The organism is Streptomyces cynarae (genome assembly GCF_025642135.1).
Classification (GTDB): domain Bacteria; phylum Actinomycetota; class Actinomycetes; order Streptomycetales; family Streptomycetaceae; genus Streptomyces; species Streptomyces cynarae.
Genome location: NZ_CP106793.1, coordinates 1,880,276 through 1,994,409, shown reverse-complemented (window position 1 = coordinate 1,994,409; position 114,134 = coordinate 1,880,276). Strand labels below are relative to the sequence as shown.

Genomic DNA, 114,134 nt, shown 5'->3' with positions numbered 1-114,134 from the left:
ACTGGACGGCACGGACGAGGAAGGGCGGCACTACCGTGAGATCGGCAAGAAGGACGCGCCCCAGGTGGCGATCGAGGTGCAGCCGGCCTCGGGTGGCGCCTGGGACGTCCGGCTGACGGTCCGCCGCTTCCGCTTCTCCCCTCCGGGTGTGCGCCCGGTGGCCGTGGCGGGCCGCGGCACGGCCCGGCTCTACCTGGACGGCCACGCCCTCACCCGGCTGCGCACCCGCGACTACCGCCTGCCCGGCCGGCTGGTCCCGCGCGGCACACACCACGTCACGGCCCGGCTGTACGCGGACGACCAGACGGTCTGGGCGGTGGACGGCAAGCCGGTGGAGAGCACGGCGGACATCACGGCGTCCGGGACGGACGAGACGCCGAGCCCGGTGTCCGGGACGGAGGAAACCCCGAACCCGGCGTCCGGGACGGAGGAGACGCCGAGCCCGGCGTCCGGCACGGAGGAGACGCCGAGCCCCGCGAGCACGGGATGAACTCCGCGCACGCCCGATGAGTGCAGAGGCCACCGATTCCCGTACAGAGAAGCGAGGTTCACCTGCACCCGTCGGAAAGGCATGATGAAGCCCGTGCCCCAAGCGACATCGCTGCGCCGCGCGCCCGTCCAGCGCCGTAGCGCCGAACGACTGACCAGAATCCTCGACGCCTGCGCCGACCTGCTCGACGAGGTCGGTTACGACGCCCTCAGCACCCGGGGGGTGGCCCTGCGCGCGGGCGTCCCCATAGGCTCCGTCTACCGCTTCTTCGGCAACAAGCGGGCCATGGTCGACGCCCTGGCCGAACGGAACCTGGAGCGCTACACCGAGCGTGTCGCCGACCGCCTGACCGAGGCGCAGGGCGAGGGCGGCTGGCGCACCGCCATGGACGCCATGCTCGACGAGTACCTGGACATGAAGCGCACGGCACCCGGGTTCTCCCTCGTCGACTTCGGCAACCAGATCCCGGTCGGCGCCCGTCACGCCGAACCGAACCACCGCGTCGCCGACCGGCTGACCGAACTGCTGTCGGCGTACCTCGGCCGAGAACCGGACGAGGCCCTGCGCCGCACGCTGCTGATCGCGGTGGAAACCGCGGACACCCTGGTCCACCTGGCCTTCCGGGTGTCCGCGGAGGGAGACGAGAAGATCATCGCGGAGATGCGGGAGCTGCTGCGGGCGTACCTGGCCAGGGCGCTCGACTAGCCGGGCGCGTGGTGCGCTGTGGCGGGAGTCACCGTGCGGTCCGGGGGCTCCCCAGCATGCATACCGGTCGGTATGCTCGCCGTGTTCGTGCGCCATCCTCGTCGCCGTCCCACCGGGAGGACCCGTGTCCCGCACCGCCCTGCGTATCTGCCCCCTCTGTGAGGCCACCTGCGGGCTGACGCTCACCATCGAGGACACCCGGGTCACCGGCGCGCGCGGCGACCGGGATGACGTGTTCAGCAAGGGGTTCATCTGCCCGAAGGGCGCCTCGTTCGGGGCCGCCGACTCCGACCCGGACCGGCTGCGCGGGCCCCTCGTGCGCCGGGACGGGGAGTTGCGCGAGGCCACCTGGGAGGAGGCGTTCGACGCCGTCGCCCTCGGGCTGCGGTCGGTCGTCGAGCAGTACGGGCCGCACGCCGTCGGTGTCGTCCTGGGCAACCCCAACGTGCACACGATGGCCGGCGGCCTCTACCCGCCCGTCCTGCTCGCCGGTCTCGGCACCCGCAGCGTCTTCACCGCCTCCACGCTGGACCAGATGCCCAAGCACGTCTCGAGCGGGCTGCTCTACGGGGACGCGAACGCCATCCCCGTGCCCGACCTCGACCGCACGGACCACCTGCTGCTGATCGGCGCCAACCCCCTCGAGTCCAACGGCAGTCTGTGCACCGCCCCCGACTTCCCCGGCCGGCTCAAGGCCCTCAAGGCCCGCGGCGGCACCCTCACCGTGATCGACCCGCGCCGCACCCGCACCGCCCGGCTCGCCGACCGCCACGTCGCGATCCGCCCCGGCACCGACGCGCTGCTGCTCGCGGCGATGGCGCAGGTCCTGTTCGAGGAAGAGCTCGTCGACCTCAAGGACCTCGCCCCGCATGTCCAGGGACTCGACGAACTGGCCGCGACCATAGGGGACTTCACCCCCGAAGCCGCCGCGGCGGCGTGCGACGTCGACGCCGGCACCATCCGCACCCTCGCCCGGGAGCTCGCCGCCGCCCCCACGGCCGCCGTCTACGGCCGCATCGGCAGCTGCACCGTCCCGCACGGCACCCTCGCCAGCTGGCTTGTCGACGTCCTCAACGTCCTCACCGGCAACCTCGACCGGCCCGGCGGCGCCCTCTTCCCGCTGTCGGCCACCGACAGGACGCCCCGGCCCGCCGGACCCGGCCGCGGCTTCGCGCTCGGCCGCTGGCACTCGCGGGTGCGACGGCACCCCGAGGCCAAGGGCGAGCTGCCGATCTCCGCGCTCGCCGAGGAGATCGACACCGCCACCGACGAGGGCAGTCCGATCCGCGCCGTCATGGCGGTCGCCGCCAATCCCGTGCTCTCCGCCCCGGACGGCGACCGCCTCGACAAGGCACTCGGCTCCCTGGACTTCATGGTCAGCGTCGACCCGTATCTGAACGAGACCTCGCGCCACGCGCACGTCGTGCTGCCGCCACCCCCGCCCTCCCAGGCACCGCACTTCGACTTCGCCTTCAACACCCTCGCCGTGCGCAACCAGGTCCGCTACACCCGCGCCGCCGTCCCGCTGGAGCCCGGCCGCATGGCGGAGACCGAGATCCTCGCGCGGCTGGTGCTCGCCGCGACAGGCATGCACGGCGCCGAGCCTTCCGCCGTCGACGACCTCGTCATCGGCCAGACCCTCGGCAAGGCCGTCACCGAGGCCCGCTCGCCCGTCCACGGCCGCGACCCGAAGGAGCTTGCCGCGCAGCTCAGCGGCGACAGCGGCCCCGAACGGCGGCTCGACATGATGCTGCGCCTCGGCCCGTACGGCGACGGGTTCGGCGCCCGGCCCGACGGGCTCACCCTCGAGAAGCTGCTCGCCCACCCGCACGGCATCGACCTCGGCCCCCTCGAGCCCCGGTTGCCGCAGCCGCTGAAGACCGTCAGCGGCAAGGTCGAGCTGCTGCCGGGGCCCATCGCGGACGACCTGCCGCGCCTGAAGCAGGCGCTGAGCGAGCGTGCCGACGGGCTCCTGCTCGTGGGGCGGCGTCATCTGCGGTCCAACAACAGCTGGTTGCACAACGTGCCCGCGCTCACCGGCGGCTCCAACCGCTGCACCCTGCACCTCCACCCCGAGGACGCCGAGCGGCTCGGACTCCACGACGGCGCTCCCGTACGGGTCAAGGGCGCCGGGGGAGAGGTCACCGCGCCCGTCGAGATCACCGACGGCATCCGGCCCGGTGTCGTCAGCCTTCCGCACGGCTGGGGCCATGACCGGCCCGGCACCCGGATGAGCCACGCCGCCCTCGACCCCGGCGTCAACGTCAACCAGCTCCTCGACGGCAGTCTGCTCGACCCGCTGTCGGGCAACGCGGTGCTCAACGGCGTGCCCGTCGAGCTCGCGCCCCTCCCCGCACCCCGCTGACCTGGAATTTTGCGCTTATTGCTCGCACGTCAACTACTTGTTAACCCTTCTTTACGCGACCTAACGTCAACGCACCCCCGGCCCCCGTGGGGGTGTTCAAGGGCGAACGTTAGGTATCCACTCATGCTGACCATCCTCGGCTTCGCCATGATCGCGACCTTCCTGGTCCTGATCATGATGAAGAAGATGTCGCCGATCGCGGCGCTCGTGCTGATCCCCGCGCTTTTCTGCGTGTTCGTCGGTCAGGGCGCCAAGCTCGGCGACTACGTCATCGACGGCGTCACCGGCCTCGCGCCCACCGCGGCGATGCTGATGTTCGCGATCGTCTACTTCGGTGTGATGATCGACATCGGTCTCTTCGACCCGGTCGTGCGGGGCATCCTGCGCTTCTGCAAGGCAGACCCGCTCCGCATCGTCGTCGGCACGGCGGTCCTCGCCGCGATCGTCTCCCTCGACGGCGACGGCTCGACCACCTTCATGATCACGGTCTCGGCGATGTACCCGCTGTACAAGCGCCTGAAGATGAGCCTGGTCGTGATGACCGGCGTCGCCGCCATGGCCAACGGCGTGATGAACACCCTGCCGTGGGGCGGTCCCACCGCCCGAGCCGCGACCGCGCTGAAGCTGGACGCCAGCGACATCTTCGTGCCGATGATCCCCGCTCTCGCCGTCGGCCTGCTGGGCGTCTTCACCCTCGCGTACGTCCTTGGCCGCCGCGAACGCAAGCGGCTCGGCACGCTGACGCTGGACGAGGTCCTGGAGCCGCAGGAGGCCGAGACGGTGCTCGTCGGGGCGGGCGGTTCCGGCGGCGGTACCGGCAAGGGACGCACGGCCACCGGCGCCTCCGGCTCCGGCACGGACGCCGATGCCACCGAGTCCGCCGCCGAGGACGGCTTCCAGGGCCTCGACCCCAACCGGTCCACCCTGCGCCCCAAGCTGTACTGGTTCAACGCGCTGCTCACGGTCGCCCTGCTCACCGCCATGATCATGGAGTGGCTGCCGATCCCGGTCCTGTTCCTGCTCGGCTCCGCACTCGCGCTCACCGTCAACTTCCCGCACATGCCCGACCAGAAGGCCCGCCTCGCCGCGCACGCCGAGAACGTCCTCAACGTCTCCGGCATGGTCTTCGCCGCCGCCGTCTTCACCGGCGTCCTGCAGGGCACCGGCATGGTCGAGCACATGGCCAAGTGGCTGGTGAACAACGTCCCGGACGGCATGGGCCCGCACATGGCCCTCGTCACCGGCGTGCTGAGCATCCCGCTCACGTACTTCATGTCCAACGACGGCTTCTACTTCGGCATCCTGCCCGTGCTCGCCGAGGCGGGCCAGGCGCACGGTGTCTCCAGCCTGGAGATCGCCCGCGCATCGCTGATCGGCCAGCCGCTGCACATGTCCAGCCCGCTGGTGCCCGCCGTCTACGTCCTCGTCGGCATGGCCAAGGTGGAGTTCGGCGACCACACGCGGTTCGTGGTCAAGTGGGCCGCGCTGACATCGCTGGTGGTCCTCGGGGCGGGAATCCTGTTCGGCATCATCTGATCATTCGTAGACCGATCACTCGTTGTCGATCATTCGTTGGAGGACGTCCTCATGAGGCCCGGTGGGAACCGCGGCTGGCTGCTCCGCCTCGTCATCGCCTTCGGCTTCGCGCAGGGGGCGGTGTCGATGGCCCGGCCCGCCGTCTCCTACCGGGCCCTCGCGCTGGGTGCGGACGACCGCGCAGTCGGAGTCATCGCCGGTGTGTACGCACTGCTGCCGCTGTTCGCCGCGGTACCGCTGGGCCGCCGTACGGACCACGGCCGGTGCATGCCGCTGCTGGTGACCGGTGTGGTCCTGATCTCCGGCGGCTGCGCGCTCAGCGGGGCCGCGGGCTCCCTCGCGGCGATGGCCGCGTGGAGCGGCGTGATGGGCCTCGGCCACCTGTGCTTCGTCATCGGCGCCCAGTCGATCGTGGCCCGCCGGTCGGAGCCGCACGAACAGGACCGCAATTTCGGCCACTTCACCATCGGCGCCTCCCTCGGCCAGCTCGTCGGCCCGATCGCCGCCGGCGCCCTGATCCACGGCCCGGACCGGGCGGCCACCAGCGCGCTCGCCCTGCTGGTGGCGGGCGCGGTCGCCGCGGTCGCGTTCACCTCGCTGTGGCGCATCGAGCGCCGTACGGCCACGACGGCCCGTACCGCGCGCGGTGACCGCGTCCCCCTGCACCGCATCCTGCGCGCCCGCGGTGTGCCGGCCGGCATCCTGATCAGCCTCGCCGTGCTGTCCGCCACGGACATCCTCACCGCGTACCTGCCCGTCGTCGGCGACCACCGCGGCATCGCCCCGGCGGTCGTCGGCCTGCTGCTGAGCCTGCGTGCGGCGGCCACCATCGCCTGCCGTCTCGTCCTCACGCCGCTGCTGCGGCTGCTCGGCCGGACCGTCCTGCTCGCCCTGACCTGCCTGGTGGCGGCGCTGCTGTGTGCCGGGATCGCGCTGCCGGTGCCGGTGTGGGCGCTCGGCGCGATGCTCACCGTGCTCGGGTTCTGCCTGGGTGTCGGGCAGCCGCTGTCCATGACGACCGTCGTGCAGGCCGCACCCGGCGACGCCCGCTCCACCGCCCTCGCCCTGCGGCTGACCGGCAACCGCCTCGGCCAGGTCGCCGCGCCCGCCGCGGCGGGACTGGTGGCCGGAGTGGCGGGCGTGGCCGCGCCGTTCGTGATGCTGGGCGCGCTGCTGCTGGTCTCCTCCGGGATCGCGCTGCGTGCGCCCGCGAGGGAGCCGCAGGGGGCGGACTCGTCCGTGCGGCGGGGCGCGGCGGCCGGCCGGACCTGAAGCCGCCTCCAGACCGTCCCTCACGGCCGACCTGCTCCGGATGACAGGCCCTACGCTGACCTCCCGGAGCCCCCTGGCGCCACAAAACTACCGGCGCTAGTTTGGGGCGGACGACGCTGCCCGCCCGGGAGGAAGACGATGAAGGCACATGACGGCATGTACATCGACGGCGCCTGGCGCCCCGCCGTCGGCGCGGACACCATCGAGGTCGTGAACCCGGCCGATGAGCAGGTCATCGGCCGGATCCCGGCGGGCACCGCCGAGGATGTCGACGCAGCGGTACGCGCCGCCCGTGCCGCCTTCCCCGACTGGGCCGCCACCGCCCCGGCCGAGCGGGCCGCCCGGCTCGCCGCCCTGCGCGACGTGCTGGTCGCCCGGAAGGACGAGATCGCCGAGACGGTGACGGCGGAGCTGGGCTCCCCGCTCCCGTTCTCGCAGAACGTGCAGGTCGGCCTGCCGATCGCGGTCGCGGGATCGTATGCCGAACTGGCCGCCACGTACTCCTTCGAGGAGAAGGTCGGCAACTCCACGGTCTACCAGGAGCCGGTCGGCGTCGTCGGCGCCATCACCCCCTGGAACTACCCCCTCCACCAGATCGTCGCCAAGGTCGCCCCGGCGCTGGCGGCGGGCTGCACGGTCGTCCTGAAGCCGGCCGAGGACACGCCGCTGACCGCCCAGCTCTTCGCGGAGGCCGCCCACGAGGCGGGTCTGCCGGCCGGGGTCTTCAACCTCGTCACCGGCCTCGGCCCGGTCGCGGGCCAGGCGCTCGCCGAGCACCCGGGTGTCGACCTGGTCTCCTTCACCGGCTCCACGGCGGTCGGCCGGCGGATCGGCGCCACGGCGGGAGCGGCCGTGAAGAAGGTGGCCCTGGAACTGGGGGGCAAGTCCGCGAACGTCATCCTGCCGAGCGCGGACCTCGCCAAGGCGGTCAACGTGGGTGTCGCGAACGTCATGTCCAACTCCGGCCAGACGTGCAGCGCGTGGACGCGGATGCTGGTGCACCGGGAGCGGTACGAGGAGGCGGTCGAGCTCGCCGCGACGGCCGCGACGAAGTACGGGGACCGCATCGGCCCGGTGGTGAACGCCGGGCAGCAGGCGCGGGTGCGCGGTTACATCGAGAAGGGCCTCGCGGAGGGCGCCCGCCTGGTCGCGGGCGGCCCCGAATCCCCCCGGGAGCGCGGCTACTACGTGCAGCCCACCGTCTTCGCCGACGTCACCCCCGAGATGACGATCGCGCAGGAGGAGATCTTCGGCCCCGTACTGGCGATCCTCCCCTACGAGGACGAGCAGGACGCCCTGCGGATCGCCAACGGCACGGTGTACGGGCTGGCCGGCGCGGTATGGGCCGGGGACGACACGGAGGCGGTCGCGTTCGCGCGGCGCATGGAGACCGGGCAGGTCGACATCAACGGCGGACGCTTCAACCCCCGCGCCCCCTTCGGCGGTTACAAGCAGTCCGGGGTCGGCCGGGAGCTGGGCGCACACGGCCTCGCCGAGTACCTGCAGACCAAGTCCCTCCAGTTCCAGGAGCGTTGAGCCAGATGGTCGTCCGTGCCGCTGTACTGCCCGCCGTCGGTGCCCCGCTGGAGGTCACCGGGATCGAGCTGCCCGAGCCCGGCCCCGGCCAGGTCCGGGTCCGGCTCGCCGCCGCCGGGGTCTGCCACTCCGACCTGTCCCTGTCCAACGGCACCATGCGGGTGCCGGTGCCCGCCGTCCTCGGTCACGAGGGCGCGGGCACGGTGGTGTCGGTGGGGGAGGGCGTCACCCATGTCGCCCCCGGTGACGGAGTGGTCCTCAACTGGGCGCCGTCCTGCGGGAGCTGCCACGCCTGCGCACGGGGCGAGGTGTGGCTTTGCGCCGACGCGCTCACCGGCGCCGGTGCCGTCCACGCCCGCCGCGCGGACGACGGCACGGATCTGCACCCCGGTCTTAACGTGGCCGCGTTCGCGGAGGAGACCGTGGTCGCCGCGTCCTGTGTGCTCCCGGCCCCGGACGGCGTGCCGTTGACCGACGCGGCCCTGCTGGGCTGCGCCGTCCTCACCGGATACGGGGCCGTGCACCACGCGGCGAAGGTACGGCCGGGGGAGACGGTCGCGGTGTTCGGCGTCGGCGGGGTGGGCCTCGCGACCCTCCAGGCGGCGCGGATCGCGGGCGCCGAGAGGATCGTCGCGGTGGACGTGTCCCCCGCGAAGGAGGAGTTGGCGCGAGGGGCCGGCGCGACGGACTTCCTGCTCGCTTCCGACACCACGCCCCGCGAGATCCGCGGCCTCACCGACAAGCAGGGCGTCGACGTGGCGGTGGAGTGCGTGGGCCGGGCGGCCACCATCCGCGCCGCCTGGGACTCCACTCGCCGCGGCGGCCGTACGACGGTCGTCGGCATCGGCGGCAAGGACCAGCAGGTCACCTTCAACGCCCTGGAGATCTTCCACTGGGGCCGCACGCTGACGGGCTGCGTCTACGGCAACTCCAACCCGGCCGAGGACCTGCCGGTCCTGGCCGAGCACGTCCGGGCGGGCCGCCTGGACCTGGGCGCGCTGGTGACGGAACGGATCGCGCTGGAGGGCATCCCGGCCGCCTTCGAGAACATGCTGGCGGGCAAGGGCGGCCGGGCGCTGGTGGTGTTCTGAAGGCCTGGGGTCGTCCCGTGCCTAGGACTCGGCGGCCGGCACCTGCTCGGGCGTGGCGTGCGGTTCCGGGGCCGGAGGCGGTGTGCGGGGACGCGACCGTGACACCGCCACTCCGGCCAGGCACAGCGCGCCACCCGCGAGCGTGACCGGACCCGGCACCTCCTGGAGGAAGAGCCAGGACATCAGGACCACCAGCGCGGGCACCGCGTACGTCGTCGCGCCCATGCGGCTCGCGGTCGTCCGGGCCAGGGCGTACGCCCAGGTGGTGAAGGCGAGCGCGGTCGGGAAGACGCCCAGGTACACCATGTTGAGCGTGGCGGACGCCGGCGCGCGGGCCGCGTCGTGCACCAGCTGTCCGGCGAACGGCAGACAGACGACCGCGCCCACCAGACACCCGAACGTCGTCGCCTGAAGCGCGCTCGCCGCACCCAGCGCGGGCTTCTGCGCGACGACACCGGCCGCGTAGGCGCCGGCGGCGAGCAGGCACAGCACCACCCCGAGCACCGAGGATCCACCGTCACCCGACATCGACAGGCCCACGGTCACGGCACCGGCGAAGGACACCGCCATGCCCCCGAGCAGCCGCGGCGGCATGGCGTCCCCCAGCAGCCGCGCACTCAGCAGCGCGATCAGGATCGGCCCGATGTTCACCACCAGTGCGGCGGTCCCGGCGTCGACCTGCTGCTCGCCCCAGTTGAGCACGACCATGTAGAAGCCGAACCACAGCAGCCCGGATATCGCGATCCCGCGCCACGCCGCACGCGGCGGCAAACCTTCCCGCCGCAGGAGACAGATCACCCCCAGCGCCAGTGCCCCGGCCAGCAGCCGACCGAGGGCCAGCGCGCCCGGCGCGTACGCGGCGCCCGCGCTGCGGATCGAGACGAAGGCGGAGGCCCACAGCAGCACGGTGACGGTGGCCGCGCCGGCGGCCAGACGGGAGGGGGAGGCGTTCATCATTCTCCAGAGGCTAGGAGGGCAGGGGTGGGAGTGCTCGCGGATTTCCGTCGTGACGTGCTCAGCGCAGCGCCGCCGCCTCGATCCCGAGCAGCCGCGACAGCGCGTGCTCGCCCTCGGCCGTGACCTTCACGGCCCGCTCGGAGCCGATGCGGACGCACCAGCCCGCGTCCAGGGCGTGCCGGCACAGCGCGGCGCCCGCGACACCCGCGAGATGGGGGCGACGCTCGGTCCAGTCGAGGCAGGCGCGGGCCAGGGGCCTGCGGCCCTTGCGGTCGAGACGGATACCGGCGGTGTCGAACCAGGCCAGGCCCGCGTCGGTCAGCGTGAACCCGGTGTCCCCGTTTTCGCTCGTCCGCTTCCCGGGTGCTCCAGCCGGTGGTGAGAGCCCGACCGTGCTCGACCCTTCGGGCCTCCGCGCTGCCCCACGCCCGGCTTCGCTCACGCGGCGGGACCCCCATGGGCTCTCGACACCGGCGCGCCCCTCCGGTTCCCCCGTGGCACTCAGCAGCCCCCGCGCGGTCAGCGCGTCCGTGACGGCGATGCCGAGCCGCCCCGCGAGGTGGTCGTAGCAGGTGCGCCCGCGTGCCATCGCGGACCCGGCACTCGCCTCCCGCAGCGTGCGCGGACGCCCGGCTCCGGCGTCCGGCGCCACCTGCGCGGCGAGGTCCTCGACGATCTGGGCGACCCGCGCGTCGGCGAGCCGCACATACCGGTGGCGTCCCTGCCGCTCCTCTGCGAGCACCCCGCCCGCGACGAGCTTGCCCAGGTGCTCGCTCAGCGTCGAGGCGGCGACCCCGGCGTGCCGCGCCAGCTCACCGGCGGTCCACGCCCGGCCGTCGAGCAGCGCCAGCAGACACGCGGCCCGCGTCTCGTCGGCGATCAGCCCCGCGAGCCCGGCGAGCCCGGCCGCCGTACCGTCCTTCCTCGTCGTCATGCGTCCAGCATCGACCACGGACACTTCGGCGCTGGCCGAAGCATGCCCCGCCTGCGCTACACGGGGCGCTTCACCTGCTCGTACTGCCGCTCCAGTCCGTCCAGCAGGGCCGCCAGCCCCGTCTCGAAGGCCCGTTCGTCGATCTTCTCCTGCTGGTCGGCGAGGAGGTGGGCCTGCCCGAGGTGGGGGTAGTCGGCCGGGTCGTACGCCGCCGCGTCGTCGACGAAACCGCCCGCGAACGAGCCGAGAGCCGAGCCCATCACGAAGTAGCGCATCAGCGCGCCGATGGAGGTGGCCTGCGCGGGCGGCCATCCCGCGTCGACCATCGCCCCGTAGACCGCGTCCGCGAGGCGCAGCGCGGCCGGGCGACGGCCGGGCCCGCGGGCCAGGACGGGCACGATGTTCGGGTGGTCGCGCAGCGCGGCCCGGTAGGAGACCGCCCAGTCGTGCAGCGCGGTCCGCCAGGGCCGGCCGTCCTCGAACATCGACAGATCGACCTGCGCGCTCACCGAGTCGGCGACCGCCTCCAGGATCTCGTCCTTGGTGCGGAAGTGGTTGTACAGCGACGGGCCGCTGACCCCGAGTTCGGCGGCGAGCCGGCGCGTGGAGACGGCCGCGAGGCCTTCCGCGTCCACCAGAGCCCGCGCCGTGGCGACGATGCGGTCGGTGCTGAGGAGGGGCTTGCGCGGTCGGGCCATGGCGCACATAGTAGGGCTGCGCTGGAAAACTAGCGGCGCTAATTTAAATGTGCCGCATTCAATGATCTGCCCGAGGGGTGACGTGTCGTGAACCTGGAGCTCAGCGAGGAGCAGGTGGCCGTGCGACGGCTGGCCGAGGAGTTCGTGACCCGCGAGATCGCCCCGCACGTCGTCGCCTGGGACCGGGCGGAGGAAGTGGACCGCTCGATCGTCAAGAAGCTCGGCGAGGTCGGCTTCCTCGGGCTCACCATCGACGAGGAGTACGGCGGCGCGGGCGGCGACCATCTCGCGTACTGCCTGGTGACCGAGGAACTGGGACGCGGCGACTCGTCCGTGCGCGGAATCGTGTCCGTCTCGCTCGGCCTGGTCGCCAAGACGATCGCCGCCTGGGGGAGCGAGGAGCAGAAGCGCCGCTGGCTTCCGGGGCTGACGTCCGGGGAGTACGTCGGCTGCTTCGGGCTCACCGAACCGGGCACCGGATCCGACGCGGGCAACCTCGCCACCAGGGCGGTACGCGACGGCGACCACTACGTGATCAACGGCACCAAGATGTTCATCACCAACGGCACCTGGGCCGACGTCGTCCTCCTCTTCGCCCGCTCCACCGACGCCCCCGGTCACAAGGGCGTCTCCGCCTTCCTCGTCCCCACCGACACCCCCGGCCTGACCCGCCGCGCCGTGCACGGCAAACTCGGCCTGCGTGGCCAGGCGACCGCCGAACTGGTCCTTGAGGACGTCCGCGTCCCCGCCTCCGCGATGCTGGCCCCGGAGGGCAAGGGTTTCTCCGTCGCCATGTCCGCGCTCGCCAAGGGCCGGATGTCGGTGGCGGCGGGCTGCGTCGGCATAGCCCGGGCCGCGCTGGAGGCGGCGGTGACGTACGCGGGCGAACGGGAGCAGTTCGGCAGGACCATCGCCCACCACCAGCTCGTCCAGGAACTCCTCAGCGACATCGCCGTCGACGTGGACGCCGCACGGCTGCTGACCTGGCGCGTCGCCGACCTGATCGACCGCGGACTGCCCTTCGCCGTCGAGTCCTCCAAGGCCAAGCTGTTCGCCTCCGAGGCAGCCGTCCGCGCCGCGAACAACGCCCTTCAGGTCTTCGGCGGCTACGGCTACATCGACGAGTACCCCGTGGGCAAACTGCTGCGGGACGCCCGGGTGATGACCCTCTACGAGGGCACCAGCCAGATCCAGAAACTGGTCATCGGGCGGGCGCTGACGGGCGTTTCGGCGTTCTGAGTACCGCTGTGAGTACGCGTGCGGATGTCCCGGCGCCGCCGTCCGCCGACCCTGGTCCACATGAGTGAGACTCCGGTCAGACAGCAGAACACGGCCGCCTTCTACGGGCAGGCCGTGGCGTCCTTCGCCATCGCCCTGGTGGCCACCGCCGTCGGGATCTTCCGACTGCACGCCGACGCCTGGGTGCGCGCCTTCCTCGGGATCGCCGTCCTGTACCTGGTGACCTCCGCCTTCACCCTCGCCAAGGTGATCCGGGACCGCCAGGAGGCCGGGCAGATCGTCAGCCGGGTCGACCAGGCCAGGCTGGAGAAGCTGCTCGCCGAGCACGACCCCTTCGAAAAGCTCTGAGCGGGCACACTAAGCGCCCGCTCACCTTCGGAGGTATGGTGTTCGTCCTGCCAGTGGAAGGGGCGAGCGATGAGTACGGCGGAGGAGACGGCCGGCGGCGAGATGGAGCCGTGGGCCGAGGTGACCCCGGACGCGGCCCGGCGGCTGCTGGTCGCCGCGGTCGAGGCCTTCGCCGAACGCGGCTACCACGCCACGACGACCCGTGACATCGCGGGCCGCGCCGGAATGAGCCCGGCCGCGCTCTACATCCACTACAAGACCAAGGAAGAGCTGCTTCACCGCATCAGCCGCATCGGTCACGACAAGGCCCTGGAGATCCTGCGCACGGCGGCCCGGCGCGAGGGCAGCGCGACCGAGCGGCTCGCCGACGCCGTGAGCTCCTTCGTCCGCTGGCACGCCGGACGGCGCACCACCGCGCGGGTCGTGCAGTACGAACTGGACGCGCTCGGCCCGGACGCCCGCGCCGAGATCCTGGCTCTGCGCCGTCAGGTGGACGCCGAGGTGCGCGGGATCGTCGAGGACGGCGTGGCCGCGGGCGAGTTCGACGTGCTGGACGTGAAGGGGACGACGCTGGCCATCCTCTCCCTGTGCATCGACGTCGCCCGCTGGTTCAACGTCGACGGGTCCCGGACCCCCGAGGAGGTCGGCGCGCTCTACGCCGACCTCGTGCTGCGGATGGTGGGGGCGCGGAAGTAGGCGCCCCGCCCGGCCGGGTGTCAGAGGTAGTAGCGCGCGACCGACTCGGCGACGCACACCGGCTTGTCGCCGCCCTCGCGCTCCACGGTGAAGGCGACGGCCACCTGCACGCCGCCCTGCACCTCCTCGACGCCCGAGATCGTCGCGGTGGCGCGCACCCGGGAGCCGACCGGCACCGGGGCGGGGAAACGGACCTTGTTGGTGCCGTAGTTGACGCCCATCTTCACGCCCTCCACCTTGATCAGCTGCGGCCCGAACAGCGGGAGCAGCGACAGCGTGAGGTAGCCGTGCGCGATGGTGGTCCCGAAGGGGCCCTGGGCCGCCTTCTCCGGATCCACATGGATCCACTGGTGGTCGCCGGTCGCTTCCGCGAACAGGTCGATCCGCTTCTGGTCGATCTCCAGCCAGTCGGTGTACCCCAGCTGCTCGCCCACCGCCGCCTTCAGCTCGTCGGCGGACGTGAAGGTCCTCGGCTCTGCCATGTTCCCGGCCTTTCGCGTCACGAAATCACGATGTCTAAGCAACTGCTTAGCATGGTCGGGTGCGGCACCGGTGTCAACGGACGACGCCTGTGCCGCGGTGGGTAGGCTCTGGAAGGTGCCCCAGATCCCGGAGAAGATCCACGAGCTGACCGTCGGCCAGTTGTCCGCCCGCAGCGGCGCCGCCGTCTCCGCCCTGCACTTCTACGAGTCCAAGGGCCTGATCAGCAGCCGCCGCACCGCGGGCAACCAGCGCCGCTACTCCCGGGACGCACTGCGCAGGGTCGCCTTCGTACGGGCGGCGCAACGGGTGGGCATCCCGCTGGCCACGATCCGCGAGGCGCTGGCGCAGCTCCCGGAGGAGCGCACACCCACCCGCGAGGACTGGGCCCGCCTCTCCGTGGCCTGGCGCTCCGAACTGGACGAACGCATCAAGCAGCTGAGCCGCCTGCGGGACCACCTGACCGACTGCATCGGCTGCGGGTGCCTGTCCCTGGAGACATGCGTACTGTCCAACCCGGACGACGTGTTCGGCGAACGGCAGTCGGGCTCCCGCCTGATGGTGGAACGCCGCAAGCGGTAGCTCCCCGCCGCCCGGCGAGCAGTCGTCTCCCCCAGAGCCCTGACGGCCTGGAGGACCCCAGGGCTGCACGGGTGGGCGCTGGGGCCACCCCCTCCTCGACGAGCTGGGGGAGGCGCCCCGCAGGCGCCCGGCTGCGCGCGTCCTCCCGGCTCGCCCCGGCACCGGGCACCCGTCGGCCCCAGGCTCACCTCCGCGCCCTGTCCCGGTGGGTCAGGAGCCGCTGACAACGGGGGTGCGGCATCCCCCGGCGCACCCCCACGATCCGGGCCCTAGGCCGACACGAGCAGTCGCGCGCGCCTGGTCCGTGCCAGGGCTCCGGGTGTCAGCACGTGAGAGGGCACCAGGATGCCGCAGTCCGTGCAGACCGGGCCCGACGACGGCTCATGGGCCAGGTCGTATCTCCATGTGAGGCGCTCACCGGCGCACACCGGACACGATGAGCCCGGCTCGCGCTCCAGTGCGGCGATGAGCCGGCGCAGCACCTCCGCCAGCGGTTCATGAGGGTGGACCCGCGGGTCGTCGCACCACGCGACCCCGAAACCGCCCCACGTCAGCCGGTGCCAGTCGTCCACACTGCCCGGCCGGCGCAGCCCGTCGTGCTTCTCCTTCCTGCGGCGCTCCGTGAACTCGGCCTCGTAGGTGAGCCACACGGACCGGGCCTCCTCCAGTTCCTCCAGTGCGGCCACGAGCCGCGCCGGATCGGGGGAGCGGTCCTCGGGCCCGAACCCGGCCCGGGAGCACAGGTGGTCCCAGGTCGCCCTGTGCCCGTAGGGGGCGAACTTCTCAAGGCACTTGCGCAGTGAGTAGCGCCGTAGTGCCAGATCGCACCTCGGATCACGGACCTGTCTCGCCAGACTCCGGAAACCGGCCATCGCCCTGCACCTCCGTCACAACTGCACCTGTACTTCGGTCACTTCGGCGTCGTCCTGGGGACGTCGCCGAATAGACGTATCGACACGCGATTCGGCTCCATCGGATTTCCGATGACCTCCAAAAGCACTTGCCGGACGGTTGAAAAACTGACGCATGTTCATCTTCAATCGCGGGGATACCGGCGGTAACGTCCGCCCGCCCATTCCCCCAAGCTCTCGCCTCCGCTCGAGCAGGGGGGACCCCCATCGTCGGAGGAGCTGCCATGCCACGGCGCACCCCACGCACCGCCCTCGACAGACTGAGAACTCCTCGCAGAACCCCCAAGTTCCTCAAGGCCGCCTCGATATGCGTGCTCATCGCGGGGCTTTTGTCCCCGACCGCCGCGGCCACCGCCCAGGCGGCCACGGGCACCGCGGAGGCGGCCGCGTCGAACGACTACTGCGGCGGCCAGTGTTCGGACATCCTCCCGCCCGGCGAGAACGGCAATGCCACCCTCGCCCAGATCCTGCTCAACCAGGCCTTCGGCACCCAGCCCGACCACGCCGAGGACCAGCTCGGCCCCTACGCCAACCTGGCCACCGGCTACTCCACCCTCACCGACGCGAAGATCAACAACTTCTTCAACGACGCCTCGTTCGGCGTCCCGTCCGATCAAGTCGCCTCCACCGAGAAGCCCGCCGGTCGCGGCGACGTGACGATCGTCCGCGACAAGAAGACGGGCGTCCCGCACATCACCGGTACCACCAGGTACGGCACGGAGTTCGGCGCCGGGTATGCCGCGGCTGAGGACCGGCTGTGGCTGATGGACGTCTTCCGGCACGTGGGCCGCGGACAGCTCACCTCCTTCGCGGGCGGCGCCGCCGCCAATCAGGGGCTCGAGCAGGAGTTCTGGCGCAACGCGCCCTACACCGAGGCAGACCTCCAGGCGCAGATCGACAACGCGGTGGCCGCCGCCGGCGACCGCGGCAAGCAGGCCCTCGCCGACGTCAATGCCTATCTGGCCGGCGTCAACGCCTACATCGACGCCTCCGACAGCGGCCGCTACTTCCCCGGCGAGTACGTCCTGACCGGCCACAAGGACTCCATCACCAACGCCGGCACCATCGAGCACTTCAAGGTCACCGACCTGGTGGCACTCGCCTCCGTCATCGGCGCGCTCTTCGGCTCCGGCGGGGGCGGCGAGGTCAACAACGCGATCTCCCTGCTGGCCGCCCAGTCCAAGTACGGCGTGGAGGAGGGCACCAAGGTCTGGGAGTCCTTCCGCGAGCGCAACGACCCAGAGGCCGTCCTCACCGTCCACAACGGCGAGAGCTTCCCGTACGCGACCAAGCCGTCGAGCCCCCAGGGCGAGGCGCTGCCCGAGGCGGGCTCGGTGACCCAGGAACCGCTCGTCTACGACCGCACCGGGAGCGCGGCGACCTCGAGCGCGACGAGCGCGTCGAAGACCGCGGCCACCACCGCCCTGACCTCCGCCAGGCGCGGCATGTCCAACGCCCTCGTCGTGAGCGGCAAGTACACCGCGAGCGGCCACCCCATCGCCGTCTTCGGCCCGCAGACCGGCTACTTCGCACCCCAGCTCCTCATGCTCCAGGAGATCCAGGGGCCCGGCATCAGCGCCCGCGGCGCATCCTTCGCGGGCCTGAGCATGTACGTCGAACTGGGCCGCGGCCAGGACTACTCGTGGAGTGCGACCACCTCCGGCCAGGACATCATCGACACCTACGCGGTCGAGCTGTGCCAGGACGACTACCACTACCTGTACCACGGCACCTGCACCGCCATGGACAAGATCGAGCAGAAGAACTCCTGGTCACCCACGACCGCTGACTCGACCCCGGCCGGCTCCTACACCATGCGCGTGTGGCGCACGAAGTACGGGCCCGTGGAGTACCGCGCCACGGTCGGCGGCAAGAAGGTCGCCTACACCACCCTGCGCTCGTCCTACCTGCACGAGGCCGACTCGATCATCGGCTTCCAGATGCTGAACGACCCCGACTACGTCAAGGGCCCGAAGGACTTCCAGAGCGCGGTCCAGCACATCAACTACACCTTCAACTGGTTCTACGCCGACTCCCAGCACACCGCGTACTACAACAGCGGCGACAACCCGGTGCGGGCGAGCGGTGTCGACGCCGAGTTCCCCGTCTGGGCGCAGGCGGCGTACGAGTGGCGCGACTGGGACCCGGCGACCAACACGGCCGACTACACCCTGCCGTCCCAGCACCCCAACTCCGTCGACCAGGACTACTACATCTCCTGGAACAACAAGCAGGCCAAGGACTACACGGCCGCTCCCTGGGGCGAGGGCTCGGTCCACCGCGGCAACCTGCTCGAGGACCGGGTGAGGAAGCTGGTAGCGGCCGGCGGGGTGACCAGGCCGGCCCTCGTGAAGGCGATGGCGGACGCGGCTCTCGCGGATCTGCGCGCCGAGGACGTGCTGCCGAAGCTGCTGAAGGTCGTCAACAGCAGTACGGTGACGGACTCCACCGCCGCGGCGGCGGTCAGCAAGCTGCAGGCCTGGGTGACGGCGGGCGCCAAGCGCACGGAGACCTCGGCCGGGTCGAAGTCGTATGCCAACGCCGACGCCATCCGCATCCTGGACGCCTGGTGGCCACTGCTGGTGAAGGCCGAGTTCCAACCGGGCCTCGGCAGCGACCTGTACACCGCCTTCGGCAACAACCTGCCGATCGACGAGTCCCCGTCGGCCGCGCACGGCCCGACCGGCTCGCACGCCGGAAGCTCCTTCCAGTACGGCTGGTGGAGCTATGTCGACAAGGACATCCGGGCGGTCCTCGGGGAATCGGTGCAGGGCCCGCTCGCGCAGAAGTACTGCGGGGGCGGCAGCCTGAGCGCCTGCCGTGACATCCTGATCAGCACGCTGAAGCAGGCGGCGGGCATGACCGCGTCCCAGGTCTACCCGGGCGACGACCAGTGCTCCGCCGGTGACCAGTGGTGCGCCGACTCGATCGTCCAGCGCACCCTGGGCGGCATCAAGCACGGCAGGATCAGCTGGCAGAACCGGCCGACGTTCCAGCAGGTGGTGGAGTACACCTCGCACCGGTAGGCCGGGAGGCGACGTGCGGCGGCGGGTCAGCCCACCCGGCCCGCCGCCAGCACCACCCGGGCCAGCTCCGGATGCACGATGTCGCTGTGCGCCCCCGTCGGCGGACCGCCGTGGCAGACCACCGCGCAGGCGTCGACGTTGACGCAGCCGGACGCCGGCAGTCCGCCACCGAGCGCGTCGGCGAGCGTCAGGCTGCGCGTACCGTCCACCGCCTGGACCCCGTCGTGCCCCATCGCGCCCCACCGGGGGCCGAGCAGCCGGCCGATGTCGAAGTCCGCCGTGAAGTCCCCGGTCAGCGACCGGTCGTCGTCCGCCATGCGGGACGCCAGCGGGTAGAACGTGCCGAGCGCCGAGTCGAAGTGGGAGTAGCAGCACACCACGGGGCCGTCGACCCGGTTCTGCTGCCCGTCCAGCACCCCGCTCGTATGCGGGTCCTCCGGCAGCCGGGCCGCGAAGGCGTAGTGCGAGAAGGCGCCCTGCAGCAGCGTCACCGACTTCACGGTGCGCACCCCCTCCGGCAGCCCGCGCAGCGCGAACGACACCAGCCGCCCGCCGAAACTGTGCCCGACCAGGTGCACCCGCACCCCCGGCGCCGCCTGCGCCAGCTGCCCGACCACCTGCCCGAGACCCCGCTCGCCGACCGTCCCCGCGCGCCGCTTCATCGCGTAGTACGTGGCTTGTCTGAGCAACTCGCGCGCCCCGTCCCACATCCCCTTCGGCGTGAACGAGAACCCTTCCGGGGACTCCCCGCCGACCGACTGGACCTGCTCCAGCGCCCGCGCGAAGCTCCGGCACACCTCGGCCGTGTCCCCGGTCAGCATCCCGGGCTCGTCCTCGGGCGCCCCCTGCGTCAGGGTGTCCGCGGCGAACGAGGCCTGCGGCCCCTGCGGCCGCACCTCCACCAGCAGTCGTACCAGCCGCCCGAACTCCTCCAGCGAGGCACCGTCGTCCGGGTGCCGCTCCAGCAGCCGTGAGAGCTGCTCCACCACGGTCGCACGGCCGGGGAACACCTCGTGCAGCGCGTGGCGGCTGTCCTTGTCCAGCAGCGGAGCCGCCGGCACCTCGGCCGCGACAGACGGCGGGAAATGGGGGATCGGCTCGTCCGCGAACATCATCGACGGCCAGATGACGCCCACGTAACCGAGGCGGGCCCTGGGCGCGATCAAGGGCATCGGCGCGAAGAAGCTGCTGTAGAGCCGAGTGGCGCCGGAGCGCTGGTTGTTCCAGCCGTGCGCGAAGACCAGCAGGTCGCGTACTCCCCGCCGCGTCACCTCCGCGAGCAGCCGGTCCCGCTCCGGCCCGTCGACGTCGCCGTCCGCGTCGAAGGTCAGCTCCCAGTAGGGACTCACACTCACTGCCGGTACCGCCATGACGGGCCCCCTTGCCCCGAGGTCGAGCGCGCTGTGCGCAGTGCGCGCATCGTCCTGCGGGCGGGCACGGTTGGCCATACGTCACGCTCATCCGTACAGCAGGTACTCCTTACGGATCCGCCGGAAGGCGGCCAACTCGTCCTGCCACGCGGCCACCACCTCGTCGGCCGTGGCGCCGGCGTCGATCATAGTGCGCACCCGCGCGGAGCCCGTGAGCTTGTCGATCCAGTCGTCGGAGCGCCAGGCGAAACCGCTCCACACCTTCTTGGCGGTCACGAGCAGCGCGATCCCGGTGCGGACGGGGTCGTAGGCGGCCCGGTCGTACACATGGATCTGCACTCCACCGATCGTCTTCCCCTGGAACTTGGAGAAGGTGGGCGCGAAGTACGCCTCCCTGAAGTGCACGCCCGGCAGCCCCAGTCGCTCCGCTTCCGCTGCCCACCGGCCGTCGACGCCCTCCGCGCCGAGGAGTTCGAAGGGGCGGGTGGTGCCGCGTCCCTCGGACATGTTCGTGCCCTCGAACAGGCACGTCCCCGAGTACACCAGTGCGGTGTCGGGTGTCGGCATGTTGGGGCTCGGCGGCACCCAGGGCAGCCCGCAGGCGTCGTAGAAGTCGGACCGCCTCCAGCCGGTCATCGGCACGGTGTCGAGCGGGACGGGCGTGGTCAGGAACTCCCCGTTGAACAGCCGCGCCAGCTCCGCGACCGTCATCCCGTGCGCCTGTGCGATCGGCTGCCGGCCGACGAAGGTCGCGAACTCCCTGTGCAGGACCGGGCCGAGGGCGGCGCGTCCGGTCACCGGGTTCGGCCGGTCGAGGACCATGAACCGCTTGCCGGCGAGCGCGGCGGCCTCCATGCAGTCGTAGAGGGTCCAGATGTAGGTGTAGAAACGGGCGCCCACGTCCTGGATGTCGAAGACGACGGTGTCCACACCGGACGCGGTGAAGATGTCGGCGAGCGGCCGGCTGCTCTTCAGGTACGTGTCGTAGACGGGAAGCCCGGTTGCCGGGTCGTCGTAGCGGCCCTCCGATCCACCGGCCTGGGCGGTGCCGCGGAAGCCGTGCTCGGGGCCGAAGACCGCGACCAGGTCCACCCCGGGGTCGGCGTGCATCACGTCCACGATGTGGCGCACGTCCCTCGTCACACCCGTGGGATTGGTCACGATGCCGACCCGGCGGCCCGCCAGCGGCGCGTAGCCGTCCGCCGCCAGCCGTTCGAAACCGGTGCGCAGCCGCCTGCCGCCGCCGGCCCGGGACGCTGCGGGGAACGGCACGGTCGCCGCCGTTGTGGCGGCGAGCAGCCCTCGTCTGGACAGCCTCATGCGATGACCTCCCTGCTCGATGGAACTGTCATGCCCGCGTAATGGCTGGCGAAGCAGCCTCTTCCCTCGTTACATACCGACTGGTTAGTCTGGTCGCCGTACAGAGCCGACGGCAGCAGAGCCGGTGCGTGTCGCGTCGAAGGAGACCGATGGTGGAAGCCGTGCAGGGTGCGGGAGTGGTCGTCACCGGAGCGGGAGGCGGCATCGGGGCCGCGCTGGCCCGCCGCTTCGCCGCCGAGGGGGCCCGGGTCGTCGTCAACGACCTGGACGCCGAGAAGGCCAAGGCCGTGGCCGACGGGATCGGCGGCATCGCCGTCCCGGGCGACGCGTCCGCGATCGTGTCCGAGGCGCGGGACGCCCTCGGCGGCACGATCGACGTCTACTGCGCCAACGCGGGCCTCGGCTCCGGCGGCACCGAGGCCGCCGACGAGGAGGTGTGGGCGCGGGCCTGGGACGTGAACGTGATGGCCCACGTCCGCGCCGCCCGCGAACTCCTGCCGGCCTGGCTGGAGCGCGGCGCCGGACGGTTCGTCTCGACGGTCTCCGCCGCCGGACTGCTCACCATGATCGGCGCCGCCCCCTACAGCGTCACCAAGCACGGCGCGTACGCCTTCGCCGAGTGGCTGTCCCTGACGTACCGCCACCGTGGCCTGAAGGTCCACGCGATCTGCCCCCAGGGCGTCCGCACCGACATGCTGACCGCCTCCGGCAGCGCAGGCGACCTGGTGCTGGCACCGACCGCGATCGACCCCGAGGACGTCGCCGACGCCCTGTTCAAGGGCATCGAGAAGGACCGGTTCCTCATCCTGCCGCACCCCGAGGCCGCCGCCTACTATCAGGCGCGCGCCACCGACCCGGACCGCTGGCTGACGAGCATGAACCACATCCAGCAGAAGTGGGAGGCCGGCCGGTGACCGCCTCCCGCTATGCCGCCAAGCCCTGGCTCACCCTGCTCAACGATGCCCAGCGCGCCCCGGTCAGCCCCGCCGACTCGCTCCCGCACGCCCTGCGCGAGGTGCCCGCGCACCGAACCGCCCTGGCCTACTTCGACGGCCGGATCAGCTACGCCGAACTGGACGCGCTGACCGACTCCGTCGCCGGGTTCCTCGCCTCGCGCGGTCTGGAGCGCGGCGACCGGGTCGCGATCCTGCTGCAGAACTCCCCGCACTTCGTGCTGGCCCTGCTCGGCGCCTGGAAGGCCGGCGCCACCGTCGTGCCCGTCAACCCCATGTACAAGTCGGGGGAGGTCACGCACGTCCTGAAGGACGCCGAGGTGACCGCCCTGGTGTGCTCCGACCGCGCCTGGGAGTCGTACCTGCGGGACACGGCCGCCGCATCGCCCGTGCGGATCGTGGTGACCGCCTGCGAGCGGGACCTCCAGACCCGTGACGACGCACGTGTGCTCACCTTCGAGCGGCTGGAGCAGGCCGCCGACGCCGACGACCTGGTCACCGTCGCCCGGCAGGGCCACAAGGCCCCCGAGGGCCGCGACGTGGGCCCGTCCGACATCGCCCTGATCAGCTACACCTCCGGCACCAGCGGCACGCCCAAGGGCGCCACCAACACGCACGGCAACATCATGTACAACGCCGAGCGGCAGCGCACGGGCCTCGGCCTGCCCGAGGCACCCGTCTACTTCGCGCTGGCACCGCTGTTCCACATCACGGGGATGGTGTGTGAGCTGGTGGCCTGTCTCACCAGCGGCGGCACGCTCGTCCTCGCCTACCGGTTCGAGCCGGGCGTCGTCCTGGACGCGTTCGCCGAGCACCGCCCGCACTACACCGTCGGCCCCTCCACCGCCTTCATGGCGCTCGCCGCCCACCCCGCCGTCACCCCGGACCACTTCTCCTCCTTCCGGGTCATCTCCTCCGGCGGCGCGCCGCTGCCGCCGGCCCTGGTGGAGAAGTTCCGGGCCGGCTTCGGGCCGTACATCCGCAACGGCTACGGCCTGACCGAGTGCACCGCACCCTGCGCCTCCGTCCCGCCCGGTCAGGAGGCCCCCGTGGACCCGGTCTCCGGGACCCTGGCGGTCGGTGTGCCCGGGCCGGACACGGTCGTCCGCATCGTCGACGACAGGGGCGAGGAGGTGCCGTTCGGCGAACAGGGCGAGATCGTCGTCCGTGGCCCCCAGGTCGTGCCCGGCTACTGGCGGCGGCCCGAGGCCACCGCCGAGACCTTCCCGGACGGTGAGCTGCGCACCGGCGACATCGGGTTCATGGACGAGCGGGGCTGGCTGTACGTCGTGGACCGCAAGAAGGACATGATCAACGCGTCCGGCTTCAAGGTGTGGCCGCGCGAGGTGGAGGACGTCCTCTACACGCACCCGGCGGTGCGCGAGGCGGCCGTCGTGGGGGTGCCGGACGGGTACCGCGGCGAGACCGTCAAGGCGTACATCAGCCTGCGCCCGGGTGCCGAGACGGACCCCGACGCGCTCGCGGCGTACTGCAAGGAGAGACTGGCGGCCTACAAGTACCCGCGCCAGGTGGAGATCCTGCCCGAGCTGCCGAAGACGGCGAGTGGCAAGATCCTGCGTCGGGAGCTGCGTACCCGCACGCAGACGCCCCAGTAGTCATCATCGAAAGGCAGGTGGCGGCAGTGCCAAGAACGACGGACGGGGACGGGACGCCGGTCCCGCAGCGGCTCCTGGCCGCCGCCACGCGGCTCTTCGCAGAGCAGGGCTACGACCGAACGTCCGTGCAGGAGATCGTCGAGGCGGCAGGCGTCACCAAGGGCGCGCTGTACCACTACTTCGGCTCCAAGGACGATCTGCTGCACGAGGTGTACGCGCGCGTGCTGCGTGTCCAGCAGGAGCGGCTGGACGCCTTCGCGGACGCCGACGAGCCGGTGGAGAAGCGCGTGAGGGACGCGGCAGCCGACGTCGTCGTCACCACGATCGAGAACCTCGACGACGCGATGATCTTCTTCCGGTCCATGCACCACCTCAGCCCGGAGAAGAACAAGCAGGTCCGCGCGGAGCGGCGCCGCTACCACGAGCGGTTCCGCGCGCTGATCGAGGAGGGCCAGAAGGAGGGGGTGTTCTCCACCGCCACCCCGGCCGACCTGGTCGTCGACTACCACTTCGGCTCGGTGCACCACCTGTCGACCTGGTACCGCCCCGACGGCCCGCTCAGCCCCCGGGAGGTCGCCGACCACCTGGCGGACCTGCTGCTGAGGGCGCTGCGGCCGTAGCCCGTCCACGCACGGGGGTGATCGACGCATATGGGTGAGGGGCGGACGCCACGGCGTCCGCCCCTCACCCATGTCTCACAGGTACTTCTTCAGCTCCCGCCACGCCAGCGACCGCTGGTGGACCTCGTCCGGGCCGTCCGCGAGCCGCAGGGTGCGGGCCGCCGCCCAGAGTTCGGCCAGCGGGAAGTCCTGGCTCACCCCGCCCGCGCCGTGCAGCTGGACCGCCTTGTCGATGATGTCGACGACCGTGCGCGGAGTGGCGATCTTGATCGCCTGGATCTCGGTGTGCGCGCCCTTGTTGCCCACCGTGTCCATCATCCACGCCGTCTTCAGCACCAGCAGCCGCAACTGCTCCACGGCCACGCGCGCGTCGGCGATCCAGTTGTGCACCACGCCCTGCTGGGCGAGCGCCTTGCCGAACGCCGTACGGGACACCGCCCGCCTGCACATGAGCTCGATCGCCCGCTCCGCCATGCCGATCAGCCGCATGCAGTGGTGGATCCGGCCCGGGCCCAGCCGCGCCTGGGCGATGGCGAAGCCGCCGCCCTCCTCACCGATCAGGTTGGCGACCGGCACACGCGCGTGGTCGAAGACGACCTCGGCGTGGCCGCCGTGGTAGTGGTCCTCGTAGCCGTACACCTGCATCGCGCGCTTGACCGTGACACCCGGCGTGTCGCGGGGGACCAGCACCATGGACTGCTGGCGGCGGATGTCCGGCCCGTCCGGGTCCGTCTTGCCCATCACGATGAGGATCCGGCAGTCGGGGTTCATCGCCCCGGAGATGTACCACTTGCGGCCGGTGATGACGTACTCGTCGCCGTCCCGCTCGATGCGCGTGGTGATGTTCGTGGCGTCCGAGGAGGCCACCTCCGGCTCGGTCATCGCGAACGCCGAGCGGATCTCCCCGGCCAGCAGCGGCTCCAGCCACTGCTTCTTCTGCTGCTCGTCGCCGAACTGCGCGAGGACCTCCATGTTGCCGGTGTCGGGCGCCGCACAGTTCGTCACGGTGGGCGCCAGCTGCGGGGAGCGGCCGGTGATCTCGGCGAGCGGGGCGTACTGGAGGTTGGTGAGCCCGGCGCCGTACTCGGCGTCCGGCAGGAAGAGGTTCCACAGGCCCTGCCGGCGCGCCTCGGCCTTCAGCTCCTCGACGACCGGCGGGGTGTCCCACGGCGAGTCGAGCCGCGCACGCTGCTCGTGGGCGACGGCCTCCGCCGGATAGACGTACTCGTCCATGAAGGCGAGCAGCTTGGCGCGCAGCTCCTCGGTGCGCGCGTCGAACGCGAAGTCCATGACGGATCAGCCTTCCTGCAGGGTGGTCAGGCCGTGCTCGATGAAGACGGGCACCAGCTCGCCGATGCGGTCGAAGCCCCGCCCGACCGTCTGGCCGAGCGTGTAGCGGTAGTGGATGCCTTCGAGGATCACGGCGAGCTTGAACCAGGCGAACGCCGTGTACCAGGAGACGGCGGAGACGTCGCGCCCCGAGCGGGCCGCGTACCGCTCGATCAGCTCGGCCGGATCGGGGTGACCCGGGGCCTCGGCGGTCGTGGAGACGGGGGAGTCGGGAGTTCCGAGCGGCACGCTGTACATCACCAGCAGACCCAGGTCGGTCAGCGGGTCGCCGAGCGTGGACATCTCCCAGTCCAGGATGGCGGTGATCCTGTCGTCGTCACCGAGGAGAACGTTGTCCAGGCGGTAGTCGCCGTGGATCACGGCCGGCGCGGGGGAGTCGGGCAGTGCGCGGCCGAGCGCCGCGTGCAGCTCGTCGATGCCGGGCAGTTCCCGGTTGCGGGAGGCGTCCAACTGCTTTCCCCAGCGGCGCAGTTGGCGGTCCAGGAAGCCCTCCGGGCGGCCGAAGTCGGCAAGACCCACCGCTTCGGGGTCCACTGCGTGCAGCTCGACGAGCGTGTCCACCAGGCCGAGGATCGCGTTCCGGGTGCGCTCCGGGCCGAGCGGCGCGAGCTGCTCGGCGGTGCGGTAGGGCGTGCCCTCGACGAAGTCCATCACGTAGAAGGGGGCGCCGAGGACCGACTCGTCCTCGCACAGCAGCACCGGGCGCGGCACCGGCACCGGCGTGGGGTGCAGCGCGCTGATCACCCGGTGCTCGCGCCTCATGTCGTGCGCGGTGGCCAGGACGTGGCCGAGCGGGGGACGGCGTACGACCCACCGCGCCGTGCCGTCCGAGACGGCGTAGGTGAGGTTGGACCGCCCGCCCTCGATCAGCCGCCCGGTCAGGGGGCCGTTCACCAGGCCGGGCCGCTCGGCGTCGAGCAGGCCGCGCAGCCGGCCGAGATCGAGACCCGGCGGGTGGTCTGGGCTCATCGTTGCTCCTCACGTGCGACGTGCGCGGAAAACAGGACCTGCCTCATGATGCCGACCGGTCGGTATGTAGTCCAGTGGGCGGGGCGAACGTGATCGGCGCCACGGTGTCATCGTGGCGCCGGCGGTCATGGGTGTCACGGCGGCGGGGCGCCGCCGCCGTGACCCGACGCGGCCTCACGCATGGCTGGCCATCATCTCCCCGCCGTTCATGACCGCCATGTCCCGGAACGCGGGCAGCGGATCGACAGGCGCCCCCTCGGCCAGGCCGTCCAGCTCGGCGTAGGCGCGGTGCAGGTTGGCCACCAGCCGCTCGCTCTCCCGCCACTCGGCGAACTCCCCGAGATCCGTGGACCGCGCCGCCTCGAGCGGCGTACGGCCCGCCGCGTGGTGCTTCTGCGCGACCTCGGCGACGAACCGCAGATAGCGCTCCGTACGGTCGAACGCCGACGGATCGGTCACCGGCCCGTGCCCGGGCACCACCGTCTCGGCGCCGAGCGCGCGCAGCCGTTCCAGCGCGCGCAGGGAGCCGCTGAGCGACCCCATCAGGAAGAACGGCGTGCCGCCCTCGAAGACCAGGTCGCCGGTGAACAGCACGCGCCGGTGCGGCAGCCAGACCACCGAGTCGCCGACGGTGTGCCCGACGCCGGGGTGGATCACCTCGGCGTCCACCGCGCCCGCGTGCACCGTCGTGTGGTCCCGGTACGTCAGGTCGGCACCCTGTATGCGGACGTCCCCGTAGTCGATCGTGGGCCAGATCAGAGGCAGGTTGTGCCCGGCGGCGAGCGCTTCCCGGCGGCAGTCGGCGTGCGAGACGATCATCGCGGCCGGCGCGAAGAAGGCGTTGCCGTACGTGTGGTCGCCGTGGTGGTGGGTGTTGACCACGACCCGCGGCGCCGGGGCGCCGGTCGCAGCGATCGCCGCGCCCAGGGCACGGGTGCGTCGCTCGGTCGCGGTCGTGTCCACCAGCAGGGTGGCCGTCCCGTCGCTCACGAACCCGGCGTTGTTCAGGCACCAGCCGCCGTCCGGCTGGACATAGGCGTGTACGTCGTCGGCTAGTGCGACCGTGTACGGCTCAGCCGCGGCCATGGAACCCCCTGTTGTGTCGCCAACTGGTACGGGACAGCCTGCCAGTCGACAACGAGCCTCCCGTCCCGGGGGTTCCTCGTCGGTCCTCGGTCAGTGCCTTCAGAAAACCAGGGCCGCCGCGCACACCGCGAGCGCGGCCGTGCACAGGGTCGCTGCCGCGGCGTGGCGGGGCGTGAGCCGTGGGGGGCGGCCTGGCTCGGCGGTCGCCAGGGCGCGGATGCGTCGCCCGGCCAGAGCCAGGAAGCCGAGCCAGAGCAGGCAGCACAGCGCGACGGCGACGAAGCCGCCCGTCGTCCTGCCGTGCAGTGCCGTCTTTGCGGCCAGGACTGCGGCCACGGTGCAGGACAAGGTGGTACGGCGCCATGCGAGCCGGGTGCGCTCGGGCTGGAGCCCCGGGTCGCGCTGACCGGCCGGGGCGTTCATCCGGCCCAGCCGACGAGCACGACCACGACCATGGCGACGGCCACCACGGCGATGGCGAGGCTGAGCACCGCCGGGAAGCGGGAGGCGGGAAGGTCCTCGCCGCGCCTCATCGCCCGCTCGCAGCGCACCCAGTGGTTGATGGCCCGCAGCGAGCACAGCACCCCCGAGCCGAGCAGCGCGAGTGCGAGCCCCACGCGCCAGGCCCAGCGCAGGCCGGGCAGGAACTGGTCCACGGCGAAGCCGCCGCCGATCAGCGCGAGCGCGGTGCGCAACCAGGCCAGGAACGTGCGCTCGTTGGCCAGGGAGAAGCGGTAGTCGGGCGTACGGCCTTCCTCACGGACTTCCTGGGGCGCGAACCACAGCCGGACGTTCCGTACGAATTCGATCACGGCAGGACCCTACCGGGGGTGCCGTGCCGCGCCACGCTCAGTCGGTTGACCGGCGGTACTCCTTGAGCCGCCGGTAGGCGGCGAGCCCGTCCGGGACCCACTCCCACTGCGACAGCCGCCGTTCCACCTCGTCCTCAGGCAGGAAGGCGTGCCAGGCGACCTCCTCCGCCTGGGGGTTCACCGGCAGGTCGCAGCGGACCTGGTAGACCGAGGACCACCAGGTCCGTCCGGCGCCGTCGTCGTACAGGAACTTGAACAGCGGCTCGGGCCGGGGGAGTCCGCCGACGCCGAGTTCCTCCTCCGCCTCGCGCAGGGCGGCGTCGTCGTAGGTCTCTCCCGCGCCGACGACGCCGCCGACGAACATGTCGTAGAGGGAGGGGAACACGAGTTTGGTAGAGGTGCGGCGGTGCACGAAGACCCGCCCGTCGCCATCGCGCGCCAGCACGAACACGCACCGGTGCCGCAGCCCCCGTGCGTAGGCCTCGCCGCGCGGCGACTGCCCGACGACCCGGTCGTCCTCGTCCACGATGTCAAGAAGCTCATCAGCGGCACTCATACGGCCATCCAACCAGGCGCTCCCGCCCGCCGGCCGCCGAGGTTTCGCTCTTCCCCCGCCGCGAGGGGCCGCGGCCTCACCCCGGCTGCAGGTCCTTCTCCCGTTCGACCTCGCCCAGGCCCCGCGGCATCGCCGGGTGCAACCCGAGCAGCACGATGCCCAGCACGATCGCCGCGAGCCCGGCCGCCTCCCAGGCGAGCGCGCCCGTGTCGGTGCGCAGGCGGTCGCCGAGGAAGCCCACCCCGCAGGCGATCCCGGCCAGCGGCTGGGCCGCGGTCAGCGCCGGCAGGGACATCCGCAGCGGCGCCGTCTCGAACGCGCTCTGCACCAGCACCAGTCCGGTCACCCCCAGCACCAGCACCACGTACGGCTGCCAGCCCGTGATGAACTCCGTCCACCCGCCCATCGTCAGACGCTGCCCGCTGACCCGGGTGAGCGCGTCCTGAACGCCATACAACAGACCGGCCGCCAGCGCCAGCAGCAACGGTCCGATGATCATCCGGGACTTCTTCGCATACGTCGTCAGCACCAGCGCTGCGCCGACCATCGCCCCGATGATCACCCAGTGCCGTACCGGATCGGTGACCGCGTCGCCCGCTCTGGGGCGGCCCGCCACGATGAACGTCGTGACACCGCCGGCCAGCAGCACCAGCCCGGCCCAGCCCTGACGGCCCAGCGGCTGCTTGGTCTGCCAGCGGGAGAGGGCGAGCGCGAACAGCAGGTTCGTGGCGACCAGCGGCTCGACCAGCGAGATCTCGCCCTGGGACAGCGCGACCGCGCTGAGGATCATGCCCGCCACCATCAGTCCGATACCGCCGAGCCAGCGCGGCACCCTCATCAGGTCCAGCAGCAGCCGGGGGGAGAGGAAGTCGCTGAGCGGTGCCTGCTGGGCGGCGTTCTGCTGCAGGACGAACCCGGTGCCCAGGCAGAAGGCCGCGCTCACGGCGAGAGCCAGAACCAGTACCGACACGCTGCGTACCTCAATGATTCAGCGGGGTCACGGGATGCGTATCACGCTGACTGTAGCGCTCCCGGCTGTGACCTGCCCGTGCTTGACAACTTCTCGGCACGCTCCCGCCCGTACGACACGCCGGATGTCCCGCACCCCGCCCGGCGGCGGGAAGGCCCCAACAACGCTGCCCGGGCCGCCTTTTCGCCCCAGGTGAGCACCCGCTGCCGCACGGCGGCGCACGCGTCCGCGCGGCGGACGACGTGAGTTTGCCGACAGCGGCGAGTACCCGGAAACATGCGGTTGACGCCGTCACTCATGTGCCGAAGGATCTGACCCGTCAGTAACAAGGAAACGGACTGGTCGTCACCGCGAGAGGACGGGCGCATGGCCTACGACGCTGATGTCATCGTGATCGGGGCAGGCCTCGCCGGGCTCACCGCGACCGCCGAACTGGTGGACGCCGGCCGGAAGGTCATCCTGCTCGACCAGGAACCCGAGCAGTCGATGGGGGGCCAGGCGTTCTGGTCCTTCGGGGGCCTCTTCTTCGTGGACTCCCCGGAACAGCGCCGCCTCAGGATCCGCGACAGCCACGCGCTCGCCCTCCAGGACTGGATGGGCACGGCCGCCTTCGACCGTCCCGAGGACCACTGGCCGCGCAAGTGGGCCGAGGCGTACGTCGACTTCGCGGCGGGCGAGAAGCGGGCCTGGCTGCACGGGCAGGGCGTGCGCTTCTTCCCGGTGGTCGGCTGGGCCGAACGCGGGGGCTACTCCGCCACCGGGCACGGCAACTCCGTTCCCCGCTTCCACATCACCTGGGGGACCGGGCCCGGGGTGATCGCCCCGTTCGTGCGGCGGGTGCGGGCCGGTGTCGCGCGCGGCCTCGTCGAACTGAAGTTCCGTCACCGCGTCACCGACCTCGCGCGTAGCGCGGGCACCGTCGACACCGTCACCGGCGAGATCCTGGAGCCCTCGGACGCGCCGCGGGGCAAGGCCAGCAGCCGCACGGTCACCGGCGCCTTCGAACTGCGGGCCCAGGCGGTGATCGTCACCTCGGGCGGTATCGGCGGCAACCACGACCTGGTCCGCGCCAACTGGCCGAAGCGCCTCGGCAACCCGCCGGAGCGCATGGTCTCCGGCGTGCCCGCGCACGTCGACGGCAGGATGCTCGGCATCGCCGAGGAGGCGGGCGCCCGCCTGATCAACCGCGACCGCATGTGGCACTACACCGAGGGCCTGCAGAACTGGAACCCCATCTGGGACAACCACGGCATCCGCATCCTGCCCGGCCCGTCCTCCCTCTGGCTGGACGCCCGCGGCCGCCGGCTGCCCGTCCCCCTCTTCCCCGGCTTCGACACGCTCGGCACTCTCGAGCACATCATGAAGACCGGGTACGACCACACGTGGTTCGTGCTCGACCAGAAGATCATCGGCAAGGAGTTCGCGCTCTCCGGCTCGGAGCAGAACCCCGACCTCACCGGCAAGTCGGTCCGGGACGTGATCGTGCGGGCCCGCGCCGACGTGCCCGGGCCGGTGAAGGCGTTCATGGACCACGGCGTCGACTTCGTCGTCGAGAAGGACCTCGGCGCGCTGGTGCGCGGCATGAACGCGCTCACCAAGGAACCGCTCATCGACGAGGCCGAGCTGCGCCGCGAGATCGTCGCGCGCGACCGGGAGATCCTCAACCCCTTCACCAAGGACCTCCAGGTGACCGCGATACGCGGGGCCCGCCGCTTCCTCGGTGACCGGCTGATCCGTACGGCGGCACCGCACCGCATCCTCGACCCCAAGGCGGGCCCGCTGATCGCGGTGCGCCTCAACATCCTCACCCGCAAGACGCTCGGCGGCCTGGAGACCGACCTGTCCTCCCGGGTGCTGACCGAGGGCGGCGCTCCGCTGCCGGGCGTGTACGCGGCCGGGGAGGCGGCGGGCTTCGGGGGCGGCGGGGTGCACGGCTACCGCTCCCTGGAGGGCACGTTCCTCGGCGGCTGCCTGTTCTCGGGACGCACCGCCGGACGTGCGGCGGCCAAGGCGGTCGGCTGAGCGGGGCGGTGGGCCGAGCGCACGCGGGGCGGGAGCAGTGGCATCCCGAGCACCGCACCGCACCGCACCGCCCCGCTCCGCGCGCTCGCGCAGGGTGTGGCTGCAACACCCTTGTGTGGAAGCACCGTTGACACGTGTAGAAGATCCGGTACGCCCTTGACGCACACCGTCGGCGGACGGTTTGCTGTGCGTGACCGCACTCTGACGAGCCGCGTTCGGTAAGGAATCACCGCGGTGCCACCCCCACCCCCACCGGCGTTCGGCCGTGCCCGCAAGCGCGCGGACCGGCTCTTCGACGCCGCGCTCGACGACACCGAACTCATCGCTGCCCGGGCTTCGCTCGCCCGTGGACGATGGGCGACCGTGCGCGCCCTGCTCGCATCGACCCGGGACGACTGGGACCGCCGCGGCCACCGCGTCACCGTCCTCGCCCAGGAGCCCGCGGCGCTCGCCTGGGCGCGCGACTGGCAGCTCGCCGAACCGGAGTCGCCCTGCGCCGCCGTCCTCGTCGCCCACGCCGTCGTCCACCGCGCACTGAACGGCAAGGAGAGCCCGGACGCGGCGCGTGAGGCCTGCCGGGCCGCCGCCGCGCTCGCCCCCGAGGACCCCACGCCGTGGCTCGGCCTGCTGATCCTGGAGCGGTCGCTCGGCACCGAGGAGGACGTGGTCCGCCTCTTCGACGAGGTGCGCGCCCGCTACCCGGACCACCACCACGCCCACCACCTGGTGGTCGCCCGGCTCGCCGAGCGCCGCGCCGACGCCGGCCAGGACCCGCTGCACGAGGTCTACGACTTCGCCAACTGGGCCGCCGAACAGGCACCCGCCGACTCGCCGCTCGCCATCCTCCCGGTCGTCGCGCACGCCGAGCGCTACCGCGTGCTGGCCGCCACGGGCAGCGAGCCGCCCGACCCCGTGGCCTCCGGGCACTGGGTGGGGCGGCGCGCCCGGCAGGTGATGAAGGCGGCGTTCGACTGGTGGCTGGAGTGGGAGCGCGACGACCACCCGCGCCGCCATGTCGACCTCAACTTCCTGGCCCACGCCAAGTACTGCGAGGGCCGGGGCGCCGAGGCCGCCGCCCTGTTCCACCGCATCGGGTCGTACGCGACCCCGGCGCCGTGGTCGTACCCCGACCGCGACCCCTACACGGCGTTCCGTACGGCGCGCGACACGGCGTTGGGTACGGCGTGACGACACCGGCGGTCCCGAAGGTCCCGAAAGTCCCTGAAGTCCCGACAGCCCCGACAGTCCCGTCCAAGGAATCCGAAAGGACAACCGCGCGATGACGACCGGCAGTTCGAGCACGAGCAGACCGGCCGCCGCCGACGGCGGCGCCATCCCCACCTTCAAAGGGCAGGAACGCGCCCTGCGCGCCGACCGGCTCGGTACGACGGGCCTGCTGCTGTCCGTGCTGGCGGCGACCGCCCCCCTCATGGTCGTCGCAGGTGTCATGCCCACCACATTCGGGGTGATGGGCGTCGTCGGCCAGCCGCTGCTCTTCGTCGTCCTCGGCGTGGTGCTGGTCCTGTTCTCCTTCGGATACGCGGAGATGAGCCGCCACGTCCACAACGCGGGCGCGTTCTACGCGTACATCTCCCGAGGGCTCGGCGGCACGGCGGGCGCCGCCGCGGCGGCGGTGGCCCTCGTCGCCTACAGCGCGCTGCAGTTCGGGATCTACGGCATCTTCGGCTTCGAGGTCTCCGGACTGTTCGCCACCTATCTGGACGTCCAGGTGGCCTGGTGGATCCCGGCCCTGGCCGCCGTCCTCGTCGTCGGCGCACTCGGCTGGCTGAAGATCGACGTCAACGCGCGTGTGCTCGGCGTCCTGCTGCTGATCGAGGTCGCGCTCGTCGTGATCTTCGATGTCGCGGCCGTGGCCGATCCGGCCAAGGAGGGCCTGTCGCTGCACTCCTTCAACCCGGACACCCTCACCGGGGCGGGCGTCGGCACCGCGCTGTGCTTCTGCCTCGCCGCCTTCACCGGCTTCGAACAGGCACCCGTCTACGCCGAGGAGACCAGCCGCCCGCACGTGCTGGTGCCGCGGGTGATGTTCCTCGCGATCGGCTTCGTCGCCGTCTTCTTCGCGGTCAGCTCGTGGGCGATGACGGTCGCCGCAGGGCCCTCCCAGATCGTCCCGGCCGCGCAGAAGCAGAGCGCCGGCCTGCTGTTCTGGCTGACCGAGTCCCTGCTCGGGCACACCTTCACGGACGTGCTGCACGTGCTGTTCGTCACCGGCATGTTCGCGGCGATGCTCAGCTTCCACAACGTGGTCGCCCGGTACGCGTTCGCCATGGGCCGTGAGGGACTGCTGCCGGCCGCCTTCGGACGCACCACCGGCACCAGCGGCGCGCCCGGCACCGGCTCGCTGCTGCAGAGCGCGGTGTCCGCGGTGATCGTGATCGCGTTCGCGGTGGCCGACGACAAGCCGAACGGCGACCCGACCGCGCCGGTGCTGCACCTGTTCACCTGGTTCGGCAGCGTCGGAGCGCTCGGCGTCACCGTGCTGATGGTGGCCGCCTCCGCCTCCGTGATCGTCTTCTTCGCCCGCCGTGGCTCCGCCCGCGCCCAGGCCTGGCGGCTGGCCACCTCCGCGGTGGCAGGACTCGCCCTGCTGGCGATCGCCGCCTACACGGTCAAGGACTTCGACGTCCTGGTCGGCACGGGCCCGGACTCGGAACTCGGATGGCTGCTCCCCGCGATCATCGGCGTCGCTCTGCTGCTCGGCCTGGCCCAGGGCCTGCTGCTGCGCTCCCGCAAGCCCGAGGCGCACGCCCGCATCGGCCTGGGCAACGAGGCGTTCCGGCTGGAGAAGGCGGCGGAGTCGACGGCGTGACCGGCGCACATCGTTGATCCACCTCGCTGGTCCGGCTTCCTGAGAACCCGGTGAGAAGTGTGACGGAATCCTGACGGGCACCCGGTTCCCCTGGCATCGAGGGGGTGCCGGGTGCTCGAATCGTTGTGTGAACCCTGAACGACCGCAAGAGCCGGACGCACCCGAGCCCCCGGCGACCGGTACCCCGATCGGCCGCCGGGTGCTGCTGGGCACCCTGGGACTCGGCGCGCTCGGCGTGATCGCGGCGCCCACCCTCCAGCGCGGCCTGGAGTCCGTGCTCGGCGGTGTCGCCGGCAAGGACCCGACGGGACTGACCGGACTGCTGCCCAACGGCGGCGGCTTCCGCTACTACTCGGTGACCGCGTCCGTCCCGCACCTGGGCGAGACGAGCTACCGGCTCACCGTGAACGGCCTGGTCGACCACCCGAAGACGTACACCCTGGCCGACCTGCGCGCCCTGCCTCAGACCCGGCTCGTGCACGACGTCCAGTGCGTCACGGGCTGGCGGGTGCCGAAGACGCCGTTCGAAGGGGTACGGCTGTCCGCTCTGCTGGACGCCGCGGGCGTGCAGTCCTCCGCCGCCGCCGTCCGCTTCTCGTGCTTCGACGGGGCGTACACCGAGAGCCTCACCCTCGACCAGGCACGCCGCGACGACGTCCTGGTCGCCCTGAAGATGCAGGACAAGCCGGTGACACACGACCACGGCGGCCCGGTCCGGCTCTACGTCGCCCCCATGTACTTCTACAAGTCCGCGAAATGGCTCTCCGGCATCACCGTCACCCGGGACGTGCGCCCCGGGTACTGGGAGGAGCGCGGATACGACGTCGACGCCTGGGTCGGCCGGTCGAACGGACGCGACGATGCCCCCACGAGTTGACGCCACCCAGCCCCCCGTCTCCGCCCCGGCCCGGGTACGCCGCTTCACCCCCGCGGAGCGCTGGGTCCACCGCACGACGGCCGCCCTGATGGGCGTGTGCGTGGTGACGGCGGCCTGCCTCTACATCCCCGCGTTCGCGGAACTGGTGGGACGCCGCGAACTGGTGGTCAGGGTCCATGAGGTGGCGGGCGTGCTGCTGCCGGTCCCGGTCCTGCTCGGCCTCGCCTCCCGGGCCTTCCGTGCGGACCTCGGCCACCTCAACCGCTGGGGGCCGCACGACCGGGTCTGGCTGCGCGCGGCCCTGCGGCGCGACCACCGCCGCGCCTTGCGCCCGGCGGGCAAGTTCAACGCGGGGCAGAAGACGTACGCGGCGTGGATCGCGGGCGCCACACTGGTGATGCTCGGCACGGGACTGCTGATGTGGTTCACCCACCTCACGCCGCTGATGTGGCGCACCTCGGCGACGTTCGTCCACGACTGGCTCGCCCTGACGATCGGCGTGGTCCTGGCCGGCCACATCGGCATGGCCCTCGCCGACCCGGAATCCCGCCGGGGCCTGCGCACGGGCCTGGTCAGTCGCGACTGGGCGGAGCGGGAACACCCCTTGTGGCGGCCGTAGCCGCCACGAGCCGTGCGAGCCCGTCCCGGCCGTGCCCGGCGGCGACGGCCCGGTCGGCGGTCCGCTTGGCCGCCGCCAGGGCACCGGTGTCCAGGCCGTGCGCCGACGCGGCCTGGACGAGCCGGGTGAGCGTCGCCCCCGCCGATGCCACGGTGGAGCGCTCTCCCGGGAAGCGGCCGGTCCGCAACTGCTCGGCCCACCGTGGGATCATCTCGGAGAGCAGATCGCTGATCCCGACGGCGAACGGCGCGAGATCCCCGGGCGCGACGCCCTCCGCCGAGGCGAGAGCGAAGGCGTGCGCGGCTCCGTGCACGGATGTGGCGAACAGGTCGAGCAGCGCCACCTCGTACGCCGCCGCGCGTCCCGGGTCGGCGTCGAGATGACGGCCGGTACCGCCGAGCGCCGTCATCGCTTCCCGCACCGCGTCGTAAGCGTCCCGCGCACCGCTGTAGAGCACCGCGGCGGCAGGGGTGCCGATCGCCGGCGTGGGCGTGAGGATGGCTCCGTCCAGGTAGCGGATCCCCCACCCGGCCGCCCACCCGGCCAGGGCCCGGGCCTGCGCGGGCTCCCCGCTGCTGAGGTTGACCAGCGTGCGGCCCGCCCAGCCCGTCGCGGGCAGCACGGCGCGTACGGCGTCGTAGTCCAGAAGGCAGACGACGACCACCTCCCCGGCACGTACGGCGTCCTCGGCCGAGGACGCGACGGTCGCGCCCCGTTCGGGGAGGTCACCGGCCCGGCCCGGGGTGCGGTTCCACACGGTCAGCGGGTGGCCGGCGGTCAGGAAGGCGGAGGCGAGGGCCCGGCCCATGGGGCCGAGGCCGAGAACGGAAACAGAGGCGCGCGTGCTCGAGTTCGTCATGCCGCGACGCTAGACATTCACATTGGCGTGAGAGTCAAGTCCCTGCTGTACTCGGCGACATGAGGATCGGCGAACTCTCGCGCCGCACCGGGGCGAGCCCCCGCGCCCTGCGCTACTACGAGGAGCAGGGGCTGCTGTCCCCGCTGCGGCGGCCGAGCGGATACCGCGAGTACGAGGAGCGGGACGTGACGGCCGTGCGGCGCATCCGGGTCCTGCTGTCGGCGGGACTCGGCACGTCCGTCATCGCCGAGATCGTGCCCTGTGTCCAGGACGACGACGTCGTCCTGGCCGGCAGGTGCCCGGAACTCCGCGAAGGGCTCGCGAAGGAACGGGCGCGCATCACGGCGGCGATCGACGACCTGACCGCCGCCCGCGCCGTCCTCGACTCGCTGGTGGGGCGCCCTCTCTAGGCGGGCCGCCCGAAGTCCAGCAGCACCTTGCACGACCGGCTCCGGTCCGCCGCCAGGGCGAACGCCGACTCCGCCTCCCGCACCGGGACCACGTTGCTGATCAGCGCGTCGAACGCCGGGTCGGAGGCGAGCAGGCCGAGCGCGTCGTCGAACTCCGTGTCGAAGCGGAACGCGCCGCGCAGGTCGATCTCCCGGCTCACCAGCAGATTGCCCGGGAAGGGACTCTGCCCCGGGGGCAGCATGCCGAGCTGGACCACGACACCGCCCCGGCGGACCAGCCGCAGACAGGTGTCCAGCCCGGCGGCGACCCCCGACGCCTCCACCGCCACGTCCGCCTCGGCGGGCCACCCGGCATCGTCCGGGTCGTCCGCCCGTACGAGGGTGTCGGCGCCCGCCGCCGCGGCGAACTCCAGCGCCCGAGGCAGCAGGTCCGTGACGGTGACCCGCGCCGCGCCCGCCGCCTTCGCGGCCGCCACCACCAGGCAGCCGATCGGGCCCGCACCGGTCACCAGGACGTGCCGGCCGGCCACCTCACCGGCCCGCCGCACCGCGTGCAGCGCCACCGACAGGGGCTCGGCGAGCGCGGCCCGGCGCAGTTCCAGACCGGCCGGCAGCGGCCTCAGCTGCTCGGCCGGGACGGCCGTCCGCGCCGCGAAGCCGCCCTGCACATGCGGGAAACGGGCCGCGCTGCCCAGGTAGCGGGTGTCCCGGCACACGTTGCGCCGCCCGCCCGCGCACTCCGGGCAGACCCCGCACGGAGTGGCCGGGTGCACCGCGACCGCCGTACCGACCGAGGGACCTGACGCGCCGGCGCCGTACGCGACCACCGTCCCCACCACCTCGTGCCCCAGCACCATCGGCTCCCTGAGCCGGAAGTCCCCGACCCCGCCGTGCCGCCAGTAGTGCAGATCCGAGCCGCACACCCCGCCGTAGCGGACGGCGACCAGCGCCTGCCCCGGTCCCGGTTCCGGGACCGGCAGTTCGTCGACCCGCAGGTCGTCCTGGCCGTGGACGACGCAACCCGGCATCGTCGACATCTCGACGGCCCCCTTCACAGCACGCTCGTCATTCCGCCGTCGACGTACAGCACCTGTCCGCTGACGAAGTCCGCCGCGGGGGAGGCGAGGAACAGCACCCCGCCCACCAGGTCCTCCGTACGCCCCCAGCGCCCGGCGGGAGTGCGCCTGCGCACCCAGGCGCTGAACTCCTCGTCCTCCACGAGCGGCCGCGTCAGCTCCGTCTCGATGTAGCCGGGGCCGAGCCCGTTGACCTGCACGCCGTGCGGACCCCAGTCCGCGCACATGCCCTTGGTGAGCATCTTCAGCGCGCCCTTGGTCGCCGCGTACGGTGCGATCCCGGGGCGGACCACCTCGCTCTGCAGCGAGCAGATGTTGATGATCTTCCCGTGGCCGCGCTCGGTCATGTGCCGGGCCGCCTCACGGCCGACCAGGAACGCGCTGGTCAGGTTGGTGTCCAGGATCCGGTGCCAGTCGGCGTCGGTGAACTCCAGGAGAGGCGCGCGCAGTTGCATGCCGGCGTTGTTGACCAGGATGTCGAGCGGGCCCACCCGCTCCTCGACATCCGCGATCCCGGCGGCGACCGAGGCGCCGTCGGTCACGTCGAACACGGCCGTGTGCACGTCGCCCGGCAGTTCCGCCGCCGCCTTCGTGAGCCGGTCGGCGTCGCGTCCGTTGAGGACCACCGTGCAGCCGGCCTGAGCCAGCCCGCGGGCGAGCGCGAGCCCGATGCCCCGGCTGGAGCCGGTCACCAGTGCCGTACGGCCGCCGATGTCGAAGAGGGGGTGAGCCGTCATCGCCGAACCACTCCTAGATCACGAGGGAGAGCAGGAGAACCAGCCCGCCGGCGACCACGGAGATGATGCACTCCATGATCGACCAGGTCTTGAGGTTCTGGCCGACACTGAGCCCGAAGTACTCCTTCACCAGCCAGAACCCGGCGTCGTTGACATGGCTCAGGAAGAGCGAGCCGGCGCCGATGGCCAGCACCAGCAGGGCCGCGTGCGTGGTCGACATGTCGGCCGCGAGCGGCGCGACCAGACCGGCGGCCGAGACGGTCGCCACGGTCGCGGAACCGGTCGCGAGCCGGATCGCCACCGCGATCAGCCAGGCCAGCAGCAGCGCGGGGATCGACCAGTCCTTGGATATGTCGAGGACCATCTGGCCCACGCCGCAGTCGATCAGCGTCTGCTTGAAGCCGCCGCCCGCGCCCACGATCAGCAGGATGCCGGCGATGGGTGCGAGGCCCTTCTCGACGAGCTGGGAGATCCGCCCCTTGCTGAAGCCGGCCGGGCGGCCCAGCGTGAAGATGCCCACGATCACGGCCGCGAGCAGTGCGATCAGCGGCGAGCCGATCACGTCGAAGACGCGCTGCACCATCTTGGCCGGGTCGTCGACGACGATGTCCACCAGCGCCTTCGCCAGCATCAGCACGACCGGCAGCAGCACGGTGGCCAGCGTGGGGCCGAACCCGGGGCGCCTCTGAAGCTCCTCGGAGGCACGCGCGGGAATCATCCGGTCGGGAACCGGGACGTCCACCCAGCGGGCGGCGACCTTCGAGAACAGCGGGCCCGCGATGATCACCGTCGGGACGGCGACCAGCACGCCGAGCGCCAGCGTCACACCGAGGTTCGCCTTGACCGCGTCGATCGCGACCAGCGGACCGGGGTGCGGCGGGACCAGACCGTGCATCACGGACAGGCCCGCGAGCGCCGGGATGCCGATGCGCATCAGCGAGTAGTTGCCGCGCTTGGCGACCATCAGCACGACCGGGATCAGCAGCACGATGCCGACCTCGAAGAACAGCGGCAGCCCGATCACCGAGGCGATCAGCACCATCGCCCAGGGCATCGCACGGCCCTGCGCCTTGGCGAGGATCGTGTCGACGATCTGGTCCGCGCCGCCGGAGTCGGCGAGCAGCTTGCCGAGGATCGCGCCGAGCGCGATCAGGACACCCACACCGGCCACGGTCGAGCCGAGCCCGGTGGTGAAACTGGTGATCGCCTTGTCGAGCGGCGCCCCGGCGAACGCGCCCAGCGCGAGCGAGCCGATGGTCAGGGCCAGGAAGGCGTGGAGCTTGAACTTGGTGATGAGCAGCACGATGACGGCGATGCCCGCCACCGCCGCGATGCCCAGTTGAGCGTGGCCCGCCGACGTGATCGGCTCGACGGGGGCCGCTGCCAGCATCTCGACGCTGAGTCTGGTCACGGGTGTTCCCTAGGAGTGAGGAGAGGAACTCTCGGTTTCGGGTGGGGAAGGCCCTCGTCGGCCGTCGCCCCTGGGGAGAGGGGGCGTGCCGAGGCCGCGGCCCCTGGGGGAGGGCTCGCGCCGAGGGCGGGGGAGTTACTGCGAGGGCCGGGCGGAGGACCGCTCGAGGTCGCGCAGGGCGTTCACGGCGCGGGCGGTGATCTCCTCGGGGCTGCCCGAGACGTCCACCGCGACCCCCCGCTCGTCAGGCTCCAGCGGCTGGAGCGTGGCGAACTGGGAGTCCAGCAGTGCCGTGGGCATGAAGTGCCCCTGGCGATGCGCCATCCGTTCCTCGATGAGGTCCCGGTCGCCCGTCAGATGCACGAAGACGACGCCGGGAGCCGCGGCCCGCAGCCGGTCGCGGTACGCCCGCTTCAGCGCCGAGCTGCTGACCACCCCTCCGAGCCCCGCCCGCTCGTGCGCCCAGGCGCCGATGGCGTCCAGCCAGGGCCACCGGTCCTCGTCGTCGAGCGGGATCCCGGCCGACATCTTGGCGATGTTGGCCGGGGGGTGGAAGTCGTCGCCCTCGGCGTACGGGACGCCGAGCCGGGCCGCAAGCAGGGGACCGATGGTGGTCTTGCCGGTGCCTGCGACGCCCATGACCACGACGACGTGGGGGGTACGCGGATGCTGCATCGTGCTCTCGCTGTCTTCGTCGACATCTGGTGTCGACGTCACTGAAACCGATTAGGTACGACGAATTCAAGACCCTGTGACATATAAGTCTGACTTTTTCTTCTCGTGACCTTCCTCGTACGCTGAGTGCATGAGCACACCGGGCCGGGGGCTGCACGGCCATGTACTGGACACCCTCGGCCCCGCGATCACCGCGGGCGAGTACCCGCCGGGCAGTGTCCTGCGCACCGACGAACTCGCCCAGCACTTCGAGGTCTCCCGGTCCGTGATGCGCGAGGCGGTGCGCGTCCTGGAGTCCATGCACCTGGTGGAATCGCGCCGCCGGGTGGGCGTGACGGTTCTGCCCTCGTCCGAGTGGAACGTCTACGATCCCCAGGTCATCCGGTGGCGGCTGGCCGGCGCCGACCGCCCCCGGCAGTTGCGCTCACTGACCGTGCTGCGCTCGGCGATCGAACCGGTCGCGGCGGGCCTCGCCGCGCGCCACGCCACCGCAGAGCACTGCGCCCGCCTCACCGAGTGCGCACTGGGGATGGTGGCCAACTCACGCGGCCACCGGCTTCAGGCCTACCTGGTCCACGACATGGCCTTCCACCGGGTGATCCTGGAGGCGTCGGGCAACGAGATGTTCGCGCGCCTCGGCGACGTGGTCGCCGAGGTGCTCTCGGGCCGCACCCACCACGACGTCATGTTCGAGGACCCCGACCCGGCCGCGGTCACCCTGCACGTCCAGGTCGCGGAGGCGGTACGGGAGGGCGACGCGGCCCGCGCCGAGCAGCTCACCCGCGAGATCACCGTGGGCGCGCTGCACGAACTGGACATCCTGGCGCCGTGACGGCGCAGGGAGCTGTCAGGAGCCGTCAGTCCCGGTCGGGGAACTCCCCGTCGACATACACCCACGCCCCGTCGACCCGCTCGAACCGGCTGCGCTCGTGCAGCGAGCCACCCCGGTAGGAGGCGCGGAAGGTCACGGTCCCCGTGGAGTGGAACGCGGAACCCTCCGTCGTCCCCAGGATCTCCAGCCCCGTCCACCGCATCCGCGGGTCGAGGTCGAGCCGTGCAGGGCGGGTGCGCGGATGCCAGGTGCGCAGCAGATACCCCGCGTCCCGCCGAACGAAGGCGCTGTACCGGGACCGCATGAGCGCCTCGGCGGTCGGCGCGGCTGCGGCCCCCGCGTGGAGGCGGCCGCAGCAGTTCTCGTAGGCCTCGGGCAGCCCGCACGGGCAGGAACGCGTGGTCATGACCGCCATTCTGCCCGGCCCGGTGACGTGCCCCGCGGGGACTGTGCGGCACGCGCCCATCGGAGTCACAGTGGAAGGGGACCGCATCCCCTTCAGTCCTCTTGCCTCGCACCCGCGTGAGGAGGGACGGACGATGACCCGAGCCGCCGACAGCCGGCCCGCGTCCGCCAAGGAGTGGACGCTGCACCTCTACCTGTCCGAACAGGACCCGGCGACCACGGCCCGAGCCGTCCTGGACACCGGCGTGAACGTGCTCGAGAGCCACGCGGAGGCCCACCGCAGCCCGTACGACACGGCGGTGCCCGAGATCGGCGACGAACTCGCCGCCGGACGGGCCCTGATCGCCCTGGGCCGCCGGCTGGTCCGCGCCGCCGTCGGCGACATCACGGCGGCAGGGGCGCCCGAGGAGCCCCCGCCCGCACCGCTCTGGTCCCCCCGGGAATGAGGAGGCTGCATCGTGGTCTTCACCGATCGTCTCGAAGCCGGACGGCAGTTGGGCGCACGCCTCAGGCACCTCAGGGGCCGGGACCTCGTGGTGCTCGGACTGCCCAGGGGAGGGGTGCCGGTCGCCGCCGAGGTCGCCGAAGCGCTCGGGGCACCGCTGGACGTGTGCCTGGTCCGCAAGCTGGGCGTGCCCTTCCAGCCGGAGCTGGGGATGGGGGCGATCGGCGAGGACGGCGTGCGCGTGATCAACGACGCGGTGGTGCGGGAGGCCCGCGTCACCCCGGAGGAACTGGCACAGGTCGAGGAGCGCGAGCGCGAGGTGCTGGAACTCCGGGCCCGGCGCTACCGGGGCGGGCGCTCACCGGTCCCCGTCGAGGGGCGGACCGTGGTGGTCGTCGACGACGGGGTGGCCACCGGGTCCACCGCGCGTGCCGCCTGCCGGATCGCCCGGGCCAGGGGAGCGGCACGGATCGTGCTGGCGGTGCCCGTCGCGCCGCACGACTGGGCCGAGCGGCTCGCCGACGAGGCGGACGAACTGTTCTGCCTCGACACACCGCGGATCTTCTTCGCGGTCGGCCAGTTCTACGCCGACTTCACCCAGGTCGACGACGCCGAGGTGGCCGCCTGCCTGCACCGGGCGGCTGGGCACACGGGGACCGTGGACCGCGACGTGGAGGTGGCCGCCGGCGCCGTACGCCTCGGCGGACGGCTGACCGTACCCGAGGACCCGACCGGGATCGTCGTCTTCGCCCACGGCAGCGGCAGCAGCCGGCACAGCCCGCGCAACCGCTTCGTGGCCGAGGGCCTCAACCGGGCGGGGCTCGGCACGCTGCTGTTCGACCTCCTCACCGAGGAGGAGGAGCGTGACCGGGCCAACGTCTTCGACACCGAGCTGCTGGCCCGGCGGCTCGCCGACACCACCGGCTGGCTGCGCACCCGGCCGGAGGCGGAGGGCCTCGCCGTCGGCTACTTCGGCGCCAGCACCGGCGCCGCCGCCGCGCTGTGGGCGGCCGCCGAACCGGGGCGCACATCGCCGCGGTCGTCTCCCGCGGTGGCAGGCCCGACCTCGCCGGACCGCGCCTGCCCGAGGTGACGTCACCCACGCTGCTCGTCGTCGGCGGCGCCGACCCCGTCGTCCTCGACCTCAACCGCCAGGCCCAGGCCCGGCTGCGCTGCGAGAACCACCTCGCGGTCGTCCCCGGCGCCACCCACCTCTTCGAGGAACCCGGCGCCCTGGAGGCGGTCACCGACCTGGCCCGCGACTGGTTCACCGACCACATGGCCCCCGCGCACGTATGACCGGGGCCCCGTGGAACCGCGACCCTTCGCGCGACGCCCGATACCGCCTTAGCGTGGGAGAGTGCACACGGGCGCGGTGACCCTGTTCCTGTGCGGGGACGTCATGCTCGGCCGGGGCGTCGACCAGATCCTCCCGCACCCCGGCGACCCGGCGCTGCGGGAGACCTACATCCACGACGCCCGGGCCTACGTCGGCCTGGCCGAGGCCGCCAACGGGCCCATTCCCCAGCCGGTCGACTACTCCTGGCCCTGGGGCGAGGCGCTGGCGGTCCTGGAGGACGCCGCGCCCGATGTGCGGGTGGTCAATCTGGAGACCGCCGTCACCGGCGACGGGGAGTTCGCGCACGGCAAGGGCGTCCACTACCGGATGAGCCCCGCCAACCTGCCCTGCCTGGCCGCGCTGCGCCCGGACGTCTGCGCCCTCGCCAACAACCACGTGCTCGACTTCGGTAGGCCCGGCCTCGAGGAGACCCTCGACTCCCTGGCGGCAGCGGGGCTGCGCACGGCCGGGGCGGGCCGGGACGCGACCGCGGCCGGACGGCCCGCGATCGTCCCCCTCGACGGAGGCGGACGCGTGCTGGTGTTCTCCTTCGGCATGCCCTCCAGCGGGATCCCGGAGGACTGGGCCGCCACCGAGGACCGGCCCGGCGTCGACTTCGTCACGGGCCCGACCGTCGCCGTGGCCGCCGGGTTCGCCGCCCGGCTGCGGCAGCTCAAGCACCCAGGAGACATCGTCGTCGCCTCGGTCCACTGGGGCCCCAACTGGGGCTACGACGTCTCCCGCGCCGAGATCCGCTTCGCCCACGCGCTCGTCGACGCGGGCGTGGACATCGTCCACGGGCACTCCTCGCACCACCCGCGCCCGCTGGAGACCTACCGGGGCAGGCTCGTCCTGTACGGCTGCGGGGACCTCGTCGACGACTACGAGGGCATCGGCGGCTACGAGCGCTACCGCGACGACCTGCGCCTGCTGTACCTGGTGACGGTCGACCCGGACACCGGCCGGACGACCGGCGCCCGCATCGTCACCCTCCAGGCGCGCAGAATGCGGCTGGAGCACGCCTCGGACGAGGACACCGCCTGGCTGCGCGCCGCCCTCGACGGATGCAGCCGGGAGTTCGGCACCGGCGTCGACCGTGAACCCGACGGCACACTCACGCTGCGCGCCCTGCGCTGACCTACAGCCGCGTCTCGTCCTCGCCGTCATCCGGCACGACGTGCACCGCGGCCTCCTCGGCCGTGCGGGCGCCGCTGTCGAAGCCGACGTCGTTCGCGACGGCCTCCGCGTCGGTGTCCTCGTGCGCGCCCTCGTCCGGCGCGACCAGCCGCCCGGCGTCCGGGCCGCCGACCTCGTCGTCCCTCGGCTCACCCTCACCGCCGGGCAGGTCCCCGATCCCGTCGCCCACCGTGGCCGTGTCCTCGGGCACCTCCCGCGCCAGCCGCTCGTCCAGCGACTCGCCGTCGCGCTGCTCGGCGGCGGTGGTGCCCACGTCGTTCACCGCAAGGGGCTTCTCCGGCGGCGAGTAGCCCTCCTCCATGGGCTCCACGACCCGGTTCTCCAGGCTGTCCGGGGACTCCAGCGGGCTCATGTCCTCCACGACGTCCTCGTCCTGCTGGGGCTGATAGACTTCGTCACCCATGCTGTTCTCAGTCACTGGGGCACCCCCTCACATATCGCGTCCCACGAGTTGCGGCGACCACCCCTCGGGTCTCCGGTCCGCCGGACGGCAAACGCGCGCCACCTCACCCCGACCCGTCCTTGGCGAGGAACCGGCGCAGCCGCCGCAGCGGCCAGGTGTTGATCACGTCGTCCGCCGTGAGCCAGCCGCGCTGCGCGGTAGCGACGCCGTAGCGCAGATGGGCCAGGTGGAGCACTGAGTGCGCGTCGGTGTTCACGGCGAACTTCACGCCGTGCTGCCGGGCCCGCAGGATGTCCTCGTCGCACAGGTCGAGCCGGTCCGGCTGGGCGTTGATCTCCAGCGCGGTGCCGGTGCGCGCGCAGGCCGCGAAGACCTCGTCCCAGTCGGCGTCCACCCCCGGCCGCTTGCCGATCAGGCGCGTGGTCGGATGGCCGATGATGTTGACGTGCGGGTTCTCACAGGCCCGCACCAGCCGCCGCGTCATCGCCCTGCGGTCCAGGTCGAAATGGGAGTGCAGCGAGGCCACGCACAGGTCGAAGCCGACCAGGAACGCGCCCGGCCAGTCCACGTCCCCCTCGGCACTGATGTTGAGCTCTGTGCCGTGCAGCAGCCGCATCCCGTGGTGCGCGCCGTCCAGCGCCCGCAGCTCCTCCCGCTGGGCCAGGATCTTCTCGTCCGTCATGCGCTGCATGTACAGGTTCGGCGCGTGGTCGGTGACCGCGTAGTACGCGTAACCGCGCTCCGCCGCCGCCTCCACCATCGCCTCCAGGGAGGCCAGCCCGTCGGTGAGGTCCGTGTGCGTGTGCAGATCGCCGCGCACGTCCCGCTCCGTCACCACTTCCGGCAGCTCCCCGCGCACGGCCGCCTGGATCTCCCCGCGGTCCTCCCGAAGCGTCGGCGGAATCCACGGCAGGCCCAGCCGGGCGTACACCTCCTCCTCGCTGCGGGAGGCGACCGATTCCCCGCTGCCCGTGTCGAACAGGCCGTACTCGGACAGCTTCAGACCCGGGCGCACGGCGATGGTGCGGGTCCGGATGTTGTGCGCCTTGGAGCCGGTGAAGTACTGGAGCCCGGCGCCCCACGAGTCGGGCGGCAGCACCCGGAGGTCCACCTGCACGCCCTTCGTGGTGCGGATCGACGTCTTCTTCTCACCGTGCGCGATCACCTCGGCGGTCGAGGGCAGCGTCTCCAGGGCTTCCATGAAGGGGGCCGACCGCTTCGCGGCGACCAGGATGTCGATGTCGCCGATCGTCTCTCTCATCCGCCGCAGCGATCCCGCGTACGTGCAGCGCTTGCAGCCGGTGACCTGGGACAGCTCGGCGACGATCTCCTCCGCGGTGTCCAGCGCCAGATGGATCGGGATACGGCCGCCCGCCTGCTGCATCAGCCGGATCCCGTGCAGGATGTTCTCCTGCGTCTTCTCGCCGAACCCCTTCAGGTCGGCCAGCGCGTCCGCCTCGATCGCGGCCGCCAACTCGCTCACCGAGGAGATGTGCAGGTCCTCGTAGAGCCGCATCGCCTTCTTCGGACCCAGCGTGGGGATCGTGATCAGCTCCCGCACCCCGGCCGGGATCTTCGCCCGGCGCTCCTCGACCACCGCGACCGTGCCGGTGCGCAGATACTCGATGACCTTCTCGGCGATCGACCTGCCCACGTTCGGGATGTCCCGCAGCCCGTCGGCGTCCAGATGGGAGATGTCGGCCGGGTGGCCGCCGATGGCACGCGCGGCCTTCTCGTAGGCGCGCGCCTTGAAGGCGTCGCCTCCCGTGATCGCGACGAGGTCCGCGTACTCCTGCAGGAGCGCCTCGACCTCTTCGTTGGCCCGGGCCACACCTCGAGTCTAGGAACCGCCCGAGAGGTGGGCCACACGTGAAGGGTGGGCCACACGCGAAAGGGTGCCGACCGGAACCGGTCGACACCCTTCGGGTCAAGTGTCCGAGGGGGGACTTGAACCCCCACGCCCGATAAAGGGCACTAGCACCTCAAGCTAGCGCGTCTGCCATTCCGCCACCCGGACAAGGTGTCTGTCGTGCGGGCTTCCCCCGCGGCGACGAAGGAAACATTACCAGGCTTTCGGCGGCGTTCGATCACCCCCGTTCCCGCGTGAACGGCATGTGACGGGCCGTACACCACCTTGGGGCGCGGTGGGGGTCGGGGGGAGGATGAGGAGGACCACCAGCAGGGAACCGGGAGGAAGCAGCGTGACCGACACCGGCACGGCCAGGAGCGTCACCGGCGAGGACGAGGTCGTCGACCTCTGCCGTGAGCTGATCCAGATCGACACCAGCAACTACGGCGACCACTCGGGCCCCGGCGAGCGAAGGGCCGCCGAGTACGTCGCAGAGAAGCTCGCCGAGGTGGGGCTCGAACCGAAGATCTTCGAGTCGCACCCGGGCCGTGCCTCCACGGTGGCCCGTATCGAGGGCGAGGACCCCTCACGGCCCGCGCTGCTCATCCACGGGCACACCGACGTCGTACCGGCCAACGCGGACGACTGGACGCACCACCCGTTCTCCGGCGAGATCGCCGACGGATGCGTATGGGGGCGCGGCGCGGTCGACATGAAGGACATGGACGCCATGACCCTGGCGGTCGTCCGCGACCGGCTGCGCAGCGGGCGCAGGCCGCCGCGCGACATCGTCCTCGCCTTCCTCGCCGACGAGGAGGCGGGCGGCACGTACGGCGCCAGGTACCTGGTCGACAACCACCCGGACCTCTTCGAGGGCGTCACCGAGGCCATCAGCGAGGTGGGCGGTTTCTCGTTCACGGTGAACGAGCAGCGCCGGCTCTACCTGATCCAGACGGCCGAGAAGGGCATGCACTGGATGAAGCTCACCGTGGCCGGCACCGCGGGCCACGGGTCGATGATCCACCGGGACAACGCGATCACCGAGCTGTCCGAAGCCGTGGCACGCCTCGGCCGGCACAAGTTCCCGGTACGGGTCACCAAGACGACGCGGGCCTTCCTCGACGAACTCGGCGACGCGCTCGGCACCGAGCTCGACCCGGAGAACATGGAGGGCACCCTCGCCAAGCTCGGCGGCATCGCCAAGCTGATCGGCGCGACCCTCAGCAACACCGCCAACCCCACACAGCTGAATGCCGGTTACAAGGTCAACGTCATTCCCGGCGAGGCCACCGCGCACGTCGACGGGCGCTTCCTGCCCGGCTTCGAGGAGGAGTTCCTCGCCGACGTGGACCGGATCCTCGGGCCGAACGTGCGGCGCGAGGACGTGCACGCCGACAAGGCCGTCGAGACCGGCTTCGACGGCACGCTGGTCGAGGCGATGCAGTCGGCGCTGCTGGCGGAGGACCCGGCCGCGAAGGCGATCCCGTACATGCTCTCCGGCGGCACGGACGCCAAGTCCTTCGACGACCTCGGCATCCGAGGCTTCGGCTTCGCGCCGCTGAAGCTGCCGCCGGAGCTGGACTTCGCGGGCATGTTCCACGGGGTCGACGAGCGGGTGCCGGTGGACGCGCTGCAGTTCGGCGTGCGGGTGCTGGACCGGTTCATCGACGCGTCCTGAGCCGGCGCCGGTCCCGTGCGCTATTCGCCAGCGTGTACGGGAACACGCCGGGACGAGTGAATGCGACCATACGCTCGTAGCTCCATTACTCCCTCCTCGTTACACGTGGTGCGGTCCGAGGCTTGGATCGCTTTGCCAACAAGGAGGAATAATGATCAAGAAGGTCGTCGCTGCTGCGGCTGCCACCGGTGGTCTGGTTCTCGCGGGTGCGGGTCTGGCTGTCGCCGACTCCGGTGCCCAGGGTGCCGCCACGCACTCCCCGGGTGTCGTGTCGGGCAATGTGATCCAGGTTCCGGTGCACGTCCCGGTGAACGTCTGCGGCAACACGATCTCGGTGATCGGGCTGCTGAACCCCGCCTTCGGCAACACCTGCATCAACCACTGACGTGGTGCCTCACCCCATGAGGGGCCCGAACCCCATGAGGGTGTGAGTCCGTCGGCCCCGGAGTGCGTGCCATGCGCTCCGGGGCCGACCGGTTCCTCCGCGTCCGCGCCCACCGCGCGGGACGCGCTCCGAAGGTCCACGACCAGCTCGAAGACAGGGAAATCAGCAATGCGACAGGTCACCCGCAAGGGCCTGATGACCATGGCGGCTGCGACCGGAGTCCTCGCCGTCACCGGCGGCTACGCGCACGCCGATGCCGGAGCGAACGGCTCCGCCACCAACTCGCCCGGCGTGCTGTCGGGCAACCTGGTGCAGGTGCCCGTGCACGTGCCGGTGAACGTCTGCGGCAACACCGTGAACGTCATCGGGCTGCTCAACCCGGCTGCCGGCAACACGTGCGCGAACACCGGCAGCCAGTCCGGCGGCGGGGGCGGCGCCCACGCCGGCGGGCACACCGGCGACTCGCCCGGCGTCGGTTCCGGCAACACCGTGCAGGTGCCGGTCGACGTGCCGGTGAACGTGTGCGGCAACTCCGTCAACGTGGGCGGGATCGGCAACCCGGCGGGCGGCAACGACTGCGCCAACCCGGGCGGCGGCCACTCCACCACGCCTCCCGGTGGCGGTGGCGGGACGACGCCTCCCGGTGGCGGTGGCGGGACGACGCCTCCCGGTGGCGGTGGCGGTACCACGCCTCCCGGCGGCGGGGGCAGCACCACACCCCCGGCGGCGGCACCACCACGCCTCCCGGCACGCCCCGTCACCCCGGCACTCCGCAGCAGCCGGGCGGCGGCACCCACGTCAACCACCCCGGAGGTCAGTCCGTCACCCAGCCGGCGGCCACCGCACAGCTCGCCCACACCGGCAGCGACCTGCCGCTCGGCCTCCTGGCGCCGGTCGGCGCGGGAGCCCTGCTCGGCGGTGCGCTGCTCTACCGCAGGGCGCGGGCGCACGCGTAACGGCACCGGCACCGGCACCGCCTGCTTCCCCCGTGGCCGACTGAACGGATCGGGCCCCGTCCGTGCGGGGCCCGATCCATTTCAGTCACATTCGCTCACCACGTGGCGCGCACCTGGCGGATGATCCGCCGGCGCAACCGCACCCTGCGGCTCCCGTCGCGCAGCAGGCTCAGGCGGTCCAACTCCCAGTGTCCGTACTCGGCATGGTCCGTCAGCAGGCGTGTGGCGTCCTTGCGGGAGACCCCGCGCGGTACGTACACGTCGACAAATTCGTATTCCGGCATCGCATCTATTGTGCGGGCTGGGGCCCGGTACGGATAGCGTCTGCACTATGTCTGATGCTGCGCAGCCCACCGCTGCCGAGGTACGTGCCGCCGCCGAGGCGGTCAAGACCGCACTCGACCGCCACCTTGCCGCGGTCGAGCGCAGGACGGGTGAGGACGACCCGGCCGTCTACGAGGCGTTCAACGAGCTGGCCGCGGCGGCCGAGGAGTACGACGAGCTGCTCTACGACCGCTACGACGAGGTCACCCCCTTCGAGATCCCCGGTGCGGAGGAGCCTCTTCCGCCGTACACGGGCCCCGAGGAACCGAGTGCGCTGAGCGTCCTGATCCGCCGGGACTACGCGGTGGCGGAGCCCCAGCGGCTGCTGGCACAGGCGGAGCGCGTGGAGGCCGCGGACGAGGAGACCGCGCCGGCGTCGTCGGCCGGCACCGTCCACGGCGCGCTCGGCGTGCTCTTCGGGGAGTTCGAACCGGACGAGATCGCCTCCCGGCACAAGGAGTTCGGCCTCGAGGAGGGCGACTCCACGCTGTGGGTGGTGGCCGCCGAGGAACCGGCCGAGCCGGGGGAGTGGCTGGAGGCGCCCTTCGAGCAGGTCGATCCCCAGCGGGTGATCTGCCGTTTCGACGTCAGTTCCGTCTTCGACGAGGAGGCGGACGACGAGGAGCTGCGGGCCGGGGTGCTGGAGGACGACGAGCTCGAGCTGGACGACGACGAGGACCTGGAACCGCTGGATCGTTGATCGTCAGCAGGGGCTTCCCCGGCGGTGCCGTGTGACCTGGGGCGGCACGGCACCACCGGGACCCGCCGTGGTGAGAGCCCCGCTCCCGCCGTAGTGAGGTGCCCCTCTCAGTCCGACGTCGGGACCTGGGGCCCCAGCAGCGCGGGCAGGCGGGTCGTACGCGGCTTGGCCTGGATCTCCGCCACGGCCCGCGGCAGGGCCTGGTCCGCGCCGTGCACCACCGACAGATGGCGGACCGCTCGGCCGAAGGCCGTGTAGACCCACGGCCGGGTGAGGCTCTGGGCGGCGTCGCCCGGCAGGACCACGACCACCGCCGGCCACCGCTGCCCCACCGCCTGGTGCGCGGTCAGCGCCCAGCCGTGCCGCAGGGTCTGCTCCACCCGCTCCTTCGGCACCACCACGGAGACGCCCGCGCACTCCAGGTGCAGCCCCTCGGCGTCGCCCTTCACGACACGGCCCGGCAGCGTACGCCCCGGCGCGGGGGAGTAGGCGATCCGGTCGCCCGGGTCGAAGCCGCCGAAGCGACCCGGGCCCGGGTTGAGCCGCTCCTTCAGTGCCGCGTTCAGCGCGCGGGTGCCCGCAGCGCCGCCGTGGCCCGGGGTGATCACCTGCGTCTCCTCCGCCGGAACCCCGATCGCCCGCGGCACCGAGTCCGCGACCAGCTGCACGGTCCGGTGCACCGCCTCCCCGGCGTCCCGCACCGGCACGATCACGACCTCCTTGCCGGGCGCGTCGACCTGCGGCAGCTCACCGATGCCGATGGCGGAGACCAGTTCGCCGAGTGGGCCCGGGTCGGGGGTCCGCGAGGCGATCTGCGGGCACACGCGGGCCGCGAGCAGGTCCCCGAACACGCGTCCGGGGCCGACCGACCAGAGCACACCCGGGTCGCCGCTCAGCACCAGCCGGGCCCCGTCGGGCAGCGACTCCACGAGCAGGGCCGCCGTCTCCACATCCAGCTGAGGCGCGTCCAGCACGATGAGCAGATCGAGGTCCAGCGCGCCGTCGGCGTCCCGTCCCGGACCCTCGCCACCGGACAGGAGGCCCGCGACGGTGGCGAGAGGCGGCTGTGTTCCCCCGTCGTCCGGCAGGTCGAGGCGGGCCAGCAGCGCGCCGAACTGGTCGCGGCCGGCCGGGCTGTGCGTGGCGGCCCAGGCTCGCAGCCCGAGCCGGCGTGCCTCACGCAGCAGTGTCGCCGACTCGATGCGGGACGCCTCCGACCCGGTGTGCAGCACCAGGCCGTGACCCGCGACCGCACCGATCAGTTCCGCCCCGGAACCCGCCGCCGACCGGGTCGCCCGCTGCCAGTCCTCCGCCGCGCCGTCCTCCTTCGGCACGGAGTTGACCAGCCGGGCCAGTCCGTCGGCGAGGCTCTCCTCCGCGAGCGCGTACCGCTCCAGGCCGATCAGGACGCGCACCGGGCGCTGCTGTTCCTCGTCGTCGCCCGGTGGGGCCGACTCCAGGGCGTCCTGGAAGACCAGGGCATCGCCCTCGGCGATGGTGTCGCGCACGGCCGCCTCGGGGTCGGGCACCTGGCGCCGGCCGAGCGCCGCCTCCAGGGCCGGGACCTCCAGGGCGGTGTGCCCGGCCAGGGCCGCCTGCTCCAACAGCCAGACCGTCATCGCACGGGCCCGGCGCTCGTCGTCCGGGCGGCAATCCGCGCCGAGGAGGGCGCGGGCGAAGGTGTCGGCCTGCTCGGGGCGCACTCCGAAGACGCGCAGCAGCTGCCAGGGGTCGGTGCGCAGCTGCGCCTCCGCCCCCTCGCCGAGCGCCTCCGCGACCTGGGGGCGAGCGTGTCCGGGGCGCCGCCCTCGGCCAGGACGGCCCGCACCGCCGCCACCGTCTCGGCGGCGGGAGGCGCCGCGGCCGCCGCCACGGGCTGCGGGCGCCGCACCGGCTCGGGGGCGGTGGGGCGGCGCGGTGCGGGCGTGGGCTCGCTGAAGGCGCTCGCCACCGGCTTCTCACCGCTCTCCACGGCCCGTACGGCGGCGAGCAGGTCGGCGGCCTTCCCGCTGAGCTTCCCACCGGCCTCGACGGGTCCCTGCTTCGTGGCCTTCCGCCGCTCGATCCGCTCCCGCTCGACCCGCTGAGCGGCCAGCTCGGCCTCGGCCTCGGACATCTCGGGGGCGGCACCCTCGCCCTCGCCGGCGTCCCGCGAGGGACCAGGGGAGCCGTCCGCCGGGTCCGGGCCGCCGTCCGCCGGCGCCTCGTCCCCGGAGCCCTCTGCGAGCCCCTCTGCGGGCATCGGGTCCGCGGCCCTGTCGCTCCCCGTACCGCCGCCCCCGGCGGTCCCGGCCCCGTCCTCCGCCCGAGGGGCCGTCTCCGTCGTCTCCGGGTCCGTGGTCACAGCGTGCTCCAGTCGTGATCGGGATAGCGGTGCACCGGGGCCGACACATCGTCCAGCGCCCGGCAGATCTCGTCCGGAAGACTAAGCGCCTCCACTGACAACGCCGCCGTGAGCTGCTGCGCGTTGCGCGCGCCGACGATCGGCGCGACCACACCCGGCCGGTCCCGCACCCACGCCAGCGCCACCTGCAACGGCGTCGCGGCGAGCCCGTCGGCGGCCGTCTGCACGGCGTCGACGATGCTGCTCGCCGTGTCGTCGAGGTAGGGCGCGACGAACGGCCCCATGTGCTCCGACGCCCCGCGCGAGTCCGCCGGTGTCGAGTGCCGGTACTTGCCGGTCAGCACGCCCCGGCCCAGCGGAGACGACGGCAGCAGCCCGACCCCCAGGTCCAGCGCCGCGGGCAGCACCTCCCGCTCCACTCCCCGCTGGAGCAGCGAGTACTCCATCTGAGTACTGGCGATCCTGGTCCTCACGCCCGGCGCCGCGAGCTGCCACGTCGCCGCCTTCGCCAGCTGCCAGCCGCAGAAGTTGGACACCCCCGCATACCGCGCCCGGCCGCTGCCGACCGCCAGGTCGAGCGCCTGCAGGGTCTCCTCCAGCGGGGTGTACGGGTCGAAGGCGTGGACGTGCCAGACGTCGACGTAGTCCGTGCCCAGGCGGGCGAGCGAGGCGTCCAGGGCTGAGAGGAGATGACCGCGCGAGCAGTCGAAGCGGCGGTCCGGGTCGGGGACGCTGCCCGCCTTCGTCGAGATCACCAGGTCCCGGCGGGGCACGAGGCCGTCCATGAGCCGCCCGAGCAGATACTCGGCCTCCCCGTCCCCGTACACGTCCGCCGTGTCGACGAGGGTCCCGCCCGCCTCCCAGAACACCTTCAACTGGTCCGCGGCGTCGTGCTCGTCCGTGTCGCGGCCCCACGTCAGGGTGCCGAGCCCGATCCGCGACACACGAAGGCCGGTACGGCCGAGATGCCTCTGCTCCATGAACGCCGAGATTACGGCCTGAACTCGGCTCATGGGGGGCCTGTGGACAACGCGTTCCCCCCGTCGGTGAGGGGATTTCCGGGGGGCCCGCCTTCCCGCTAAGGTCGGGCACCAAGGGACGTTACTGATCGGTAAGGGGAATGGGCCATGCAGCTCGGGATCAACCTCGGCTACTGGGGCGCCGGAATGGACGCGGACAACCTCGCCGTGGCCCAGGAAGCCGACCGACTCGGATACGCGGTGTGCTGGGCCGCCGAGGCGTACGGCTCCGACGCGGCCACCGTGCTGTCCTGGGTCGCCGCCAAGACCGAGCGCATCGACGTCGGCTCCGCCATCTTCCAGATCCCGGCGCGCCAGCCCGCGATGACCGCGATGACCGCCGCCACCCTCGACTCCCTGTCCGGCGGCCGCTTCCGTCTCGGCCTCGGCGTGTCGGGGCCGCAGGTCTCCGAGGGCTGGTACGGCGTCAAGTTCGACAAGCCGCTCGCCCGCACGCGCGAGTACGTGGAGATCGTACGGAAGGCGATGACCCGTGAGCGGCTGACGTACGAGGGTGAGCACTGGACGCTGCCGCTGCCCGGCGGACCCGGCAAGCCGATCAAGCTGACCGTGCACCCGCAGCGCGAGCACATCCCGCTCTACATCGCCGCCATCGGCCCGAAGAACCTGGAGCAGACCGGCGAGATCGCCGACGGCGCCCTGCTGATCTTCCCCTCCGCCGACCATCTCGAGGACACCGCGATCAAGTACCTGAGGGCGGGGCGGGAGAAGGCCGGCAGGACCCTCGACGGCTTCGACGTGTGCCCCACGGCCCCGCTCGCCGTCGGCGACGACAAGGACGTGACCGCGCTCGCCGACACCTTCCGCCCCTACACGGCCCTGTACGTCGGCGGCATGGGCAGCCCCAAGCAGAACTTCTACAACCAGCTCGCCCAGCGCATGGGCTACGAGAAGGCCGCCGCCGAGGTCCAGGAGAAGTACCTGTCCGGCGACAAGCAGGGCGCGGCGGCCGCGATCCCGCACGAGCTGATCGACCGGACCACCCTGCTCGGCTCCGTCGACCGGATCGCCGACCGCATGAAGGCCTACGCCGCGGCCGGCGTCACCACGCTCAGCCTGGCACCGGCGGGCTTCACCCTCGAGGAGCGGATCGCAGGGCTCCGGGCAGGGACTGAGGCCCTGGAGCGGGCCGGGCTCGCGTAGCGGGCAACAGGCGAAGAGGTCTCTGCGGCCGTGGTGGGGGCTCGGGGGGTCTTCCCCGCCACGGCCGTCACGGGGAACAACGCTCGGCCGCCCGCGCGGTTACGGCCCGCCCCGGCCCGCCTTCTCCTCCTTTCGGCCGAGTAGCCCCCACGCAGCTGTTGCAGCACCTCCAGGGCCCTATTTGACTCGGTTTGACCCGATCGTCGCGGGTCCTGCAGAGAGGTGCGCCCATGCTGTCGGCCAAGAGCCTGTTCCAGGAGATCCTCGACCACGACGAGTCGTTCCGGCTGTTCTGCTCCATCGCGGCCGGCGGGGAGGCGCGGGGCGGCTGGGAGAACGGGCGCATCGCCCAGCTGGTGCCGGAGAGCGAACGCGCGCTCGCCCCCAAGATCTCCCGCCACGGCGCGGACGAGGACAAGCACGGACGCATATTCCACGCCCTGCTCAAGAAGCGCGGCCTGCAACCCGTACCGGTGCCCCCGGAGACCGACTACACGATGCTCCTGGAGCGCCGGGGCATCGGTCTCGCGCACGCGAGGCTCAAGGCGGACCAGCCGCTCACCGTGCGCGACATCATCGTCTACCTGGCGCACAGCCGGGTCACCGAGCAGCGCGCGGCCGAGCAGATGCTGATGCTGCGCAAGCACTTCGGGGACCACCCGGACATCGGCCGGGCCGTCCAAATGATCTCCGACGACGAGGACAACCACCTTGCGTACACCCACGAGGAACTGCTGCGCCTCGCCGCCGCCGGACACGGCCGGTTCATCCGGCGCACCCTGCGCGCGTACGCACTGGCCGAGATCCGCGTCCACCGGGACGTCAGCCTGGCGGTCATGACCCACATGGCACGCATCCTCGGCTGGTCCGGAGCGAGGCCGGCGCTGCTCGCGACCGCCATCCGCCTCGTCTACGCCTACGAGCGGCTCGTCGGTCGCCGGCGCATGGTGACCCTGCGGACGCCCGAGCGGTGCGACGCGCTCGGCGGTCCGGCTACAACCAGCCCCGCCGCTTGAACAGCCGGTACAGCAGCACCTCGAGCACTGCCATGATCACGACCACCGCAGGGTAGGACCACACCCAGTGGAGCTCCGGCATGTGGTCGAAGTTCATGCCGTAGATCCCCGCGATCATCGTCGGAACGGCGGCCATCGCCGCCCACGCCGAGATCTTCCGCATGTCGTCGTTCTGCCGCACGCTCATCTGCGCCAGATGCGCCGACAGGATGTCCGACACCAGCCGGTCCAGGCCCTCCACCGACTCGTTCACCCGGGTCAGATGGTCGTGGACGTCCCGGAAGAAGGGCCGCGACTTCTCCTGCACGAACGGCACCGCCGCACCGTACGCGCCCTGCCCCGCCAGCCGGGCCGTCGGCGGTCCCAGCGGCACCGTCGCCCGCCGGAACTCCAGGACCTGCCGCTTGAAGGCGTAGATCCGGGACGCGGTGTGCCGCGAGCCTCCGACGGACGGCGAGAAGACCTCCGCCTCCAGCTCCTCCAGATCGGTGCCCAGTTCCGTCGCCACCTCCAGGTAGTGGTCGACGATCGAGTCCGTGATCGAGTACAGCACCCCGGTGGGCCCGTGCCGCAGCATCTCGGGCTGCTGCTCCAGATGACGGCGGACGTCCCCGAGCGGCATGTCCACACCGTGGCGAACGGTCACCACGAACGAGTCGCCGAGGAACACCATCAGCTCGCCGGTGGAGACGGTGTCGCTGTCCGGCTCGTACGACACCGGCTTGAGCACCATGAACAGCGAGTCCTCGTACACCTCCAGCTTGGGCCGCTGGTGCGCCTTCAGGGCGTCCTCCACGGCCAGCGGATGCAGCCCGAACTCCTTGGTGACCAGATCGAACTCGTCCTCCGTCGGCTCGTACAGGCCGACCCACAAGAACGTGTCCGACGAGGCGCGCGCCTGGTCCAGCGCGGTGGAGAGGTCATCCGGCCCCTCGTTCCCCTCGTTGCGGCGCCCGTCGCGGTAGACGGCGCAGTCGACGATCACGGAGCGCACTCTCCTCTCACTGGCACCCGGGCACCGACGGGCGTTTGACGACAAGACCTAGGCTGGTCGTCATGCCCACGTTGCTCCTCGTCCGGCACGGACGTTCCACCGCCAACACCGCGGGTCTCCTCGCCGGCTGGACGCCCGGCGTAGCTCTCGACGAACGCGGCGCCGCGCAGGCCGCGGCCCTGCCCGGGCGGCTCGCCGAGCTGCCGATCGCCGAAGTCGTCACCAGCCCCCTGCAGCGCTGCCAGGAGACCGTCCAGCCGCTCCTCGACGCCCGTCCCGAACTGCGCGCCCACACCGACGACCGGATCGGCGAGTGCCACTACGGCGACTGGTCCGGCCGCAAGCTCGCCGAGCTGAAGGACGAGCCGCTGATGGAGGTCGTCCAGGCGCACCCGTCGGCGGCCGCGTTCCCCGGCGGCGAGTCGATGCGGGCGATGGCGACCCGCGCCGCGGAGGCCGTACGGGAGTGGAACGCGCGCGTGGAGCGCGACCACGGCGCCGACGCCGTCTACCTCATGTGCTCGCACGGCGACGTCATCAAGTCTCTCGTCGCGGACGCACTCGGACTTCATCTCGACCTCTTCCAGCGGATCTCCGTGGAACCGTGTTCCATCACCGCGATCCGTTACACCCGGCTGCGGCCATTTCTCGTTCGTCTCGGCGACACCGGCGATTTCTCCTCCCTCGTGCCGCGTCCGGAAGCCTCGGATCCGGACGCCACGGTCGGAGGCGGTGCGGGCGCACCGTGATCGTCGAGCGCAGTAGGGTGAAGCGGTCGAACGAGCGCAGTAGTTGTTCAGCGTAGTTGTCAGCAACCCCACAGGACCGGCGCGGTCCGCCGGTCCCGACCCGATCCAATGGAGACAGGACGTGTCCCGTCAGGTGTTCCTCTACGACCCCCCGGACCGCTTCGTGGCCGGTACGGTCGGGCTGCCCGGGCGCCGTACCTTCTTCCTGCAGGCCTCGGCCGGACCCCGGGTGACCAGCGTGGCCCTGGAGAAGACCCAGGTCGCGGCGCTCGCCGAGCGCATGGACGAACTGCTCGACGAGGTCGTGCGGCGCAGCGGCGGCAGCGCCGCCGTCCCCGCCGTGGCCCCCACTGAGATCGCCGACACGGCCCCCCTGGAGACCCCCATCGAGGAGGAGTTCCGCGTCGGCACCATGGCGCTCGCCTGGGACGCCGAGGAACAGCGCATGGTCGTCGAGGCCCAGGCCCTCGTCGAGCTGGACGCCGACTCCGAGGAGGACCTCGCCGAGGCCGAGGAGCGGCTGCTGCAGGACGAGGAGAACGGTCCGCCGATGCTCCGGGTCCGGCTCACCGGCGCGCAGGCCAGAGCCTTCGCCAAGCGCGCACTCGACGTCGTCAACGCCGGGCGGCCGCCGTGCCCGCTGTGCAGCCTCCCGCTCGACCCGGAAGGACACGTATGTCCGCGCCAGAACGGATACCGCCGCGGAGCGTGACCACGGCCGAACTGCTCGCCGAGGGCGAGCTGACCGTGCGCGGCCGCATCCGCGACGCGTCCAACGCGGCGCTGTACTGCACGGTCTCCTACGACGGCCGGGAAGCCACCTGCGTCTACAAGCCCGTCGCCGGGGAGCGGCCCCTGTGGGACTTCCCGGACGGGACGCTGGCCCAGCGCGAGGTCGCCGCGTACGAGGTGTCGGAGGCGACCGGCTGGGGGCTCGTGCCGCCCACCGTTCTGCGCGACGGCCCGTACGGCGAGGGCATGTGCCAGCTGTGGGTGGAGGTCGTGCCCGACGGTGAGCTCCTCGCCCTGGTGGAGGGCGAGGAGCCCGAGCCGGGCTGGAAGGCGATCGGTCTCGTCGAGGTCGGCGACGGCGAGACGGCCCTGCTCGTGCACGCCGACGACCAGCGGCTGCGGCGGCTGGCCGTCCTGGACGCGGTCATCAACAACGCGGACCGCAAGGGGGGCCATCTGCTGCCGGCGGCCGAGGGGCGGTTGTACGGGATCGACCACGGGGTCACGTTCAACGTCGAGAACAAGCTGCGGACACTGCTGTGGGGATGGGCGGGGGAGCCGCTGACGGGGGAGGCGGTGGAGGTGCTGAAGGGACTGAAGGACGGCCTCTCCGAGGGGGCCGCCCTTGCCACCCGCCTGGCCGCGCTGATCAGCCCCGCGGAGGTCCGGGCGACGCGGGCACGGGTGGAGGCGCTGCTGGAGTCGGGCCGGCACCCGGAGCCGAGCGGGGAGTGGCCGGCGATTCCTTGGCCGCCGGTGTGAGAAGTACCGCTCGCTGAGGCCGACCGGGGGTTGGCTGCGCTTCCCGGCGCCGACAGGATGCGTGCCCCCGAGCTTTTCGAGCAGGGGACCCCAGCGCCCACCCGTGCCGCCGCGCGGCACGACTGCCCGCGGCTTTCGCAGGGTGGGCATGCACACCGGCCGGGCTCCCGCAAGAGCGTCTTCCCGGTCATTCGCCGTCCGTCCGCCCGATCCGGTTCGTGGACAGAACTTCCCGCCGGTTACGCTCATGACATGCATGCCTGGCCCGCTTCCGAGGTCCCCGCCCTGCCTGGTCAGGGCCGCGACCTGAGGATCCACGACACCGCGACCGGCGGCCTCGTCGCCCTCGACCCCGGTCCCGTCGCCCGTATCTACGTCTGCGGGATCACCCCGTACGACGCGACCCACATGGGTCACGCGGCGACCTACAACGCGTTCGACCTCGTTCAGCGCGTGTGGCTCGACACCAAGCGCCAGGTCCACTACGTCCAGAACGTCACCGACGTCGACGACCCCCTCCTCGAGCGCGCCCAGCGCGACAGCGTCGACTGGGTGGCTCTCGCCGAGCGGGAGACCACCCTGTTCCGCGAGGACATGACCGCCCTGCGGATGCTGCCCCCGCGGCACTACATAGGCGCCGTGGAGGCGATACCCGGCATCGTTCCGCTGGTCGAGCGCCTGCGGGACCTCGGAGCCGCGTACGAACTCGAAGGGGACGTCTACTTCTCCGTCGAGTCCGACCCCAACTTCGGCAAGGTCTCCCGCCTGGACGCCGCCGCCATGCGCCTGCTCTCCGCGGAGCGCGGCGGCGACCCCGACCGGCCCGGGAAGAAGAACCCGCTCGACCCGATGCTGTGGATGGCCGCCCGCGACGGCGAGCCCAGCTGGGACGGCGGCTCGCTCGGCCGCGGCCGCCCCGGCTGGCACATCGAGTGCGTGGCCATCGCCCTGGACCACCTGGGCATGGGCTTCGACGTCCAGGGGGGCGGCTCCGACCTCGCCTTCCCGCACCACGAGATGGGCGCCTCGCACGCCCAGGTGCTGACCGGCGAGTTCCCCATGGCCAAGGCGTACGTCCACGCCGGCATGGTCGCCCTGGACGGAGAGAAGATGTCCAAGTCCAAGGGCAACCTCGTCTTCGTCTCCCGGCTCCGCCGCGACGGCGTCGACCCGGCCGCCATCCGGCTCGCACTGCACGCCCACCACTACCGGTCCGACTGGGAGTGGACCGACCAGGTCCTCCAGGACGCCGTGGCACGGCTCGGCCGCTGGCGCGCCGCCGTCTCCCGGCCCGACGGCCCGTCCGCCGACGCGCTCGTCGAGGAGATCCGCGACGCCCTCGCGAACGACCTCGACGCGCCCTCCGCGCTCGCCGCGGTCGACCGCTGGGTCACGCTCCAGCAGGAGAGCGGCGGCACGGACACCGGGGCGCCCGGTGTCGTGTCGCGGGCCGTGGACGCGCTGCTCGGCGTGGCTCTCTGAGCCCCTTCCGCCGGTATGGAGCGGGGCCGGTGCGCTGCTGCGCACCGGCCCCGCTCACTCCTCCGGTGAGTCCTCGTCCTCGCCGCCCGGCCGCGGCGGCTTCGGCGGACGCGGACGACCGCCGGGGTTGTCCCGCAGGAACGGGCCGCCCTCGCCGCCATCCGCCGTGGCGTGCCCGCCGGGCGGGCTGACGTCCCGTCGCCGCAGATACCGCTCGAACTCACGGGCGATCGCCTCACCGGACGCCTCCGGCAGCTCGGCGGTGTCCCGGGCCTCCTCCAGCGTCTGCACGTACTCGGCGACCTCGCTGTCCTCGGCGGCCAGCTGGTCCACGCCGAGCTGCCAGGCGCGCGCGTCCTCCGGCAGTTCGCCGAGCGGGATGCGCAGGTCGAGGAGGTCCTCCAGGCGGTTGAGGAGGGCCAGCGTGGCCTTGGGGTTCGGCGGCTGCGACACGTAGTGCGGGACCGCGGCCCACAGCGACACGGCCGGCACGCCCGCGTGCGTGCACGCCTCCTGAAGGACGCCCACGATGCCCGTGGGCCCCTCGTACTTGGTCTCCTCCAGGTCCATGCGGCGGGCCAGGTCCGGGTCGGACGTGGTCCCGCTGATCGGGACCGGACGCGTGTGCGGGGTGTCGCCGAGCAGGGCGCCGAGGATCACCACCAGTTCCACGCCCAGCTCATGGGCGAAGCCCAGCAACTCGTTGCAGAACGAGCGCCAGCGCATCGACGGTTCGATGCCACGGACCAGCACCAGGTCGCGAGGCTTCTCACCGCCGACGCGGACCACCGAGAGCCGGGTCGTGGGCCAGGTGATCTTGCGGACCCCGGCCTCCATGAACACTGTGGGGCGGTTCACCTGGAAGTCGTAGTAGTCCTCGGCGTCCAGCGCCGCGAAGACCTCGCCCTTCCATTCCCTGTCCAGATGCGCGACCGCGGTGGAGGCGGCGTCGCCGGCATCGTTCCAGCCCTCGAACGCGGCCACCATGACCGGGTCGATCAGCTCGGGAACCCCCTCGAGCTCGATCACCCAGCGCCTCCTTCCGACGTACCCTCACGTACGCCCCAACCTTACGGCGTTCGGCCAGGGCGCCCGCAGTCCCCTGCCACGGGGGAGTGAACGGATGACTGCCCCGTCCGGGGCCGTCGAACACCCATGATCGCCTACCGGTCCGGCACGCCGCACGGGTGGCTCACACCGTGGAGCCTCACAGGGTCGAGCGCAGCCACTGCTCGACGGACGCGATGTGCACGGTCGCCCAGGAGCGGGCCGCCTCGGGGTCGCGGTCGCGCAGGGCCCCGAGGATCGCGCGGTGCTCGCGCAGGGTGCGGACGACCGCGTCCTCCTGGGTGAGGCCGCGCCAGATACGGGCTCGGGTGGTGGGCCCGGACAGGCCGTCCAGCAGGGAGCACAGGACCGAGTTGCCGGAGCCCTGCACGATCCCCCGGTGGAACTCCAGATCGGAGGCGACCAGCTCCTCCACCGAGGGTTCGGGACCCAGCTTGTCCAACTGGGCGGTCAACGCGTCCAGTTGCTGCTCGCTGATACGGGAGGCCGCCATGGCCGTCGCGGCCGGCTCCAGGATGCGGCGCACCGCGAGGAACTCCAGCACGGTGTCGTCGCGGTGGAAGTCCACGACGAAGCTCATCGCCTCCAGCAGCAGCTGGGGGTCCAGGCTCGTGACATACGTGCCGTCGCCCTGCCGCACGTCCAGGATGCGGATCAGCGACAGGGCACGCACGGCCTCGCGCAGTGAGTTGCGGGACAGGCCAAGCTCCGCGGCCAGCTCGCTCTCCTTGGGCAGGCGGTCGCCCGGGCGCAGCGCACCGGAGACGATCATTTCCTTGATCTTCTCGATCGCCTCGTCGGTGACTGCCATGGCGTGCCTCCCAGGTGCTCAGACATCCGATGTCTCGGCGTCATTATGGGGTCGAATGGCTGAACGGAACCAGGATTTCCCATGTCACCCCGTGAAACACAGGGAGCCGCTCGCCATGGGCCGCCCCCGTGGTCTCTCCGCGGACTCTCGGTGGCTCTCCGTGGACCGCTCAGCCCACCGCCTCCAGCTCCGCCAGCGCCACCGCCTCGTCGAGCGTGGTCAGCACCCGGTCCCGCATCAGGATCCGCCCGTCGACGACCGTGTCCCGCACATCCGCGGAGTGCGCCGCGTACGCGAGCGTCGCCCACACGTCGTGCCGGGGACGCAGATGCGGCCGGCCGAGGTCGAGCACGATCATGTCGGCCCGCTTGCCCGCCTCCAGTGAGCCCAGCCGATCTCCGAGCCCCAGTGCGCGGGCGCCCTCGATCGTCGCCATCCGCACCGCCTGTTCGGCAGCCACCGCGGTGGGGTCACCGGCCGCCTTGTGCACCAGCGCCGCCTGCCGCATCGCGTCGAACACGTCCAGCGTGTTGGAGCTGACCGCCCCGTCCGTGCCGAGCCCGACGGTCACACCCGCGTCCAGCAGCCGCGGCACCGGCGCGATCCCGCAGCCCAGCTTGAGGTTGGACACCGGGCAGTGCGCGACCGCCGTCCCGGTTCGGGCCAGCGCGGCGATCTCCGGGCCGGTCAGATCGACGGCGTGTGCGAGCAGCACATCGGGGCCGAGCACCCCGAGCTGGTCCAGCAGCTCCACCGGCCGCCTGCCGTACCGCGCCTCGACGGTGGCGACCTCCGTCGCGTTCTCCGCGGCGTGCAGGTGCAGCAGCGCCCCGAACTCCCGCGCCAGCGCGGCGATCCCGATCAGCTGATCCGGGCTCAGGGTGTAGGCGGAGTGCGCGAACACGACCGGCCGGAACCCCGGCCGCTCCCCGCTCCGCGCGGCCAGGTCCCGGCGCGCCCACTCCATGCGCTCCCCGTACGCCCTGCCGTCCGGGGAGTCCGGGACGTCCATGAAGGTGGGCCCGGCCAGCAGCCGCCAGCCCGCCTCCAGCGCCACTCGCTCGGCCGCCTCGTGGAACCAGTACATGTCGAGCGCCGAGGTCACCCCGGCCCGTACGCTCTCGGCGACGGCCGCCCGCACCCCCGCCGCCACGTGTTCCGGCGACAGCAGCTCGGCCTCCTGGCGCAGCACGCGCTCCAGGAAGCCCTGAAGGGTGACGTCGTCGGCGCTGCCGCGCAGCAGCGTCATCGCCAGGTGCGTATGGGCGTTGACCAGGCCCGGCAGGACCAGACAGCCCCCGGCGTCGATCTCCTCCTCCGCCGCGTACCGGGCCCGCAGCTCCCCGGTGGGCCCGGCCGCGATGATCTCCCCGTCCCGGACGGCGACGGCGCCCTCCCGGACCACGCTTCCGGCGTCGTCGACCGTGAGGACGTCACCGCCGTGCACCAGGAGATCCACGGGCTCGCTCATCCCGCCTGCCCCTCCGCCAGCAGCCGCAGCGCCTCCAGGGAGACCACCGCGCCGCGCTCCACGCCCCGGGCGACGACCTCGCGGTGCGGGTCGTAGGCGCCCGCCGAGAAGGGGGACGCCTCGTCGACGAGTTCGTCGGCGTTGACGCCGTCCACCACGAGCACCCCGCCCGCGACCAGCCCGCGCAGCGAGGCGGTCACCAGCAGCGCGGACAGCTCCATCTCGATCGCCACCAGACCCGCCCTGTCATAGGCGTCGAGCGGGATCAGCGCCGGCTGGAACGCCGCCCGCGTCCAGACGATCCCCCGGTGGTGCGGCACCCCCGCCTCGCGCGCCGCGCGCTGGAGGGCGAAGACCGCCTCGGGCGCGGCCACCGCCGGGTACTCCGGGGGCAGCAACTGCTGGGTGACCCCGTCGTCGCGCACGGCCGCCTCCGCGATCACCAGGTCGCCGTCGCCGATCCCCGGCCTCATCGCGCCCGCCGTGCCGAACCGCAGGACGGTGTGGATCCCTGCGTCCGCCAGCTCCTGGAACAGCAGGACCGCGCCCGGCGCACCCACCCCGTGCGAGGCCACCGTCACCGGCAGGCCCTTCCAGCTCCCGGTGAACACCCGGTACTCGCGGTGGTACGAGACCTCCTCGGCACCCTCCAGCAGCGCGGCGACGGTCGCCGCGCGCGCCGGGTCGCCCACGACCACGGCGTACGGCGGCAGCCCGGTGCGTCGGATGCGGGCGATGGGGGACAACTCCTGCGTCATGCGGCGACTCCAGTGGGACGGATGTACGAACACCGTACGCAGCCCGGAGTCGCGCACAGCAGCCGCGCACCGGAAGCGCGCACACGAAAGGGGCGGCTCCGTGCGGGAAGCCGCCCCTCGCTGTGTGGGACCCGGTGGGTCCTGCCCCAGACCTACTACTTGTTGTCGAGCAGGTCCTGCACCTTGCCGCGCACCTCGTCCGTGGCCAGGCCGCGGATCGTCAGGGTGGTGCGGCGGCGCAGCACGTCGTCCACCGTCTCGGCCCACTCGTGGTCCCGGGCGTAGACGACCTGCGCCCAGATCTCCGGGGCGTCCGGGTGGACGCGCTCGCCCAGCTCCGGATTGTCGTTGGCCAGCCGTGCGATGTCGAAGGCCAGCGAACCGTAGTGGGTCGCCAGGTGCTTGGCCGTGTCGGGCGCCATGCGCGGGCCGGGCGCCGGGCCGTCCACGACGAGCCGGTGCGCGACCGCGCGCGGGTTGGCGATGCCCGGCAGCGGCAGCTTCTTCGGCAGCGAGGAGATCGGCTCGAAGTCGTCGCCCAGCGGGTGACCCGGCAGCGACTCCAGCTTCTGCATGACCGTACGGCCGATGTGCCGGAACGTCGTCCACTTGCCGCCCGCGACGGACAGCATGCCGCCCTTGCCCTCGGTCACCACCGTCTCCCGCTTGGCCTTGGCGGTGTCGCCGGGACCGCCCGGCAGCACCCTGAGGCCGGCGAACGAGTAGGTGATCAGCTCCCGCCGCAGCTGCTGGTCGCGGACCGAGAAGGCGGCCTCGTCCAGGATCTGGGCGATGTCCTTCTCGTTGACCGACACCTCGGCCGGGTCGCCCTCGAACTCCTCGTCGGTCGTGCCGAGCAGCAGCATGTCCTCCCACGGGAGGGCGAAGGTGATCCGGTACTTGTCGATCGGCGTCGCCAGCGCCGCCTTCCAGGGGGAGGTGCGCTTGAGTACCAGGTGCACGCCCTTGGACAGCCGGATGGAGGGCGCCGCGTTCGGGTCCTCCATACGGCGCAGGTGGTCGACCCACGGCCCGGTCGCGTTCAGCACCAGCCGCGCGTCCACACCGAACTCGTCGCCCGAGAGCCGGTCGCGCAGCTCGGCGCCGGTGACCCGGCCCTTGGTGAACCTGAGGCCGGTGACCTCGGCGTGGTTGAGGACGACGGCGCCCGCGTCGACGGCCGCACGGACCGTCATCAGCGCCATGCGCGCGTCGTTCATCTGGTCGTCGCCGTAGACGGCCACGGCCTTCAGGTTCTCGGTGCGCAGCTCCGGCACGTCCTGCGCCGCCTTGGCCGGCGACAGCAGGTGGCCTATGCCGTCGCCGAACGCCGACAGCGCGGAGTAGGCGAACACGCCCGCTCCGAGCTTCGCCGCGCCGTGCGGCCCGCCCTTGTACACGGGGAGGTAGAACGTGAGCGGGTTCGCCAGGTGGGGGGCCACCTGACGGGAGACCGCACGGCGCTCGAAGTGGTTCTCCGCCACCAGCTTCACCGCGCCGGTCTGCAGGTAGCGCAGACCGCCGTGGAGCAGCTTGGAGGAGGCGGAGGAGGTGGCGCCGGCGAAGTCGCCGGCGTCCACCAGCGCCACCCTGAGGCCCGACTGCGCGGCATGCCAGGCCGTGGAGATGCCCAGGATCCCGCCGCCGATCACCAGGAGGTCGTAGGTCGCCCTGGACAACTGCTCGCGGGTCTCGGCACGGCTCGGGTTGGAGCCGTAGGCCGGGTGGGTCCCCAGAGCCGGAACACTCTGCAGGGTGGTCATCGTGAATTACTCCTCGTGCTCGATCCAGCCCATGGTCCGCTCGACGGCCTTGAGCCAGTTCTTGTACTCACGGTCGCGGGTCTCCGCGTCCATGTGGGGCGTCCACTCGGCGGCCCGCCGCCAGTTGGCGCGCAGGTCGTCGGTGCTGGTCCAGAAGCCGACGGCCAGGCCGGCGGCGTAGGCGGCGCCGAGGCAGGTGGTCTCGGCGACCATCGGGCGCACCACCGGCGCGTCCAGGACGTCCGAGAGCGTCTGCATCAGCAGGTTGTTGGAGGTCATGCCGCCGTCGACCTTGAGGGTCGCCAGCTCGACACCCGAGTCCTTGGTCATGGCGTCGGCGATCTCCCGCGTCTGCCAGGCGGTGGCCTCCAGGACGGCGCGCGCGAGGTGCGCCTTGGTGACGTACCGGGTCAGACCGGCGATCACACCGCGGGCGTCGGAGCGCCAGTACGGGGCGAACAGACCGGAGAAGGCCGGCACGAAGTAGGCGCCGCCGTTGTCCTCGACCGAGAGCGCGAGGGTCTCGATCTCGGCGGCGGTCTTGATCAGGCCCATCTGGTCCCGCATCCACTGCACCAGGGAGCCGGTGACCGCGATGGAACCCTCCAGGGCGTAGACCGGCTTGTCGTCGCCGATCTGGTAGCCGACCGTGGTCAGCAGGCCCGAGTAGGAGTTGATGATCTTGTCACCGGTGTTCATCACCATGAAGGTGCCGGTGCCGTAGGTGGACTTGGTCTCACCCTCGGAGAAGCAGGTCTGGCCGAACAGGGCCGCCTGCTGGTCGCCGAGCGCGGAGGCGACCGGGATGCCGCCGAGCAGCTCGCCGAGGCGTCCGCCGGTGATCTCGCCGTAGACCTCGGCGGAGGACCGGATCTCGGGCAGCATCGCGAGCGGGACGCCGATGGACTCGGCGATCTTGTCGTCCCACTGCATGGTGTGCAGGTTCATCAGCAGGGTGCGGGAGGCGTTGGTCACGTCGGTGACGTGCCGGCCGCCGTCGACACCACCGGTCAGGTTCCAGATGACCCAGGTGTCCATGGTGCCGAACAGGATGTCGCCCGCCTCGGCGCGCTCGCGCAGGCCCTCGACGTTGTCGAGCAGCCAGCGGGCCTTGGGACCCGCGAAGTACGAGGCCAGCGGCAGGCCGGTCTCGCGGCGGAAGCGGTCCTGGCCGACGTTGCGGCCGAGCTCCTTGCAGAGGGCGTCGGTGCGGGTGTCCTGCCAGACGATGGCGTTGTGGACGGGCTCACCGGTGTTCCTGTCCCACAGCACGGTGGTCTCGCGCTGGTTGGTGATGCCGATGGCCTTGATGTCGTCTCTGGTGATGCCGGCCTTCTCGACGGCTCCGGCCACGACGTCCTGGACGTTCGTCCAGATCTCGGTGGCGTTGTGCTCCACCCAGCCCGGCTTCGGGAAGATCTGCTCGTGCTCCTTCTGGTCGACGGAGACGATCCGGCCGTCCCGGTCGAAGATGATGCAGCGCGAAGAGGTCGTGCCCTGGTCGATGGCGGCGATGAACGGGCCGGCGGTGTGTGCGTCGGTCACGGAGTGCTCCTGAAGTTCCATGGTCAAAAGGGGCGGTCTTTACGGCGCGGTGCTGACGTGCGGAGTCCTGTCGGACTCACTCAATCTCAAGCAAAAGCGACGTTGTAGATGCCTGCGGCGATCGCCGCGCCGACCAGCGGGCCGACGACCGGGATCCAGGCGTAGCGCCAGTCCGAGCCGCCCTTGTTGGGCAGGGGGAGGAGGGCGTGCACGATACGCGGACCGAGGTCACGGGCCGGGTTGATCGCGTAGCCCGTCGGTCCGCCCAGGGAGAGGCCGATCGAGACCACGACCAGCGAGGTGATCAGGGCGCCCAGGGTGCCCAGACCGTTGCCCTTGTCGTTGAGGCCCTGCGTGAGGACCGCGAGCACCAGCACGATCGTGCCGATGATCTCCGTGGCGAGGTTCTGCACCGTGTGCCGGATCTCCGGGCCGGTGGAGAAGATGCCGAGCACGGGGCCGGCGCCCTTTTCCTGGGCCTCGACCGCCTTGGCGGTGGTGGCCTGTGCGCCCGGTCCGCCCACGATCTCCTTGTCGGTGAGGTGGGCCTGGAACTGGCCGGCGTAGGCGACCCACACCAGGGTCGCACCGATCATCGCACCGAGCAGCTGTCCCGCCCAGTAGATCGGGAGGTTGCTCCAGTCGCCGGTCTTGATGGCGAGTGCGAGGGTCACGGCCGGGTTGAGGTGGGCACCGGAGAGCGGTGCCGAGGTGTAGACCGCCGTCAGAACGGCGAAACCCCACCCGAACGTGATGGCGAGCCACCCGGCGTTACGGGCCTTGGAGAACTTCAGTGTCACGGCGGCGCACACTCCGCCGCCGAGGAGGATGAGCAGGGCGGTACCTATGGTCTCGCCGATGAAGATGTCGGAGCTGGACACCCGCGACTCCTTTGTCCTTCGTCCAGGGGAAGGCGAACCCCGGGTCCCTCCGGTGGTCCGCGCCCTCGGGGGTGAGAGCGATGCCGGCCCTTGGCGTTGCCACACTCTAGCGCTTATTGCCGGTAGGTGTTCGACAATGCCGACCGATGGACGGGAGTCTTGCTTCCTGTTCGCAGCGTCGTCAAGAGTCCTGTTGCACGAAGCGGGATCGTTACTGATCGACACGCACCCACGCCCTTTCGATGCGTGCACATCGCGTGCGAACAGGCACGTTTCGTGGCGGCCGCACCCGGACGCGGGCAGGCCGAGGGCCCGGTACGGCAATGCCGTAACGGTTCGGGAGTGCGGGGATTCCGGGAGAGCGGGACCCGTGGTGGCGCAGGTCTCGTGGTGGCCGTAGGGCTCAGAAGCGTCCGGCGCCCAGGTCCCGCGACACCGCGCGGGCGCAGTCACGCACCGCCGCGATCAGCTCAGGGTGCAGTTCCCCGTCCCGGCACACGCGCTCCACGGCGCCGGTGATGCCCACGGCGCCCACCGGCATCCGCCGCCGGTCGTGGATGGGTGCGGCGACCGAGGCCACCCCGGTCCACGTCTCCTCCACGTCGGCCGCGTACCCGCGCGCCCTGGTGAGGTCGAGGACGTGCTCGAAGTCGTCCGGGTCGCACACGGTCCGGTCGGTGAACGGCTTGCGGTCGGCCTCCAGCGCCTCGCTGTGCGCGACCGGGTCGTACGCCGACAGCACCTTGCCCAGGGCCGTGGAGTGCAGCGGCTGCATGGCCCCGATCTCCAGGACCTGCCGGCTGTCGTCGGGCCGGAAGACGTGGTGCACGATCAGGACGCCCTGCTGGTGCAGGACCCCGAGGTAGACGCTCTCCCCGCTGGAGCGGGCCAGGTCGTCCGTCCACACCAGGGCGCGCGCCCGCAGCTCGTGCACGTCCAGGTAGGTGGTCCCCAGGCGCAGCAGCTCCGCCCCGAGCTGGTAGCGGCCGGAGGCCGTGTCCTGCTCGACGAACCCCTCCTGCTGGAGCGTGCGGAGTATGCCGTGGGCCGTGCCCTTGGCGAGGCCCAGCGACGAGGCGATGTCCGACAGGCCGAGCCGTCGCTCGCCGCCCGCGAGCAGCCGCAGCATCGCGGCCGCCCGTTCGAGCGACTGGATGTTCCGTGCCATCGCCGTCCTGCCCTCCGTCCACTTCGGCCGTCGGCTGAGTACGTACACGCCGTTCGGCAATGCCGAACACTACCGGTCGTTGCCGACCTCCCGCTAATGGGTGGTCGCCATCCGTTCGGCGGAAATCCCCGCAGGGGTCATCCGGGGCCCCGCCCGTCCCGCCCCGTGGACGCCCCTGACCGTACGGCGTGCTCCGGGCTACCCTGGCCGCGTGCGTCTTCCGTGGGAAGGTCCAGGGGAGACGCAAAGCCGACAGCCGTCGCACCCCAGGGAGCATCTTCCATGGCCTCGTTGCCGAACCCGTCCCTTCCGTCCTCCTCCACCGACAGCCGGACCCGAACCGAAGCCCTCCGGGAAGCCCTCGCCACCCGTGTGGTGGTGGCCGACGGCGCCATGGGCACGATGCTCCAGGCACAGGACCCGACGCTGGAGGACTTCCAGGGCCTCGAGGGCTGCAACGAGATCCTCAACGTCACCCGTCCGGACATCGTCCGCACGGTGCACGCCGCCTACTTCGACGCGGGCGTCGACTGCGTCGAGACCAACACCTTCGGCGCCAACCTCACCGCTCTGGGCGAGTACGACATCGCCGACCGGGTCGCCGAGCTGTCCGAGGCCGGCGCCCGCATCGCCCGCGAGACGGCCGACGAGTTCACCGCGCGCGACGGGCGCCAGCGCTGGGTGCTGGGCTCCGTCGGCCCCGGCACCAAGCTGCCCACCCTCGGCCACACGACCTTCACCGGCATCCGCGACGCCTACCAGGCCAACGCCGAGGGCCTGCTCGCGGGCGGCGCGGACGCCCTGCTGGTGGAGACCACCCAGGACCTGCTGCAGACCAAGGCCTCCGTCATCGCCGCCCGCCGTGCGATGGAGACGGCCGGCTACGAGGTCCCGCTGATCGTGTCGGTCACCGTCGAGACCACCGGCACCATGCTGCTGGGCTCGGAGATCGGCGCCGCGCTGACCGCGCTGGAGCCGCTCGGCATCGACATGATCGGGCTGAACTGCGCCACCGGCCCGGCCGAGATGAGCGAGCACCTGCGCTACCTCGCCCGCCACTCCCGCATCCCGCTGTCGTGCATGCCGAACGCCGGCCTGCCCGAGCTGACCAAGGACGGCGCGCACTACCCGCTGACCGCCCCCCAGCTGGCCGACGCCCAGGAGACGTTCGTCACCGAGTACGGACTGTCCCTGGTCGGTGGCTGCTGCGGTACGACGCCGGAGCACCTGCGCCGGGTGGTCGAGCGGGTCCGTGGCCTGACGCCGCCCGAGCGGCAGCCGCAGCCCGAGCCGGGTGCGGCGTCGCTGTACCAGTCGGTGCCGTTCCGCCAGGACACCTCCTACCTGGCGATCGGCGAGCGCACGAACGCCAACGGGTCGAAGAAGTTCCGGGAGGCCATGCTGGAGGGCCGCTGGGACGACTGTGTGGAGATGGCCCGGGAGCAGATCCGTGAGGGCGCCCACATGCTCGACCTGTGCGTCGACTACGTGGGCCGCGACGGAGTCGCCGACATGGAGGAGCTGGCCGGCCGTTTCGCCACCGCCTCCACGCTGCCGATCGTGCTGGACTCCACCGAGGTCGACGTCCTGCGGGCCGGGCTGGAGAAGCTCGGCGGCCGTGCGGTGATCAACTCGGTGAACTACGAGGACGGCGACGGCCCCGAGTCCCGTTTCGTGAAGGTCACCCGGCTCGCCAGGGAGCACGGGGCGGCGCTGATCGCGCTGACCATCGACGAGGAGGGCCAGGCCCGCACCGCCGAGAAGAAGGTGGAGATCGCCGAGCGGCTGATCGCCGACCTGACGGGGAACTGGGGCATCCGCGAGGAGGACATCCTCATCGACTGCCTGACGTTCACCATCTGCACCGGTCAGGAGGAGTCCCGCAGGGACGGCGTCGCGACGATCGAGGCGATCCGGGAGCTCAAGCGCCGTCATCCGGACGTCCAGACCACGCTGGGGTTGTCGAACATCTCCTTCGGTCTCAACCCGGCCGCCCGTATCCTGCTCAACTCCGTCTTCCTCGACGAGTGCGTGAAGGCCGGTCTGGACTCGGCGATCGTGCACGCCTCGAAGATCCTGCCGATCGCCCGGTTCAGTGAGGAAGAGGTGACCACGGCGCTGGACCTGATCCACGACCGCCGGGGTGAGGGCTATGACCCGTTGCAGAAGCTGATGGCGCTGTTCGAGGGCGCCACCGCGAAGTCGTTGAAGGCGGGCAAGGCCGAGGAACTGGCCGCGCTGCCGCTTCAGGAGCGCCTGAAGCGGCGGATCATCGACGGCGAGCGCAACGGCCTGGAAGCCGACCTCGACGAGGCCCTCCAGGAGCGCCCGGCCCTCGCCATCGTCAACGAGACCCTGCTGGACGGCATGAAGGTCGTCGGCGAGCTGTTCGGCTCCGGCCAGATGCAGTTGCCGTTCGTGCTGCAGTCCGCGGAGGTGATGAAGTCCGCGGTCGCCTACCTCGAGCCGCACATGGAGAAGACCGACGAGGCCGGCAAGGGCACCATCGTGCTGGCCACCGTGCGCGGCGACGTGCACGACATCGGCAAGAACCTCGTCGACATCATCCTGTCCAACAACGGCTACAACGTCGTCAACCTCGGCATCAAGCAGCCCGTCTCCGCGATCCTGGAGGCCGCCGAGGAGCACAGGGCCGACGTCATCGGCATGTCCGGTCTCCTGGTCAAGTCCACGGTGATCATGAAGGAGAACCTGGAGGAGCTCAACCAGCGAGGTCTGGCCGCCACCTACCCGGTCATCCTCGGCGGCGCCGCCCTCACCCGGGCCTATGTCGAACAGGATCTGCACGAGCTGTACGGGGGCGAGGTCCGCTACGCCCGTGACGCGTTCGAGGGCCTGCGGCTGATGGACGCCCTGATCGGGGTCAAGCGGGGCGTGCCCGGGGCGAAGCTGCCGGAGCTGCGGCAGCGGCGGGTGCGCGCGGCCGCCGTGGAGATCGAGGAGCGGCCCGAGGAAGGGCACGTCCGCTCCGACGTCGCCACCGACAACCGTGTGCCCGCCCCGCCGTTCTGGGGCACCCGCATCGTCAAGGGCATCCCGCTCAAGGAGTACGCGAGCTGGCTGGACGAGGGCGCGCTGTTCAAGGGCCAGTGGGGGCTGAAGCAGGCCCGCACCGGCGAGGGGCCGACGTACGAGGAGCTGGTCGAGACCGAGGGCCGGCCCCGGCTGCGCGGCCTGCTGGACCGGCTGCAGACCGAGAACCTCCTCGAAGCGGCCGTCGTCTACGGCTACTTCCCCTGCGTGTCCAAGGACGACGACCTGATCATCCTGGACGAGGAGGGCAACGAGCGCACCCGGTTCACCTTCCCGCGCCAGCGCCGCGGCCGCCGGCTGTGCCTGGCCGACTTCTTCCGTCCGGAGGAGTCGGGGGAGAGGGATGTGGTCGGCTTCCAGGTCGTCACCGTCGGCTCCAGGATCGGCGAGGAGACCGCGCGGCTGTTCGAGTCGAACTCCTACCGTGACTATCTCGAACTGCACGGCCTGTCCGTGCAGTTGGCGGAGGCGCTCGCCGAGTACTGGCACGCACGCGTGCGCGCCGAGCTCGGCTTCGGGGGCGAGGACCCCACCGACATGGAAGACATGTTCGCCCTGAAGTACCGCGGCGCCCGCTTCTCCCTCGGCTACGGCGCCTGCCCCGACCTGGAGGACCGCGCGAAGATCGCCCAGCTCCTGGAGCCGGAGCGGATCGGCGTCCACCTCTCCGAGGAGTTCCAGCTGCACCCGGAGCAGTCCACGGACGCGATCGTGATCCACCACCCCGAGGCCAAGTACTTCAACGCGCGGTAGCGTCCGTCCGCGGACCCCGGCGGCCCACGCCCGCGTCTTCCGACGCGGGCGGGTCTGCCCCGCTGCGATCCGGTGGCGGGTCTTCGGCGCGGACGGGGTGTGCCCGGTAAGCGCCGTCGGCGCGTCTTCGGTTCGGTGAGGCCGTGCCCCGGCGAGCCCGCCGGCGCCTCTCCCCGCGTCGCCCAGGCCCCGCGCGTCCTGGTGGCCGGGTGGGTGCCGCCCGGCGGTCTTCGCAGGTCCTCCTGCGCCCGCACGGCGTGGCGCCCCCGCGCCGAGAGGCACTTCTCCCACGCGCGTCGTACACTGGTCGATCCACCGCAGGCCGGTTCCCTTGCTGGGAACCGGCCTGATCGTCCCTTGAAGGAGGTACGCCGGATGACCACCACGGTTCCCGCACTCGGAACCCGTACGGCCGAAGGCTCCGCCCTGCAGGCCGTGCTCCTCGACATGGACGGCACCCTCGTGGACACCGAGGGATTCTGGTGGGACGTCGAAGTCGAGGTCTTCGCCGGCCTCGGCCACACGCTCGACGACTCCTGGCGCCATGTCGTGGTCGGCGGTCCCATGACGCGCAGCGCGGGATTCCTGATCGAGGCCACCGGCGCGGACATCACCCTCGACGAACTCACCGTCCTGCTCAACGACGGGTTCGAGGACCGTATCGACCGCAGACTGCCCCTGATGCCGGGCGCCGCACGACTGCTGGCCGAACTCGCGGCGCACGACATCCCCACCGCCCTGGTCTCCGCCTCCCACCGGCGCATCATCGACCGCATCCTGGCCTCCGTCGGCCCGCAGTACTTCGCCCTGACCGTCGCCGGCGACGAGGTCGAGCGCACCAAGCCGTTCCCCGACCCGTATCTGCGGGCCGCCGCCGGCCTCAGCGCCGACCCCACGCGGTGCGCGGTCATCGAGGACACCGTGACCGGAGTCACGGCCGCCGAGGCCGCGGGCTGCCGCGTGGTGGCCGTGCCCTCGATCGCCCCCATCGAACCGGCCGCCCGCCGCACCGTCGTCACCTCGCTCGAAGAGGTCGACCTGCCATTTCTGCAGCGTTTGATGACGCACGTTTGATGACGGGACGTTTGATGACGCACATGCGCTGATCCTTCACTCAGCGTGCAGAGCGAATGGACGGATTACTTCCGGCTGTCCGGCCGAATGAATTAATACCGGCTCACCCGAGCGAATTCCGGGGCGGAGAGCACCCGTTCAGTATGTGACGTTCCCCACGCCCACAGGGGTCGACAGCGGGCCCGGCGTGTGCTGTTCCACCCCATCCGGGCGGCCGCGACGCGCCCTTGTGTCCCGATTGGTGAAACGCTGCACGAATCCTTCCCCCTACCGGTTTTCCGGTCCGTTCACACCCGGTTTCACAGCGTGATGGGAACTCAACTCCGGTGGCTGTCAGCCCTCGTGCAGGTGCGGACTAATCTCAGCGCGAGAACATCACCACTTCCCCGTGATCCGCCGCACCACCCATGCATGCCGGATACACGGACCCAACAGCTCTGGAGAAACTCGAGCATGAACCGCAAGACTTTGGTGCTGCCGGCCGTCGCCGGTCTGCTCACCCCCGTCCTCGCTGCCTGTGGCGGGTCCAGCAGCGGGGGCAAGAGCGGTGACGCCATCGTCGTCGGCACCACCGACCGGTTCATCACCTCCAGTGACGCCCCCGCGCCCGTCGACCCGGCGTACGCCTATGACGTCGGCTCCTGGAACATCCTGCGGCAGACCGTGCAGACGCTGATGGTGCAGCCCCGCGGCGACGGCGAGCCGCAGCCCGAAGCGGCCGAGAGCTGCGGCTTCACCGACACGGGCAACGAGCGCTACGCCTGCAAGCTGCGCAAGGACCTGAAGTTCGCCAACGGCGACCAGGTGACCGCGGCCGACGTGAAGTACTCCATCGACCGTGCCCGCGCCATCAAGGCCGACAGCGGCGTCTTCGCCCTGCTGTCGACCATCGACACGGTCGAGACGCAGGGTGACAACGAAGTCATCTTCCACCTCAAGACCGCGGACGCCACTTTCCCGTTCAAGCTGTCGACGCCGGTCGCCGGCATCGTCAACCCCAAGGACTACGAGAAGAACAAGCTTCGCGACGGCTTCGACATCGACGGCTCCGGGCCGTACACGATGCAGGCCGAGGTCAAGAAGAACGAACTGGTCAAGGCCACCTTCACCAAGAACCCCAACTACAGGGGCCAGCTGACGCCGAAGAACGACAAGGTCGTCCTCGAGTCGTTCCCCGACGCCGACGCGATGGGCTCCGCCCTCGACAAGGGCGACATCGACGTCATGACCCGCACGATGGACCCGGACCAGATCCGCAAGCTCCAGAACGACAGCCACGGCAACGTCAACCTCGTGGAGATGCCGGGCCTCGAGATCCGCTACCTGGCCTTCAACACCGACGCCCCCACGGTGAAGAGCAAGGCCGTCCGCCAGGCCATGGCGCAGGTCATCAACCGCGGCGAGCTGGTCTCCAAGGTGTACGGCACCGAGGCCGAGCCCCTGTTCTCGCTGGTCCCCGCCACCATCACCGGCCACTCCAACTCGTTCTTCAACAAGTACGGCAACCCCAGCGTGGGCAAGGCCCGCACCATACTCTCCAAGGCGGGCATCACCGACCCGGTGAAGCTGACGCTGCACTACACGACCGACCACTACGGTCCGGCCACCGCCAAGGAGTTCGAGGTGCTCAAGGAGCAGCTCAACGCCAGCGGCCTGTTCGACGTCACCATCCAGGGCACCCCCTGGGAGAAGTTCCGCCCGGCCGAGAAGAAGGGCGAGTACGACGTCTACGGCATGGGCTGGTTCCCGGACTTCCCGGACGCCGACAACTACCTCGCGCCGTTCCTCGACAAGGACAACACCCTCGGATCCCCGTACGCCAACCCCGAGATCATCAACACGCTGATCCCCCAGTCCCGCCGTGAGGCCGACCGCCTCACCGCGTCGAAGAGCCTCGCAGACATCCAGGACATCGTCGCCGACGACGTGCCGATGCTTCCGCTGTGGCAGGGCAAGCAGTACGTCGCCACCCGCGACGACATCACCGGCAGCGAGTACGCGATGAACTCCTCCTCCACGCTGCAGTTGTGGGAGCTCGGCCGCGGCGTCGGCAGCTGACCGGTCAGTCGGCCGGTTTCCCACCGGCCAGGTGACCAGCGGTTCTTCAAGGCCCCCGGGCGCACGCCCGGGGGCCTGCGCCGTTCGCGGTACGATCCGGGAACTTCCGCACGGCCCGGAACGCGCGGAGTCCGGGGCGAACGACAACCGAAGACAAGGCACATGCACGTGAACATGCGCACCCAGTGGCCGGTTCTGTCCATAGCGACGGGGCTGGCCGCCGGCCTGCTCACCGGATGCGGCACCTCGACCGACGACTCCTCGGGCACCGGCTCCTCGGTGGTGGTGGGGATGTCCGACGACGTCCTGGCCACCGACCCGGCCTCCGGCTACGACCCGGGGTCCTGGCTGCTGTTCAACAATGTCTTCCAGTCCCTGCTGGGCTTCCCCAAGGGCGGCACGGAACCGGAGCCGGAAGCCGCCAGGGAGTGCACGTTCACGGACACGCAGACCAAGGTCTACTCCTGCACCCTCAGGGACGGCCTGAAGTTCAGCAACGGTGACCCGCTCACCTCGAAGGACGTCAAGTTCTCCTTCGACCGCATGCTGAAGATCAACGACTCGGCCGGCCCCGCCATCATGTTCCCCATGCTCGGCTCGGTCGAGACACCGGACGCCAAGACCGTCGTCTTCAAACTGAAGTACGCCGACGCCACCTTCCCCAGCAAGATTGCCTCCGGCGCCGGCTCCATCGTCGACCACAACGCCTACCCCGCGGACAAGCTGCGCACGGACGGCAAGGCGGTCGGCTCGGGCCCCTACAAGCTGGATTCCTTCGGCAAGGACAAGGCCGTCTTCTCCGTCAACCCGCAGTACCAGGGCACCGCGAAGGTGCACAACTCCGGCGTCACCCTGAACCTCTTCCACGGCAACCAGTCCGCCCTGAAGAACGCCCTCCTTGACCGGAAGATCGACCTCGCCTACCGGGGCCTGGCCGCCGCCGACATCGCAGGCATCGACAAGGACGCCTCCACCGGCAAGGGCATCGAGGTCGTCGAGGGTTCCAGCGCGGAAGTCCAGCACCTCGTCTTCAACATGGACGACCCGGTCGCCGGCAAGCTCGGCGTCCGCAAGGCCATCGCCTACCTCCTCGACCGCGACGCCCTCGTCAACAAGGTGTACAACGACACCGCGACGCCCCTGTACTCGATCATCCCGGCCGGCATCACCGGCCACGACACGTCCTTCTTCGACACCTACGGCGCCCGCCCCTCGAAGGCCAAGGCGGCCGCCGCGCTGCGCGCCCAGGGCATCACCGGCAAGGTCACGCTCACCCTCTGGTCGACGCCCTCCCGCTACGGGCCCGCCACCGACGAGGAACTGAAGACCATCGCCCGGCAGCTGAACGACAGCGGACTGTTCGACGCCGACGTCAAGTCCGTCCCCTTCGACCAGTACGAGAAGGACATCGCGGCAGGCAAGTACGGGGTCTACGTCAAGGGCTGGGTGCCCGACTACCCCGACCCCGACAACTTCACCGCGCCGTTCTTCGGCAAGGGCAACGTACTGGACAACCACTACGCCAACAGCACCATCACCGGCGAACTGATCCCCAAGACGGCCGCCCAGAGCGACCGCTCCGCCACCGACGACGAATACCGCACGCTTCAGAACATCGTCGCCGAGGACGTCCCGGTCATCCCCGTCTGGCAGGCCAAGCAGTACGCCGTCACACGGGACGACGTCTACGGGCTCGAGTACTGCCTCGACGCCTCCACCGTGTTCCGGTTCTGGGAGATCAGCAAGGGCTGAGCCGCCCCGATGCACGAAGGGCGCCCTCAAGGGGGCGCCCCACCGTCACAGTGCCCCGACTACTGGGCGCCGGGACGCACCAGCCCGCTCTCGTACGCGTACACCGCCGCCTGAACCCGGTCCCGCAGCCCCAGCTTCGTCAGGACATGGCCGACGTGCGTCTTCACCGTGGTCTCGCTGACGAACAGATCGGCGGCGATCTCCGCGTTGGACAGCCCGCGCGCCACCAGCTTCAGCACCTCCACCTCCCGCTCGGTGAGGGTGTGCAGGGTGTCCGGCACCGGCTCGTCCCCGGACGGCAGATGCGTGGCGTACTTGTCGAGCAGCCGCCTTGTGATGCTCGGCGCGAGCATCGCCTCACCCGCCGCGACGACCCGGATCGCCTGCACCAGCTCGTTGGCGGGCGCGTCCTTGAGCAGGAACCCGCTCGCACCAGCGCGCAGAGCCTCCACCACGTACTCGTCCAGATCGAACGTCGTCAGCACCAGCACCTTCGCCGGGCCGTCCCGCCCCGGCCCGGTGATCTGCCGGGTCGCCTCCACGCCGTCCATACGGGGCATGCGGATGTCCATCAGAACCACATCGGGCTGCAGGGCACGCACCTGGTCGAGCGCCTGCAGGCCGTCTCCGGCCTCACCGACGACCGCGAGATCCTGCTCGGCCTCCAGAATCATCCGAAAGCCCGTACGCAGCAGCGGCTGGTCGTCGACCAGTAGGACGCGGATGGCCACGTAAGTCTCCTTCGCTAGTCCGGCCCCATTCTGCCCTGCGTGTCACCGCCCGATTCGGGCACCCTGACCGACGTGGACACCTCCGGGTCCGCAGCGCCGCCCACCCGCTGGGCCGGCAGCGGCTGCACCGCCGCCGGGACACCCGCGGCCGGGCGGACGGGCAGCGGATACGGCGGGGGAGTGCCACCGAACTCCGGGCACACCGCCTGGTGGTCGCACCAGCCGCACAGCTTGCTGCGGCGCGGCCGCCAGTCGCCCGTCTCCGTCGCCACCCGGATCGCCTCCCACAGCGCGAGCAGCTTGCGCTCCACACGCTCCAGGTCGGCAAGGACCGGGTCATACGTCAGCACGTCCCCACTGCCCAGGTACACGAGCTGAAGGCGCCGCGGGACGATCTTCTTCAGCCGCCACACCACCAGGGCGTAGAACTTCATCTGGAACAGCGCGCCCTCCGCGTACTCGGGCCGGGGCGCCTTGCCCGTCTTGTAGTCGACGATCCGCACCTCACCCGTCGGCGCCACGTCGACGCGGTCGATGATCCCGCGCAGCCTCAGCCCCGACTCCAGCTCCGCCTCCACGAACAGCTCACGCTCGGCGGGCTCCAGACGCGTCGGATCCTCGAGCGAGAACCAGCGCTCGATCAGCCGCTCCGCCTCACCCAGCCAGCGCGCCAGCCGCTCACCGTCCGGATCGTCCGCGAACAGCTCCACGACCTCCGGCCTGCTCTCCCGCAGCCGGTCCCACTGACCGGGCAGCAGCGCCTTGGCGCGCGGCGCGGTCCGCTCGGCGGCGGGCGCGTCGAACAACCGCTCTAGCACCGCGTGCACCAGCGTGCCTCTCGTAGCCGCCTCACTCGGCTTCTCGGGCAGCTTGTCGATCACCCGGAACCGGTACAACAGCGGGCACTGCATGAAATCGCCGGCGCGCGACGGCGACAACGAAACCGGGGGCGCGGCGGCCACGGCGGACGGCACGGCGGCGCCGTCGGTGCTGGATTCCATGACCACAGACCATACGGCCCACCACTGACAGTGACCCAGCCACCACCGGGCCCGAGCACCACCGACGGGCCGGGAAAGACCCCACCACGGGGCAGAACAGAGGGGTGCCGGGGCGGAACACGACGCGACGGCCGCATACCATCGACACCGGACCCTCCCACCCGGCACGACCGGGGCCGGGGAGACGCATCGATCGAGGGGACAGCGTGGACGAGAGCGGCGGGAGCGCACAACCGCGCCCCGGCAACAACGGGGCGCCCCACGACACGCCCCGCGAGGAATCACCCAGTCCCGCAGAGCCCCCCACCGAGCCCGCGGCACCCACCACCGCGACCCCGGGGCCCGACGACGAGCACACACCGTCCACCCAGGGGCCCACCGCACCCACCACAGCCCCAGGCACGCCCGGCGACGAACACCCCGCCCCCACCGGACCGCCGACCCCGCCCCCACCCGGCGGCGAAGCCACGACACCGGCCCCCACCCAGCCGCCCGCCACCGACGACAGCAACACCCCGCAGTCCCCGGCGAACGGCGCCCCCGACACCCCGGCGGACAACCACCCCGCACCCCGGCCGGCACCCTCTCACTCCGACGGCCCAACCACCCCCCAGCCGCACACCGACCACCGCCAGTCACCCCCCGCCGACAGCCACCCCACCCCCCAGAACCCGCACGGCCACACGACCGCCCGCACCACCGCCCACACGGGCGCCCCCGGCCAAGGACGCCCCCCGCAGCGCCCCAAGGACCCCGGCGGCGGCATCCTCATGGGACGGCCCTTCGGCGTCCCCGTGTACGTCGCCCCCAGCTGGTTCCTCGTCGCCGCACTGATCACCTGGGTGTTCGGCGGACAGCTCGACCGCGTCCTCCCCGAACTCGGCGCCGCCCGCTACCTCGTCTCCCTCTTCTTCGCCGTCGCCTTCTACGCCTCCGTCCTCGTCCACGAACTGGCCCACACCGTCGCCGCCCTCCGCTTCAAACTCCCGGTGCGCCGCATCCAGCTCCAGTTCTTCGGCGGCGCCTCCGAGATCGAGAAAGAAGCCGAGACCCCCGGCCGCGAATTCGTCCTCGCCTTCGTCGGCCCACTCCTCTCCCTCGCCCTCGCCGGGATCTTCTACCTCGCCCTCCAGCCCGTCGAACCCGGCACCGTCCCCGGCGTCCTCCTCGCCGGCCTCATGGTCTCCAACCTCATCGTCGCCGCCTTCAACCTGCTCCCCGGCCTCCCCCTCGACGGCGGCCGCATGCTGCGCGCCATCGTCTGGAAGATCACCGGCCGCCCCATGAGCGGCACCATCGCCGCCGCCTGGGTCGGCCGCGCCCTCGCCATCGCCGTCCTCATCGGACTGCCCCTGCTCACCCAGTCCGGCGCCCTCGGCTCCACCGCCGAGGACAACGTCGGCATGGACACCGTCACCGACGCCCTGCTCGCCGCCATCCTCGCCGCGATCATCTGGACCGGCGCCGGAAACAGCCTGCGCATGGCCCGCCTGCGCGAGCACCTCCCCGAACTGCGCGCCCGCACCCTCACCCGCCGCGCCGTCCCCGTCGAGACCGACACCCCCCTCTCCGAGGCCCTGCGCCGCGCCAACGCCGTCGGTGCCCGCGCCCTCGTCGTCGTCGACGCCCACGGCCGGCCGCTCTCCCTCGTCCGCGAGGCCGCCATCGTCGGCGTACCCGAACACCGCCGCCCCTGGGTCCCCGTCAGCGGCCTCGCCCAGGAACTCAACGACGGCATGCGCGTCTCCGCCGAACTCGCCGGAGAAGACCTCCTCGACGCCCTGCGCGCCACCCCCGCCACCGAATACCTCGTCGTCGAGGACACCGGCGAGATCTACGGCGTCCTCTCCGCCGCCGACGTCGAACGCGCCTTCGTCAAGGCCATGGCCCGCCCCACGCCCTAGTGGTCGGCGGCCCCCTCCACTGCCGGTAGGCTGGTCACATGTCCGAACCGACCGGTGCCGCCCGCCGTCGCGGGCCCTTCAAGGTCGGGGACCAGGTACAGCTGACCGACCCCAAGGGCCGCCACTACACGTTCACACTCGAAGCGGGAAAGAACTTCCACACCCACAAGGGCTCCTTCCCGCACGACGAACTGATCGGCGCACCCGAGGGCAGCGTTGTCCGCACCACCGGGAACGTCGCCTACCTCGCGCTGCGCCCCCTGCTCCCCGACTACGTCCTGTCCATGCCCCGCGGGGCAGCCGTCGTCTACCCGAAGGACGCGGGACAGATCCTCGCCTTCGCCGACATCTTCCCCGGCGCCCGCGTCGTGGAGGCAGGCGTCGGCTCCGGCTCGCTCAGCACCTTCCTGCTGCGCGCCATCGGCGACCAGGGCATGCTGCACAGCTACGAGCGCCGCGCCGACTTCGCCGAGATCGCCCAGGCCAACGTGGAACGCTACTTCGGCGGCCCCCACCCCGCCTGGCAGCTCACCGTCGGCGACCTCCAGGACAACCTGTCCGACACCGACGTGGACCGCGTCATCCTCGACATGCTCGCCCCCTGGGAATGCCTCGAGGCCGTCTCCAAGGCACTCGTCCCCGGCGGCATCGTCTGCTGCTACGTCGCCACCACCACCCAGCTCGCCCGGACCGTCGAGTCCATCCGCGAAATCGGCTGCTTCAACGAGCCGACCGCCTGGGAAACCATGATCCGCAACTGGCACATCGAGGGCCTCGCCGTCCGCCCCGACCACCGCATGATCGGGCACACCGGTTTCCTCCTCACCGCCCGCCGCCTCGCCGACGGCGTCGAGCCGCCCATGCGCCGCCGACGCCCCGCCAAGGGCGCCTACGGCGAGGACTACACCGGTCCCAACGCCGACGGAGGCACCGGCCGCTGACCCCGGCCCCCACACAGCCCCCAACACACCAGCGCCGTGGCCGAGTTCCCGCACACCTCGCGGAACTCGGCCACGGCGCTCACGCGTTCAAGCACACACACCCGCACACCCCCACCCGCCGAAGCACACACACGCGCACACACCCACGCACCGGCGCGACCATCCCCCTCCAGGCCCGGCGCACACGGAAACTGACGCACCACCAGCAGTGCCCACCCCGCCGTTCCCCTGCACTGTGACGTGTGGCACCATGCGGGGCACCCCCACCGGCACAGCCCTCACAGGAGACACCTCCCCCGTGCAGCACTCCGCCGTCCCGGAACTGGCTCACACCACCACCCGGCCCATCCACTGGGTCGCCACCGCCGCCGCAGTCTCCGGCGTGATCGCCCTGTCCTCCGTGCTGCAGCCGGGCGCCGCAACGGCGGCCCAACCCGACACCGGGACCAAGGCCGCCCCCGCCGCCACCGCACCCCCCGACCCCGCCAAGGCCGACTTCCCCCTCGACTGCGGCCCCACCAAGCTCCTCGTCGTCAAGAAGGCCACCGGCGACCTCGACGGCGACGGCCGCCCCGAAACCGTCGTCGTCGTCCACTGCGACGCCGGCATGGGCACCCCACCGGACGGCCTCTACGTCCTCACCCAGGCGGCGGGCACCACCACACCCCGCGTCGTCGCCACCCTTGTCGACCCCAAGGACCGCAACACCGTCACCGACTTCGCCGTCCGCGACGCCGCCGTCACCGCCACCCTCCTCGGCTACTCCTCGCCCGACGTGCCGAGTTGCTGCCCCGACGTCAAAGACGACGCCAAGTGGCAGTGGAAGAACGGCGCGTTCCTCCGCACCACCGCCGACGGCGGGCGCACCGTCTGACCCCGCGACCCGGACCGGGTGACGCAGAGCACCGACAGTGTGAGAAAAGAGACACAGCTGACCTGAGGTGGCGGAGTGATCACGCAGCGTCCGGGCCGTACACCTCCACCCTGTCCGAAACCCGACGCACATGGATGCACTCGCCAGGACACTCCCTCGCCGAATCCACCACGTCCCCCACCAGCGGCAACGGCACTCGCGTCGCAGCACCCCTGACCTGCAGAAGCTCCTCGTCCGGCCCCTTCACATAAGCCAGACCGTCGATGTCCAGCTCGAAGACCTCCGGCGCGTACTGGGCACAGATGCCGTCACCGGTACACAGGTCCTGGTCGATCCAGACCTCCAGCTCCTCGCCGCCGACACCGGCCTCCTGCTGCACGGTCATCTCCCCTGCCGTTGACTGCGCAGAGCCCCGGGAATCCGGCCAGCTCTGACGGGTGTTGAACACCTCGACCCTACCTTCGGCCGCTTCCCAATCATGTTCGGTGGGTATTCCCCTGGCGTGAGGGAGAGCGCAAGGGTGAAGATCGGACACACCCCGACAGTCTTTGTGATCTAGGGGTTTCAATCGACACCCACCCAGGTAGGGTCTGGAAGCGTCCAGCTCCCCTTGGAGGAGGTGAGGACCGTGGCAGCCCACGACGACGACATGAACCGCGGCATCCGCCCGGGACGAGGGTCCGACGACCCTGCCGGGCAGATCGCCTACCTTGAGCAGGAGATCGCCGTCCTGCGACGCAAGCTCGCCGACTCTCCGCGACACACGAGAATTCTCGAAGAGCGGATCGTCGAGCTGCAGACCAACCTGGCCGGCGTGTCCGCGCAGAACGAGCGACTCGCCAACACGCTCCGTGAGGCCCGCGACCAGATCGTGGCCCTCAAGGAAGAAGTCGACCGGCTCGCACAGCCACCGGCCGGCTTCGGTGTCTTCCTGCAGGCGAACGAGGACGGCACCGCCGACATCTTCACCGGAGGCCGCAAACTCCGCGTGAACGTCAGCCCCAGCGTGGACCTCGACGAGCTCCGCCGCGGCCAGGAACTGATGCTCAACGAAGCGCTCAACGTGGTCGAAGCCATGGAGTTCGAGCGCGTCGGGGACATCGTCACCCTCAAGGAAGTCCTCGAGGACGGCGAGCGCGCCCTGGTGCTCGGGCACACCGACGAGGAACGGGTGGTACGGCTCGCCGAGCCGCTGCTGGACGTCACCATCCGCCCCGGCGACGCCCTCCTGCTCGAACCCCGCTCCGGCTACGTCTACGAGGTCGTCCCCAAGAGCGAGGTCGAAGAACTCGTCCTCGAAGAGGTACCCGACATCGGCTACGAGGCGATCGGCGGCCTCGCCGGCCAGATCGAAGCCATCCGCGACGCGGTCGAGCTCCCGTACCTCTACCCCGACCTCTTCAAGGAGCACGAGCTGCGCCCGCCCAAGGGAGTCCTCCTCTACGGACCCCCCGGATGCGGCAAGACCCTCATCGCCAAGGCCGTGGCGAACTCCCTCGCCAAAAAGGTCGCCGAAGTGACCGGCCAGGCCGCCGGCAAGAGCTTCTTCCTCAACATCAAGGGCCCCGAGCTCCTGAACAAGTACGTCGGCGAAACCGAACGTCAGATCCGCCTCGTCTTCCAGCGAGCCCGCGAAAAGGCCAGCGAGGGCACCCCCGTCATCGTCTTCTTCGACGAGATGGAATCCCTCTTCCGCACCCGCGGCTCCGGCGTCAGCTCGGACGTGGAGAACACCATCGTCCCCCAGCTCCTCGCCGAGATCGACGGTGTGGAAGGCCTGCAGAACGTCGTGGTCATCGGCGCCTCCAACCGCGAGGACATGATCGACCCCGCCATCCTGCGCCCCGGCCGTCTCGATGTGAAGATCAAGATCGAACGTCCGGACGCCGAAGCCGCCAAGGACATCTTCGGGAAGTACCTCACCGAAAACCTCCCCCTGCACGCCGACGACGTCAGCGAACACGGAGGCGACAAGGGCGCCACTGTCCAGGCCATGATCCAGACCGCCGTGGAACAGATGTACGCCGAGTCCGACGAGAACCGCTTCCTGGAAGTCACCTACGCCAACGGCGACAAGGAAGTCCTCTACTTCAAGGACTTCAACTCCGGCGCCATGATCGAAAACATCGTCGGCCGCGCCAAGAAGATGGCAATCAAGGACTTCCTCGAACACAACCAGAAAGGCCTCCGCGTCTCCCACCTCCTCCAGGCGTGCGTGGACGAGTTCAAGGAGAACGAGGACCTGCCCAACACCACCAACCCCGACGACTGGGCCCGAATCTCCGGAAAGAAGGGCGAACGGATCGTCTACATCCGCACCCTCATCACCGGAAAGCAAGGCGCAGACACCGGACGCTCCATCGACACAGTGGCAAACACCGGTCAGTACCTGTAAAAGCAAGGGCGGCTGCGGGTGCCCCCACTGGGTACCCGCAGCCCACTGCTTTTCAGGCCACGGCTGGAGCACAGCAATGACGCAAATGATCTCCCCACCAGCGCAAAGGCGTTCTAGGCTCTTTGTTACCGCCGCGTCGCGCCGTGCGGGGACGGGCACCGCACGCGCACCGGAGCACCAGCGGTATCTGAGCGCCGCCCCCGACCGAGGGCGCCGCCGGGCAAGGAGGGCCGCATGACCGTACGGCGAGTAATGGGCATCGAGACGGAGTACGGCATCTCCGTCCCCGGCCACCCCAACGCCAATGCCATGCTCACCTCATCCCAGATCGTCAACGCCTACGCCGCGGCGATGCACCGGGCCCGCCGGGCCCGCTGGGACTTCGAGGAAGAAAACCCGCTGCGGGACGCGCGAGGCTTCGACCTCGCACGCGAGGCCGCCGACGCCAGCCAGCTCACCGACGAGGACATCGGCCTCGCCAACGTCATCCTCACCAACGGCGCACGGCTCTACGTCGACCACGCACACCCCGAATACAGCGCCCCCGAGGTGACCAACCCCCGCGACGCCGTCCTCTGGGACAAAGCCGGCGAACGCATCATGGCAGAAGCCGCGGAACGAGCAGCCCAGCTCCCCGGCGCCCAACCCATCCACCTCTACAAGAACAACACCGACAACAAGGGCGCCAGCTACGGCACGCACGAGAACTACCTGATGAAGCGGGAAACCCCCTTCTCCGACATCGTGCGCCACCTCACCCCCTTCTTCGTCTCCCGCCAGGTCGTCGCCGGCGCCGGCCGCGTCGGCATCGGCCAGGACGGCCACGAACACGGCTTCCAGCTCAGCCAGCGCGCCGACTACTTCGAAGTCGAGGTCGGCCTCGAGACGACACTCAAGCGGCCCATCATCAACACCCGCGACGAACCCCACGCGGACGCGGAGAAATACCGCCGCCTCCACGTGATCATCGGCGACGCCAACCTGTCGGAGATCTCGACCTACCTGAAGCTGGGCACGACCGCGCTGGTCCTGTCCATGATCGAGGACGGCTTCATCGCGGTCGACCTCGCGGTCGACCAACCCGTACGGACCCTGCACCAGGTCTCCCACGACCCGACGCTCAAGCGCCTGATCACCCTGCGCAGCGGCCGCACACTCACCGCCGTCCAGCTCCAGATGGAGTACTACGAGCTCTCCCGCAAGTACGTCGAGGAGAGGTACGGCGCCGACGCGGACGACCAGACCAAGGACGTCCTGTCCCGCTGGGAGGACACCCTCAACCGCCTCGAGCACGACCCGATGAGCCTGGCGGGAGAGCTGGACTGGGTCGCCAAGCGGGAACTCATGGAGGGCTACCGCCGCCGCGACGGCCTCGACTGGGACGCCGCGAAGCTCCACCTCCTCGACCTCCAGTACGCCGACGTACGCCCCGAGAAGGGCCTGTACAACCGCCTCGCGGCCCGCGGGCGCATGAAGCGCCTCCTGGACGAGGCAGAGGTCGAGCGGGCCCGTAGGAAGCCACCGGAGGACACACGCGCCTACTTCCGGGGCCGCTGCCTCGAGCAGTACGCGGACGACGTCGCCGCCGCCTCCTGGGACTCGGTCATCTTCGACCTCCCCGGCCGGGACTCCCTGCAGCGCGTTCCAACCCTGGAACCGCTACGCGGAACGCGTAATCACGTCAAGGAGCTCCTGGACCGCTGCCGCACGGCCGAGGACCTGGTCAGGGTCCTGTCAGGCGGCTGAGGGATTACTCGGACGAGCCCGGCCGCCCGGGGTGTAAATCCCTGCGGCCGGGAATCATCGAGGTGGTCCCCGCACGTTGGAGTAACTGCGGGGCCATTGTCGGACCCGGCTAGTAGGGTCTGATCACCACCGATCGGCAGGAAAGCCGACCTGTCGACCATGTCGGGCGAACTGAGCGGGGTGAGGGTTATGGCGACCAAGGACACCGGCGGCGGCCAGCAGAAGGCCACGCGCTCCACCGAGGAGATCGAGGAGCAGGAGCAGGAGGCTCAGGCTTCGGGGGATCTCAAGGAGCGGCACGAGAAGCTGAGCGACGACGTGGACTCCGTCCTCGACGAAATCGATGACGTACTCGAGGAGAACGCCGAGGATTTCGTGCGATCCTTCGTGCAAAAGGGCGGGCAGTGAGGGGCGATAGGCCGCTTTCTCCTTCGAATTGAAGGTGCGGTGGGGGGTGGCTGGAGAGCCGTTCGCGAAGCGATGTACGGGCTGCAAGAGGGATCTGCCCCTCACCGCCTTCGCGCGAGACAGGAATCGGAGCGACGGTCTTCAGGTGCGGTGCCGGGAGTGCGTTGCGGAGTACAGCGCCGCCCACTACCGGCGCCGCCGGGAGGCAATGGGCAAGTCGGTGCGCGAGAAGGTGGACGTTCCGCCAGGGCACAAGCTCTGCCGGATGTGTGGGGAGGCCAAGCCACACAGTGAGTGGCATCGCAACGCGACTGCGTCCGACGGGCTGTCCACGCGCTGCAAGGCGTGCAGGGCAGCCCGTGGGCGGCAAGACCACCTGAAGCGCCAGTACGGCATCACCGAAGCCGAACGTGACGAGTTGATCGCCTCCCAGGCAGGCGTCTGTTGCATATGTCTATCCGCCCCGGCAGCGCATGTGGATCACTGCCACGAGACGGGTAGGGTCCGTGGCGTACTGTGCTTCAGCTGCAATGCCGCACTGGGGCAGTTCAAGGATCGGCCCGACGTCATAAGGCGGGCTGCGACATACGTGGAAGGAAACGCGTGGAAGCCAATCCTCGTAGCACCGGGCGTCTACCAGCTGCCTTCCTGACGCCTGGCTCGTCGTCCTTCATGGACTTCCTGTCGGAGCACCAGCCCGAGCTGCTGCCCGGCAACCGGCAGCTGCCGCCCACGCAGGGCGTGATCGAGGCTCCGCACGGCACGACCATCGTGGCCACGACGTTCCCGGGGGGCGTCGTGCTCGCGGGTGACCGCCGGGCGACCATGGGCAACGTGATCGCGCAGCGGGACATCGAGAAGGTTTTCCCGGCGGACGAGTACTCGGCCGTGGGCATCGCCGGCACGGCGGGTCTCGCAGTCGAGATGGTGAAGCTGTTCCAGCTGGAGCTGGAGCACTTCGAGAAGGTCGAGGGTGCGCAGCTGTCCCTGGAGGGCAAGGCGAACCGTCTGTCGACCATGATCCGTTCCAATCTGGGCATGGCCATGCAGGGTCTTGCCGTGGTCCCGCTTTTCGCCGGTTATGACCTGGACCGTGGCAAGGGCCGCATCTTCTCCTATGACGTGACGGGCGGCCGTTCCGAGGAGCACGGCTTCGCGGCCACGGGTTCCGGTTCGATCTTCGCGCGCGGTGCCATGAAGAAGCTCTACCGTGAGGATCTGACCGAGGAGCAGGCCACGACCCTGGTGGTTCAGGCCCTGTACGACGCGGCGGACGACGACTCGGCGACCGGTGGTCCCGATGTCGCTCGCCGGATTTATCCGATCGTCACCGTGATCACCGAGGACGGGTTCCGTCGGCTCGGCGACGACGAGTCGTCCGAGATCGCTCGCTCGATCCTGGAGCGGCGTCTGGAGCAGCCCGACGGTCCGCGGGCCGCGCTGCTCTGACGGCGCGGCCGGGTTGTTGTCAGGGTGATCGTGTGACTTCGACAGAAAGGGACGGATAACCGGTGTCGACGCCGTTCTATGTCTCCCCCCAGCAGGCCATGGCCGACCGGGCGGAGTACGCCCGTAAGGGCATCGCGCGCGGCCGCAGTCTGGTCGTGATGCAGTACGCCGACGGCATCGTGTTCGTCGGTGAGAACCCGTCCCGTGCGCTGCACAAGTTCAGTGAGATCTACGACCGGATCGGTTTCGCGGCCGCCGGCAAGTACAACGAGTACGAGAACCTGCGGATCGGTGGTGTGCGCTACGCCGACCTGCGCGGTTACACCTATGACCGTGATGACGTGACCGCCCGTGGTCTGGCGAACGTCTACGCGCAGACGCTGGGCACGATCTTCTCTAGTGCGGCGGAGAAGCCGTACGAGGTGGAGCTTGTGGTCGCCGAGGTGGGGGAGACCCCGGAGGGTGATCAGATCTACCGTCTGCCGCACGACGGGTCGATCGTGGATGAGCACGGTTCGGTGGCGGTCGGTGGCAATGCCGAGCAGATCAGCAGTTTCCTCGATCAGCGTCATCGTGACGGGATGACGTTGGCGGAGGCGCTGAAGCTGGCGGTGCAGGCGCTGTCGCGTGACACGAACGGCAGTGAGCGGGAGATTCCGGCGGAGCGTCTGGAGGTCGCGGTGCTGGACCGTACGCGGCCGCAGAAGCGCAAGTTCAGGCGGATCACCGGCCGTCAGCTGTCGCGTCTGTTGCAGGCGGACGGTGCGTCGACGGCGGCGGAGGCGGAGGCCGACGCGGACGCCGAGTCGGAGGAGTAGGTCGCCTCATCGGTATGACCGTTTGACGGTATGACGCTGCGCGCCCCGCCCGTTCCGGGTCGGGGCGCGCAGCGTTGTGCTCCGGGGTCGTTCGCGGGTCACTGGCGCGGTGGTGCTGTGGAGCCTCGTACGACCAGTTCGACGGGGATGTCGCGCTGCTCGGGTGTGCGGTCTTCCAGGACCGCCAGCAGGGCCTCCATGCCTCGTTCTCCGAACAGTTCCGCGTCCAGTCGTACGGTCGTCAGTTCCGGGTCGATCGCTGTGGCGAGGGCGAGGTCGTCGAGGCCGGTGACGGAGAGGTCGTCGGGGATGCGCAGGCCGAGGCGGCGGGCGGCTTTGTAGGCGCCGGCGGCGAGTTTGTCGTCGTCGCAGACGAGGGCGGTGGGGCGGGGGCCCGGGGCGGCGAGGGCGGTTTCGGCGGCGGTGAGGGCGTCCTCGATGGAGATGGGGGCGCGGGTGGTCCGCAGGGTGGTGCCGGGGACGGTGCCGAGGCGTGCCGCGAGTTCCTGTGCGCGTATCCGGAAGGTCCAGGAGGGGATGTCGGCGGCGAGGTGGAGGAAGTGCCGGTGGCCGAGACCGAGGAGGTGTTCGGCTACTTGGCGTACTCCGTCGGTGATGTCGAGGTTGACGGTTGCGGCGCCGGGGCTGCCTTCGGGGTCGCTGTCGAGCATGACGAGGGGGAGCTGGTCGCCGTGGATGGCGGTGAGGGCGTCGGCGGCCATGGAGGAGGCGATGACGCCGTCGAGGGCGGCTTGTGCGGAGTGGAAGGGATCTCTGGCGGGGCCGACACCTTCGGGTGAGGGGTAGAGGACGACGCCGAAGCCGTGGTCGGCGGCGATGCGGGCGGCGCCGGTGTAGACGCCGGCGAAGAATTCGGTGGTGAGGGCGGGTACCACCAGCAGGACTGTGCGGGTGTGGCCGAGGCGGAGGTTGCGTGCGGCGAGGTTGGGCCGGTAGCCGAGTTGTCGTGCGGCCTGTCGGACGCGTTCGGCGACGGGTTCGGAGACGCGTCCGCGCCATTTGTCGCCGAGGACGAGGGAGACGGCTGCCTGGGAGACGCCGGCGGCCTGGGCGACATCGCGGCTGGTGGGTCGCGTGCTACCTGGTGGCACGGTGGGCGTGCTCCTTCGTGCGGGTTGGCGGGTCGCCGTCGTGTGGACTGCTGGTCAGCGCTCATGGTACGTATGACTGGCGACGTTATACGTAAAACTTCACCCGTCGCGGGTACGGAGAAGCGGGGTGGGGCCGGGAGAAGGGACGCGCATGGCCGCGGGATACGTGGAGATCCTCAGGGCGAGGCATGCGGCCCGCCTGCTGGTGGGGACGCTGGTGGGCCGGTTGCCCAACGCGGTGGCGGCGATCGTCGTGGTGCTGTTCGTGCGGGCAGAGGGCGGCACGTACAGCCTCGCGGGGGCGCTGGCCGCGGTGTACGGGGTGGCCAACGCGGTGGGGCAGCCGGTGCTGGGACGGCTGGTCGATCTGCACGGGCAGCCTCGGGTGCAGCTGCCGGCGGCGGTGGTGTCCGCCGCCGCCATGACGGTGTTCGCGCTGACGGGTCTGGAGCCGATCGCCGTGGCGTATGCCGCGATGGCGGTGGCGGGGCTGTTCACGCCGCCGCTGGAGGGCGGTCTGCGGGCGCTGTGGCCGGCGGTGCTGCGCCGGGAGGAGCAGGTGCACACGGCGTATGCGATGGACGCGGTGGCGCAGGAGGTGATGTTCACCGTCGGACCGCTGCTGGTGACGTTGTGTGCGTCGTTGTGGTCGGCGCGGGTGGCGGTGGTGGTGCTGAACATCGTCGGGGTTCTGGGTGCCTTGTCGGTGGTGGTGTCGCCGCCGTCGCGTGCGTGGCGGTCGGCGCCGCGTGCGGCGCACTGGCTGGGGGCGTTGCGCTCGCGGGGGCTGCTCGTGCTGCTCGGGGCGTTCCTGTTCGTGGGGATGGCGTTGGGTTCGATCGCGGTGGCGGCCGTGTCGTACGCCGATGGTCATGGGGGCGACGCGGTGTACGGCTGGCTGATGGCGGCGATCGGATTGGGTGCTCTGGTCGGGGGTTCGGTGTACGGGGCGCGGCGGTGGCCGGGGGCGCCGGAGCGGCGGTTGCGTGTGCTGGTGGGGCTTTTGGCGCTGTGTTATCTGCCGCTGATGCTGATGCCGGGTGTGGTCGCGATGGTGGGGTTGACCGCGGTGGCGGGGGTGTTCCTGGCGCCGTGTATCGCGTGTGCGTTTGTGCTGGTGGACCGGCATGCGCCGAGCGGTACGGTGACGGAGGCGTTCTCGTGGCTGGTGACGACGTTCACGGTGGGTGCGTCGGTCGGGACGGGCGTCGCGGGGCCGGTGGTGCAGGCGGGTGGCGCGCTGTGGGGTTTCGCGGTGCCGGGGGCCGCGGGGGCCGTGTCGCTGCTGGTCCTGGTGGTCGCGGGGCGGGTCCTCGCAGCTCCCGCCGGGGGCGGGGTGGTTGCGGGTTCACCGGAAAATGATCCAAACCGTGCTGTCGAACCCCGTTTCAGCTCGGGGGATCGGGCGTAATGTTCAGTCATGGACCGCCGCATTTTCGGGCTGGAGAACGAGTACGGCGTCACGTGCACGTTCAGGGGACAGCGCCGTCTGTCGCCTGACGAGGTGGCGCGGTACCTCTTCCGCCGTGTCGTGTCATGGGGCCGCAGCAGCAATGTGTTTCTGCGCAACGGGGCCCGTCTCTATCTCGACGTGGGCTCGCATCCGGAATACGCGACACCCGAATGTGACAACGTGATCGAACTGGTCACCCACGACAAGGCCGGCGAGCGCATTCTCGAGGGGCTGCTGGTCGATGCCGAACGCCGCCTGCACGAGGAGGGAATCGCGGGCGACGTCTACCTCTTCAAGAACAACACGGACTCGGCGGGCAACTCCTACGGTTGTCACGAGAACTATCTGGTGGCGCGGCACGGGGAGTTCTCCCGGCTCGCGGACATCCTGATTCCGTTCCTGGTCACCAGGCAGCTGCTGTGCGGTGCCGGCAAGGTGCTGCAGACCCCGCGCGGGGCGGTGTACTGCGTGAGTCAGCGGGCCGAGCACATCTGGGAGGGTGTCAGCTCGGCGACGACCCGTTCCCGGCCGATCATCAACACGCGGGACGAGCCGCACGCGGACGCGGAGCGTTACCGCCGTCTGCATGTCATCGTCGGCGATTCGAACATGTCCGAGACGACGATGCTGCTGAAGGTCGGCGCGACCGATCTGGTGCTGCGCATGATCGAGGCGGGGACGGTGATGCGTGACCTGACCCTGGAGAACCCGATCCGGGCGATCCGCGAGGTCAGCCATGACATCACGGGCCGCCGCAAGGTGCGCCTGGCCAGCGGCCGGGAGGCCTCCGCGCTGGAGGTGCAGCGGGAGTACTACGAGAAGGCCGTGGACTTCTGCGAGCGCCGCGGTATCCGGACGGGCACGGTCGAGCAGGTACTGGAGCTGTGGGGCCGTACGCTGGACGCGATCGAGTCGGAGGATCTCGACCGGATCGGTACAGAGATCGACTGGGTGATGAAGTACAAGCTCATCGAGCGGTACCGGGCCAAGCACAACATGACGATGTCGCATCCGCGGGTGGCGCAGATAGACCTCGCCTACCACGACATCCACCGTCGTCGTGGCCTGTACTACCTGCTGGAGAAGAAGGGCCAAGCCGCCCGGATCTGCAACGACTTGAAGATCTTCGAGGGCAAGTCGGTTCCGCCGCAGACCACTCGCGCGCGGCTGCGCGGTGACTTCATCCGTCGGGCGCAGGAACAGCGTCGTGATTTCACGGTCGACTGGGTGCATCTGAAGCTCAACGACCAGGCGCAGCGGACGGTGTTGTGCAAGGACCCGTTCCGTTCGGTGGACGATCGGGTGGAGAAGCTGATCGCCGGAATGTGATACCGGGATCTGAGACGCGCGTTTCGCGTGTGTCACCGGAACGCCACACGGGCGCCGTACGTTTGCCGTACGGCGCCCTTCTTTCGCCGTAGAGTTGCGCGCACGCCATCCATCAAGATCGACCGATTGAGGCCCCATCGTGCGCCGACGCTCTCTTCTTCTTGCCGCTGTGCCCGCCGGGCTGGTGACCGTCGCCGGATGCGGTGACGACAAGTCCGGCAAGGGTGCGGGAGGTACCAGTTCGTCCCCCGCGTCCCCCGCGCCCTCGGCGACGTCGGCCGCTCCGCCGCCGAAGATCGTCGAGGGGCCGTTGCCGGCGATCACCGCCGGGACGAAGTTCGACGAGAAGCCGACTGTGGCGAAGGGGTCCGGCTCGCCGTCCAAGGACCTGGCGGTCAAGACGGTGATCGCCGGCGGTGGGCGGACGGTCGCGGAGAACGACTACATCCAGGCGAACTACCTGGGCCAGATCTGGGACACGGCCAAGGTCTTCGACAACTCCTACGACCGCAAGACGCCGCTGGTGATCCAGCTCGCCCAGGGCGGCATCATCGACGGCTGGCGCTATGCGCTGGCGGGGAGGAAGGTCGGCAGCCGGGTGCTGATGGCGGTGCCCCCGACCTGGGGGTACGGCACGCAGGGCAACCCGCAGGCGGGCATCAAGGGCACCGACACGCTGGTGTTCGTGGTGGACGTGCAGAACACGTTCAACGCGAAGAGCTCCGCCAAGGGCGAGACGGTGGCGCAGAGCGACTCCGACCTGCCGAAGGTGGGCACGAACACCGACGGCAAGGCGCCGTCCATCGACCTGCCGAAGGTGAAGCCGCCGACGGGGCTGGTCGCGAAGTACGTCATCGAGGGCGACGGCGACGAGGTCAAGGCGGACAACACCGTTCTCGTTCAGTACAAGGGCGTGCTGTGGGACACCGGCAAGGAGTTCGACTCCACGTACGGCCGTGGCCAGCTGGCGTCCTTCTCGCTCCAGCAGGTCGTCAAGGGCTGGGCGCAGGGGCTGACCGGGAAGAAGGTGGGCAGCCGTGTGCTCGTCGTCATCCCGCCGAAGCTGGGGTACGGCGACAACCCGCCGAGCGGCAGCGGCATCAAGAAGGACTCCACGCTGGTCTTCGTGGTCGACATCCTGGCGAAGATGTGAGCCCTGCGGGGATGTGAGAGTGTCGGTGGTGCCGCAATGGCCTCAACACGAAACAGCAGGAGCTTTTGACGTGAGCATCGAGAAGCCCGAGATCGACTTCCCGGGCGGCGAGCCCCCGGCCGACCTCGAGATCAAGGACATCTGGGAGGGTGACGGCCCGGAGGCCAAGGCGGGCGACACCGTCTCCGTCCACTACGTGGGCGTCGCCTTCTCCACCGGTGAGGAGTTCGACGCCTCCTGGAACCGCGGTACGCCGCTGAAGTTCCAGCTGGGTGTCGGCCAGGTCATCAAGGGCTGGGACCAGGGCGTCCAGGGCATGAAGGTCGGCGGCCGCCGCCAGCTGACGATCCCCCCGCACCTGGCCTACGGCGACCGTGGCGCGGGTGCCCGGATCAAGCCGGGCGAGACGCTGATCTTCGTCTGCGACCTGGTAGCGGTCTGACCGAGGCACCGGTCGCAGACCGCCGCCGGGCCCCGGCCCGGCGGCGGAACCCGTGTCGGCCGCCGGGGCCGACAGGCAGCCGCTGTGCGGGGCCGCGGAAGCGGTCACCCGGCGGCCGCGAAGGTGATCCGGCTGCGAAGCCGCCTCCGGCGGGGGCGGCTTCGCGGTGTGCCTCCGCAGTTTCCGGGGCGGCCGAGGCCGGGTCGGCCGCGGACGGTGCGGGAGGCTGCCTGGAGGCGACCGGAAACGATCGGCTGGGTCCATGCCTGTGCGGGCGTGGGCCCTCGGCTTTTGCCGGGGTGCTCGCGGGCGGTACGGTCGTCCGTCGTAAGCACCATGGGGAGGCGAAGGGCGTCGATGGCCATTGCCAAGGCCGAGCGGCTGATGAATCTGGCGCTGTGTCTGCTCGGGACGCGGCGGCCGCTCAGCAAGCGTGAGCTGCGCGAGTCCATCGAGGCCTATCTGGAAGCAGGGTCCGACGACTCCTTCAACCGCATGTTCGAGCGGGACAAGGACGACCTGCGTGAGCTCGGACTCGTGATCGAGACCGTGGAGAACCTCGAGGGCGAGGTCGGCTACCTGGCGCGCCGCGACAGCAACCGTCTTCCGCCCATCACTCTCGACGCCGAGGAGGCCGCCGCGCTCGGCCTGGCCGCCAAGGTGTGGCAGCAGGCCCGGCTCGCCGGTGCGGCGAGCGGCGCCCTGCAGAAACTGCGCGCCGCCGGTCTGCCCGAGGACGTCGACCCGTACGAGGCCCACGGCGCCCTGGAACCCCGCATCCCCGTGCACGAGGCCGCGTTCGAGCCGCTGATGCTGGCCTGCCGGGACCGCCGCCCCGTCGTCTTCGACTACCGCAAGGCCACCGCCGCCCACCCCGAACAGCGCCATGTCGAACCCTGGGCGCTGGAGTGCTGGCGCGGCCACTGGTACCTGGCGGGCTGGGACCGCGACCGGGGAGCCGAGCGTGTCTTCCGGCTCTCGAGGATCACCGGCAAGGTGCGCAGCCGCGGCGGCGCCTTCGCCGCCCCGGTGCCCGACGTGGTCACCGTCCGTGAGACCGTGGCGAGCTGGGCGGGGGAGACCGCCGACCGTTCGGCGCGGATCCGGCTGCGCAAGGACGCGGGGTACCCCCTTCGGGCGAAGGCCACCTCCGTGCGGGAACTCGGTGACGGCTGGGACGAGTTGGAGATTCCGTACGGGCACGGCCTCGACGCCTGGCTGGTGGAGTTCGGGCCCGACGTGGTGGTCCTGGAGCCGGCGGAGCTGAGGGCCGACGTGGTGGACCGGCTGCGTGCCGTGGCCAAGGGCTGAGGGGGAGAGGTACGACCGTGGCAGGCAAACCGGCCAGGCCGGCGAACGCCATCGACCAGACCCGGCGGATGCTGTCCCTGGTGACGTATCTGCGGGAGCGCCCCGGCGCGCGCGTCGAGGACGTCGCCCGGGCGTTCGGGATCACCGAGGAGGAGCTCGTCTCGGACCTCGACGTGCTGCCCATGTGCGGCACCAGCTTCCGCGGCGGCGACCTCCTCGACATCGACACCGACGGCGAGCGCATCTGGTGGCACAACCCGGCCGCTCTCGGCGCGGAGGCGGCCGAGCCCCTGCGGCTGGCGGCGGACGAGGCGACCGCGCTGCTGGTGGCCGCCCGCGCCGTGGCCACCCTGCCGGGGCTGCGGGAGAGCGACCGGCAGGCGCTGCTGCGCGCCACCGCCAAGGTGGAGACCGCCGCCGGCGAGGCCGCGGGCGCCAGTTCCCGGCTGTCGGTGACGTTCGAGTCCGAGGGCGGTGTCTTCGCCGACGTCGACCGGGCCATCTCCGAGCGTCGCCGCCTGTGGATCCGCTACTACTCGCCGGCCCGCGACGAGGTCACCGAGCGCGAGATCGACCCGATCCGCCTGGTCAGCGTCGGCCACACGTACGTGGAGGCGTGGTGCCGCCGTTCCGAGGCGCGCCGCACCTTCCGGCTCGACCGGGTCGCCGAGATCAAGATCCTCGACGAGCCGTCGGCGCCCCCGGAGGTCGAGCTGCGGGACCTGTCCGAAGGGCTCGTCCAGCCCGCCGCCGAGGACCCCGAGGTGGTCGTCGAGGTCGGACCGGGCGGCCGCTGGGTCGCCGAGTACTACCCGCACGACAGCGCGGATGAGCTGCCGGACGGCGGGCTGCGTATCACCTTGCGGACCCCCGACCCGGCGTCGCTCAGACGGCTGGCGCTGCGGCTCGGACGGGACGGCCGGATCGTGTCGCCGCAGGATCTCGCGGACAGCGCCCGCCGGGCGGCCCGCGAGGCGCTCGCGGCGTACGACGTGCCGGATCCGGTTCAGGACGGGCTGTACGACAGGCAGGAGCAGCAGCTGTGAGCACGTCGGCGATGTCCGGTGCCTCGGAGCAGTCGGAAGCGTCGGCCGGTGCGCCGCAGGCGCCGGGGGCCGCGGAGATGTCGGTGCGGACGGCGTTCGCCGGGATGAGGCGGGTGGCCGACGTGGTGTTCCGGGCCGGCTGCCCGGACTGCCGCGCCCGTTTCGAGCTGGGGGCGAGCGCCCTGCGGCTGGCCATCGGCGCCACCAGCAAGACCACGTTCTACTCCTTCACGTGCCCCGAGTGCGGCGCGTCCGTCCGCAAGCCGGCCGGGGAGCGCATCGTCGAACTGCTCACCGGCGGCGGGGTGCGGACCCTGCGGCTGCACTCGACCCTCTAGGCTCTTACGTCATGTTCTGGCCGATGCTCGCGATCGCTCTGGGGTTCCTGGGGCTCGCCGTTCTGGGTGTGTTCGCCGTCCGGGTCTTCCTGGAGGCCCGGCGCCTCGGGCGGCAGGTCGCCGACTCGGCGCGCCGGATCAACCGTGCCGCGGAGGACCTGGAACGGGCGGCCGTGGGCGCGGCGCGGGCCGCGGACAGGATATGAATCCGCCGCAGCTCGGCGGCAATCCCGCCGCAGCTTCGGCAATCCGCCTCACGCCGCGAATCGCCTCACCGGCTATCCGGCCTCCCGCCGCCGACACGCCTCACGTTCGGCAACCCGCCTCCCGCCGCCGATACGCCTCACGACGGTGATCCGCCTCCCGCCGGTACTGCGGCGCATGCCCTTCTCCGCCGCGCGCCGTACCGCGACGGTGTTCCGTGGATCGGGTAAGAGGGGCCGCAAGAGGCGCAATGAGTCACTTCGCCCTGTCTACTTGCCACCGCGTACAGGTACGCTGCTGGTCGCGGCCCGGAGAACGAGGCGCGGTCCGCAGACCGGGAGTACGCACAGGGATTGCCTCACGTTCACCCCTGAGCGTTACGATCGCTGCACGGTTGTCGGACATTTGTCCGACTGACCGAACAGCACCCCCACCCAATGCCGCCTCGGTGAGAAGGTAAAGACTTATGTTCGGAAGGCTCGGAGCCCCCGAGATCATTCTCATCCTCGTCGTCATCATCCTGCTGTTCGGCGCGAAGAAGCTTCCGGACATGGCGCGCTCCCTCGGCAAGTCCGCGCGCATCCTGAAGAGCGAGGCCAAGGCGATGAAGGAGGAGGGCAAGTCCTCCGCGCCGGCCGGCCCGCCGAACGACGAGCAGCCCCCGGCCCAGCGCACCATCCAGGCCGCTCCCGGCGACGTGACCAGCGCCCGCCCGGTCAACGAGCCGACGGACACGACCCAGCGCTGACGGGAGGACCGGAGTTCCCGGTCCACTGCACGAGATGAGGATGTGGGTTGCTCAAGTCTGCCCGCAAAGAGGAGAGGGACCCCGAGGGGCGGATGCCGCTCGCGGAGCACCTGCGTGAACTGCGCAACCGGCTCGCCAAGGCCATGCTGGCCATCATCGTGGTCACGGTCGTCGCCGCCTTCTTCTACAACGACATCATCAACTTCCTCACCAAGCCGATCCTCGACTCGGTCGGGTGCGGGAAGAGCTTCGAGGAGCTGGCGAGGTCCTCGAGCCACAACCAGCAGTGTGCACGGATCACGATCAACGGTCTGCTCGCGCCCTTCACCCTGGCCCTGCAGGTCTCGCTGATGGCCGGTGTGGTGTTCGCCTCACCGGTCTGGCTCTACCAGCTGTGGGCGTTCGTCGCGCCGGGTCTGCACCGGCACGAGAAGAAGTACGCCTACGGGTTCGTCGGCACCGGTGTCCCGCTCTTCCTCGGCGGCGGGTTCTTCGCCTACAAGGTGCTGCCCACCACCGCGAAGGTGCTGATCGACTTCACACCGTCCGGCGTCGACAACCTGCTGCCGCTGGACGACCTGCTGCAGCTCGTCACGCGCATGGTGGTCGTCTTCGGGCTGTCCTTCGAGCTGCCCCTGCTGCTGATCATGCTCAACCTCACCGGTGTGCTCAGCGGCACGCGCATGCTCGGCTGGTGGCGCGCCATGATCCTGGGCATCACGGTCTTCGCGGCCGTGGCCACCCCCAGCACCGACCCCCTCTCCATGCTGGCGCTGGCCGGGCCGATCTGGGTGCTGTACTTCGGCGCGGTCGCCTTCTCGCTGCTCAACGACCGCCGCAAGCAGCGGCGCGAGGCCGAGGGACCCGCCGACGACGAGGCCTCCGAACTGGATCTCACCCCCGAGGACATCGGCGAGGTCGAGAGCGTCACGGCGAACCGGGCACTGCCCCCGAGCACGGACCGGGTCAACGGGTATGACGACGTGACGTGACCGCGCGGAAGCGGCATGTGAGGTGCTGAACGACGGCCGTGGGGCCCCGCTGAGGACATCGGCGGGGCCCCACGACCGTCCGCGCCCCGGTCCGCGTCCGTGATCCGCATAATGATCGTCCTGTTGTCAGTGGCTCCCGGTACGCTCGAAAGCACGATGACAGAGGACCTCTCCCCGGCCGAGCGGTACGCGGCAGCCCGTAGGCGCGCTGCCGAGCAGGCCACCGCGCTCGCCTCCTTCCGCGAGATGTACGACTTCGGCCTCGACCCCTTCCAGATCGAGGCCTGTGAGTCGCTCGAGGCCGGCAAGGGCGTGCTGGTGGCCGCGCCCACCGGCTCCGGCAAGACGATCGTCGGCGAGTTCGCCGTCCACCTCGCCCTCAAACAGGGCAAGAAGTGCTTCTACACGACACCCATCAAGGCGCTGTCGAACCAGAAGTACAACGACCTGTGCCGCCGCTACGGCACACAGAAGGTCGGCCTCCTCACCGGCGACAACAGCGTCAACTCCGACGCGCCGATCGTCGTGATGACCACCGAGGTCCTGCGGAACATGCTGTACGCGGGCTCGCAGACCCTCCTCGGCCTCGGCTATGTCGTCATGGACGAGGTGCACTACCTCTCCGACCGCTTCCGCGGCGCCGTCTGGGAGGAAGTGATCATCCACCTCCCCGAGTCGGTGACGCTGGTGTCGCTGTCGGCGACCGTGTCCAACGCGGAGGAGTTCGGCGACTGGCTGGACACCGTCCGCGGCGACACGGAAGTGATCGTCTCCGAGCACCGGCCCGTGCCGCTGTTCCAGCACGTGCTGGCCGGCCGCCGGATGTACGACCTGTTCGAGGAGGGCGAGGGGCACCGGAAGGCCGTCAACCCCGACCTCACGCGCCTGGCCCGCATGGAGGCCAGCCGCCCCATGTTCCAGGACCGCAGGCGTGGCCGTGCCATGCGCGAGGCCGACCGCGAACGGGAGCGCAGACAGCGCGCCCGGGTGTGGACACCGAGCCGGCCCGAGGTCATCGAACGGCTGGACGCCGAGGGCCTGCTGCCCGCGATCACGTTCATCTTCAGCCGCGCCGCCTGCGAGGCCGCCGTCCAGCAGTGCCTCTACGCCGGCCTCAGGCTCAACGACGAGGAGTCGCGGGAACAGGTGCGCGCCCTCGTCGAGGAGCGCACGGCCTCCATCCCTCCCGAGGACCTGCACGTCCTCGGCTACTACGAGTGGCTGGAAGGCCTCGAACGCGGCATAGCGGCCCACCACGCGGGCATGCTGCCCACGTTCAAGGAGGTCGTCGAGGAACTGTTCGTCCGCGGCCTGGTGAAGGCCGTGTTCGCCACCGAGACCCTCGCGCTCGGCATCAACATGCCCGCGCGCTCCGTGGTGCTGGAAAAGCTCGTCAAGTGGAACGGCGAACAGCACGCCGACATCACCCCCGGCGAGTACACCCAGCTCACCGGCCGCGCCGGCCGCCGCGGCATCGACGTCGAGGGCCACGCGGTGGTGCTGTGGCAGCGCGGCATGAGCCCGGAGCACCTCGCGGGCCTCGCCGGGACGCGCACCTACCCGCTGCGCTCCAGCTTCAAGCCGTCGTACAACATGGCCGTCAACCTGGTCGAACAGTTCGGCCGGCACCGCTCCCGCGAACTCCTCGAGACCTCCTTCGCGCAGTTCCAGGCAGACAAGTCGGTCGTCGGCATCTCCCGCCAGGTGCAGCGCAACGAAGAGGGCCTCGAGGGCTACAAGGAGGCCATGACCTGCCACCTCGGGGACTTCGAGGAGTACGCACGGCTGCGCCGCCAGCTCACGGATCGCGAGACCGAGCTGGCCCGGCAGGGCGCCGCCCAGCGCCGCGCGGAGGCCGTCGTCGCCCTGGAGAAGCTCAAGCCAGGCGACATCATCCACGTCCCCACCGGTAAGTACGCGGGCCTGGCCCTGGTCCTCGACCCCGGCCTGCCCGCCGGCCGCTCCAACGGCCACCGGGGCCTGGAGTACCAGGACGGCCCGCGCCCGCTCGTCCTCACCGCCGAACGGCAGGTCAAGCGGCTGGCCGCGATCGACTTCCCGGTACCCGTCGAACCGCTGGAGCGGATGCGGATCCCCAAGTCCTTCAACCCGCGCTCACCGCAGTCCCGCCGGGACCTCGCCTCCGCGCTGCGCACCAAGGCCGGGCACATCCCGCCGGAGCGGCACCGCAAGCGGCGCTCCCAGGCGGCCGACGACCGTGAGATCGCCCGGCTGCGCTCCGCGCTCCGCGCCCACCCCTGCCACGGGTGCAACGACCGTGAGGACCACGCCCGTTGGGCCGAGCGCTACCACCGGCTGCTGCGCGACACCAAGCAGCTGGAACACCGCATCGAGGGCCGGACGAACACGATCGCGCGTACGTTTGACCGGATCGTGGCGCTGCTCACCGAACTGGACTACCTGCGCGGCAACGAGGTGACCGAGCACGGCAAGCGGCTCGCCCGGCTCTACGGCGAACTCGACCTGCTCGCCAGCGAATGCCTGCGCGAACGCGTCTGGGAGGGTCTCGCCCCCGCCGAACTCGCCGCGTGCGTCTCCGCGTTGGTGTACGAGGCCCGGGTCGGCGACGACGCCATGGCGCCGAAGCTGCCCTCGGGCAAGGCCAAGGCCGCGCTCGGCGAGATGGTACGGATCTGGGGCCGTCTGGACGCCCTGGAGGAGGAGTTCCGCATCAACCAGACCGAGGGCGTCGGCCAGCGCGAACCCGACCTCGGGTTCGCCTGGGCCGCGTACATGTGGGCCAGCGGGAAGGGGCTGGACGAGGTCCTGAACGAGGCGGAGATGCCGGCCGGTGACTTCGTGCGGTGGTGCAAGCAGGTGATCGACGTCCTGGGGCAGATCGCGGCGGCTTCTCCTGTGGAGGGCTCGACCGTGGGCAAGGCCGCGCGTAAGGCGGTTGATCAGTTGCTGCGGGGTGTTGTCGCCTACTCGTCGGTGGGGTGAGAGTAGTCGGGCGGGTGCGGGTCGTCCGTGGTTGCTCGCGCCCGCGCGGCGGAGCCGCGCCATGTCACAGCCCCCGCGCCCCTTCAGGCCTGTTGACCCTGCCTCCGAGTTGCATACGTCCGCCAGCTGCCGTACTCCGTGATGTCCTCGGTGTCGGTCAAGGCGCTGGGTTCGCACAAGAAGCCCGGGACCCGGCTTCCATCCGCCAGTTCCACGCTGCCCAGCGTCATCGGGCGGGGCAGAGCGGTGAGCAGGCGGCCCAGCCCCTCTGCGGGCAGGCGCCAGACCTCCGTCTCGATCGCCGCTCCGCCCTCGCCGACGTGCACCAGGCCCGGCTTCGGCGGGTCGGTGCGCAGGGCGTGCAGGCGGTAGACGGGGGCCGTGGTCGTCGTACGGTCCAGCCGCGCGCCCAGTGCCAGGAGTTGGGGGTTCAGGGGCTGCCCGACAGGTGTGCGCCCACCACGGCCACAGACGTCTCCGGTTCCAGCACTCGGGCGATCCGGGCCAGCCGTTCGTCCGTGAACGCCGGGCCGATCAGCATGACGCCGAACGGCAGTCCGTTCACCTCGCCCGCCGGTACGGCCACCGCCGCCAGATCGAACAGGTTCGTGGAGTTGGTGAAGCGGCCCAGACGGGCGTTGACGCCCAGCGGGTCCGCGGCGACCTCGGCGAGCGTGGGGTGGCCCGGGGCGGTGGGCAGCAACAGGGCATCCGCGTCGGCCAGTTCCGCCAGGGCACGGGCCCGCAACGCGGCCAGGCGGCCTGGTCGGCGAAGAGCCGGTGGGCCGGGACGTCGCGGGCGCGGGCGATGATGCCGGCGACCGTCGGGTCGAGGCCCGCGCCACCCTCGGCGATCAACTTGTCGACAAAGCCCCCGACCGCCGTATAGCGCTCCGCCACGAACGCGCCCTCGTACAGCATCGCGGCCGCCTGCGTGAAGGGAGCCAGGTCGATGCTTCGCACCTCGGCGCCCGCGTCGGCGATCCGGGCGACCGTGGCGTCGTAGGCCTCCGCCCAGCCCTCGTCCAGTTCGCCGAGGTCGGCGAGCGGTGGGACCGCGATGCGCCACGGGCCCGGGGCCCGCTGGGGGAGCGGCGGGAGCGCGCGATCGGGCGGTGCGGCCATGTGGGCCAGGGCCTGCTCGGCCTCCGGGAGCGTACGGGCGAACACCGTGACGCAGTCGATCGAGGCGCAGGCCGGTACGACACCGGTCGTGGGGACGAGGCCACGGGTGGGCTTCAGGCCGACGATGCCGTTGAAGGCGGCCGGGACGCGGCCGGAGCCCGCGGTGTCGGTGCCCAGGGCGAAGTCGACGATGCCCAGCGCCACCGCCACGGCTGAGCCGGAACTGGAGCCGCCGCTGATCCTTGCTGGATCGCAGGCGTTGCGGACAGCGCCGTAGGGGGAGCGCGTTCCCACCAGACCGGTTGCGAACTGGTCCAGGTTCGTCGTGCCGATCACTATGGCGCCGGCTTCGCGTAGGCGTGCCACGGCCGGGGCGTCTTCTTCGGGTGTGTACGCGTAGGCCGGGCAGCCTGCTGTGGTGGGCAGGCCCTCGACGTCGATGTTGCCCTTCGCCGCGAAGAGCCTGCCGGCCAAGGGGAGGTGTTCGCCTGCGGCCACTCGGGCGTCAACGGCGCTTGCTTCGGCCTCCACCGCTTCCCTGGGGCGGAGATCGATCCAGATTTCGGGGCGGTTGACGGTTTCCGCACGCGCGTAGGCGAGGCGGACTCGGGTGAGGGTCGACATGTGTGCTCCTGAGCTGAGGCGGGTTGGTCGGCAGACCACCGGCCGGGTTTCATGGCGCCGTGGGCTGCAGTGGCGCGAGGACCAGTAGTGGCGTGCCCGCCTCCACCTGGGCGCCCGGCTTGGTGAGGAGTTCCGTCACCACGGCGTCGACCGGCGCGTGCACCCTCGACTCCATCTTCATCGCCTCCAGGGCCAGCAGGGGCTGTCCTGCCGTCACCTCGTCGCCCGGCTCCACGTTCACCTGCCACACGGACGCGGCGAAGTCGGCCTCCACGAGCCGGCCGCCCGGCGGAACCGTCACCTCGGACCGCGCCGCGGGTACGGTCGTCGTCTCCGCTCGGGCGAACTCGCCCGACGCCTCCCAGGCGGCGCGTTCCGCGGCGAAGGCGGCCTGCTGACGGGCCCTGAACCCGGCGATCGCCGCGGCGTTCCCGGTGAGGAACGCCTCGTACTCCGCCAGGGAGAACACGCCCTCCTCGATACGCGGCACGAAGCGGCCCGAGACGATGTCCGCGCGGAGTTCGAGCAGTTCCTCCGCGCTCACCGGGTACCACTTGATGCGGTCGAAGAAGCGGAGCAGCCACGGGGAGCCCGGCTCGAAGGCGCCCCGCTGCTGCCATCCCGACCAGACCTGTGTCGTGCGGCCCACGAACTGGTAGCCGCCGGGGCCCTCCATGCCGTACACGCACAGGTAGGCGCCGCCGATGCCGACCGAGTTCTCGGCGGTCCAGGTGCGGGCCGGGTTGTACTTCGTGGTCACCAGGCGGTGGCGCGGGTCCAGCGGTGTGGCCACCGGGGCGCCCAGGTAGACGTCGCCCAGGCCCAGGACCAGGTACTCGGCGTCGAAGACCGTGCGGTGGACGTCCTCCACCGATTGCAGGCCGTTGACGCGACGGATGAACTCGATGTTCCAAGGGCACCAGGGAGCGTCGTCGCGGACGCCCGCCATGTAGCGGGCGATGGCCTCACGGGTGGCCGGGTCGTCCCAGGACAGGGGGAGGTGGACCGTGCGGGACGGGACGACCAGTTCGTCGGTGGGAGGCAGGGCCGCGACCAGCTCTCTTACGGACGCGAGCAGTTCGGGTTGGGCGAGCCGGCGCGGGTCGGTCTGGATCTGGAGGGAGCGGATGCCGGGGGTGAGATCGGTGACCCCGTCCAGGCACGCCTGCGACACCGCCTCCATCAGCGCGTGCACCCGCATCCGCAGCGCCAGGTCCAGCCGCATGGGCCCGAACTCGACCAGCAGGTTGTCGTCGCCGCTGCGCCGGTATGTCACATCGCCGTCCCGGGCCAGTACGCCGCCGTCCACGATGGCGGGCCGGGGCGTGCCGTCGTCGGCCAGCGGTGCGAAGCGGACGGTGTCGCCCGGGCGCAGCTGGCCGAGCTTCCAGCGTTCCCGGGTGGGCACGGTCGCCGGGCAGACGAAGCCGCCGAGCGACGGGCCGTCCGGCCCGAGCAGGACCGGCATGTCGCCCGTGTAGTCGACGGCGCCTACCGAGTACGGCGTGTCGTGGATGTTGGACGGGTGCAGGCCCGCCTCGCCGCCGTCCGGGCGAGCCCAGCGCGGCTTGGGGCCGACCAGGCGTACTCCGGTGCGGGCCGAGTTGAAGTGGGCCTTCCACTCGGCGGCGTAGAAGTCGTGGATGTCGTCCTCGGTGAAGAACTCCGGTGCCGCGTGGGGGCCTTCCAGCGCTCCCAGCAGCCACGACGAGGTGAAGGCCGGGCGGTCGGCGGCCGGCACCGGGGAACCCGTCGTCACCGTGCCGCCGTGCAGGACGTCTCCCGTGCGCAGCGCCCGGCCGCCGTGGCCGCCGAACCGGCCCAGGGTGAAGGTGGCCGTGCTGCCGAGGAAGGCGGGCACGTCCAGGCCGCCGCCCGCGAAGAGCACATACGTCCGCAGCCCGTGCTCGGAGGGCGCCCCGACCTCCAGGACCGCGCCCGCCGGCACCGTCACCGGCTCCCACTGCGCGACCGGCGTGCCGTCCACCGTGACCGGTGCCGGGGCGCCCGTGACGCACACGGTGGTGGCGTGCGTGAAGCGCAGGGTCGGCCCCTGGAGCGTGCACTCCAGGCCGGGAGCTCCCTCCGCGTTGCCGAGCGCCCGGTTGCCGAGCCGGAAGGACAGGTCGTCCATCGGGCCGCACGGGGGCACGCCGACCTGCCAGTAGCCGGTGCGGCCCGGCCAGTCCTGCACGGTGGTGAGGGTTCCGGCCGCCACGACCTCGATACGCGGGGTGGGGTCCGTGACGCCTGCGAGGGTCGCCGTGGAGTGCGTGGCGGACCGGAAGGCGTCGGCCGCGAGGGCCGCCCGGATCTGGCCCAGGTTGGTCTCGATACCGTCGATCCGAGTGCGGGCCAGGGCCTCGTCCAGCCGCCGCAGCGCGTGCTCCCGGTCCGGGCCGTACGCGATCACCTTGGCGAGCAGGGGGTCGTAGGAGGTGGTGACCTCCGTGCCCGTCTCGACCCAGCCGTCCACGCGCACGCCCTGCGGGAACTCGACCCGGGTGAGCAGTCCGGCGCCGGGCCGGTGGTCGCGGGAGGGGTCCTCGGCATAGAGGCGGGCCTCGACGGCGTGGCCGCGGGGCGCGCCCGGGTCCCGTACGACGCCGTGGTCGCCGCGCGCCAGGCGCAGCATCCAGGCGACCAGGTCGACGCCGTACACCTCCTCGGTCACCGGGTGCTCGACCTGGAGGCGGGTGTTGACCTCCAGGAAGTACGCCTCCTCGCGGGCCGCGTCGTACACGAACTCGACGGTGCCGGCGGACCGGTAGCCGACGGAGGCGCACAAGTCACGGGCTGATTCGGTGAGTCGCCGCCGTATGCGGGGCGGGAGCTCCGGCGCCGGTGCCTCCTCCACGACCTTCTGGTTGCGGCGCTGGAGGGAGCAGTCGCGGTCGCCCAAGGTGACGACCTTCCCCGCGCCGTCCCCGAAGATCTGCACCTCGACATGGCGGGCGTGCTCGACGAGCCGCTCCAGGAAGACACCGGCCGTGGAGAAGGAGGCGGCGGCGACCCGCTGCACCCGCTCCCACGCCTCGGTGAGTTCGCCGGCGGATCGGCATGCCGACATACCGATGCCGCCGCCCCCGCCGGTGGCCTTGAGCATCACCGGGTAGCCGATCGTGTCGGCCTGGTCGAGCGCCTCGTCCAGGGAGGCGAGCAGGCCCGTGCCCGGGGCCAGCGGTACCCCCGCCGCCAACGCCGCCGCCCGCGCGGTGTGCTTGGTGCCGAACAGCTCCAGTTGTTCGGGGGTCGGGCCCACGAACACGATCCCGGCGTCCTCGCAGCGGCGCGCGAACGCCGCGTCCTCGGACAGGAAGCCGTAGCCGGGGTGGATCGCCCCGGCGTCCGTGTCCTTGGCGGCCTTCAGGACCAGGTCCGGATCGAGGTAGGACTCCCTCGCGGGCGCCGGGCCCAGCCGTACCGCCCGGTCGGCGAGTCGGACGTGGGGCGCCGAGCGGTCCGCGTCGGAGTACACCGCGACCGTGCGCAGGCCGAGCTCGCGGGCCGTGCGCAGGATCCGGACGGCTATCTCGCCCCGGTTGGCGACCAGCAGCGTGTCGAAGCTCATGCGCCGTCCCCCCGGCCCGCTTCGATCGTCATCTCCACCGCCGTCGGCTCGAAACCGTTGCACGGGTTGTTGATCTGGGGGCAGTTGGAGACGAGCACGAGGACGTCCCGCTCCGCCCGCAGGGTCAGCGAGAGGCCGGGGGCCGAGATGCCGTCGACGATGCCGAGGGTGCCGTCCTTCTCGACGGGAACGTTCATGTACCAGTTGATGTTGGACACCAGGTCGCGCTTGCCGAGGCCGTACTTGACGCCCTCCGCCAGGAAGTTGTCCACGCAGGCGTGCTGCGACCAGGTGTGGTGGCCGTACCGCAGCGTGTTCGATTCCTTGGAGCAGGCGCCGCCGACCGTGTCGTGGCGGCCCACGTCGTCCGCGACGACCGTCATCAGCGGGGTGTGCTCGTTGGACAGCAGCACACTGCCCGTGGTCAGGAAGATGGTGCCCTGCGCCTGGATCGTGTCGGGGGCGCTGTAGCGCACGGACGTGTCGTGTGCGTCGTAGACGAGGAAGTCGACGGCCTGGTTGCCGTACAGGTCGGTGACGGTCAGCGTCTCGCCGGTGCGCACGACGGACGACCAGGCGGCACGGGCCGGAACGACGGTTTTCACGTTCTTCATGCGAGCCCCCTCGCGGCGAGGAATTCGGCGGTGTTCAGGAAGGCACGGCGGCTCTCGGGGGTGGTCTCCCACAGCTGGTCGCCGGGGCGGGTCGCCTCCGAGCGCCAGGCGAGGACCTCCAGCGGGGTGCACACGTAGTCCGGGCGCGGGTCGACCGGGTGGGGGACGTTGGCGATGAGCACCGTGACGTCCTGCTCGGCTCGCAGGGTGACGCTGCCGCCCGGGCCGGCGGAGCCCGTGAAGTCGAGGGCGCCGTCCTCGCGGATCTCCACGCCTTGGAAGAACGACAGCGACGGCGGCAGGTCGCGCGGCTCCAGCCCGTTCTTCGCGGCGGCCAGCTTGAACAACTCGCGTCCGGCGGGGGACGCGGACTGCGGGGTGCCGTCCCCGTAGCGCTCGGTGTTGCGGACGAGCGTGGAGGTGCCGCACAGGGCGTCGTGCCGACCGGAGGTGTCCGCGACGACCGATGCGAGGACGCGGCCCTGGTCGGACAGGAGCAGGCGCCCCTCACCGAGATACGCGTTCCACTGCACCTTGACCGTGTCGGCCACGTTCAGCCGCTCCCACGGGCGGTCGGCGACGAACAGCAGCAGATGGGCGCAGGCGTCGCCGAGCAGATCCGTCAGCCGCAACTCGGTGCCGCGGGCCAGCACGCGGTGCGTGTAGTTGCCGCCCGCCACGGTCTCCGCCCACACCAGGTGGCCCGCCTCACAGGGCGGCGCCGGCCAGGCGCTCGCCGGCACGACGGGCATGGCTTCGGCTCGGGCGCCCTCCTGTGCCCGGGCGTGGTCGCGTGCTCCGTAGGTGGTCGCTGTCGCCATCGCGGGACCTTTCGGGGTCGGGTGACTGCTGCGGCGATTTCTGTCGCTCGACAGAAATTAGGCGGGGACCGGGTCGTCGCCGTGTCCCGGGCGTTGCCGGTTGGTTTCCGGTCCCTCACGGCGGACGCCGGGCAGGCCCGTCGTCGCACCGCGCCCAGATCGCCGTACGGCGTCATGTGCGAGGATCGACCGCATGGGAACCGGTGGTGGGCGGCGGGTCGGCAGGCCGCGGGCGGAGCGGCGGCCCGACAGCGGACTGTCGCCGCGCGACGAGCTCCTCACGGCCGCCGCCGAGTTGTTCACCACTCGCGGGTATGCCGCGACCACCACGCGCGCCGTGGCCGAGCGGGCCGGTATGCGGCAGGCCTCCATGTACCACTACGTGTCCGGCAAGGAGGAACTGCTCGCCGAGCTGCTGGAGTCCACCGTCACGCCCTCGCTGTCCTGTGCGCGCGACCTGCTCGCCGACGACACCGCTCCGGCCGAGGACCGGTTGTGGGAGCTGTGCCGCACCGACGTCGAGCTGCTCTGCGGGGGCCCGCACAACCTGGGCGGCCTCTACCTGCTGCCGGAGGTGCGCTCCGAGCGGTTCGCAGGCTTCCATGCCGTGCGCTCCGAACTCAAGGACACCTACCGGCAGTTGATCGCCGCCACCCGTGCGGGCTCCGGCCTCGCCAAGGGTGAGCTGGATCTGCGGACGGATCTGGTCTTCGGGCTGATCGAGGGCGTCATCCTGGTCCACCGCTCCGACCCGGACCGCCCGGTGTCCGTCTTCGCGGAGGCCACGGCGGACGCGGCGCTGCGCATCGCCGGAGTCTGAGGCGCTCCCAAGGGCCTCGGGGCCTCGGGGCCTCGGGTCATCAAGTCCACCAGTCCACTGGCACAGGGGAATTCACCTGGGCGGGGGACCTCTCTCGCCTGCCCGTACGCCGTGACAGTGTGTGTTCGAATCGCAGCACACCGTATGAAAAATGCCGAGCGTACTCCTGACGCGCGGGGCATTTCAGGTGCTTGCCGAATATGACATAGCGATGATCCGGTCGGACTAAGCTCGCCCGCGGCGCACCGAGTTGAGGTGTATTCGT

98 protein-coding genes, 1 tRNA gene and 4 pseudogenes (1 of these 103 cut by a window edge) are annotated in these 114,134 nt (G+C 71.2%); 60 read left to right on the top strand and 43 right to left on the bottom strand.

Annotation, left to right across the window (positions count from 1 at the left end; genetic code table 11):
• The 7 genes from N8I84_RS09420 to N8I84_RS09390 all read left to right on the top strand — a co-directional run.
• Positions 1-490, top strand: the 3' portion of a protein-coding gene (locus N8I84_RS09420) for a hypothetical protein (RefSeq protein WP_263229104.1). The gene continues 128 nt to the left of window position 1, outside the view; 490 of the gene's 618 nt are visible here — the last part of the coding sequence; the start codon falls outside the window, past its left edge; the stop codon is at positions 488-490.
• 84 nt (positions 491-574) lie between these two features.
• Positions 575-1,195, top strand: a complete 621-nt coding sequence (locus N8I84_RS09415; protein ID WP_263234711.1) for a TetR/AcrR family transcriptional regulator — start codon at positions 575-577, stop codon at positions 1,193-1,195.
• Positions 1,196-1,319: 124 nt separating this feature from the next.
• Positions 1,320-3,560, top strand: a complete 2,241-nt coding sequence (locus N8I84_RS09410; protein ID WP_263229103.1) for a molybdopterin oxidoreductase family protein — start codon at positions 1,320-1,322, stop codon at positions 3,558-3,560.
• Positions 3,561-3,683: 123 nt separating this feature from the next.
• Positions 3,684-5,096, top strand: coding sequence for a CitMHS family transporter (locus N8I84_RS09405; RefSeq protein ID WP_263229102.1), 1,413 nt, complete (start codon positions 3,684-3,686; stop codon positions 5,094-5,096).
• Positions 5,097-5,147: 51 nt separating this feature from the next.
• The gene (locus N8I84_RS09400; protein WP_263229101.1) at positions 5,148-6,368 is read left to right on the top strand and encodes an MFS transporter; all 1,221 of its coding nucleotides are present in this window, start codon (positions 5,148-5,150) and stop codon (positions 6,366-6,368) included.
• Positions 6,369-6,506: 138 nt separating this feature from the next.
• On the top strand, positions 6,507-7,904 hold the full coding sequence (locus N8I84_RS09395) for an aldehyde dehydrogenase family protein (RefSeq protein WP_263229100.1): 1,398 nt from the start codon (positions 6,507-6,509) through the stop codon (positions 7,902-7,904).
• Between the two features lie 5 nt (positions 7,905-7,909).
• Entirely contained in the window at positions 7,910-8,995 is a 1,086-nt protein-coding gene (locus N8I84_RS09390) for a Zn-dependent alcohol dehydrogenase (protein WP_263234710.1), read from the top strand.
• A gap of 21 nt (positions 8,996-9,016) precedes the next feature.
• Here N8I84_RS09390 and N8I84_RS09385 read toward each other — a convergent pair whose 3' ends face one another.
• From N8I84_RS09385 to N8I84_RS09375, 3 genes are all read right to left on the bottom strand, one after another.
• Positions 9,017-9,949, bottom strand: a complete 933-nt coding sequence (locus N8I84_RS09385) for a DMT family transporter (protein WP_263234709.1) — start codon at positions 9,947-9,949, stop codon at positions 9,017-9,019.
• 61 nt (positions 9,950-10,010) lie between these two features.
• Positions 10,011-10,886 carry an ArsR/SmtB family transcription factor gene (locus N8I84_RS09380; protein WP_263229099.1) on the bottom strand — a complete coding sequence of 292 codons (876 nt, stop codon included), beginning with the start codon at positions 10,884-10,886 and terminating at the stop codon, positions 10,011-10,013.
• 56 nt (positions 10,887-10,942) lie between these two features.
• Positions 10,943-11,584 (bottom strand): TetR/AcrR family transcriptional regulator, encoded by a 642-nt coding sequence (locus N8I84_RS09375; protein WP_263229098.1) that lies wholly within the window; start codon positions 11,582-11,584, stop codon positions 10,943-10,945.
• 87 nt (positions 11,585-11,671) lie between these two features.
• Between N8I84_RS09375 and N8I84_RS09370 the strand changes: the two genes are divergently transcribed.
• The 3 genes from N8I84_RS09370 to N8I84_RS09360 all read left to right on the top strand — a co-directional run bounded on the left by N8I84_RS09370 (position 11,672) and on the right by N8I84_RS09360 (position 13,867).
• The gene (locus N8I84_RS09370; RefSeq protein WP_263229097.1) at positions 11,672-12,823 is read left to right on the top strand and encodes an acyl-CoA dehydrogenase family protein; all 1,152 of its coding nucleotides are present in this window, start codon (positions 11,672-11,674) and stop codon (positions 12,821-12,823) included.
• Between the two features lie 60 nt (positions 12,824-12,883).
• Positions 12,884-13,171 (top strand): YiaA/YiaB family inner membrane protein, encoded by a 288-nt coding sequence (locus tag N8I84_RS09365; protein ID WP_200421396.1) that lies wholly within the window; start codon positions 12,884-12,886, stop codon positions 13,169-13,171.
• Positions 13,172-13,240: 69 nt separating this feature from the next.
• Complete coding sequence (locus tag N8I84_RS09360; RefSeq protein ID WP_263229096.1) at positions 13,241-13,867, top strand: TetR/AcrR family transcriptional regulator; 627 nt, start codon at positions 13,241-13,243, stop codon at positions 13,865-13,867.
• A 20-nt stretch (positions 13,868-13,887) separates the two neighbouring features.
• Here N8I84_RS09360 and N8I84_RS09355 read toward each other — a convergent pair whose 3' ends face one another.
• A complete protein-coding gene (locus tag N8I84_RS09355) occupies positions 13,888-14,349 on the bottom strand; it encodes a MaoC family dehydratase (RefSeq protein ID WP_200421394.1) in 462 nt (153 codons plus the stop codon).
• 115 nt (positions 14,350-14,464) lie between these two features.
• On the opposite strand from N8I84_RS09355, the gene soxR reads away from it, so the two are divergent.
• Positions 14,465-14,929: a redox-sensitive transcriptional activator SoxR gene (gene soxR / locus N8I84_RS09350; RefSeq protein ID WP_263229095.1), complete on the top strand. Its 465-nt coding sequence runs from the start codon at positions 14,465-14,467 to the stop codon at positions 14,927-14,929.
• Positions 14,930-15,198: 269 nt separating this feature from the next.
• On the opposite strand, the gene N8I84_RS09345 is transcribed toward soxR, so the two are convergent.
• Positions 15,199-15,801, bottom strand: coding sequence for a hypothetical protein (locus N8I84_RS09345; protein WP_263229094.1), 603 nt, complete (start codon positions 15,799-15,801; stop codon positions 15,199-15,201).
• A gap of 263 nt (positions 15,802-16,064) precedes the next feature.
• Here N8I84_RS09345 and N8I84_RS09340 point away from each other — a divergent pair, with 263 nt between their 5' ends.
• A complete protein-coding gene (locus N8I84_RS09340) occupies positions 16,065-18,866 on the top strand; it encodes a penicillin acylase family protein (protein WP_263229093.1) in 2,802 nt (933 codons plus the stop codon).
• A 26-nt stretch (positions 18,867-18,892) separates the two neighbouring features.
• On the opposite strand, the gene N8I84_RS09335 is transcribed toward N8I84_RS09340, so the two are convergent.
• Positions 18,893-20,236 carry a serine-threonine protein kinase gene (locus N8I84_RS09335; protein ID WP_263229092.1) on the bottom strand — a complete coding sequence of 448 codons (1,344 nt, stop codon included), beginning with the start codon at positions 20,234-20,236 and terminating at the stop codon, positions 18,893-18,895.
• Between the two features lie 87 nt (positions 20,237-20,323).
• The gene (locus N8I84_RS09330; protein ID WP_263229091.1) at positions 20,324-21,556 is read right to left on the bottom strand and encodes an exo-beta-N-acetylmuramidase NamZ family protein; all 1,233 of its coding nucleotides are present in this window, start codon (positions 21,554-21,556) and stop codon (positions 20,324-20,326) included.
• A 149-nt stretch (positions 21,557-21,705) separates the two neighbouring features.
• On the opposite strand from N8I84_RS09330, the gene N8I84_RS09325 reads away from it, so the two are divergent.
• Genes N8I84_RS09325 through N8I84_RS09315 form a run of 3 tightly spaced genes read left to right on the top strand, consistent with a single transcriptional unit; the run spans position 21,706 to position 24,745 of the window.
• Positions 21,706-22,470 (top strand): SDR family oxidoreductase, encoded by a 765-nt coding sequence (locus N8I84_RS09325; protein WP_263229090.1) that lies wholly within the window; start codon positions 21,706-21,708, stop codon positions 22,468-22,470.
• Complete coding sequence (locus tag N8I84_RS09320; RefSeq protein WP_263229089.1) at positions 22,467-24,125, top strand: class I adenylate-forming enzyme family protein; 1,659 nt, start codon at positions 22,467-22,469, stop codon at positions 24,123-24,125. The genes N8I84_RS09325 and N8I84_RS09320 overlap by 4 nt, the downstream gene beginning before the upstream one ends.
• 26 nt (positions 24,126-24,151) lie before the next feature.
• Positions 24,152-24,745: a TetR/AcrR family transcriptional regulator gene (locus N8I84_RS09315; RefSeq protein WP_263229088.1), complete on the top strand. Its 594-nt coding sequence runs from the start codon at positions 24,152-24,154 to the stop codon at positions 24,743-24,745.
• Between the two features lie 75 nt (positions 24,746-24,820).
• On the opposite strand, the gene N8I84_RS09310 is transcribed toward N8I84_RS09315, so the two are convergent.
• The 7 genes from N8I84_RS09310 to N8I84_RS09280 form a co-directional block, all read right to left on the bottom strand.
• On the bottom strand, positions 24,821-26,035 hold the full coding sequence (locus N8I84_RS09310) for an acyl-CoA dehydrogenase (RefSeq protein ID WP_263229087.1): 1,215 nt from the start codon (positions 26,033-26,035) through the stop codon (positions 24,821-24,823).
• A 6-nt stretch (positions 26,036-26,041) separates the two neighbouring features.
• On the bottom strand, positions 26,042-27,064 hold the full coding sequence (locus tag N8I84_RS09305; RefSeq protein WP_263229086.1) for a phosphotransferase family protein: 1,023 nt from the start codon (positions 27,062-27,064) through the stop codon (positions 26,042-26,044).
• Positions 27,065-27,238: 174 nt separating this feature from the next.
• Positions 27,239-28,150: an MBL fold metallo-hydrolase gene (locus N8I84_RS09300; protein WP_263229085.1), complete on the bottom strand. Its 912-nt coding sequence runs from the start codon at positions 28,148-28,150 to the stop codon at positions 27,239-27,241.
• 99 nt (positions 28,151-28,249) lie between these two features.
• Positions 28,250-28,573 (bottom strand): DUF202 domain-containing protein, encoded by a 324-nt coding sequence (locus N8I84_RS09295; RefSeq protein ID WP_263229084.1) that lies wholly within the window; start codon positions 28,571-28,573, stop codon positions 28,250-28,252.
• Entirely contained in the window at positions 28,570-28,962 is a 393-nt protein-coding gene (locus N8I84_RS09290; RefSeq protein ID WP_263229083.1) for a YidH family protein, read from the bottom strand. The genes N8I84_RS09295 and N8I84_RS09290 overlap by 4 nt, the downstream gene beginning before the upstream one ends.
• Positions 28,963-28,999: 37 nt before the next feature.
• Positions 29,000-29,518: an NUDIX hydrolase gene (locus tag N8I84_RS09285; RefSeq protein ID WP_263229082.1), complete on the bottom strand. Its 519-nt coding sequence runs from the start codon at positions 29,516-29,518 to the stop codon at positions 29,000-29,002.
• Between the two features lie 76 nt (positions 29,519-29,594).
• A complete protein-coding gene (locus N8I84_RS09280; protein ID WP_263229081.1) occupies positions 29,595-30,488 on the bottom strand; it encodes a DMT family transporter in 894 nt (297 codons plus the stop codon).
• A gap of 366 nt (positions 30,489-30,854) precedes the next feature.
• Here N8I84_RS09280 and N8I84_RS09275 point away from each other — a divergent pair, with 366 nt between their 5' ends.
• From N8I84_RS09275 to N8I84_RS09255, 5 genes are all read left to right on the top strand, one after another.
• Positions 30,855-32,510, top strand: a complete 1,656-nt coding sequence (locus tag N8I84_RS09275; protein ID WP_263229080.1) for an FAD-binding dehydrogenase — start codon at positions 30,855-30,857, stop codon at positions 32,508-32,510.
• Positions 32,511-32,744: 234 nt separating this feature from the next.
• On the top strand, positions 32,745-33,698 hold the full coding sequence (locus N8I84_RS09270) for a hypothetical protein (RefSeq protein WP_263229079.1): 954 nt from the start codon (positions 32,745-32,747) through the stop codon (positions 33,696-33,698).
• A gap of 91 nt (positions 33,699-33,789) precedes the next feature.
• Entirely contained in the window at positions 33,790-35,340 is a 1,551-nt protein-coding gene (locus N8I84_RS09265; protein WP_263229078.1) for an APC family permease, read from the top strand.
• A gap of 127 nt (positions 35,341-35,467) precedes the next feature.
• Entirely contained in the window at positions 35,468-36,217 is a 750-nt protein-coding gene (locus N8I84_RS09260; RefSeq protein WP_263229077.1) for a molybdopterin-dependent oxidoreductase, read from the top strand.
• Positions 36,201-36,836, top strand: a complete 636-nt coding sequence (locus N8I84_RS09255) for a cytochrome b/b6 domain-containing protein (protein ID WP_263229076.1) — start codon at positions 36,201-36,203, stop codon at positions 36,834-36,836. The genes N8I84_RS09260 and N8I84_RS09255 overlap by 17 nt, the downstream gene beginning before the upstream one ends.
• On the opposite strand, the gene N8I84_RS09250 is transcribed toward N8I84_RS09255, so the two are convergent.
• The gene (locus tag N8I84_RS09250) at positions 36,790-37,695 is read right to left on the bottom strand and encodes an NAD(P)-dependent oxidoreductase (protein WP_263229075.1); all 906 of its coding nucleotides are present in this window, start codon (positions 37,693-37,695) and stop codon (positions 36,790-36,792) included. The two genes, N8I84_RS09255 and N8I84_RS09250, sit on opposite strands and share 47 nt — an antisense overlap.
• A 59-nt stretch (positions 37,696-37,754) precedes the next feature.
• On the opposite strand from N8I84_RS09250, the gene N8I84_RS09245 reads away from it, so the two are divergent.
• Positions 37,755-38,105 (top strand): MerR family transcriptional regulator, encoded by a 351-nt coding sequence (locus N8I84_RS09245; protein ID WP_263229074.1) that lies wholly within the window; start codon positions 37,755-37,757, stop codon positions 38,103-38,105.
• On the opposite strand, the gene N8I84_RS09240 is transcribed toward N8I84_RS09245, so the two are convergent.
• The 4 genes from N8I84_RS09240 to N8I84_RS09225 form a co-directional block, all read right to left on the bottom strand.
• On the bottom strand, positions 38,102-39,133 hold the full coding sequence (locus tag N8I84_RS09240; protein WP_263234708.1) for an L-idonate 5-dehydrogenase: 1,032 nt from the start codon (positions 39,131-39,133) through the stop codon (positions 38,102-38,104). The genes N8I84_RS09245 and N8I84_RS09240 overlap by 4 nt on opposite strands.
• A 23-nt stretch (positions 39,134-39,156) precedes the next feature.
• Positions 39,157-39,918, bottom strand: coding sequence for an SDR family oxidoreductase (locus N8I84_RS09235; protein WP_263229073.1), 762 nt, complete (start codon positions 39,916-39,918; stop codon positions 39,157-39,159).
• 13 nt (positions 39,919-39,931) lie between these two features.
• Positions 39,932-41,329, bottom strand: a complete 1,398-nt coding sequence (locus N8I84_RS09230) for a GntP family permease (RefSeq protein ID WP_263229072.1) — start codon at positions 41,327-41,329, stop codon at positions 39,932-39,934.
• Between the two features lie 135 nt (positions 41,330-41,464).
• Positions 41,465-42,004 (bottom strand): gluconokinase, encoded by a 540-nt coding sequence (locus N8I84_RS09225; RefSeq protein ID WP_263229071.1) that lies wholly within the window; start codon positions 42,002-42,004, stop codon positions 41,465-41,467.
• Between the two features lie 130 nt (positions 42,005-42,134).
• Between N8I84_RS09225 and N8I84_RS09220 the strand changes: the two genes are divergently transcribed.
• The gene (locus N8I84_RS09220) at positions 42,135-42,836 is read left to right on the top strand and encodes a FadR/GntR family transcriptional regulator (protein WP_263229070.1); all 702 of its coding nucleotides are present in this window, start codon (positions 42,135-42,137) and stop codon (positions 42,834-42,836) included.
• A gap of 25 nt (positions 42,837-42,861) precedes the next feature.
• Here the strand turns inward: N8I84_RS09220 and N8I84_RS09215 are convergent, their stop codons facing one another.
• A complete protein-coding gene (locus N8I84_RS09215; protein WP_263229069.1) occupies positions 42,862-43,242 on the bottom strand; it encodes a YchJ family protein in 381 nt (126 codons plus the stop codon).
• Positions 43,243-43,375: 133 nt separating this feature from the next.
• Between N8I84_RS09215 and N8I84_RS09210 the strand changes: the two genes are divergently transcribed.
• The 3 genes and pseudogenes from N8I84_RS09210 to N8I84_RS09200 all read left to right on the top strand — a co-directional run bounded on the left by N8I84_RS09210 (position 43,376) and on the right by N8I84_RS09200 (position 46,162).
• Positions 43,376-43,687: a DUF1876 domain-containing protein gene (locus N8I84_RS09210; protein WP_263229068.1), complete on the top strand. Its 312-nt coding sequence runs from the start codon at positions 43,376-43,378 to the stop codon at positions 43,685-43,687.
• 12 nt (positions 43,688-43,699) lie between these two features.
• Positions 43,700-44,985 (top strand): annotated as a pseudogene (locus N8I84_RS09205) (phosphoribosyltransferase family protein).
• A gap of 61 nt (positions 44,986-45,046) precedes the next feature.
• The gene (locus N8I84_RS09200; RefSeq protein WP_263229067.1) at positions 45,047-46,162 is read left to right on the top strand and encodes a CapA family protein; all 1,116 of its coding nucleotides are present in this window, start codon (positions 45,047-45,049) and stop codon (positions 46,160-46,162) included.
• A 1-nt stretch (position 46,163) separates the two neighbouring features.
• Here the strand turns inward: N8I84_RS09200 and N8I84_RS09195 are convergent, their stop codons facing one another.
• The 3 genes from N8I84_RS09195 to N8I84_RS09185 form a co-directional block, all read right to left on the bottom strand.
• Positions 46,164-46,625, bottom strand: a complete 462-nt coding sequence (locus N8I84_RS09195; protein ID WP_263229066.1) for a DUF5709 domain-containing protein — start codon at positions 46,623-46,625, stop codon at positions 46,164-46,166.
• Between the two features lie 103 nt (positions 46,626-46,728).
• Positions 46,729-48,456 (bottom strand): DNA polymerase/3'-5' exonuclease PolX, encoded by a 1,728-nt coding sequence (gene polX / locus N8I84_RS09190; RefSeq protein ID WP_263229065.1) that lies wholly within the window; start codon positions 48,454-48,456, stop codon positions 46,729-46,731.
• Between the two features lie 101 nt (positions 48,457-48,557).
• Positions 48,558-48,642 (bottom strand) — tRNA-Leu (locus N8I84_RS09185).
• A gap of 184 nt (positions 48,643-48,826) precedes the next feature.
• Between N8I84_RS09185 and N8I84_RS09180 the strand changes: the two genes are divergently transcribed.
• The 3 genes and pseudogenes from N8I84_RS09180 to N8I84_RS42695 all read left to right on the top strand — a co-directional run bounded on the left by N8I84_RS09180 (position 48,827) and on the right by N8I84_RS42695 (position 51,493).
• Complete coding sequence (locus N8I84_RS09180; RefSeq protein ID WP_263229064.1) at positions 48,827-50,152, top strand: M20/M25/M40 family metallo-hydrolase; 1,326 nt, start codon at positions 48,827-48,829, stop codon at positions 50,150-50,152.
• 151 nt (positions 50,153-50,303) lie between these two features.
• Entirely contained in the window at positions 50,304-50,537 is a 234-nt protein-coding gene (gene chpH, locus N8I84_RS09175; protein ID WP_103839114.1) for a chaplin ChpH, read from the top strand.
• 168 nt (positions 50,538-50,705) lie between these two features.
• Positions 50,706-51,493: pseudogene (locus N8I84_RS42695) on the top strand (chaplin).
• Between the two features lie 95 nt (positions 51,494-51,588).
• Here the strand turns inward: N8I84_RS42695 and N8I84_RS09155 are convergent.
• Positions 51,589-51,777 (bottom strand): DUF5703 family protein, encoded by a 189-nt coding sequence (locus tag N8I84_RS09155; protein WP_005485166.1) that lies wholly within the window; start codon positions 51,775-51,777, stop codon positions 51,589-51,591.
• Positions 51,778-51,824: 47 nt separating this feature from the next.
• On the opposite strand from N8I84_RS09155, the gene N8I84_RS09150 reads away from it, so the two are divergent.
• Positions 51,825-52,517 carry a hypothetical protein gene (locus N8I84_RS09150; RefSeq protein ID WP_263229063.1) on the top strand — a complete coding sequence of 231 codons (693 nt, stop codon included), beginning with the start codon at positions 51,825-51,827 and terminating at the stop codon, positions 52,515-52,517.
• Between the two features lie 107 nt (positions 52,518-52,624).
• On the opposite strand, the pseudogene N8I84_RS09145 reads toward N8I84_RS09150, so the two are convergent.
• A pseudogene (locus N8I84_RS09145) lies at positions 52,625-54,759 on the bottom strand (helix-hairpin-helix domain-containing protein).
• 98 nt (positions 54,760-54,857) lie between these two features.
• Positions 54,858-55,841, bottom strand: a complete 984-nt coding sequence (locus N8I84_RS09140; RefSeq protein ID WP_200421360.1) for an aldo/keto reductase — start codon at positions 55,839-55,841, stop codon at positions 54,858-54,860.
• 147 nt (positions 55,842-55,988) lie between these two features.
• On the opposite strand from N8I84_RS09140, the gene N8I84_RS09135 reads away from it, so the two are divergent.
• Both N8I84_RS09135 and N8I84_RS09130 read left to right on the top strand, forming a co-directional pair.
• Entirely contained in the window at positions 55,989-57,044 is a 1,056-nt protein-coding gene (locus tag N8I84_RS09135) for an LLM class F420-dependent oxidoreductase (RefSeq protein WP_263229062.1), read from the top strand.
• 230 nt (positions 57,045-57,274) lie between these two features.
• Positions 57,275-58,060 (top strand): ferritin-like domain-containing protein, encoded by a 786-nt coding sequence (locus tag N8I84_RS09130; protein ID WP_263229061.1) that lies wholly within the window; start codon positions 57,275-57,277, stop codon positions 58,058-58,060.
• On the opposite strand, the gene corA is transcribed toward N8I84_RS09130, so the two are convergent.
• Positions 58,038-59,045 (bottom strand): magnesium/cobalt transporter CorA, encoded by a 1,008-nt coding sequence (gene corA / locus N8I84_RS09125; RefSeq protein ID WP_263229060.1) that lies wholly within the window; start codon positions 59,043-59,045, stop codon positions 58,038-58,040. The two genes, N8I84_RS09130 and corA, sit on opposite strands and share 23 nt — an antisense overlap.
• A 71-nt stretch (positions 59,046-59,116) precedes the next feature.
• On the opposite strand from corA, the gene N8I84_RS09120 reads away from it, so the two are divergent.
• The 4 genes from N8I84_RS09120 to mshC all read left to right on the top strand — a co-directional run bounded on the left by N8I84_RS09120 (position 59,117) and on the right by mshC (position 62,779).
• Positions 59,117-59,803 (top strand): histidine phosphatase family protein, encoded by a 687-nt coding sequence (locus tag N8I84_RS09120; protein ID WP_200421356.1) that lies wholly within the window; start codon positions 59,117-59,119, stop codon positions 59,801-59,803.
• Positions 59,804-59,924: 121 nt separating this feature from the next.
• Positions 59,925-60,515 (top strand): DUF3090 domain-containing protein, encoded by a 591-nt coding sequence (locus tag N8I84_RS09115; RefSeq protein WP_263229059.1) that lies wholly within the window; start codon positions 59,925-59,927, stop codon positions 60,513-60,515.
• Positions 60,479-61,297 (top strand): SCO1664 family protein, encoded by an 819-nt coding sequence (locus tag N8I84_RS09110; RefSeq protein WP_263229058.1) that lies wholly within the window; start codon positions 60,479-60,481, stop codon positions 61,295-61,297. Before N8I84_RS09115 ends, N8I84_RS09110 begins: the two co-directional genes overlap by 37 nt.
• A gap of 252 nt (positions 61,298-61,549) precedes the next feature.
• A complete protein-coding gene (gene mshC / locus N8I84_RS09105) occupies positions 61,550-62,779 on the top strand; it encodes a cysteine--1-D-myo-inosityl 2-amino-2-deoxy-alpha-D-glucopyranoside ligase (RefSeq protein WP_263229057.1) in 1,230 nt (409 codons plus the stop codon).
• Positions 62,780-62,833: 54 nt separating this feature from the next.
• On the opposite strand, the gene N8I84_RS09100 is transcribed toward mshC, so the two are convergent.
• The 8 genes from N8I84_RS09100 to N8I84_RS09065 all read right to left on the bottom strand — a co-directional run bounded on the left by N8I84_RS09100 (position 62,834) and on the right by N8I84_RS09065 (position 72,244).
• Positions 62,834-63,808, bottom strand: coding sequence for a PAC2 family protein (locus N8I84_RS09100; protein ID WP_263229056.1), 975 nt, complete (start codon positions 63,806-63,808; stop codon positions 62,834-62,836).
• A gap of 178 nt (positions 63,809-63,986) precedes the next feature.
• Positions 63,987-64,658 (bottom strand): FadR/GntR family transcriptional regulator, encoded by a 672-nt coding sequence (locus N8I84_RS09095; protein WP_263229055.1) that lies wholly within the window; start codon positions 64,656-64,658, stop codon positions 63,987-63,989.
• A gap of 169 nt (positions 64,659-64,827) precedes the next feature.
• Positions 64,828-66,129 carry an amidohydrolase gene (locus N8I84_RS09090; RefSeq protein WP_263229054.1) on the bottom strand — a complete coding sequence of 434 codons (1,302 nt, stop codon included), beginning with the start codon at positions 66,127-66,129 and terminating at the stop codon, positions 64,828-64,830.
• A complete protein-coding gene (locus tag N8I84_RS09085; RefSeq protein WP_263229053.1) occupies positions 66,126-66,887 on the bottom strand; it encodes a nucleoside phosphorylase in 762 nt (253 codons plus the stop codon). The genes N8I84_RS09090 and N8I84_RS09085 overlap by 4 nt, the downstream gene beginning before the upstream one ends.
• Before the next feature lie 155 nt (positions 66,888-67,042).
• Complete coding sequence (locus N8I84_RS09080) at positions 67,043-68,650, bottom strand: glycerol-3-phosphate dehydrogenase/oxidase (protein ID WP_263229052.1); 1,608 nt, start codon at positions 68,648-68,650, stop codon at positions 67,043-67,045.
• 6 nt (positions 68,651-68,656) lie between these two features.
• Entirely contained in the window at positions 68,657-70,195 is a 1,539-nt protein-coding gene (gene glpK, locus N8I84_RS09075; protein WP_263229051.1) for a glycerol kinase GlpK, read from the bottom strand.
• 86 nt (positions 70,196-70,281) lie between these two features.
• Entirely contained in the window at positions 70,282-71,076 is a 795-nt protein-coding gene (locus N8I84_RS09070; protein WP_263229050.1) for an MIP/aquaporin family protein, read from the bottom strand.
• A 403-nt stretch (positions 71,077-71,479) separates the two neighbouring features.
• Positions 71,480-72,244 carry an IclR family transcriptional regulator gene (locus N8I84_RS09065; RefSeq protein WP_263229049.1) on the bottom strand — a complete coding sequence of 255 codons (765 nt, stop codon included), beginning with the start codon at positions 72,242-72,244 and terminating at the stop codon, positions 71,480-71,482.
• A gap of 282 nt (positions 72,245-72,526) precedes the next feature.
• On the opposite strand from N8I84_RS09065, the gene metH reads away from it, so the two are divergent.
• From metH to N8I84_RS09045, 4 genes are all read left to right on the top strand, one after another.
• Positions 72,527-76,051 carry a methionine synthase gene (metH, locus tag N8I84_RS09060; RefSeq protein ID WP_263229048.1) on the top strand — a complete coding sequence of 1,175 codons (3,525 nt, stop codon included), beginning with the start codon at positions 72,527-72,529 and terminating at the stop codon, positions 76,049-76,051.
• 375 nt (positions 76,052-76,426) lie between these two features.
• Entirely contained in the window at positions 76,427-77,125 is a 699-nt protein-coding gene (locus N8I84_RS09055; protein WP_263229047.1) for an HAD family hydrolase, read from the top strand.
• Positions 77,126-77,578: 453 nt separating this feature from the next.
• Positions 77,579-79,183 (top strand): ABC transporter substrate-binding protein, encoded by a 1,605-nt coding sequence (locus N8I84_RS09050; protein ID WP_263229046.1) that lies wholly within the window; start codon positions 77,579-77,581, stop codon positions 79,181-79,183.
• A gap of 168 nt (positions 79,184-79,351) precedes the next feature.
• A complete protein-coding gene (locus N8I84_RS09045) occupies positions 79,352-80,935 on the top strand; it encodes an ABC transporter substrate-binding protein (RefSeq protein ID WP_263234707.1) in 1,584 nt (527 codons plus the stop codon).
• Positions 80,936-80,994: 59 nt separating this feature from the next.
• Here N8I84_RS09045 and N8I84_RS09040 read toward each other — a convergent pair whose 3' ends face one another.
• Both N8I84_RS09040 and N8I84_RS09035 read right to left on the bottom strand, forming a co-directional pair.
• Entirely contained in the window at positions 80,995-81,666 is a 672-nt protein-coding gene (locus N8I84_RS09040; protein WP_058926326.1) for a response regulator, read from the bottom strand.
• A gap of 14 nt (positions 81,667-81,680) precedes the next feature.
• Positions 81,681-82,667, bottom strand: a complete 987-nt coding sequence (locus tag N8I84_RS09035; RefSeq protein ID WP_263229045.1) for a RecB family exonuclease — start codon at positions 82,665-82,667, stop codon at positions 81,681-81,683.
• A 206-nt stretch (positions 82,668-82,873) separates the two neighbouring features.
• On the opposite strand from N8I84_RS09035, the gene N8I84_RS09030 reads away from it, so the two are divergent.
• From N8I84_RS09030 to N8I84_RS09020, 3 genes are all read left to right on the top strand, one after another.
• Positions 82,874-84,571: a site-2 protease family protein gene (locus tag N8I84_RS09030; protein ID WP_263229044.1), complete on the top strand. Its 1,698-nt coding sequence runs from the start codon at positions 82,874-82,876 to the stop codon at positions 84,569-84,571.
• Between the two features lie 38 nt (positions 84,572-84,609).
• Entirely contained in the window at positions 84,610-85,512 is a 903-nt protein-coding gene (locus tag N8I84_RS09025; protein ID WP_103839091.1) for a tRNA (adenine-N1)-methyltransferase, read from the top strand.
• Positions 85,513-85,810: 298 nt separating this feature from the next.
• Positions 85,811-86,386, top strand: a complete 576-nt coding sequence (locus N8I84_RS09020) for a hypothetical protein (protein WP_263229043.1) — start codon at positions 85,811-85,813, stop codon at positions 86,384-86,386.
• Positions 86,387-86,465: 79 nt separating this feature from the next.
• On the opposite strand, the gene N8I84_RS09015 is transcribed toward N8I84_RS09020, so the two are convergent.
• Positions 86,466-86,771 carry a ferredoxin gene (locus tag N8I84_RS09015; RefSeq protein WP_103839089.1) on the bottom strand — a complete coding sequence of 102 codons (306 nt, stop codon included), beginning with the start codon at positions 86,769-86,771 and terminating at the stop codon, positions 86,466-86,468.
• A gap of 243 nt (positions 86,772-87,014) precedes the next feature.
• Between N8I84_RS09015 and arc the strand changes: the two genes are divergently transcribed.
• From arc to prcA, 6 genes are all read left to right on the top strand, one after another.
• Positions 87,015-88,781 carry a proteasome ATPase gene (gene arc / locus N8I84_RS09010; protein WP_263229042.1) on the top strand — a complete coding sequence of 589 codons (1,767 nt, stop codon included), beginning with the start codon at positions 87,015-87,017 and terminating at the stop codon, positions 88,779-88,781.
• 234 nt (positions 88,782-89,015) lie between these two features.
• The gene (gene dop / locus N8I84_RS09005) at positions 89,016-90,527 is read left to right on the top strand and encodes a depupylase/deamidase Dop (protein WP_263229041.1); all 1,512 of its coding nucleotides are present in this window, start codon (positions 89,016-89,018) and stop codon (positions 90,525-90,527) included.
• Positions 90,528-90,716: 189 nt separating this feature from the next.
• Positions 90,717-90,935: a ubiquitin-like protein Pup gene (locus N8I84_RS09000; protein ID WP_263229040.1), complete on the top strand. Its 219-nt coding sequence runs from the start codon at positions 90,717-90,719 to the stop codon at positions 90,933-90,935.
• A 46-nt stretch (positions 90,936-90,981) separates the two neighbouring features.
• Complete coding sequence (locus N8I84_RS08995; RefSeq protein WP_263229039.1) at positions 90,982-91,587, top strand: endonuclease VII domain-containing protein; 606 nt, start codon at positions 90,982-90,984, stop codon at positions 91,585-91,587.
• Positions 91,539-92,384 carry a proteasome subunit beta gene (gene prcB, locus N8I84_RS08990; RefSeq protein ID WP_263229038.1) on the top strand — a complete coding sequence of 282 codons (846 nt, stop codon included), beginning with the start codon at positions 91,539-91,541 and terminating at the stop codon, positions 92,382-92,384. Before N8I84_RS08995 ends, prcB begins: the two co-directional genes overlap by 49 nt.
• A gap of 62 nt (positions 92,385-92,446) precedes the next feature.
• Complete coding sequence (prcA, locus tag N8I84_RS08985; protein ID WP_263229037.1) at positions 92,447-93,202, top strand: proteasome subunit alpha; 756 nt, start codon at positions 92,447-92,449, stop codon at positions 93,200-93,202.
• A gap of 98 nt (positions 93,203-93,300) precedes the next feature.
• Here the strand turns inward: prcA and N8I84_RS08980 are convergent, their stop codons facing one another.
• The gene (locus N8I84_RS08980; protein WP_263229036.1) at positions 93,301-94,314 is read right to left on the bottom strand and encodes a LacI family DNA-binding transcriptional regulator; all 1,014 of its coding nucleotides are present in this window, start codon (positions 94,312-94,314) and stop codon (positions 93,301-93,303) included.
• A 151-nt stretch (positions 94,315-94,465) separates the two neighbouring features.
• Here N8I84_RS08980 and N8I84_RS08975 point away from each other — a divergent pair, with 151 nt between their 5' ends.
• The 11 genes from N8I84_RS08975 (at position 94,466) to N8I84_RS08925 (ending at position 106,294) form a co-directional block, all read left to right on the top strand.
• On the top strand, positions 94,466-95,725 hold the full coding sequence (locus N8I84_RS08975) for an MFS transporter (RefSeq protein WP_263229035.1): 1,260 nt from the start codon (positions 94,466-94,468) through the stop codon (positions 95,723-95,725).
• A gap of 9 nt (positions 95,726-95,734) precedes the next feature.
• Positions 95,735-97,096, top strand: coding sequence for a Pup--protein ligase (gene pafA / locus N8I84_RS08970; RefSeq protein WP_019754142.1), 1,362 nt, complete (start codon positions 95,735-95,737; stop codon positions 97,094-97,096).
• Positions 97,097-97,235: 139 nt separating this feature from the next.
• On the top strand, positions 97,236-98,249 hold the full coding sequence (locus tag N8I84_RS08965) for an FKBP-type peptidyl-prolyl cis-trans isomerase (protein ID WP_263229034.1): 1,014 nt from the start codon (positions 97,236-97,238) through the stop codon (positions 98,247-98,249).
• 70 nt (positions 98,250-98,319) lie between these two features.
• Positions 98,320-98,691 carry an FKBP-type peptidyl-prolyl cis-trans isomerase gene (locus N8I84_RS08960; protein WP_103839080.1) on the top strand — a complete coding sequence of 124 codons (372 nt, stop codon included), beginning with the start codon at positions 98,320-98,322 and terminating at the stop codon, positions 98,689-98,691.
• Between the two features lie 357 nt (positions 98,692-99,048).
• A complete protein-coding gene (locus N8I84_RS08955; RefSeq protein WP_263229033.1) occupies positions 99,049-100,002 on the top strand; it encodes a helix-turn-helix transcriptional regulator in 954 nt (317 codons plus the stop codon).
• Positions 100,003-100,019: 17 nt separating this feature from the next.
• The gene (locus tag N8I84_RS08950) at positions 100,020-101,048 is read left to right on the top strand and encodes a helix-turn-helix transcriptional regulator (RefSeq protein ID WP_263229032.1); all 1,029 of its coding nucleotides are present in this window, start codon (positions 100,020-100,022) and stop codon (positions 101,046-101,048) included.
• Between the two features lie 77 nt (positions 101,049-101,125).
• On the top strand, positions 101,126-101,386 hold the full coding sequence (locus tag N8I84_RS08945; RefSeq protein ID WP_236041782.1) for a CpXC domain-containing protein: 261 nt from the start codon (positions 101,126-101,128) through the stop codon (positions 101,384-101,386).
• Positions 101,387-101,397: 11 nt separating this feature from the next.
• On the top strand, positions 101,398-101,592 hold the full coding sequence (locus N8I84_RS08940; RefSeq protein WP_263229031.1) for a hypothetical protein: 195 nt from the start codon (positions 101,398-101,400) through the stop codon (positions 101,590-101,592).
• A gap of 464 nt (positions 101,593-102,056) precedes the next feature.
• Positions 102,057-102,338, top strand: a complete 282-nt coding sequence (gene tatA, locus N8I84_RS08935; protein WP_200421327.1) for a Sec-independent protein translocase subunit TatA — start codon at positions 102,057-102,059, stop codon at positions 102,336-102,338.
• 47 nt (positions 102,339-102,385) lie between these two features.
• Complete coding sequence (gene tatC, locus N8I84_RS08930; RefSeq protein WP_263229030.1) at positions 102,386-103,330, top strand: twin-arginine translocase subunit TatC; 945 nt, start codon at positions 102,386-102,388, stop codon at positions 103,328-103,330.
• 111 nt (positions 103,331-103,441) lie between these two features.
• Positions 103,442-106,294 (top strand): DEAD/DEAH box helicase, encoded by a 2,853-nt coding sequence (locus N8I84_RS08925; RefSeq protein ID WP_263234706.1) that lies wholly within the window; start codon positions 103,442-103,444, stop codon positions 106,292-106,294.
• A gap of 83 nt (positions 106,295-106,377) precedes the next feature.
• Here the strand turns inward: N8I84_RS08925 and atzF are convergent.
• The 4 genes and pseudogenes from atzF to N8I84_RS08905 all read right to left on the bottom strand — a co-directional run bounded on the left by atzF (position 106,378) and on the right by N8I84_RS08905 (position 113,049).
• Positions 106,378-108,043 (bottom strand): annotated as a pseudogene (atzF, locus tag N8I84_RS08920) (allophanate hydrolase).
• Positions 108,044-108,092: 49 nt separating this feature from the next.
• Positions 108,093-111,614 carry a 5-oxoprolinase/urea amidolyase family protein gene (locus tag N8I84_RS08915; protein ID WP_263229029.1) on the bottom strand — a complete coding sequence of 1,174 codons (3,522 nt, stop codon included), beginning with the start codon at positions 111,612-111,614 and terminating at the stop codon, positions 108,093-108,095.
• On the bottom strand, positions 111,611-112,228 hold the full coding sequence (locus N8I84_RS08910) for an urea amidolyase associated protein UAAP2 (protein ID WP_263229028.1): 618 nt from the start codon (positions 112,226-112,228) through the stop codon (positions 111,611-111,613). The genes N8I84_RS08915 and N8I84_RS08910 overlap by 4 nt, the downstream gene beginning before the upstream one ends.
• Positions 112,225-113,049, bottom strand: coding sequence for an urea amidolyase associated protein UAAP1 (locus tag N8I84_RS08905; protein WP_263229027.1), 825 nt, complete (start codon positions 113,047-113,049; stop codon positions 112,225-112,227). The genes N8I84_RS08910 and N8I84_RS08905 overlap by 4 nt, the downstream gene beginning before the upstream one ends.
• A 193-nt stretch (positions 113,050-113,242) precedes the next feature.
• On the opposite strand from N8I84_RS08905, the gene N8I84_RS08900 reads away from it, so the two are divergent.
• Positions 113,243-113,869 carry a TetR/AcrR family transcriptional regulator gene (locus N8I84_RS08900; protein ID WP_263229026.1) on the top strand — a complete coding sequence of 209 codons (627 nt, stop codon included), beginning with the start codon at positions 113,243-113,245 and terminating at the stop codon, positions 113,867-113,869.
• The last annotated feature ends 265 nt before the right edge of the window (positions 113,870-114,134 follow it).

Excerpts from the sequence above, each read along its gene's own strand:
- dop (WP_263229041.1), top strand. The coding sequence starts at position 89,016 with ATGACCGTACGGCGAGTAATGGGCATCGAGACGGAGTACGGCATCTCC.
- N8I84_RS09395 (WP_263229100.1), top strand. The coding sequence starts at position 6,507 with ATGAAGGCACATGACGGCATGTACATCGACGGCGCCTGGCGCCCCGCC.
- N8I84_RS09390 (WP_263234710.1), top strand. The coding sequence starts at position 7,910 with ATGGTCGTCCGTGCCGCTGTACTGCCCGCCGTCGGTGCCCCGCTGGAG.
- N8I84_RS09150 (WP_263229063.1), top strand. The coding sequence starts at position 51,825 with ATGTCTGATGCTGCGCAGCCCACCGCTGCCGAGGTACGTGCCGCCGCC.
- N8I84_RS09130 (WP_263229061.1), top strand. The coding sequence starts at position 57,275 with ATGCTGTCGGCCAAGAGCCTGTTCCAGGAGATCCTCGACCACGACGAG.
- N8I84_RS09000 (WP_263229040.1), top strand. The coding sequence starts at position 90,717 with ATGGCGACCAAGGACACCGGCGGCGGCCAGCAGAAGGCCACGCGCTCC.
- N8I84_RS08900 (WP_263229026.1), top strand. The coding sequence starts at position 113,243 with ATGGGAACCGGTGGTGGGCGGCGGGTCGGCAGGCCGCGGGCGGAGCGG.
- N8I84_RS09275 (WP_263229080.1), top strand. The coding sequence starts at position 30,855 with ATGGCCTACGACGCTGATGTCATCGTGATCGGGGCAGGCCTCGCCGGG.
- N8I84_RS09325 (WP_263229090.1), top strand. The coding sequence starts at position 21,706 with ATGGTGGAAGCCGTGCAGGGTGCGGGAGTGGTCGTCACCGGAGCGGGA.
- N8I84_RS09120 (WP_200421356.1), top strand. The coding sequence starts at position 59,117 with ATGCCCACGTTGCTCCTCGTCCGGCACGGACGTTCCACCGCCAACACC.
- N8I84_RS09295 (WP_263229084.1), bottom strand. The coding sequence starts at position 28,573 with ATGAACGCCCCGGCCGGTCAGCGCGACCCGGGGCTCCAGCCCGAGCGC.
- N8I84_RS09025 (WP_103839091.1), top strand. The coding sequence starts at position 84,610 with ATGTCCGAACCGACCGGTGCCGCCCGCCGTCGCGGGCCCTTCAAGGTC.
- N8I84_RS09065 (WP_263229049.1), bottom strand. The coding sequence starts at position 72,244 with ATGGCACGGAACATCCAGTCGCTCGAACGGGCGGCCGCGATGCTGCGG.
- N8I84_RS09110 (WP_263229058.1), top strand. The coding sequence starts at position 60,479 with ATGTCCGCGCCAGAACGGATACCGCCGCGGAGCGTGACCACGGCCGAA.
- N8I84_RS09090 (WP_263229054.1), bottom strand. The coding sequence starts at position 66,129 with ATGAGCGAGCCCGTGGATCTCCTGGTGCACGGCGGTGACGTCCTCACG.
- N8I84_RS09155 (WP_005485166.1), bottom strand. The coding sequence starts at position 51,777 with ATGCCGGAATACGAATTTGTCGACGTGTACGTACCGCGCGGGGTCTCC.
- N8I84_RS08945 (WP_236041782.1), top strand. The coding sequence starts at position 101,126 with ATGTCGGTGCGGACGGCGTTCGCCGGGATGAGGCGGGTGGCCGACGTG.
- N8I84_RS09055 (WP_263229047.1), top strand. The coding sequence starts at position 76,427 with ATGACCACCACGGTTCCCGCACTCGGAACCCGTACGGCCGAAGGCTCC.
- N8I84_RS09235 (WP_263229073.1), bottom strand. The coding sequence starts at position 39,918 with ATGACGGCTCACCCCCTCTTCGACATCGGCGGCCGTACGGCACTGGTG.
- N8I84_RS09380 (WP_263229099.1), bottom strand. The coding sequence starts at position 10,886 with ATGACGACGAGGAAGGACGGTACGGCGGCCGGGCTCGCCGGGCTCGCG.
- N8I84_RS09095 (WP_263229055.1), bottom strand. The coding sequence starts at position 64,658 with ATGGCAGTCACCGACGAGGCGATCGAGAAGATCAAGGAAATGATCGTC.
- N8I84_RS09220 (WP_263229070.1), top strand. The coding sequence starts at position 42,135 with ATGAGCACACCGGGCCGGGGGCTGCACGGCCATGTACTGGACACCCTC.
- N8I84_RS09385 (WP_263234709.1), bottom strand. The coding sequence starts at position 9,949 with ATGAACGCCTCCCCCTCCCGTCTGGCCGCCGGCGCGGCCACCGTCACC.
- N8I84_RS09215 (WP_263229069.1), bottom strand. The coding sequence starts at position 43,242 with ATGACCACGCGTTCCTGCCCGTGCGGGCTGCCCGAGGCCTACGAGAAC.
- chpH (WP_103839114.1), top strand. The coding sequence starts at position 50,304 with ATGATCAAGAAGGTCGTCGCTGCTGCGGCTGCCACCGGTGGTCTGGTT.
- N8I84_RS09285 (WP_263229082.1), bottom strand. The coding sequence starts at position 29,518 with ATGAGTGCCGCTGATGAGCTTCTTGACATCGTGGACGAGGACGACCGG.
- N8I84_RS09255 (WP_263229076.1), top strand. The coding sequence starts at position 36,201 with ATGCCCCCACGAGTTGACGCCACCCAGCCCCCCGTCTCCGCCCCGGCC.
- N8I84_RS09330 (WP_263229091.1), bottom strand. The coding sequence starts at position 21,556 with ATGAGGCTGTCCAGACGAGGGCTGCTCGCCGCCACAACGGCGGCGACC.
- N8I84_RS09340 (WP_263229093.1), top strand. The coding sequence starts at position 16,065 with ATGCCACGGCGCACCCCACGCACCGCCCTCGACAGACTGAGAACTCCT.
- N8I84_RS09140 (WP_200421360.1), bottom strand. The coding sequence starts at position 55,841 with ATGGAGCAGAGGCATCTCGGCCGTACCGGCCTTCGTGTGTCGCGGATC.
- N8I84_RS09015 (WP_103839089.1), bottom strand. The coding sequence starts at position 86,771 with ATGACCGTGCAGCAGGAGGCCGGTGTCGGCGGCGAGGAGCTGGAGGTC.
- metH (WP_263229048.1), top strand. The coding sequence starts at position 72,527 with ATGGCCTCGTTGCCGAACCCGTCCCTTCCGTCCTCCTCCACCGACAGC.
- tatA (WP_200421327.1), top strand. The coding sequence starts at position 102,057 with ATGTTCGGAAGGCTCGGAGCCCCCGAGATCATTCTCATCCTCGTCGTC.
- N8I84_RS09355 (WP_200421394.1), bottom strand. The coding sequence starts at position 14,349 with ATGGCAGAGCCGAGGACCTTCACGTCCGCCGACGAGCTGAAGGCGGCG.
- N8I84_RS08975 (WP_263229035.1), top strand. The coding sequence starts at position 94,466 with ATGGCCGCGGGATACGTGGAGATCCTCAGGGCGAGGCATGCGGCCCGC.
- pafA (WP_019754142.1), top strand. The coding sequence starts at position 95,735 with ATGGACCGCCGCATTTTCGGGCTGGAGAACGAGTACGGCGTCACGTGC.
- N8I84_RS08940 (WP_263229031.1), top strand. The coding sequence starts at position 101,398 with ATGTTCTGGCCGATGCTCGCGATCGCTCTGGGGTTCCTGGGGCTCGCC.
- N8I84_RS09345 (WP_263229094.1), bottom strand. The coding sequence starts at position 15,801 with ATGGCCGGTTTCCGGAGTCTGGCGAGACAGGTCCGTGATCCGAGGTGC.
- N8I84_RS09080 (WP_263229052.1), bottom strand. The coding sequence starts at position 68,650 with ATGACCACCCTGCAGAGTGTTCCGGCTCTGGGGACCCACCCGGCCTAC.
- mshC (WP_263229057.1), top strand. The coding sequence starts at position 61,550 with ATGCATGCCTGGCCCGCTTCCGAGGTCCCCGCCCTGCCTGGTCAGGGC.
- N8I84_RS09050 (WP_263229046.1), top strand. The coding sequence starts at position 77,579 with ATGAACCGCAAGACTTTGGTGCTGCCGGCCGTCGCCGGTCTGCTCACC.
- N8I84_RS09415 (WP_263234711.1), top strand. The coding sequence starts at position 575 with ATGAAGCCCGTGCCCCAAGCGACATCGCTGCGCCGCGCGCCCGTCCAG.
- N8I84_RS09360 (WP_263229096.1), top strand. The coding sequence starts at position 13,241 with ATGAGTACGGCGGAGGAGACGGCCGGCGGCGAGATGGAGCCGTGGGCC.
- N8I84_RS09240 (WP_263234708.1), bottom strand. The coding sequence starts at position 39,133 with ATGCCGGGTTGCGTCGTCCACGGCCAGGACGACCTGCGGGTCGACGAA.
- N8I84_RS09305 (WP_263229086.1), bottom strand. The coding sequence starts at position 27,064 with ATGAGCCCAGACCACCCGCCGGGTCTCGATCTCGGCCGGCTGCGCGGC.
- N8I84_RS09400 (WP_263229101.1), top strand. The coding sequence starts at position 5,148 with ATGAGGCCCGGTGGGAACCGCGGCTGGCTGCTCCGCCTCGTCATCGCC.
- N8I84_RS09405 (WP_263229102.1), top strand. The coding sequence starts at position 3,684 with ATGCTGACCATCCTCGGCTTCGCCATGATCGCGACCTTCCTGGTCCTG.
- N8I84_RS08915 (WP_263229029.1), bottom strand. The coding sequence starts at position 111,614 with ATGAGCTTCGACACGCTGCTGGTCGCCAACCGGGGCGAGATAGCCGTC.
- N8I84_RS09335 (WP_263229092.1), bottom strand. The coding sequence starts at position 20,236 with ATGGCGGTACCGGCAGTGAGTGTGAGTCCCTACTGGGAGCTGACCTTC.
- N8I84_RS09225 (WP_263229071.1), bottom strand. The coding sequence starts at position 42,004 with ATGCAGCATCCGCGTACCCCCCACGTCGTCGTGGTCATGGGCGTCGCA.
- N8I84_RS09195 (WP_263229066.1), bottom strand. The coding sequence starts at position 46,625 with ATGGGTGACGAAGTCTATCAGCCCCAGCAGGACGAGGACGTCGTGGAG.
- N8I84_RS09265 (WP_263229078.1), top strand. The coding sequence starts at position 33,790 with ATGACGACCGGCAGTTCGAGCACGAGCAGACCGGCCGCCGCCGACGGC.
- N8I84_RS09135 (WP_263229062.1), top strand. The coding sequence starts at position 55,989 with ATGCAGCTCGGGATCAACCTCGGCTACTGGGGCGCCGGAATGGACGCG.
- N8I84_RS09375 (WP_263229098.1), bottom strand. The coding sequence starts at position 11,584 with ATGGCCCGACCGCGCAAGCCCCTCCTCAGCACCGACCGCATCGTCGCC.
- N8I84_RS09035 (WP_263229045.1), bottom strand. The coding sequence starts at position 82,667 with ATGGAATCCAGCACCGACGGCGCCGCCGTGCCGTCCGCCGTGGCCGCC.
- N8I84_RS09085 (WP_263229053.1), bottom strand. The coding sequence starts at position 66,887 with ATGACGCAGGAGTTGTCCCCCATCGCCCGCATCCGACGCACCGGGCTG.
- N8I84_RS08905 (WP_263229027.1), bottom strand. The coding sequence starts at position 113,049 with ATGGCGACAGCGACCACCTACGGAGCACGCGACCACGCCCGGGCACAG.
- N8I84_RS09210 (WP_263229068.1), top strand. The coding sequence starts at position 43,376 with ATGACCCGAGCCGCCGACAGCCGGCCCGCGTCCGCCAAGGAGTGGACG.
- N8I84_RS09300 (WP_263229085.1), bottom strand. The coding sequence starts at position 28,150 with ATGGCCGCGGCTGAGCCGTACACGGTCGCACTAGCCGACGACGTACAC.
- N8I84_RS09310 (WP_263229087.1), bottom strand. The coding sequence starts at position 26,035 with ATGGACTTCGCGTTCGACGCGCGCACCGAGGAGCTGCGCGCCAAGCTG.
- N8I84_RS08925 (WP_263234706.1), top strand. The coding sequence starts at position 103,442 with ATGATCGTCCTGTTGTCAGTGGCTCCCGGTACGCTCGAAAGCACGATG.
- N8I84_RS08955 (WP_263229033.1), top strand. The coding sequence starts at position 99,049 with ATGGCCATTGCCAAGGCCGAGCGGCTGATGAATCTGGCGCTGTGTCTG.
- N8I84_RS08910 (WP_263229028.1), bottom strand. The coding sequence starts at position 112,228 with ATGAAGAACGTGAAAACCGTCGTTCCGGCCCGTGCCGCCTGGTCGTCC.
- N8I84_RS09250 (WP_263229075.1), bottom strand. The coding sequence starts at position 37,695 with ATGACGAACTCGAGCACGCGCGCCTCTGTTTCCGTTCTCGGCCTCGGC.
- N8I84_RS09245 (WP_263229074.1), top strand. The coding sequence starts at position 37,755 with ATGAGGATCGGCGAACTCTCGCGCCGCACCGGGGCGAGCCCCCGCGCC.
- N8I84_RS09365 (WP_200421396.1), top strand. The coding sequence starts at position 12,884 with ATGAGTGAGACTCCGGTCAGACAGCAGAACACGGCCGCCTTCTACGGG.